At 67.0% G+C, this 111,624-nt stretch carries 107 protein-coding genes (1 of these 107 only partly in view); 42 read left to right on the top strand and 65 right to left on the bottom strand.

Going from position 1 to position 111,624, the window contains the following annotated elements; translation table 11 throughout:
• The first annotated feature begins 87 nt into the window (after positions 1–87).
• The 3 genes from dnaA (at position 88) to gyrB (ending at position 5,419) form a co-directional block, all read left to right on the top strand.
• Complete coding sequence (dnaA, locus tag VARPA_RS00005; RefSeq protein ID WP_013538471.1) at positions 88–1,467, top strand: chromosomal replication initiator protein DnaA; 1,380 nt, start codon at positions 88–90, stop codon at positions 1,465–1,467.
• A gap of 88 nt (positions 1,468–1,555) precedes the next feature.
• Positions 1,556–2,662: a DNA polymerase III subunit beta gene (gene dnaN, locus VARPA_RS00010; protein WP_013538472.1), complete on the top strand. Its 1,107-nt coding sequence runs from the start codon at positions 1,556–1,558 to the stop codon at positions 2,660–2,662.
• A gap of 135 nt (positions 2,663–2,797) precedes the next feature.
• Positions 2,798–5,419: a DNA topoisomerase (ATP-hydrolyzing) subunit B gene (gyrB, locus tag VARPA_RS00015; protein WP_013538473.1), complete on the top strand. Its 2,622-nt coding sequence runs from the start codon at positions 2,798–2,800 to the stop codon at positions 5,417–5,419.
• Between the two features lie 665 nt (positions 5,420–6,084).
• Here gyrB and VARPA_RS00020 read toward each other — a convergent pair.
• On the bottom strand, positions 6,085–6,729 hold the full coding sequence (locus VARPA_RS00020; RefSeq protein WP_013538474.1) for a hypothetical protein: 645 nt from the start codon (positions 6,727–6,729) through the stop codon (positions 6,085–6,087).
• A 49-nt stretch (positions 6,730–6,778) separates the two neighbouring features.
• Positions 6,779–7,039 (bottom strand): hypothetical protein, encoded by a 261-nt coding sequence (locus VARPA_RS00025; protein ID WP_013538475.1) that lies wholly within the window; start codon positions 7,037–7,039, stop codon positions 6,779–6,781.
• Positions 7,040–7,337: 298 nt separating this feature from the next.
• Here VARPA_RS00025 and VARPA_RS00030 point away from each other — a divergent pair, with 298 nt between their 5' ends.
• From VARPA_RS00030 to VARPA_RS00040, 3 genes are all read left to right on the top strand, one after another.
• A complete protein-coding gene (locus VARPA_RS00030; protein ID WP_013538476.1) occupies positions 7,338–7,856 on the top strand; it encodes a hypothetical protein in 519 nt (172 codons plus the stop codon).
• Between the two features lie 137 nt (positions 7,857–7,993).
• Positions 7,994–8,494: a hypothetical protein gene (locus VARPA_RS00035; protein ID WP_013538477.1), complete on the top strand. Its 501-nt coding sequence runs from the start codon at positions 7,994–7,996 to the stop codon at positions 8,492–8,494.
• A 133-nt stretch (positions 8,495–8,627) separates the two neighbouring features.
• Positions 8,628–9,875, top strand: coding sequence for a metallophosphoesterase (locus VARPA_RS00040; protein WP_041942718.1), 1,248 nt, complete (start codon positions 8,628–8,630; stop codon positions 9,873–9,875).
• A gap of 18 nt (positions 9,876–9,893) precedes the next feature.
• Here the strand turns inward: VARPA_RS00040 and VARPA_RS00045 are convergent, their stop codons facing one another.
• Positions 9,894–10,391, bottom strand: a complete 498-nt coding sequence (locus VARPA_RS00045) for a polyhydroxyalkanoate granule-associated phasin (protein ID WP_013538479.1) — start codon at positions 10,389–10,391, stop codon at positions 9,894–9,896.
• A 202-nt stretch (positions 10,392–10,593) separates the two neighbouring features.
• On the opposite strand from VARPA_RS00045, the gene VARPA_RS00050 reads away from it, so the two are divergent.
• The gene (locus VARPA_RS00050) at positions 10,594–11,169 is read left to right on the top strand and encodes an acyloxyacyl hydrolase (protein ID WP_013538480.1); all 576 of its coding nucleotides are present in this window, start codon (positions 10,594–10,596) and stop codon (positions 11,167–11,169) included.
• A gap of 1 nt (position 11,170) precedes the next feature.
• Here VARPA_RS00050 and VARPA_RS00055 read toward each other — a convergent pair whose 3' ends face one another.
• From VARPA_RS00055 to VARPA_RS00065, 3 genes are read right to left on the bottom strand one after another with little or no spacing between them, the layout of a single operon-like run.
• Entirely contained in the window at positions 11,171–12,151 is a 981-nt protein-coding gene (locus VARPA_RS00055) for a lysylphosphatidylglycerol synthase domain-containing protein (protein ID WP_041943111.1), read from the bottom strand.
• Between the two features lie 16 nt (positions 12,152–12,167).
• Positions 12,168–13,439: a cardiolipin synthase ClsB gene (clsB, locus tag VARPA_RS00060; protein ID WP_013538482.1), complete on the bottom strand. Its 1,272-nt coding sequence runs from the start codon at positions 13,437–13,439 to the stop codon at positions 12,168–12,170.
• A gap of 13 nt (positions 13,440–13,452) precedes the next feature.
• A complete protein-coding gene (locus VARPA_RS00065; RefSeq protein ID WP_013538483.1) occupies positions 13,453–14,241 on the bottom strand; it encodes an endonuclease/exonuclease/phosphatase family protein in 789 nt (262 codons plus the stop codon).
• Between the two features lie 219 nt (positions 14,242–14,460).
• On the opposite strand from VARPA_RS00065, the gene VARPA_RS00070 reads away from it, so the two are divergent.
• Entirely contained in the window at positions 14,461–14,895 is a 435-nt protein-coding gene (locus tag VARPA_RS00070) for a hypothetical protein (RefSeq protein ID WP_013538484.1), read from the top strand.
• A gap of 90 nt (positions 14,896–14,985) precedes the next feature.
• On the opposite strand, the gene VARPA_RS00075 is transcribed toward VARPA_RS00070, so the two are convergent.
• The 9 genes from VARPA_RS00075 to VARPA_RS00115 all read right to left on the bottom strand — a co-directional run bounded on the left by VARPA_RS00075 (position 14,986) and on the right by VARPA_RS00115 (position 25,040).
• Positions 14,986–15,564 (bottom strand): Spy/CpxP family protein refolding chaperone, encoded by a 579-nt coding sequence (locus VARPA_RS00075; protein ID WP_013538485.1) that lies wholly within the window; start codon positions 15,562–15,564, stop codon positions 14,986–14,988.
• Between the two features lie 152 nt (positions 15,565–15,716).
• Positions 15,717–16,790 (bottom strand): flavodoxin family protein, encoded by a 1,074-nt coding sequence (locus VARPA_RS00080; RefSeq protein ID WP_013538486.1) that lies wholly within the window; start codon positions 16,788–16,790, stop codon positions 15,717–15,719.
• An 89-nt stretch (positions 16,791–16,879) separates the two neighbouring features.
• Complete coding sequence (locus tag VARPA_RS00085; protein WP_013538487.1) at positions 16,880–17,776, bottom strand: pirin family protein; 897 nt, start codon at positions 17,774–17,776, stop codon at positions 16,880–16,882.
• A gap of 88 nt (positions 17,777–17,864) precedes the next feature.
• Complete coding sequence (locus VARPA_RS00090; RefSeq protein ID WP_013538488.1) at positions 17,865–19,295, bottom strand: carotenoid oxygenase family protein; 1,431 nt, start codon at positions 19,293–19,295, stop codon at positions 17,865–17,867.
• Between the two features lie 110 nt (positions 19,296–19,405).
• Entirely contained in the window at positions 19,406–20,197 is a 792-nt protein-coding gene (locus tag VARPA_RS00095) for a GNAT family N-acetyltransferase (RefSeq protein ID WP_013538489.1), read from the bottom strand.
• The gene (locus VARPA_RS00100; protein ID WP_234974899.1) at positions 20,194–21,390 is read right to left on the bottom strand and encodes a biosynthetic peptidoglycan transglycosylase; all 1,197 of its coding nucleotides are present in this window, start codon (positions 21,388–21,390) and stop codon (positions 20,194–20,196) included. Before VARPA_RS00100 ends, VARPA_RS00095 begins: the two co-directional genes overlap by 4 nt.
• Positions 21,391–21,472: 82 nt before the next feature.
• A complete protein-coding gene (locus VARPA_RS00105) occupies positions 21,473–22,042 on the bottom strand; it encodes a hypothetical protein (protein ID WP_013538491.1) in 570 nt (189 codons plus the stop codon).
• Positions 22,023–22,952 carry an exosortase Q gene (gene xrtQ / locus VARPA_RS00110; protein ID WP_013538492.1) on the bottom strand — a complete coding sequence of 310 codons (930 nt, stop codon included), beginning with the start codon at positions 22,950–22,952 and terminating at the stop codon, positions 22,023–22,025. The genes VARPA_RS00105 and xrtQ overlap by 20 nt, the downstream gene beginning before the upstream one ends.
• An 18-nt stretch (positions 22,953–22,970) precedes the next feature.
• Positions 22,971–25,040 (bottom strand): VIT and vWA domain-containing protein, encoded by a 2,070-nt coding sequence (locus VARPA_RS00115; protein WP_013538493.1) that lies wholly within the window; start codon positions 25,038–25,040, stop codon positions 22,971–22,973.
• A 204-nt stretch (positions 25,041–25,244) separates the two neighbouring features.
• On the opposite strand from VARPA_RS00115, the gene creD reads away from it, so the two are divergent.
• The 4 genes from creD (at position 25,245) to VARPA_RS00135 (ending at position 31,094) form a co-directional block, all read left to right on the top strand.
• The gene (creD, locus tag VARPA_RS00120) at positions 25,245–26,708 is read left to right on the top strand and encodes a cell envelope integrity protein CreD (RefSeq protein ID WP_013538494.1); all 1,464 of its coding nucleotides are present in this window, start codon (positions 25,245–25,247) and stop codon (positions 26,706–26,708) included.
• On the top strand, positions 26,705–27,997 hold the full coding sequence (locus VARPA_RS00125; RefSeq protein ID WP_013538495.1) for a glycoside hydrolase family 3 N-terminal domain-containing protein: 1,293 nt from the start codon (positions 26,705–26,707) through the stop codon (positions 27,995–27,997). The genes creD and VARPA_RS00125 overlap by 4 nt, the downstream gene beginning before the upstream one ends.
• 11 nt (positions 27,998–28,008) lie before the next feature.
• Positions 28,009–30,411 (top strand): penicillin-binding protein 1A, encoded by a 2,403-nt coding sequence (locus VARPA_RS00130; protein ID WP_013538496.1) that lies wholly within the window; start codon positions 28,009–28,011, stop codon positions 30,409–30,411.
• A 77-nt stretch (positions 30,412–30,488) separates the two neighbouring features.
• Complete coding sequence (locus VARPA_RS00135) at positions 30,489–31,094, top strand: hypothetical protein (RefSeq protein WP_013538497.1); 606 nt, start codon at positions 30,489–30,491, stop codon at positions 31,092–31,094.
• On the opposite strand, the gene creC is transcribed toward VARPA_RS00135, so the two are convergent.
• Entirely contained in the window at positions 31,088–32,527 is a 1,440-nt protein-coding gene (gene creC, locus VARPA_RS00140; RefSeq protein WP_013538498.1) for a two-component system sensor histidine kinase CreC, read from the bottom strand. The two genes, VARPA_RS00135 and creC, sit on opposite strands and share 7 nt — an antisense overlap.
• Positions 32,524–33,318 carry a two-component system response regulator CreB gene (creB, locus tag VARPA_RS00145; protein WP_013538499.1) on the bottom strand — a complete coding sequence of 265 codons (795 nt, stop codon included), beginning with the start codon at positions 33,316–33,318 and terminating at the stop codon, positions 32,524–32,526. Before creB ends, creC begins: the two co-directional genes overlap by 4 nt.
• A 569-nt stretch (positions 33,319–33,887) precedes the next feature.
• Between creB and VARPA_RS00150 the strand changes: the two genes are divergently transcribed.
• Positions 33,888–34,832, top strand: coding sequence for a YcjF family protein (locus VARPA_RS00150; protein WP_013538500.1), 945 nt, complete (start codon positions 33,888–33,890; stop codon positions 34,830–34,832).
• 1 nt (position 34,833) lies between these two features.
• Here VARPA_RS00150 and cueR read toward each other — a convergent pair whose 3' ends face one another.
• Both cueR and VARPA_RS00160 read right to left on the bottom strand, forming a co-directional pair.
• Complete coding sequence (cueR, locus tag VARPA_RS00155; RefSeq protein WP_013538501.1) at positions 34,834–35,235, bottom strand: Cu(I)-responsive transcriptional regulator; 402 nt, start codon at positions 35,233–35,235, stop codon at positions 34,834–34,836.
• The gene (locus VARPA_RS00160; RefSeq protein WP_013538502.1) at positions 35,232–35,426 is read right to left on the bottom strand and encodes a heavy-metal-associated domain-containing protein; all 195 of its coding nucleotides are present in this window, start codon (positions 35,424–35,426) and stop codon (positions 35,232–35,234) included. Before VARPA_RS00160 ends, cueR begins: the two co-directional genes overlap by 4 nt.
• 148 nt (positions 35,427–35,574) lie before the next feature.
• On the opposite strand from VARPA_RS00160, the gene VARPA_RS00165 reads away from it, so the two are divergent.
• Positions 35,575–37,827, top strand: coding sequence for a heavy metal translocating P-type ATPase (locus tag VARPA_RS00165; RefSeq protein ID WP_013538503.1), 2,253 nt, complete (start codon positions 35,575–35,577; stop codon positions 37,825–37,827).
• A 125-nt stretch (positions 37,828–37,952) separates the two neighbouring features.
• Here the strand turns inward: VARPA_RS00165 and VARPA_RS00170 are convergent, their stop codons facing one another.
• From VARPA_RS00170 to VARPA_RS00190, 5 genes are read right to left on the bottom strand one after another with little or no spacing between them, the layout of a single operon-like run.
• Positions 37,953–38,435: a GNAT family N-acetyltransferase gene (locus tag VARPA_RS00170; protein ID WP_013538504.1), complete on the bottom strand. Its 483-nt coding sequence runs from the start codon at positions 38,433–38,435 to the stop codon at positions 37,953–37,955.
• 48 nt (positions 38,436–38,483) lie between these two features.
• Positions 38,484–39,611 carry a sterol desaturase family protein gene (locus tag VARPA_RS00175; protein ID WP_013538505.1) on the bottom strand — a complete coding sequence of 376 codons (1,128 nt, stop codon included), beginning with the start codon at positions 39,609–39,611 and terminating at the stop codon, positions 38,484–38,486.
• 35 nt (positions 39,612–39,646) lie between these two features.
• Positions 39,647–40,948, bottom strand: coding sequence for a beta-ketoacyl-[acyl-carrier-protein] synthase family protein (locus VARPA_RS00180; RefSeq protein WP_013538506.1), 1,302 nt, complete (start codon positions 40,946–40,948; stop codon positions 39,647–39,649).
• The gene (locus VARPA_RS00185; protein WP_013538507.1) at positions 40,945–41,229 is read right to left on the bottom strand and encodes a phosphopantetheine-binding protein; all 285 of its coding nucleotides are present in this window, start codon (positions 41,227–41,229) and stop codon (positions 40,945–40,947) included. Before VARPA_RS00185 ends, VARPA_RS00180 begins: the two co-directional genes overlap by 4 nt.
• Positions 41,230–41,267: 38 nt before the next feature.
• Positions 41,268–42,128, bottom strand: coding sequence for an alpha/beta hydrolase (locus VARPA_RS00190; RefSeq protein WP_013538508.1), 861 nt, complete (start codon positions 42,126–42,128; stop codon positions 41,268–41,270).
• 138 nt (positions 42,129–42,266) lie between these two features.
• Between VARPA_RS00190 and VARPA_RS00195 the strand changes: the two genes are divergently transcribed.
• A complete protein-coding gene (locus VARPA_RS00195; RefSeq protein WP_013538509.1) occupies positions 42,267–42,956 on the top strand; it encodes a response regulator transcription factor in 690 nt (229 codons plus the stop codon).
• Entirely contained in the window at positions 42,953–44,332 is a 1,380-nt protein-coding gene (locus tag VARPA_RS00200) for a sensor histidine kinase (RefSeq protein WP_013538510.1), read from the top strand. The genes VARPA_RS00195 and VARPA_RS00200 overlap by 4 nt, the downstream gene beginning before the upstream one ends.
• Positions 44,333–44,463: 131 nt before the next feature.
• Here the strand turns inward: VARPA_RS00200 and VARPA_RS00205 are convergent, their stop codons facing one another.
• The 7 genes from VARPA_RS00205 to gstA all read right to left on the bottom strand — a co-directional run bounded on the left by VARPA_RS00205 (position 44,464) and on the right by gstA (position 50,811).
• Complete coding sequence (locus VARPA_RS00205; RefSeq protein WP_013538511.1) at positions 44,464–45,213, bottom strand: VOC family protein; 750 nt, start codon at positions 45,211–45,213, stop codon at positions 44,464–44,466.
• A gap of 5 nt (positions 45,214–45,218) precedes the next feature.
• On the bottom strand, positions 45,219–45,695 hold the full coding sequence (locus tag VARPA_RS00210) for a GNAT family N-acetyltransferase (RefSeq protein ID WP_013538512.1): 477 nt from the start codon (positions 45,693–45,695) through the stop codon (positions 45,219–45,221).
• Positions 45,692–46,177 carry a RidA family protein gene (locus tag VARPA_RS00215; protein ID WP_013538513.1) on the bottom strand — a complete coding sequence of 162 codons (486 nt, stop codon included), beginning with the start codon at positions 46,175–46,177 and terminating at the stop codon, positions 45,692–45,694. Before VARPA_RS00215 ends, VARPA_RS00210 begins: the two co-directional genes overlap by 4 nt.
• Positions 46,178–46,246: 69 nt before the next feature.
• The gene (locus tag VARPA_RS00220) at positions 46,247–47,350 is read right to left on the bottom strand and encodes an alkene reductase (RefSeq protein WP_013538514.1); all 1,104 of its coding nucleotides are present in this window, start codon (positions 47,348–47,350) and stop codon (positions 46,247–46,249) included.
• A 96-nt stretch (positions 47,351–47,446) separates the two neighbouring features.
• The gene (locus tag VARPA_RS00225) at positions 47,447–49,276 is read right to left on the bottom strand and encodes an acyclic terpene utilization AtuA family protein (protein WP_013538515.1); all 1,830 of its coding nucleotides are present in this window, start codon (positions 49,274–49,276) and stop codon (positions 47,447–47,449) included.
• A complete protein-coding gene (locus VARPA_RS00230) occupies positions 49,273–50,055 on the bottom strand; it encodes an enoyl-CoA hydratase/isomerase family protein (protein WP_013538516.1) in 783 nt (260 codons plus the stop codon). The genes VARPA_RS00225 and VARPA_RS00230 overlap by 4 nt, the downstream gene beginning before the upstream one ends.
• A 147-nt stretch (positions 50,056–50,202) precedes the next feature.
• The gene (gene gstA / locus VARPA_RS00235; protein WP_013538517.1) at positions 50,203–50,811 is read right to left on the bottom strand and encodes a glutathione transferase GstA; all 609 of its coding nucleotides are present in this window, start codon (positions 50,809–50,811) and stop codon (positions 50,203–50,205) included.
• A 202-nt stretch (positions 50,812–51,013) separates the two neighbouring features.
• Here gstA and VARPA_RS00240 point away from each other — a divergent pair, with 202 nt between their 5' ends.
• The 10 genes from VARPA_RS00240 to VARPA_RS00280 all read left to right on the top strand — a co-directional run bounded on the left by VARPA_RS00240 (position 51,014) and on the right by VARPA_RS00280 (position 59,223).
• Positions 51,014–51,199 carry a DUF1328 family protein gene (locus tag VARPA_RS00240; protein ID WP_013538518.1) on the top strand — a complete coding sequence of 62 codons (186 nt, stop codon included), beginning with the start codon at positions 51,014–51,016 and terminating at the stop codon, positions 51,197–51,199.
• Positions 51,199–51,345 carry a hypothetical protein gene (locus VARPA_RS31280; RefSeq protein WP_167330533.1) on the top strand — a complete coding sequence of 49 codons (147 nt, stop codon included), beginning with the start codon at positions 51,199–51,201 and terminating at the stop codon, positions 51,343–51,345. The genes VARPA_RS00240 and VARPA_RS31280 overlap by 1 nt, the downstream gene beginning before the upstream one ends.
• Before the next feature lie 12 nt (positions 51,346–51,357).
• Positions 51,358–52,245, top strand: coding sequence for a transglutaminase-like domain-containing protein (locus tag VARPA_RS00245; RefSeq protein WP_013538519.1), 888 nt, complete (start codon positions 51,358–51,360; stop codon positions 52,243–52,245).
• A 176-nt stretch (positions 52,246–52,421) separates the two neighbouring features.
• On the top strand, positions 52,422–54,380 hold the full coding sequence (gene mnmG, locus VARPA_RS00250) for a tRNA uridine-5-carboxymethylaminomethyl(34) synthesis enzyme MnmG (protein ID WP_013538520.1): 1,959 nt from the start codon (positions 52,422–52,424) through the stop codon (positions 54,378–54,380).
• The gene (gene rsmG / locus VARPA_RS00255; protein WP_013538521.1) at positions 54,377–55,018 is read left to right on the top strand and encodes a 16S rRNA (guanine(527)-N(7))-methyltransferase RsmG; all 642 of its coding nucleotides are present in this window, start codon (positions 54,377–54,379) and stop codon (positions 55,016–55,018) included. The genes mnmG and rsmG overlap by 4 nt, the downstream gene beginning before the upstream one ends.
• 114 nt (positions 55,019–55,132) lie before the next feature.
• Positions 55,133–55,747: a LysE family transporter gene (locus VARPA_RS00260; protein WP_013538522.1), complete on the top strand. Its 615-nt coding sequence runs from the start codon at positions 55,133–55,135 to the stop codon at positions 55,745–55,747.
• An 18-nt stretch (positions 55,748–55,765) separates the two neighbouring features.
• Positions 55,766–56,680 (top strand): ParA family protein, encoded by a 915-nt coding sequence (locus tag VARPA_RS00265; protein WP_013538523.1) that lies wholly within the window; start codon positions 55,766–55,768, stop codon positions 56,678–56,680.
• A gap of 42 nt (positions 56,681–56,722) precedes the next feature.
• Positions 56,723–57,268, top strand: a complete 546-nt coding sequence (locus tag VARPA_RS00270) for an RBBP9/YdeN family alpha/beta hydrolase (protein WP_013538524.1) — start codon at positions 56,723–56,725, stop codon at positions 57,266–57,268.
• Positions 57,268–58,209 (top strand): ParB/RepB/Spo0J family partition protein, encoded by a 942-nt coding sequence (locus VARPA_RS00275; RefSeq protein ID WP_013538525.1) that lies wholly within the window; start codon positions 57,268–57,270, stop codon positions 58,207–58,209. The genes VARPA_RS00270 and VARPA_RS00275 overlap by 1 nt, the downstream gene beginning before the upstream one ends.
• Positions 58,210–58,329: 120 nt before the next feature.
• Complete coding sequence (locus VARPA_RS00280; protein ID WP_013538526.1) at positions 58,330–59,223, top strand: CsgG/HfaB family protein; 894 nt, start codon at positions 58,330–58,332, stop codon at positions 59,221–59,223.
• An 83-nt stretch (positions 59,224–59,306) separates the two neighbouring features.
• Here VARPA_RS00280 and VARPA_RS00285 read toward each other — a convergent pair whose 3' ends face one another.
• Entirely contained in the window at positions 59,307–60,731 is a 1,425-nt protein-coding gene (locus VARPA_RS00285; RefSeq protein ID WP_013538527.1) for an FAD-binding oxidoreductase, read from the bottom strand.
• 82 nt (positions 60,732–60,813) lie between these two features.
• On the opposite strand from VARPA_RS00285, the gene VARPA_RS00290 reads away from it, so the two are divergent.
• Genes VARPA_RS00290 through VARPA_RS00300 form a run of 3 tightly spaced genes read left to right on the top strand, consistent with a single transcriptional unit; the run spans position 60,814 to position 62,278 of the window.
• Positions 60,814–61,314 (top strand): DinB family protein, encoded by a 501-nt coding sequence (locus VARPA_RS00290; RefSeq protein ID WP_013538528.1) that lies wholly within the window; start codon positions 60,814–60,816, stop codon positions 61,312–61,314.
• A gap of 14 nt (positions 61,315–61,328) precedes the next feature.
• The gene (locus VARPA_RS00295) at positions 61,329–61,931 is read left to right on the top strand and encodes a cob(I)yrinic acid a,c-diamide adenosyltransferase (RefSeq protein ID WP_013538529.1); all 603 of its coding nucleotides are present in this window, start codon (positions 61,329–61,331) and stop codon (positions 61,929–61,931) included.
• On the top strand, positions 61,928–62,278 hold the full coding sequence (locus VARPA_RS00300; protein ID WP_013538530.1) for a hypothetical protein: 351 nt from the start codon (positions 61,928–61,930) through the stop codon (positions 62,276–62,278). Before VARPA_RS00295 ends, VARPA_RS00300 begins: the two co-directional genes overlap by 4 nt.
• A gap of 192 nt (positions 62,279–62,470) precedes the next feature.
• Here VARPA_RS00300 and VARPA_RS00305 read toward each other — a convergent pair whose 3' ends face one another.
• Positions 62,471–63,109: a GDSL-type esterase/lipase family protein gene (locus tag VARPA_RS00305; protein WP_041942719.1), complete on the bottom strand. Its 639-nt coding sequence runs from the start codon at positions 63,107–63,109 to the stop codon at positions 62,471–62,473.
• 70 nt (positions 63,110–63,179) lie between these two features.
• The gene (locus tag VARPA_RS00310; protein WP_013538532.1) at positions 63,180–63,596 is read right to left on the bottom strand and encodes a winged helix-turn-helix transcriptional regulator; all 417 of its coding nucleotides are present in this window, start codon (positions 63,594–63,596) and stop codon (positions 63,180–63,182) included.
• Between the two features lie 115 nt (positions 63,597–63,711).
• Here VARPA_RS00310 and VARPA_RS00315 point away from each other — a divergent pair, with 115 nt between their 5' ends.
• Positions 63,712–64,302, top strand: a complete 591-nt coding sequence (locus VARPA_RS00315) for a dihydrofolate reductase family protein (protein WP_013538533.1) — start codon at positions 63,712–63,714, stop codon at positions 64,300–64,302.
• 124 nt (positions 64,303–64,426) lie between these two features.
• The gene (locus tag VARPA_RS00320) at positions 64,427–64,870 is read left to right on the top strand and encodes an RcnB family protein (protein ID WP_013538534.1); all 444 of its coding nucleotides are present in this window, start codon (positions 64,427–64,429) and stop codon (positions 64,868–64,870) included.
• 76 nt (positions 64,871–64,946) lie between these two features.
• Here VARPA_RS00320 and VARPA_RS00325 read toward each other — a convergent pair whose 3' ends face one another.
• Entirely contained in the window at positions 64,947–65,210 is a 264-nt protein-coding gene (locus tag VARPA_RS00325) for a hypothetical protein (protein ID WP_013538535.1), read from the bottom strand.
• A gap of 137 nt (positions 65,211–65,347) precedes the next feature.
• Positions 65,348–66,292, bottom strand: a complete 945-nt coding sequence (locus VARPA_RS00330) for a CysB family HTH-type transcriptional regulator (RefSeq protein WP_013538536.1) — start codon at positions 66,290–66,292, stop codon at positions 65,348–65,350.
• Positions 66,293–66,464: 172 nt separating this feature from the next.
• On the opposite strand from VARPA_RS00330, the gene VARPA_RS00335 reads away from it, so the two are divergent.
• The 3 genes from VARPA_RS00335 to VARPA_RS00345 all read left to right on the top strand — a co-directional run bounded on the left by VARPA_RS00335 (position 66,465) and on the right by VARPA_RS00345 (position 71,206).
• Positions 66,465–67,067, top strand: coding sequence for a TetR/AcrR family transcriptional regulator (locus tag VARPA_RS00335; protein WP_013538537.1), 603 nt, complete (start codon positions 66,465–66,467; stop codon positions 67,065–67,067).
• A 212-nt stretch (positions 67,068–67,279) separates the two neighbouring features.
• Complete coding sequence (locus VARPA_RS00340) at positions 67,280–68,188, top strand: alpha/beta fold hydrolase (protein ID WP_013538539.1); 909 nt, start codon at positions 67,280–67,282, stop codon at positions 68,186–68,188.
• 72 nt (positions 68,189–68,260) lie between these two features.
• Entirely contained in the window at positions 68,261–71,206 is a 2,946-nt protein-coding gene (locus VARPA_RS00345) for an SEL1-like repeat protein (RefSeq protein WP_013538540.1), read from the top strand.
• Here VARPA_RS00345 and VARPA_RS00350 read toward each other — a convergent pair.
• The gene (locus VARPA_RS00350) at positions 71,181–72,131 is read right to left on the bottom strand and encodes a fatty acid desaturase (protein WP_013538541.1); all 951 of its coding nucleotides are present in this window, start codon (positions 72,129–72,131) and stop codon (positions 71,181–71,183) included. The genes VARPA_RS00345 and VARPA_RS00350 overlap by 26 nt on opposite strands.
• 135 nt (positions 72,132–72,266) lie before the next feature.
• Between VARPA_RS00350 and VARPA_RS00355 the strand changes: the two genes are divergently transcribed.
• Positions 72,267–73,916, top strand: a complete 1,650-nt coding sequence (locus tag VARPA_RS00355; protein WP_013538542.1) for a rhodanese-like domain-containing protein — start codon at positions 72,267–72,269, stop codon at positions 73,914–73,916.
• On the opposite strand, the gene minE is transcribed toward VARPA_RS00355, so the two are convergent.
• The 5 genes from minE to VARPA_RS00380 form a co-directional block, all read right to left on the bottom strand.
• Positions 73,879–74,151 carry a cell division topological specificity factor MinE gene (gene minE, locus VARPA_RS00360; RefSeq protein ID WP_013538543.1) on the bottom strand — a complete coding sequence of 91 codons (273 nt, stop codon included), beginning with the start codon at positions 74,149–74,151 and terminating at the stop codon, positions 73,879–73,881. The genes VARPA_RS00355 and minE overlap by 38 nt on opposite strands.
• Positions 74,152–74,153: 2 nt before the next feature.
• Positions 74,154–74,969: a septum site-determining protein MinD gene (gene minD / locus VARPA_RS00365; protein ID WP_013538544.1), complete on the bottom strand. Its 816-nt coding sequence runs from the start codon at positions 74,967–74,969 to the stop codon at positions 74,154–74,156.
• A 52-nt stretch (positions 74,970–75,021) separates the two neighbouring features.
• A complete protein-coding gene (minC, locus tag VARPA_RS00370) occupies positions 75,022–75,789 on the bottom strand; it encodes a septum site-determining protein MinC (RefSeq protein WP_013538545.1) in 768 nt (255 codons plus the stop codon).
• Positions 75,790–75,947: 158 nt separating this feature from the next.
• Entirely contained in the window at positions 75,948–77,231 is a 1,284-nt protein-coding gene (locus VARPA_RS00375) for a solute carrier family 23 protein (protein ID WP_013538546.1), read from the bottom strand.
• Between the two features lie 132 nt (positions 77,232–77,363).
• Positions 77,364–77,786 (bottom strand): hotdog fold thioesterase, encoded by a 423-nt coding sequence (locus VARPA_RS00380; protein ID WP_013538547.1) that lies wholly within the window; start codon positions 77,784–77,786, stop codon positions 77,364–77,366.
• 84 nt (positions 77,787–77,870) lie between these two features.
• Between VARPA_RS00380 and VARPA_RS00385 the strand changes: the two genes are divergently transcribed.
• Positions 77,871–79,214 carry a hypothetical protein gene (locus VARPA_RS00385; protein WP_013538548.1) on the top strand — a complete coding sequence of 448 codons (1,344 nt, stop codon included), beginning with the start codon at positions 77,871–77,873 and terminating at the stop codon, positions 79,212–79,214.
• A gap of 21 nt (positions 79,215–79,235) precedes the next feature.
• On the opposite strand, the gene VARPA_RS00390 is transcribed toward VARPA_RS00385, so the two are convergent.
• From VARPA_RS00390 to VARPA_RS00405, 4 genes are all read right to left on the bottom strand, one after another.
• Positions 79,236–81,044, bottom strand: coding sequence for an ABC transporter ATP-binding protein (locus tag VARPA_RS00390; RefSeq protein ID WP_013538549.1), 1,809 nt, complete (start codon positions 81,042–81,044; stop codon positions 79,236–79,238).
• Positions 81,045–81,339: 295 nt separating this feature from the next.
• Complete coding sequence (locus VARPA_RS00395; protein WP_041943119.1) at positions 81,340–82,725, bottom strand: tripartite tricarboxylate transporter permease; 1,386 nt, start codon at positions 82,723–82,725, stop codon at positions 81,340–81,342.
• The gene (locus VARPA_RS00400; protein WP_013538552.1) at positions 82,725–83,177 is read right to left on the bottom strand and encodes a hypothetical protein; all 453 of its coding nucleotides are present in this window, start codon (positions 83,175–83,177) and stop codon (positions 82,725–82,727) included. Before VARPA_RS00400 ends, VARPA_RS00395 begins: the two co-directional genes overlap by 1 nt.
• Positions 83,178–83,271: 94 nt before the next feature.
• On the bottom strand, positions 83,272–84,558 hold the full coding sequence (locus tag VARPA_RS00405; RefSeq protein WP_013538553.1) for a hydroxymethylglutaryl-CoA reductase, degradative: 1,287 nt from the start codon (positions 84,556–84,558) through the stop codon (positions 83,272–83,274).
• A gap of 137 nt (positions 84,559–84,695) precedes the next feature.
• Here VARPA_RS00405 and VARPA_RS00410 point away from each other — a divergent pair, with 137 nt between their 5' ends.
• Entirely contained in the window at positions 84,696–86,081 is a 1,386-nt protein-coding gene (locus VARPA_RS00410) for a PLP-dependent aminotransferase family protein (protein ID WP_013538554.1), read from the top strand.
• A gap of 4 nt (positions 86,082–86,085) precedes the next feature.
• Here VARPA_RS00410 and VARPA_RS00415 read toward each other — a convergent pair whose 3' ends face one another.
• A complete protein-coding gene (locus VARPA_RS00415) occupies positions 86,086–86,868 on the bottom strand; it encodes a crotonase/enoyl-CoA hydratase family protein (RefSeq protein WP_013538555.1) in 783 nt (260 codons plus the stop codon).
• 79 nt (positions 86,869–86,947) lie between these two features.
• On the opposite strand from VARPA_RS00415, the gene VARPA_RS00420 reads away from it, so the two are divergent.
• A complete protein-coding gene (locus tag VARPA_RS00420) occupies positions 86,948–87,754 on the top strand; it encodes a PaaX family transcriptional regulator (RefSeq protein ID WP_013538556.1) in 807 nt (268 codons plus the stop codon).
• 153 nt (positions 87,755–87,907) lie between these two features.
• Here VARPA_RS00420 and VARPA_RS00425 read toward each other — a convergent pair whose 3' ends face one another.
• The 4 genes from VARPA_RS00425 to VARPA_RS00440 are packed head-to-tail and all read right to left on the bottom strand — an operon-like array spanning position 87,908 to position 92,851.
• Entirely contained in the window at positions 87,908–89,716 is a 1,809-nt protein-coding gene (locus VARPA_RS00425; RefSeq protein WP_013538557.1) for a feruloyl-CoA synthase, read from the bottom strand.
• Between the two features lies 1 nt (position 89,717).
• Positions 89,718–90,662, bottom strand: a complete 945-nt coding sequence (locus VARPA_RS00430; RefSeq protein WP_041943120.1) for a 3-hydroxyacyl-CoA dehydrogenase NAD-binding domain-containing protein — start codon at positions 90,660–90,662, stop codon at positions 89,718–89,720.
• Entirely contained in the window at positions 90,659–91,873 is a 1,215-nt protein-coding gene (locus VARPA_RS00435; RefSeq protein WP_013538559.1) for an ABC transporter substrate-binding protein, read from the bottom strand. Before VARPA_RS00435 ends, VARPA_RS00430 begins: the two co-directional genes overlap by 4 nt.
• A 54-nt stretch (positions 91,874–91,927) precedes the next feature.
• Positions 91,928–92,851, bottom strand: coding sequence for a 3-keto-5-aminohexanoate cleavage protein (locus VARPA_RS00440; protein ID WP_013538560.1), 924 nt, complete (start codon positions 92,849–92,851; stop codon positions 91,928–91,930).
• Positions 92,852–92,975: 124 nt separating this feature from the next.
• Between VARPA_RS00440 and VARPA_RS00445 the strand changes: the two genes are divergently transcribed.
• Entirely contained in the window at positions 92,976–93,689 is a 714-nt protein-coding gene (locus VARPA_RS00445; RefSeq protein WP_013538561.1) for a Crp/Fnr family transcriptional regulator, read from the top strand.
• Positions 93,690–93,710: 21 nt separating this feature from the next.
• Here VARPA_RS00445 and VARPA_RS00450 read toward each other — a convergent pair whose 3' ends face one another.
• Both VARPA_RS00450 and VARPA_RS00455 read right to left on the bottom strand, forming a co-directional pair.
• Positions 93,711–93,935 carry a tautomerase family protein gene (locus VARPA_RS00450; protein WP_013538562.1) on the bottom strand — a complete coding sequence of 75 codons (225 nt, stop codon included), beginning with the start codon at positions 93,933–93,935 and terminating at the stop codon, positions 93,711–93,713.
• A 38-nt stretch (positions 93,936–93,973) separates the two neighbouring features.
• Positions 93,974–94,717, bottom strand: coding sequence for an SDR family NAD(P)-dependent oxidoreductase (locus tag VARPA_RS00455; protein ID WP_013538563.1), 744 nt, complete (start codon positions 94,715–94,717; stop codon positions 93,974–93,976).
• Between the two features lie 107 nt (positions 94,718–94,824).
• Here VARPA_RS00455 and VARPA_RS00460 point away from each other — a divergent pair, with 107 nt between their 5' ends.
• Positions 94,825–95,736, top strand: a complete 912-nt coding sequence (locus VARPA_RS00460) for a LysR family transcriptional regulator (protein WP_013538564.1) — start codon at positions 94,825–94,827, stop codon at positions 95,734–95,736.
• A 161-nt stretch (positions 95,737–95,897) separates the two neighbouring features.
• On the opposite strand, the gene VARPA_RS00465 is transcribed toward VARPA_RS00460, so the two are convergent.
• From VARPA_RS00465 to VARPA_RS00505, 9 genes are all read right to left on the bottom strand, one after another.
• A complete protein-coding gene (locus tag VARPA_RS00465) occupies positions 95,898–96,599 on the bottom strand; it encodes an ABC transporter ATP-binding protein (RefSeq protein ID WP_013538565.1) in 702 nt (233 codons plus the stop codon).
• Positions 96,599–97,345: an ABC transporter ATP-binding protein gene (locus tag VARPA_RS00470; RefSeq protein WP_013538566.1), complete on the bottom strand. Its 747-nt coding sequence runs from the start codon at positions 97,343–97,345 to the stop codon at positions 96,599–96,601. Before VARPA_RS00470 ends, VARPA_RS00465 begins: the two co-directional genes overlap by 1 nt.
• Before the next feature lie 124 nt (positions 97,346–97,469).
• Entirely contained in the window at positions 97,470–98,423 is a 954-nt protein-coding gene (locus VARPA_RS00475; RefSeq protein WP_013538567.1) for a branched-chain amino acid ABC transporter permease, read from the bottom strand.
• Positions 98,420–99,292, bottom strand: a complete 873-nt coding sequence (locus VARPA_RS00480) for a branched-chain amino acid ABC transporter permease (protein WP_013538568.1) — start codon at positions 99,290–99,292, stop codon at positions 98,420–98,422. Before VARPA_RS00480 ends, VARPA_RS00475 begins: the two co-directional genes overlap by 4 nt.
• A 194-nt stretch (positions 99,293–99,486) precedes the next feature.
• Positions 99,487–100,662, bottom strand: coding sequence for an ABC transporter substrate-binding protein (locus VARPA_RS00485; protein ID WP_013538569.1), 1,176 nt, complete (start codon positions 100,660–100,662; stop codon positions 99,487–99,489).
• The gene (locus VARPA_RS00490) at positions 100,659–101,474 is read right to left on the bottom strand and encodes an alpha/beta fold hydrolase (protein WP_013538570.1); all 816 of its coding nucleotides are present in this window, start codon (positions 101,472–101,474) and stop codon (positions 100,659–100,661) included. The genes VARPA_RS00485 and VARPA_RS00490 overlap by 4 nt, the downstream gene beginning before the upstream one ends.
• Before the next feature lie 139 nt (positions 101,475–101,613).
• On the bottom strand, positions 101,614–103,161 hold the full coding sequence (locus VARPA_RS00495) for a benzoate-CoA ligase family protein (RefSeq protein ID WP_013538571.1): 1,548 nt from the start codon (positions 103,159–103,161) through the stop codon (positions 101,614–101,616).
• A 42-nt stretch (positions 103,162–103,203) separates the two neighbouring features.
• Positions 103,204–104,754: a 3,4-dehydroadipyl-CoA semialdehyde dehydrogenase gene (locus VARPA_RS00500; RefSeq protein ID WP_013538572.1), complete on the bottom strand. Its 1,551-nt coding sequence runs from the start codon at positions 104,752–104,754 to the stop codon at positions 103,204–103,206.
• Positions 104,751–105,224 carry a DUF4863 family protein gene (locus VARPA_RS00505; RefSeq protein ID WP_013538573.1) on the bottom strand — a complete coding sequence of 158 codons (474 nt, stop codon included), beginning with the start codon at positions 105,222–105,224 and terminating at the stop codon, positions 104,751–104,753. The genes VARPA_RS00500 and VARPA_RS00505 overlap by 4 nt, the downstream gene beginning before the upstream one ends.
• Positions 105,225–105,420: 196 nt before the next feature.
• Between VARPA_RS00505 and VARPA_RS00510 the strand changes: the two genes are divergently transcribed.
• Complete coding sequence (locus VARPA_RS00510; protein ID WP_013538574.1) at positions 105,421–106,359, top strand: helix-turn-helix transcriptional regulator; 939 nt, start codon at positions 105,421–105,423, stop codon at positions 106,357–106,359.
• Between the two features lie 31 nt (positions 106,360–106,390).
• On the opposite strand, the gene VARPA_RS00515 is transcribed toward VARPA_RS00510, so the two are convergent.
• The 3 genes from VARPA_RS00515 to VARPA_RS00525 all read right to left on the bottom strand — a co-directional run bounded on the left by VARPA_RS00515 (position 106,391) and on the right by VARPA_RS00525 (position 110,489).
• Positions 106,391–108,859 (bottom strand): TonB-dependent siderophore receptor, encoded by a 2,469-nt coding sequence (locus VARPA_RS00515; protein ID WP_013538575.1) that lies wholly within the window; start codon positions 108,857–108,859, stop codon positions 106,391–106,393.
• 80 nt (positions 108,860–108,939) lie between these two features.
• A complete protein-coding gene (locus VARPA_RS00520) occupies positions 108,940–109,968 on the bottom strand; it encodes a FecR family protein (protein ID WP_013538576.1) in 1,029 nt (342 codons plus the stop codon).
• Entirely contained in the window at positions 109,965–110,489 is a 525-nt protein-coding gene (locus VARPA_RS00525; protein ID WP_013538577.1) for a sigma-70 family RNA polymerase sigma factor, read from the bottom strand. Before VARPA_RS00525 ends, VARPA_RS00520 begins: the two co-directional genes overlap by 4 nt.
• Before the next feature lie 246 nt (positions 110,490–110,735).
• On the opposite strand from VARPA_RS00525, the gene boxC reads away from it, so the two are divergent.
• Positions 110,736–111,624, top strand: the 5' portion of a protein-coding gene (boxC, locus tag VARPA_RS00530; protein ID WP_013538578.1) for a 2,3-epoxybenzoyl-CoA dihydrolase. Its footprint extends 788 nt past the window's final position; 889 of the gene's 1,677 nt are visible here — the first part of the coding sequence; it begins with the start codon at positions 110,736–110,738; its stop codon lies off the right edge, out of view.

A 111,624-nucleotide genomic window follows, 5' to 3' on the forward strand; every position in this document is an offset into this window, starting at 1 on the left:
TAGAATGCCCGGCGCCTTCCAGCAGAGAATATCCACAATACCTATACCAAGAAATGCCCGAGGGTTCCACCACTTTTCAAAGCGCCCATGTCGACTGACGGCATCGGCGAAAGCCTCTGGCAGGCCTGCGTCGACCAGCTCGCGCAGGAGCTGTCCGAGCAGCAGTTCAACACCTGGATCAAGCCCCTGACCGCACAGGTTGCCGACGACCTGTCGCGCATGACGGTGTTCGTGGCAAACCGCTTCAAGCTCGACTGGATCCGCGCCCAGTACGCCGGCAAGATCGCCGCCATGGCCGAGAAGATGTACGGCCAGCCGGTGGCCGTCGAGTTAGCGCTTGCTCCTCGCGAAGCACCCGTCCGCTCTGCGCCCATCGCCGTGATGACCGAGACCGATGTGCCGCGTGACGTGGCCGGTCCGGGCGAAGAGCCTGCCGCTGCCGGCTTCAAGAACCGCCTGAATTCAGGCCTCACTTTCGACACCCTTGTCGAAGGCACGGCCAACCGCATGGCGCGCGCCGCCGCGATGCACGTGGCCGGCATGCCGGGTCACCTGTACAACCCGCTTTTCATCTACGGCGGCGTCGGCCTGGGCAAGACCCACTTGATGCACGCTGTGGGCAACCGGCTGCTGGCCGATCGCCCCGATTCCAAAGTTCTCTACATCCACGCCGAGCAATTCGTCTCGGATGTGGTCAAGGCCTATCAGCGCAAGACTTTCGATGAGTTCAAGGAGCGGTATCACTCGCTCGACCTGTTGCTGATCGACGATGTGCAGTTCTTCGCCAACAAGGACCGCACGCAGGAAGAATTCTTCAACGCGTTCGAGGCCCTGCTCGCCAAGAAGTCGCACATCGTGATGACCAGCGACACCTACCCCAAGGGCCTGGCCGACATCCACGAGCGACTGGTTTCACGCTTCGATTCCGGCCTCACGGTGGCCATCGAGCCGCCCGAGCTCGAGATGCGCGTGGCCATTCTTATCAACAAGGCGCGCGCCGAATCGGCCGAGATGCCGGAAGAGGTCGCTTTCTTCGTTGCCAAGAACGTGCGCTCCAACGTGCGCGAGCTCGAAGGGGCGCTGCGCAAGATCCTGGCTTACTCGCGCTTCAACCAGAAGGAGATCTCGATCGCCCTGGCACGCGAGGCGCTGCGCGACCTGCTGTCGATCCAGAACCGGCAGATCTCGGTCGAGAATATCCAGAAGACGGTGGCCGACTACTACAAGATCAAGGTCGCCGACATGTACAGCAAGAAACGCCCGGCCAGCATTGCGCGGCCGCGGCAGATCGCGATGTACCTGGCCAAGGAGCTCACGCAAAAAAGCCTGCCGGAAATCGGCGAGCTGTTCGGCGGGCGCGACCACACGACGGTGCTGCACGCGGTGCGCAAGATCTCGGGCGAGCGCCAGCAGCTCACCGAGCTCAACCAGCAGCTGCACGTCCTCGAACAGACGCTCAAGGGCTGAAGCCGGATGTCATCAGAAATGCCCCTCGCGACAGCGGAGAATGGCGTCTTACAAGCTGATTCAAAGAGATAGAGAAGAGGAAGAAGACATGATCGTTTTGAAGGCAACCCAAGACAAGGTTCTTGCAGCGCTGCAGTCGGTGTCGGGCATCGTCGAGCGGCGCCACACGCTGCCGATCCTGGCGAACGTGCTGATCCGCAAGACCGGCGGCCAGCTCCAGCTGACCACCAGCGACCTCGAGATCCAGATCCGCACCACGGCCGAACTCGGCGGCGACGAAGGCAACTTCACCACCACCATCGGCGCGCGCAAGCTCATCGACATCCTGCGCACCATGCCGGCCGACCAGACCGTGAGCCTCGAATCGAGCGCGAGCAAGCTGGTGCTCAAGGGCGGCAAGAGCCGTTTCACGCTGCAGTCGCTGCCCGCCGAAGACTTTCCGCTGGTGCAGGAAGCCGCCAATTTCGGCCCCGTGTTCAGCGTGCCGCAAAAGACGCTGAAGGACCTGCTCTCGCAGGTCTCGTTCGCGATGGCCGTGCATGACATCCGCTACTACCTGAACGGCATCCTGTTCGTTGCCGAAGGCAAGCAACTGAGCCTCGTGGCCACCGACGGCCACCGCCTGGCGTTCTCCTCGGCCATGCTCGACGTCGAAGTGCCTCGGCAAGAAGTGATCCTTCCGCGCAAGACGGTGCTCGAAATGCAGCGCCTCCTGTCCGACGCCGAAGGCGCCATCGAGATGCAGTTCGCGAACAACCAGGCCAAGTTCAGCTTCGGCGGCATGGAGTTCGTCACCAAGCTGGTCGAGGGCAAGTTCCCCGACTACAACCGCGTGATCCCGAAGAACCACAAGAACACCGTCACGCTCGGCCGCGCGCCGCTCCTGGCCAGCCTGCAGCGCACCGCCATCCTGACCAGCGAGAAGTTCAAGGGCGTGCGCCTGAACATCGAGCCCGGCACGCTGCGCATCGCATCGAACAACGCCGAGCAGGAAGAAGCCCAGGACGAGCTCGACATCGACTACGGCGGCGACGCCATCGAGATCGGCTTCAACGTCACCTACCTGATCGACGCGCTGTCCAACATGGACCAGGACATGGTCAAGCTGGACCTGGCCGACTCCAACAGCTCGGCCTTGTTAACCATCCCCGAGAACGCATCTTTCAAGTACGTCGTGATGCCGATGCGTATCTAGCAGACGAACCACACAGCGCCTTGCGCAGACAACCCGCGGCCCTCCGCGGGTTTGCGCTTTCAAGAGGCGGCGAATTGAGTTCTTGAGAGCCCGAAAAATCACGTCGATGACGTGAGAGAGATAGAGGAATATCGAATGAGTGCAGAAGAAAACAAGCCCGAAGTCCCGCACACCGAGCCGGTCTACACGCCTGAAGTGCAGGTCGTCGCGCCCGAAGTCATCCTGGCCGACACCAGCTACGGCGAAGGCTCGATCACGATCCTGGAAGGGCTTGAAGCCGTGCGCAAGCGCCCCGGCATGTACATCGGCGATACCTCCGACGGCACGGGCCTGCACCATCTCGTGTTCGAAGTCGTGGACAACTCCATCGACGAAGCGCTGGCCGGCCATTGCGACGACATCGTCGTGACCATCCACAGCGACAACTCCATCTCGGTCACCGACAACGGCCGCGGCATCCCGACCGGCGTGAAGATGGACGACAAGCACGAGCCCAAGCGCTCGGCCGCCGAAATCGCGCTCACCGAACTGCACGCGGGCGGCAAGTTCAACCAGAACAGCTACAAGGTCTCGGGCGGCCTGCACGGCGTGGGCGTGTCCTGCGTGAACGCGCTGAGCATCAAGCTGCGCCTGATCGTGCGCCGCGAAGGCAAGATCCACGAACTCGAATTCAGCCGCGGCTTCGTGCAGAACCGCCTGCTCGAAACCGTGAACGGCTTCGAGGTCTCGCCCATGAAGATCATCGGCGACACCGACAAGCGCGGCACCGAAGTGCACTTCCTGCCGGACACGGAAATCTTCAAGGAAAACAACGATTTCCACTACGAGATCCTCTCCAAGCGCCTGCGCGAGCTGAGCTTTCTGAACAACGGCGTGCGCATCCGCCTGCTGGACGAGCGCACCGGCAAGGAAGACGACTTCTCGGGCGCCGGCGGCGTGCGCGGTTTTGTGGAATTCATCAACAAGGGCAAGACCGTCCTGCATCCGAACTCGTTCTATGCAGCGGGCGAGAAGCCGGCCGACACCTACGGCGGCATCCCCGGCACGCACATCGGCGTCGAAGTGGCGATGCAGTGGAACAGCGGCTACAACGAGCAGGTCCTCTGCTTCACCAACAACATCCCCCAGCGTGACGGCGGCACCCATCTCACCGGCCTGCGCGCCGCGATGACCCGCGTCATCAACAAGTACATCGAAGAGAACGAGTTCGCGAAAAAAGCGAAGGTCGAGGTCACCGGCGACGACATGCGCGAAGGCCTGTGCTGCGTGCTGAGCGTGAAGGTGCCCGAGCCCAAGTTCTCCAGCCAGACCAAGGACAAGCTGGTGTCCAGCGAAGTGCGCGCGCCGGTGGAAGACATCGTCGGCCGCCTGCTCACCGACTACCTGCAGGAGCGCCCGAACGACGCCAAGATCATCTGCGGCAAGATCGTCGAAGCCGCCCGCGCCCGCGAAGCCGCCCGCAAGGCCCGCGAAATGACGCGCCGCAAGGGCGTGCTCGACGGCATGGGCCTGCCCGGCAAGCTGGCCGACTGCCAGGAGAAAGATCCTGCCCTGTGCGAGGTCTACCTGGTGGAGGGAGACTCCGCCGGCGGCTCCGCCAAGCAGGGCCGCGACCGGAAGTTCCAGGCCATCCTGCCGCTGCGCGGCAAGATCCTGAACGTCGAAAAAGCGCGCTACGAGAAGCTGCTCACCAGCAATGAAATTCTCACGATGATCACCGCGCTGGGCACCGGCATCGGCCGCGCCGGCGCGACGACTGCGGGTGGCGGGGCCGACGACTTCAACGTCGCCAAGCTGCGCTACCACCGCATCATCATCATGACCGACGCCGACGTCGACGGTGCCCACATCCGCACGCTGCTGCTCACCTTCTTCTACCGGCAGATGCCGGAGCTGGTCGAGCGCGGCCACATCTACATCGCGCAGCCGCCGCTCTACAAGGTGAAGGTCGGCAAGGAAGAGCAGTACCTGAAGGACGGCCCCGCGCTCGACGCCTTCCTGCTCAAGGTGGCGCTGAAGGATGCGCGCATCGAGACCGGCGGCGCGAGCTCGACCACGCTCACCGGCGACACCCTGGCCGAACTGGCGCGCAAGCATCAGGTGGCCGAGTCCGTGATTGCGCGCCTGCGCAACTTCATGGACGCGGAGGCCCTGCGCGCCATCGCCGACGGCGTGGCGCTCGACCTGGACACCACGCCCGCCGCCGAAGCCTCGGCCGTCGCGCTGCAGGCCAAGCTGCGCGAACTCAACACGACCGGCATTCCGGCCGAGGTGAGCAACGAGTTCGACGCCCGCACCGACAAGCCGCTCCTGCGCATCAGCCGCCGCCACCACGGCAACATCAAGAGCAGCGTGATCACGCAGGACTTCGTGCATGGCGCCGATTACGCAGCGTTGGCAGAAGCAGCCAACACCTTCCGTGGCCTCTTGAGCACCGAAGGCGCGCTGGTCAAGCGCGGCGAGGGCGAGCGCGCCAAGGAAGAAAAGGTCGACGACTTCCGCCAGGCCATGAAGTGGCTCATCAGCGAAGCCGAACGCGCCACCTCGCGCCAGCGCTACAAGGGCCTGGGCGAAATGAACCCCGAGCAGCTGTGGGAAACCACCATGGACCCGACCGTGCGCCGCCTCCTTCGCGTGCAGATCGACGACGCGATCGAAGCGGATCGCGTGTTCACGATGCTGATGGGCGATGAGGTGGAGCCGCGGCGGGAGTTCATCGAGCAGAACGCATTGCGGGCGGCGAATATCGACGTTTGAGCGAGCGTCGCACGCATTTCCAGCGCAATTGCCGTAATCCCCTGCCGGGGATTGCGGCAATTTTTATTGCGGCAACGCTTCGCTTAAGACGATCGGCAAATCGTCATTTATTGGGGAAATTTTCCCCGAGAATTTCAGCCCCCGGCCTTGGAATTGCATGACGGCATGTTCGCCAATTGCCAATGATCCGTAAAGCCAGATCGAGTTTGAGTTTTTGCCTTCATAAATTACAGGTAGATTTCGAATGCCGGCTCAATTCTTATTGGCTTTCCGCGGATAACCGACAGCAGAATCCACGTAATTATTTCAGCAATGAAGCCAGTGTATGGTTTGGCATTCCTGGCTTTTCTGAGCGTCTTCTTCAACCATTCGGATTGGGTTTTCTGTAATTTTTCAGTTGCAGCGCAAAATACAAAAAACTCAACCGTGGCGAGCCTGTCTGATATTTTTCGCACAGTTTTTTATAGGGTGATCACCCTCGGCCTCAAGCTAAAAAGGATTGAAAGTTTTTCAATTTTTTGGAAATTCATTTCCGCACAAGCAGAGTCTCCCAAATGATCAGGCGCCCGGTTTCGATTACCGGCCATGTGCTTCTTTTACTTCTCGATTTTTATTGATCCGAGAAATTCGAATACACCGGTGCTGCAACCCGGCAAGCCACCACGCTACTGGCAACCCAACCGGAACCGCCTGTCGCGCGCTGCATGTCTTTCGCTGCGCAGCCGATCCTGCGAATACACGTCCTGCGGCTGCCGTGCGGCGGCATCGAGCCGTTTGACGGATTCATCCAGCTGGCTGCATTCAGCCATCGCGCTGTCGACATTGCGAGCCACCTGCCGCTCGTATTGCTGTTGCTGCTCGGCGACAGCGGTGTTGTTTCGGTTCGAAGCCTCTCGTTCCGAGATGCTCATTCCATCCGCAATGTTCACGTCGCGACGGAGGCGAACCGTCGTGGCGCGTGAGCCCGGCGGACAGGGCCCGTCCGAATAAGCAGCCTTGCCCGAGGGCGTGAGGCACTTGGTCACCTCGAAAGTGTCGGGTGGGGCGGGGGCGAGAGATGGCGACGGCGGCACGGGCGCAGCACGGCCGATCGGCGCAGGTGGCGCTGTCGGGCGCTGTTGCGCAGGCTGGGAAGAAGCGCGCTGCGCCAGCAACCATTCCGCGCCCCGAAAGAGCAGGAACACGAGCAACGCGGCGAGCGCCAGCCACAACGCCCAATGGCGATCCCGCTTCGGCCTCAAACCACGCTCCCATGCCGTCATCGCCTCTCGGCGTTCGGGCAGGGGGTCGTGGTCGTCGGTGCCGTTCATCGGAGACGCAGTATCTCCGCGAAGGCACAACAGGCGGGCGTCGGACCTGCTAGCTTTTCACGCGGCCAGGTTGCCCACGGCCTTGCATCGCAGCCGCCACACGCGCGATCCCGCCCGTCCCGCTCGCAGCCCGCCCGATCAACGCCCCGCCGGCCGCACCGGCCACCAAACGCGCAATGAAAGACCGGCTGCGCCCCGAAATCAGCAGCAGCAACACACCCGCCCCGAGCACGGCCAGGTGCTCGCCCGGAAAGTCGGCCCGTTGGGCATCGACCCGCTTGAATTCATTGATCGTCGACTGGATGGTCATTCGAAAGCTCCTTCTGTAGTCATGCCTCGTTGTTAGCCGGCGCCGCCGTGCACCGCTGTAGGCGCGAACCATGCACCCGTGCGGGCCGGCCTCAAAAGCGTTGCGTCTCAGGGTTTCCGTGAGGTCGGGGTCCGGAAACGGCCGCGATGCCCGTCACACAGCCGTCATCAGCTATTAAAACAATAGCGTTCAACTTCGATTCGAGGATCGTTCCTCGTAAACGCTATATCTAGCCCGACTCTTGCTAAGCAAAATCCTCGACGGATTTCACGTCATGCAAGATCGAGGACAACAAGCAATGAACCCTATGCGTCTCCGGCGGCCACTGGCCGCTTTGGTACTGGGCGGTACAGCAGCATTCCTCGGCGCCGTCTTGCCGGCGCACGCTTTCTCGAACCCGCCCATCCAGGTGGCGCAAGGCGTCGAGTACATGTGCGGCGGCGCAGCCAAGGGCGAGGCCGAGTTCATGGAAATGGTGGCGCCGCGCTGGGCCGCGACGATCGAGCTGGGCGTGAGCGACGGCAAGGGCGCGCAGTTCGCGGGCTTCCCGGCCAAGGCCTCGGTCGAGATCCGCCAGAAATACACCGGCCAGACGGTGATGGATGTGCAAACGCAGGCGCCCTACATGCTTGCGCGCCTCGACCCGGGTGCCTACGACGTGAACGTCACGCTGGGTGGGCTCACGCTGACGCAGACGCTGATCGTGATTGCCGGCGTGCCGGGCCGCGCCTCCTTCCTCTGGCCGTCGAACTTCGACATGGCCTCGGTCACGCCGCCGATGCCGCAGGCGCTGGCGCAGACCTCCGCCGCTCGCTGAGCCCCAGCATCGGCCGCACGACGGCCGCATGCCCGGCCTGTGGTGGCCATCGACAGGTCAGTCAGCCTTTTCTAAGTCGTTCGCCGCACATTGGCGGCGTGGCTCTCGCCATCACGACCTGGAAAGGATTCAAGACCATGACCTCCCGTTTTTCTTCCTCTTCTTCTTCGCGCATGCGGCCGCTGGCGGCCGCCATGCTGTGCGGCGCTGTCCTGCTGGGGGCGCTGTCGTCGGCGCACGCGGCGGTGAATCCGCCGATCTACATGACGCACGGCGTCGAATACATGAGCGGCGGCATCGGCAGCGACGAAGCGCAGTTGATGGAAACGGTGTCGCCTCGCTGGCCCGCGACCTTCGAATTCGCGGTCAAGGACCACAAGGGCAGCGCCGATTTCGCAGCCGGCGTGCACATCACGGTGCGCGACAGCAGCGGCACCAAGCTGCTGGACAACGTGGTGTCGGGCGGCCCGTTCATGGTGGCGCGGCTGGAGCCGGGCACCTACGAGGTCGAGGCGCGCATCGGCAGCCAGACGCTCAAGCAATCGCTCACTGTGCCGCACGGCGCCTCCGCCAAGGCCATCTTCGAATGGCCGGCAGGCACCGACATGGCCTCGGCCGGCACGCGCACGGTGCAGTGACGCGGCGGCGGCGGTTGCCGGTGCAGCTTGCCGGCGTCGCGGAAATCTGACGCTCCTCAAGCCACGGCGCCCGCTATCCGGGCGTCGCGCGCTATAGAAAAAATAGCGAATGCGGCGCCTTGGGGCGTCTTGAATGCGCGGCATGCGCCTTGCAGGTGGTGTATCCCGGGCAATGCCCGAACCCATTGCCCCGATGCCGATCCGCCCCCTGAGCGCCCTGACCGCGCTGTTGCACGTCTACATCGCGCTGCGCCTCGTGCCCGCGCTGGCCACGCTCACGCCCGCATGGCCGCTGGCGCTGGTGCTGCTCGCGGTGTCGGCGCTCACGATCCCGCTGCCTTTCGTCTCGCGCCGCATTGCGTCCAATGCCTCGATGGGCGAGGTGCTCAAGTGGGTCGGGCTGATCAGCATGGGCTGGTTCTCGTCGATGTTCGTGCTGACGCTGCTGCGCGATGCCGGCCTGCTGCTCGCCTGGCTGGCGGGCGCGCTGGGCCTTGTGCAGGTGCGCTGGAATGCGCTCTTGCCGTGGAGCGCGCTGGCGGTGCTGGCGATGGCCACGGGCACATCGCTTGTCGGCTTCCTCAACGCGCGGCGCACGGCGAGCGTGAAACGCGTGGAGGTGCCGATCCGCGGGCTGCCGGCGGCGCTCGAGGGCTTCACGATCGCGCAACTGAGCGACATCCACGTCGGGCCGACGATCAGGAGCGCCTACATCCAGCGCATCGTCGATGCGGTGAACCGGCTGGGCGCCGACGCGATCGCGATCACCGGCGACCTCGTGGACGGCACCGTGCCCGAATTGCGCGAGCACATCGCGCCGCTCGCGGGACTGCGCGCGCGGCACGGCACCTTCGTGGTCACGGGCAACCACGAGTACTACGCGGGCGCGCATGCGTGGATCGACGAGCTGCGCCGGCTCGGCCTCAAGGTGCTGCTCAACGAGCACGTGGTGCTGCAGACGCGCAATGTGCGCGGCGCGCAGACCGATGAAGAACTCTTCGAAAGCGCGCTGGTGCTGGCCGGCGTGACCGACTTCACCGCCGGGCACTTCGACGCGGCGCATGCGAGCGACCCGCACCTGGCGCTGTTCGATGCGCCGCCGCTGGTGCACACGCGTGTGCTGCTGGCGCACCAGCCGCGCAGCGCGACGGTGGCGGCTGCGGCGGGCTACCAGCTTCAGCTGTCGGGCCACACGCATGGCGGCCAGTTCTTTCCCTGGAACCTGTTCGTGCCGATGCAGCAGCCCTTCACGGCGGGCCTGCACCGGCTGCACGACATGTGGATCTATGTGAGCCGGGGCACCGGCTACTGGGGGCCGCCGAAGCGCTTTGGCGCGCCTTCGGAAATCACGCTGCTGACCTTGGTGCCGGCCCGGCCCTGAGCCGGCCCTTTTCTTTTTTCAGGATTGCAGTTCGGCCAGCCGGCGGGCGTTGGACGTGGCTGCGGCATGGATCGGCTTGAGGCCTTCGCGCGCGATGCGGACGGCAACGCCGGAAAGCTGGCTGGCCGCGTTCGCCGTGCGGGCCGCCGTCTGCACGAACGCATCACCGCGCGCGGCCGCTTGTGCGGGGGTGACGCTGCCGGCCATCGAGAAGAAGGCCGTCGTGCCCTGGAGCCACTGCTGCAGCGCCTTGTTGGCCAGCGAGAAATGGCTGCTGTGCCACTGCTTGACCATCGCCATGCCCGATTCGCTCGCCGCGGCGAGCTTCTCGTGCCCCATGAGCTGGAATTCCGCCAGGTCGGCCGCGCTGGGCGTGAGGCCGGCCTTGGCGATGCGCTCGGTCCGCATGCGGATCACCGAGCCGGAGGACAGCAGCATCTCGTTGGTCTTGAGGGCCAGGTCGAGCCACTGCATGAGCGGATTGGCCAGACGGGCGGTGGAACTGAGAGATGACATGTGAGGGGCCGATGCGTGGGGGAGGAGAACCCACTATAGGCCTCGACCGTTTCGAATTGCTGCGGCGCAGCAATTTCAAACTGCATTCTTGTTGAACAAGTCCTACCTTCGGATGTGGAAATTACGTGCAGACGGCATCGGTGCCCTGCGCTGGAAAGTAAACATGCGTTTTCTTCCGTTATCCGCACTGGACACCCATCACATGAAATCACATCCTTGCGCGCCCCTTCGGGCCGCCGTGTTCGCAGGCCTTTTCGGCTTGCTGGGCACGGCGGCCCATGCTTTTGGCGACGACACCCGCGGCTTCTACCTCGACGGCGGCCATGCGCGCCACGGAGAGAAGGGCGACACCAACTCGGTCAGCGTCGGCATGACGGTGCCGTGGTCGTTCAACGAGAGGCGACCGGGAAGTCCGTTCTCCTCGTACCTCGACTTCTACATAAGCAACTGGCATGCGCGTCCCTTGGACGACGGCCCGCGCAATTTCGTCCAGATCGGCGCGATCTACACCTTGCGCTACCGCTTCGGCGACGGCGCGTCGCCCTGGTTCGCCGAAGGCGGCGTCGGCGCGACCTTGATGGACCATGTCTACCGCACGCCCGACCGCAGCTTCAGCACGGCCTTCCAGTTCACCGAGGTGCTAGGCATCGGGCGCAGCTTCGGCGACAACGGAGCGCATGAAGTCTCGCTGCGGGTGCAACACGTTTCGAATGGCGGCATCAAGAAGCCCAACCCGGGCGAGACCTTCCTGCGCCTGCGCTACACCTATCACTTCTAGGCTAGGCGCCCGGGGCGCGACCAGGCAAGCGACGAGGGCGGCTGCGGCGCATGCGCATCTCGGTGACGAGGTAGGCGCACAGCGCGACCGCCAGCGGCAGCAGGTAATACAGGCCGCGATAGGCCAGCAGCGCACCCAGCAGCGTCGTCTCGGCCACTTGGTAGGACAGCAGCGCGACGAACACCGCTTCCAGCACGCCGAGCCCCGCCGGCACGTGCGTGACGACGCCAGCCACCGCCGCCACCAGCAGCACCGCGAGCACATGCGGATAGCCGACCTGGCCCTGCAGCAGCAGCCAGATCACCCCGCCCATCAGCGACCAGTTCAGGCACGACATCGCGAGCTGCAGCAGCGCCATCGCGAGCCCCGGCGTCTTGAACGTGTGGCCGCGCACACGCCACACGCGTCCCGCCGAAAACGCACACAGCGCGAGGTAGCCCACCGACAGCGCCAGCAGCACAGCGCCGAGCACGCGCAGCCCGCCGCTGCCGATCTTCCATTCGGGCGGCAGTGCCATAGGCCAGAAGAAGAAAGCCGCGCCGGCCACCACCAGGTAGCCCAGCCAGTTGGTCAGCATGCTGAAGCCCAGCACGCGGGTGATGGTCGCGTTGCCGAGACCCAGGCGCGAATAGAGCCGGTAGCGAAACGCCACGCCGCCGACCAGCGAACCGAAGTTCAGGTTGAAGGCATAGCTGATGAAGGTCACGCCCATCACCGTGCCGGCGCCGAGCTTGTGCCGCGTGAGGTGGCGGCCGAGCAGGTCGTAGGTGCTGTAGAGCACGAAGCTGCTTGCGGCCAATGCGCCGGCTGCGAGCAGCGTCGTCGCGGGCAGCGCGCGAATCGCCTGGAACACCTCGCTCCAGTCGATGGCCCGTGCCTGGGTCACCAGCAGCCAGGCGACGAGCCCGAAGAATCCCCAAACGACCACCCGGCGGGCCCAGGGCCACCAGGACTGGCGAGCGAGGGCCATCGTCGTGCTCATGCTCTTGCTCACGGACTCATGCCGCTTCCGTCGGCGTCGCGCCGCCGGTGTTGTTGCTGTTCTTCTCGTTCTTCTGCCGCTCGGCCAGATCGGTCGCCTCGGCCGGCGTCAGGCGCGGCACGTGGCGCGGCAGGCGGTCCAGCCACGCGGGATACCAACGCAGGAAGTGAAAGATGAAGAAGCTGCGCACCAGCCGCCATCCGCTCCACTCGCTCGCGAGGTCTGTCGTTTCGATGCGCTTGCAGCTCTCCTGCATAAGCTGGTCCATGCGCTTCCACAGCACCTCGTTGAAGGCCTTGTCGCGCACCACCACGTTGGCTTCGAGATTGAGCGACAGGCTCAGCGGATCGAGATTGCTCGAGCCGACCGTGCTCCAGCGGTCGTCCATCAGCGCGACCTTGCCGTGCAGCGGCCGGTCGCAGTACTCGTAGATGCGCACGCCCGCGTGCAGCAGGTGGTGGTACAGCATGCTCGCGGCCGTCTTCACGATCGGCATGTCGGGCTCGCCCTGCAGGATGAGCCGCACATCGACGCCGCGGCGCGCGGCGCGGCGCAGTTCCTTGATGAGCCGGTAGCCCGGAAAGAAATACGCGTTGGCGATCACGATGCGCTCGCGCGCCGCGCGGATCGCGGCGCGGTAGTGGCGCTCGATGTCGTTGGTGTGGCGGCGGTTGTCGCGCGTGACGAACATCGCGTCGGCTTCGCCAGCCGTGAGTTGCCGCACCGGCGGCGCCTGCTTGAGCCGGCGGCGGAACCACCCCGCGCCCTTGCCGCCGACGGCGATGGCGCGCAGCACGAACTGGTGGATCTCCGCGACGATCGGGCCCGCGAGTTCCACCGCCCAGTCCTGCTTGGCCTTCGGACCGAAGTCGAGCAGGTGGTCCGCGGAATAGTTGATGCCGCCGACGAAGGCGCGTTCGCCGTCGACCACCACGATCTTGCGGTGCATGCGGCGGAACACGTTGAGCCGCTGTCCCATGAAACGATGGCCGGGGTCGAACACCCGCACCTTCACACCGACCGAGGTAAGGCCCTCGATGAACTCGCGCGAAAGGTCGGGCGAGCCGAAGCCGTCGATCATCAGGTCGACCTTGGCGCCGCGCTGCGCTGCTTCGCGCAGTGCCGCGTGCAGCCCGAGGCCGACCTTGTCCTCGAACAGGATGAAGGTCTCGACGATCACTTCGCGCTCTGCCGCGCGGATCGCATCGAACACGCGCGGAAAGAATTCCTCGCCGTTCTCGAGCAGCTCGATGCGGTTCCCGCCGACCCAATGGTTGCCGTGGCTCATGGTGCGACCCGCTTCAAAGATCGATGTCCGCTACCAGCGGCGCGTGGTCCGACAGGTGCGACCAAGGCCGGCGCGGCAGCACCACCGGCGCGTGCACGCCGGCGTTGCGCACATAGATGCGGTCCAGCGGCAGCAGGGGAAAACGCGAGGGAAAGGTCCTGGCGGCGCGACCATTCGCATGCACGAACACCTCGCGCAAGTCAGCGCCTTTTTCCAGCACCTCGTGCGCGCGGCCGCGCCAGTCGTTGAAGTCGCCCGCGACGATCAGCGGCGCATCGGCCGGCACTTCGTCGCGCACGATGTGGCAGAGCAGTTCGAGCTGCTGCTGGCGATGCGCTTCGGCCAGCCCCAGGTGCGCGCAGATCACATGCACGTCGACCGTGCGGCCCGGCAGGCGCAGCACGCAGTGCAGGAGGCCGCGCTTCTCGGGGCCGCTCACCGACACATCGTGGTTGCGGAAATGCACGATCGGAAACTTCGACAGCACCGCGTTGCCGTGGTGGCCCTTCGGGTACACGGCGTTGCGGCCATAGGCGAACTGCGGCCACATGGTGTCGGCCAGGAATTCGTAGTGCGGCGCATCCGGCCAATTGCTCACCTTGCGCGAATGGCGCGAATGCGTGCCCAGCACTTCCTGCAGGAAGACCACGTCGGCGCCGACCGTGCGCACCGCGTCGCGCAATTCGGGAAGGATGAACTTGCGGTTGAGCGCGGTGAAGCCCTTGTGGGTGTTCACCGTCATGACCTTCAGCGAGGTCGGTGCGGGCGCGGCGGCCACGGTTGGTATCGGGGAGGAAGACATCGATTCTGGCGTTGTACGTTGCCGCGCCGGGCCTGCCTGTAGGAACGCGCCACCTTCTTCCGTGCCTTTCGCGCGCGGGCGGCGGGCTCCTACAGCCGGGCCTGCCCCACCCCGACACGCCCGGCGCGAAGCGCCTCCTACGGTCATTTCAGGGCTGCGAAAAGGCGGCCCAAGGTTCTCCATCCATCACTCTTACGAGACAAGCAAAAGGAACTCACCATGAAGCAGCAGACCACTATTTTTAAGGGCACGGTGCTCGCCGTGCTGATGGCCGCGGCCGGCGGCGCGATGGCCCAGGCGACGTCGATTCCCGCACAGCCCGATCCGTCGGTGGGCGGCCAGGCCAGCACGATGACGCCGGCCGGCGTGGCCAATCCGCCGCAGCGCCCCGACAACTCGATGCCCGCCTCCCGCGAGGCCGTGAAGGCGGAGGCACGCGTGCAGAACCGCAACAACGCCAACAGCATGGTGCCCAAGGGCGAAGCGACGACCACGGTCAACCACCAGCCCAACGCAATGCCGCGGCCGACCGGGGAGCAGTCGCGTGCTGAAGTGAGCCAGCAGGCCCGCAAGGTCAAGCCGCAATTCGGCGAGAAGGGCGAGCGCCCGGAAGTGCCGACCAATCCAACGGAAAAGACCGGCACGCCGAAGTAAGCAGGCGGCCCACCTGAACGGAAAAAGCCCGCAGCGCGCAAGGCGCTGCGGGCTTTTTTTCAGAGGCCGCCGTCACCGGCGGCCGGCTGTTCAGCTCTTGACGGGTGCGGCGTCGCGCTGGCCATCATGGCCGCGGTGACCGCCATGACCACGGTGGCCGTGACCGCCGGCATGCACCGTTTCGGCATCGAAGGTCTTCTTCTGGTCAGCCGACAGCGCCGCGTAGAAGGTCTTCGTGGCTTCGGCGCGCTTGGCGAACATCGCGCTGCGCTCGGCCTGGCGGGTCTGCATGCGTTCCAGGCGCTCGGGCGTGGTCAGCTTGGCGAACTCGGCGCGGTCCATGCGCTGCGGGCGGGCACCGGCCGGCGGCTGGTTGGCCGTGGTGTAGGTGGTCCACGCGCTTTCCTGGGCTGCCGTTAGCTTGAGCTTGTCCTTCAGCGCGGCGAGGCGCTTGGCACGGTGCTCCTTCATGCGCTCCATGCGCTGGGCCGGGTCCATGCGCTTGTGTTGCGCCTTGGGGGCGGCGGTGGTGTCGGCCTGGGCCACGGCAGCGGCGGGCGCCGCGGGCGTGGTGGTTGCGGCCGGCGCTTGAGCGAAGGCACCCGAAGAGGCGAGGGCTGCGGAGCCCAGGAGGCTGGCCCAGACGATGCGTTGGCGAAGAGAAATCATGAGAAGTGCTTCCTTTCGAAGAAGCCCGCCACCGAGGGGCAGCAGGTGAAGCGAAGTGTGGAAGACCTCTGTATCGCCTCCGTTAGCCCGGCGTGAGCTTGCGTAAAGAATGATGAATCGCACGCGCGCATCGCTGCGGTGTGCGATGCCGCTTATTTGGGCCGCGGCTGCTTCAGGCCCCGGTCCGGCGACTGCAGCTTTCCGGCGCGCAGTTCGCCGACCGCGCGGGCGACGGCACGCGCGACATTGCGCACTTCTTCCTGCACGTCGGTGTCTTCATCGAGCGCATCGTGGCTGGTGGCATACGGTTCGTAGTAGCCGATGTAGCGGTCCAGCCGCGCTTGCGCGCCCGCGTCGACAAGCCCCATCCAGTCGAGCCAGTCGGTGAGGTTGCGGCGCACGCTCTCGACGCCGGCCACGTCGCCGTGTACCACCACGCCATAGACGCGGCCCTCCAGGTGCTTGGGATAGCCCCAGCCCTGGAGCTCGAGCGCCTTGGCTTCTTCGGGCTTCTTGCCGTGCGTGCTCGTGGGGTCGGGGTTGCCGCCGTCCGCACAGACGAGGCGATCGATCATCAGCTTGAGGGGACTGGTGGCCTGGTACCAGTGCGTGGGCGTGAGCAGGATCACGCCGTGCGCAGCAACCCAGCGTTCGTAGATCTCGTTCATCCAGTCGCCGGTCTGGCGCAGCGAATGGTTGGGATAGCAGCTGCAGGGCCAGTGGCACAACGGCATGGCGGTGGAAACGCAGGCCTTGCAGGGGTGGATGTGCCGGCCGTATTCCGAGGTGAGATGGCTCAGGTCGAGCACGTCGGCTTCGACGCCGCTGCCTTCGAGCACTTCGCGCGCCAGTTCGGTCAGGCGCCATGTCTTGGAGATTTCGCCGGGACAGGTGCCGTCGTTGCGCGGCGAGCCGTTCACCAGCAGCACGCGCGAACGCGTCTGCGGCTGGCCCCAGACAGCCTGAGCTGCATCGATGCGCGCCTTGGCTTCGAGCCAGTCCACCGACAAGTCGTAGTCGGGGTCCGCATAGCCGGGCCCGGCCTTGCGCGTGACCGGCGCCTTGCGGCCTTCCTGGTACGCCTCCCACGCAATCAGTTCGATGCGCTGGAGCGAATCGGACTCGGCCTTGAACGCCGGGTCCTGGAACGGCTGCATGAAGCGGTCGTGGAACTGGGCGCGCTGCAGCGTCTCGGGCGCCTGTCCTTTGCGGATCGTGGGGGACATGGCCGGAATCTATGCGGCCGCGCGCCGGCACAGAACCACGCGCGATGCCGACTTCCGGTAGGCGCGCGACTACAGATCAGCTCCGCAGCTCAGCCGAGCTGGCCGTTCTGGAAATCGTGCACGGCCTGTTTCACTTCCTCCTGCGTGTTCATCACGAACGGCCCGTACTGCGCGATGGGTTCGTGCAGCGGCCGGCCCGCGATGAGCAGCGCGCGCGCCGGGCTGTGGTTGGTCGCGCCCGCGCGCAGCACCACGCCGTCGCTGCCGACGTCGTTGGCGAGGATCGCCATGCGGCGCGTCGGCACTTCGCTCCCGGCGATCCAGAGCGATTCGCGGAACACGTAGACCAGCACGTTGTGGTCCGCCGGCAGCGGCTGCGCGAATTCGGCGCCGGGCGGCAGCGTGAGGTCCAGGTAGAGCGGCTCGGTGTGCGCGCGCAGCACCGCGCCTTCGATGCCGTGGCTGGTGCCGGCGATCACCCGCACGTGCACGCCTTCGGCGGTGGTGTATTCGGGAATCTCCTCGCTCTGGATGTCGCGATACCAAGGCTCGCGCATCTTGTCCTTGGCCGGCAGGTTGAGCCAGAGCTGAAAGCCTTCCATGAGGCCTTCTTCCTGCTCGGGCAGCTCGCTGTGCACGAGGCCGCGGCCGGCGGTCATCCACTGCACCCCGCCGTTTTCGAGCAGGCCTTCGTGGCCGGCGCTGTCGCGGTGTCGCATGCGGCCCGCGATCATGTAGGTGACGGTTTCGAAGCCCCGGTGCGGATGGTTCGGAAAGCCGCCGATGTAGTCGCCCGGGTTGTCGCTGCCGAAGGCATCGAGCATCAGGTACGGATCGAGCCGTTTCTGCAGCGGCTGCTGCAGCACGCGGGTGAGCTTGACGCCGTCGCCGTCGCTGGTGGAGACACCGGCCACGATGTGGTCGAGGCCGCGGGGCGTGGCAACGGGTTCGGTGGGGTGGTTGGCGTTCTTGGTCATGCGACCCATGGTGTCACTAACCCGCCGACCGCACCACCGGTGGGGATGAGCGCGGGCTCCGCGCGAACGATCGAGGGCGCAAGGCCCGCCGCCTGCTTCACGTGCGCTCTTCTGTGTGTTCTTCTCCGAACCAGTTGCCATGGAAGCCGACCGGCACGCGGTGCGGCAGCGACACCGTGCAGACCGGGCCCTTCGCGAGCGCGCGGGCATCGAAGATCACGAGGTCGCTGGTGTTGGTCGCGCTGCGCCACACGGTCGCGAGCAGCCAGCCGTCGCCTTCTTCCGCATCGGGCGAGCGGGGGACGAAAACGCCTTCGGACACCACTTCGGGCGCGGGGAACATGTACATGTCGCGCTCGGTCCCGGGTTTGGCGTGGTCGATGTGAGCCAGGCCGGCGTAGAGACGCGGCGGCCCGCCGGGCGTCGTTTCCGCATGGCACGTGTACCAGCCGTGGCGGTAGGGCAGGCCGGCGAAGCGGTCGTCGATGCGCGGGAATTCGCCCGGGACGTCCGAAATCCGCGTCTGCGTGAATTCGCGCGACGGGTTCGACAGGTCGAACTGCCAGCGCACCAGCCAGCTCTGCGGCGTGATCTCGCTGGCGGGCGAGCCGTCGGGCTTCGGAAAGAGGGGCGGCGTCGCGAACTGCATCACGTCGGCGAACAGGCTGCCGTCGGCCTCCCAGGCGTTCATGACGTGGAACGCATAGCAGCTCGGGCCGCGCCACCAGACGATGTCGGCCGTGCTGCCGTCGCGCGGCATCAGGCCGACGCGGGTGCCGTACTCGGGTTCCCAGGCGTAGGGCGGTCGGCCGCTCTGGGCGCGCTCCATGCTGGCGGTGAGCGGCATGATGGGGAACATCACATGGCGGTCGGTCGCCATGAAGTCGTGGACCATGCTGGCGTAGGGCGCCTCGAAATGTTCGAAGCGCGTGACGCGGCCCTCGGGCGAGATCACGCCGAAGCTCATGCCGTTGGACAGCTTCGCCGGCGTGCCGTAGCCGAAGAACAGCAACTCGCCGGTGCGCGGATCGGTCTTCGGGTGGGCGGTGAAGGCGCCGCTCAGCGCGCCGTCGAAATCGGTGGCGCCGAGGGTGGCGAGCGTGGGCAGCTCGAAGCCGATCGGCAGATGCGCCTCCTCGAGCGCGAGCAGCCGGCCGGCATGGGCGATGACGTTGGTGTTGCCCGTGCCGTCGTGCTGCGGTGGCGGTCCGTCGCTGACCCTCGCCTTCTGGAAGCTGCTGGTCAGGTCCCGCCCTTCGGTGGCGGCGCGCCAGAGATCGGTGCGCAGCCAGCGGTTGCGGTAGTGCACCTGCCCGTCGGCCAGGGTGAACGAATGCAGCATGCCGTCGCCCGCGAACCAGTGCGCCTTGGGGTCGGGCACCACCGGGTTCGGGCCGTTGCGCACCAGCGTGCCCCGAAGGCCTTCGGGCAAGACGCCTTGCAGCGGCAGCGGCCCGAGTTCCGTTTCGAAGTCGATCGGCGCCATGTTGGGCGGCGGGGCGTTGCGAGGCAGGGTGACGTCGTTCATCGGGGCTCCTGGGTTCAAGGGAAGATCGCCCGATATCTTGCGGCATCCGCGCCCGGCTTCGAACCCCGCAAAACAGCCAGGAAAAAAGCCGGCCGTCCGGGGATGAGCCCTTACCTAGGCCACTGCTGGCGTTGCCAGTAGCGGTATTGCCAATGCGTTTGAAAGCCGGCGCGCCGATAGAGCGACAGCGCCGGATGATTCTGCGCATCGACCTGCAGGAACACGCGCTCGAACCCCTTCGTCAGTGCCCCTTGAGCGAGCCCCGCCAGCACGCGCCCCGCGAGGCCCCGGCCCCGGTGCGCCTTGTCGGTCCGCATGCCGTGCACGCTGGCCCAGCCATGTCTGAAAGCCATCGCGCCCGCGGCCACCGTGCGGCCGTTCTCGCGCACGCTCGCATAGAGCGAGCCCTTGGCGCGGGCCAGTGCGCGCACGCGATGCGCGCCGTCCACCGGATCGAATCCCTCGCCGAGGAACAGCGCCGCCCAGGCGTCGTCGGGTGCGCGGTCGACATCGGCCAGTGCGCCGGCACCCGCACCCGCACCGGTTCCCGCAGCCGCGACCTGCCGCATCTGCCGCGCCGTTCCGATCTGCACGCAGGTGGGGTGGTCTTCGACGTAGTGCCGCCGCTCCAGCTCGGCCCGCAAGCTGTCGAAGCAGTCGGCGTCAGCCAGCCGCAGCGCGGGCACGACCTGGCGGCTGTCGTAGCGGTCCTCGATGCGATCCAGCGTGCCGGCATCCACCGCGCTGCGGTGCAGGGGAACCGCCGACCTCGCGCGCTTGACGGTGCCGCCGTCGAAGGGCAGCAGCCAGCCGTCGAGTTCTTCGGACGCCTCGGGCGACACCGCCGCGACGGTGGCGCGCTCGATGGCTTCGATGTCGGCAACGCTCGGCATTGAGCTCATTGTGTGTTGGCCTCCGGGGCGATGTACTTGGCCGCCGCCACGCTCTTGAGCAGCGCCTCCCGCTGATTGCGGCTGATGCCGCGCACGCTGTCGGCGACCCACTTGGTGCGGTCGGGGTCGATCTGTCCGTCGCGCCGCCATTGCTCGAGCACGGCCTGCGGCTTGTGCAGCATCGCGGCGAGCCACACGGCCTGTGCGGGCTCCAGCGTGCGCGCGCTGCGCTTGAAGTAGCGCCGCGCCGCCGCCTCGGCGCCGCAGAGGGTGCCGCCCCAGGGCGCGTTGTCGAGATACAGCTGCAGGATGCGGGCCTTGCCCAGCGTCTGTTCCATCTCGACCGCATAGAGCATTTCGCGCAGCTTGCGCTCGGCCGTGCGGTCGCTGCCGGTCACCAGCAGCTTGGCGAGCTGCTGCGTGAGCGTGCTGCCGCCGCGCTTGGTCTGGCCTTCCTTCTGGTTGTTGTCGATCGACGCGAGGATCTCGGTGATGTCGTAGCCCGCGTGCGTGAAGAAGCGCTGGTCTTCGGCCGCGATGACGGCGCGCGCCAGCCAGCTGTCGTTGGCCAGCTTGGCGGACGGGCCGCAGCTGGTGCGCGCTCCGAGCATCGTCTCGGTGCCGAGGCCCTCGACGGTGAACTGGCTGATGACGGGCTGCACCGAGAACGTGGCTTCGGGCAGCACCAGTTGCGCGCTCACGGCGAGCGTGCCGCCGATGCGCGCGCGCTGCAGCTCGGGCAGCGCGGGCACCAGCACCGCGTACCAGCGCGCGATCGGCGCGTCCTGGACCTTGGCGCTCAAGTGCAGGTTCTTGGGGGCGAGCCGGCCTTCCCATGTGCCCTGGAGCATCTCCGTCTCGGTGGTCCCGGGCGTGGCTTCGAAGGTGCCGGTCAGCGTGTTGCCGTCGCGGCGCACGGTGGCGACCAGGCGCTCCACCTTGATCGGCTGCGTGCCGAGCGCCGGCACTTCGACGCTGCAGGGCTCGCAGCGCAGCTCCTGCAGGCCGGCCGCCTCTTTCCAGCTGAAGCGCACGGTGCCGAAACGGGTGTCGAGCGAATGGCCGTCCAGTCGCGGTGCGAACCAGGGCGAGGTGGCCAGGCGCATCGCCGTCGGGACACCGATCTCGAAGTTGAGCGGACCCGCCTTCACCGGCGTGCTCCATTCGCCCGCCGCCGGTGCCAGCGCGATCTTGACTATCAAAAAGATAGCTACAAGCGCTGTCAACACAAGGGCCAGCAGCCCGAAAAGCACAAATCGCAGGGTCTTCTTCACAAACACGTTCTCACATCGGTCTCGCCACCGTGACGGCTTGCCACGGACCGGTCGACTGTCCACTGGCCGCCGACCAATACCAGGCTGAAGTGTCGGTGAAAGCCGTGCCTTGGGCATCGACGATGCGCTCGCAAACGCGGATCTTTTGCGCACCGTGCCGTTGCGCAACAAAACAGCGCCACAAACGCGCCTGTGCATCGCGTTCGAGGCGCGCCTGTTCGATGCGGTAGCCGAGCGCGCGGTAGCAGTCCGCGGCCGGATGGAGCATGCGGGTGGGCTGCTTCACCTCGCGCATCACGAGCGTCTGGGTGCCGTCGGTCATGCGACCGATGGCGCCGGGGAAGCGGTCGGCGAAGCGCTGCTCGACTTCGCTCAATGCGAGCGGGCGCAATGGAACGCCGTCCCACTGGCTCGGCCACTCGTGCGATGCGGCCATCGCTTCAGGGGCAGCCGGTGCCCGCAGCGCCCCAGCAGTCGACCAAAGCATGCACAGCAGCATCGCCAGCGCGAAGGCTGTCTTGTGGCCGATGCGGTTGATGAAATGGTTGGCGAACCAGCGCTCAAAGAACGGTGTCGACATGGCGGGCTCCTTGCGTGGTGATCAGGCCCGGAACGGGGTGGTCGGCGGGTTCCGGCACGGCGCGCGCAGGCACCATCAGGCGGCCGATGCAGCCGCACACGGCCGCCAGCACGACGAGGCCCAGCGCGTTGTGCGCCCACGGCGCCAGCGCGTGGCCCGCGCCTTCGAAAGCGATCAGCACGCTGTTGCGCACGACGTTTCCGGCCAGTACCAGCACGCCGACCATCGGCAGGCGCCGCAGGAACGCCTTGTCGCTGCGGCGCGCCCACAGCGCGACGGCACAGGCGGTGAAGTAGCCCAGCCACACCATCTGCACGCCGGAGCAGGGCGCATCGACGATCACCAGGCGGCCATCCACCATCAGGCTCGTGCCTTCGCGCGCCACGTCGAAGCCCGGCGCGAGCAGCCAGCGGCTGGCCTCGGCCGTCACCACGCGCAGCGGATAGCCGGCGTAGAACTGCAGCGATGACAACAGCGGCAGCGCGAGCACCGCGAGACCCGTCACCGGCAGCGCGGCGACGCGCCTCGGCAGAAAAGCCAGCAGGCCGCAGGCCAGTGCCAGCACCGCCACCAGTCCCGCTGCCAGCGGCGGCAGCGCCGGCACGACGCCGAGCCCCGAGCGCAGTACCGTGGCGAGCACGGTGCCTGCCCCCGCGAGCGCCAGCCAGCCCAGTCGCGGGGATGCGCGCAACTCACGCCGGCATTGCCAGGCCAATGCAGCCAGTGCGACCAATGCCACGAGGCCCAGCGGATCGTCGGAGCCGTCGCGCATACGCTGGACCATCCACGCCCAGGTGGGCGCGAGCGCGGCGAACTGCAGCCCGAGCCAGCCGGCGGCCGGCGTGCGGTCGATGTGAATGCCCCAATCCACGATGCGCGGATGACGGTGGGCGAGCGTTGCCAGAGACATGTTGTTCTTCCCGCGGCTTCAGGAGGTGAACCGGCGCGCGTCGTTGCGGCGCGCACGGCGGCGCAGCATAGCGAGCATCGACAGCACGACGGCGAGGGCGCCGAGCGTTTCGGGCTCGGGCGTGCTGGGCACCTCGGCACCCAATGCCGGGCCGGCCAGGTCGCTCACGCCTTGCGGCATCGGCAGCGGCTGGTTCACATCCACGCTGTTCTGCGGCGCCGCGTTGCGCACCACCTTGTCGACCGCGATGAAGCTCGTGTACTGCGTGAGCAGGCTGTACTTCAGGCCCAGTTCGGTGATGCGCTCCTTGAAGGCCGCGCTGCCTTCGAGCGATTCCTGGTCGCTCAGGCTCTGGATGCGATGGCGTGCCCACAGCGTGCGCAGCGCGGCGGTGTCCAGGCGCGTGCGGTCGTCGATGCGCACTTCCTGGCGGTACGGGCCGCTGGCGCTCCGGCCTTCGATGATCACGCGGCCTTTGGCCTCGCCACGCCACTTGCCGAACACGATCACCGGGCGTTCGCCGAGCACGTCGGGCAGGGCTTGCGGTTCCACGTCGTACACATCGAGGCCGCCGAAGGTGGCCTTCACGCTGGTGAGCACCGGCGACTCCACCATGCGGCGAAAGCGCGCGGCCTGCTCGGGCGCCTGCACCGGGTCGGTGATGATGAACGGCTCGCCCATGCCGGCACGTGCGATGCCTTCCATCAGGCTGCGGTTCACCGAAGAGCCGATGCCGAAGGCGAACACGTTGGCTTTGGAGAGGTTGCTGCGCACCAGGTCGAAGGCTTCGCGCTCGACCGTCACGTAGCCGTCGGTCACCACGACCACGGTGCGCGACACGTTCTCTTCTTTCGGTTCGGCATAGACGCGCTTCAACGCCGGAATCAGTTCGGTGCTGCCGCTGCCGCTGTAGTTCTTGATCGTCGCGAGCGCCTGCTCGATGTTGGCGCGCGTGGCCGGCACCGACTTCGGCGAGAGCATCTTGTTGCTGCCCGAGAACAGCAGCACGTTGAAGGTGTCGCTCGGGCGCAGGCCGCCGATCAGGCGTTCGAGCACTGTCTTGGCCGTGTCGAGCGGAAAGCCGTGCATCGAGCCCGAGATGTCGACCACGAAGATGTAGTCGCGCGGAGAGATCGCGCTGGCGGCCACGGCTTTCGGAGGCTCGACCATTGCGAGGAAGAAGTTCTCCGCGTTCTCACCTTGGCCCTTGTAGAGCATCAGGCCCGATTCGATTTTTTCGCCCGCGAGGCGGTAGTCGAGCACGAAGTCGCGGTTGTCGGCAGGGCGCCCATCGGCTGCGAGAGCGATGTCGGCGTGCTGGTCCTCGTCGCTCTTCTTCACGTCGATGGCGTGGGTGGTGGAGCGCACTTCCTTCAGGCCCATCGGCGTGTCGATGGTGGCCTTCAGCTTGAAGCTGGTGCTCGGCGCGGCGCCTGCGTGCAGCGTGGGTTGTGCAGCCCACTTGGCTTGCGCGTTCTCCGATTGCGGGCTGTTGTAGCGGGGGCCGACCACGGTCGGGAACACGAACTCGTAGTTGCCCGATTGCGGCACCAGCAGTTCGGTGTAGCGCAGCTCCACTTTCACGTCGTCGCCCGGCAGGATGTTGGCGACGTTCATCAGGAACACATTGGGCAGGTGCTGCTCGAGCAGCGCGGCGGTCTTGCCTTCTTTCTTGGCGGTGTCGTATTCGATCTGCGCCTGTTGCTTCTCGCGGATCTGCGCGGTGATCAGGCGATCGGCCAACCGGACGTTGAGGCCGCTCACGGCAGCCTTGGTCGAACCGGGGAACACGTACTTGGCCTCGATCGCGCGCTGGCCTTCGTTGCGGTAGGTCTGCGTGACCGTGACATCGGCGATCACGCCCGAGATCTTGACGGCGACCTCGGTGCCCTTGAGCGGCAGGCGATCGACCGAAGGGTCGTCGCTCTTGACGAAGAAGTACGGGCTTTCTGTCTTGAGTCTTGGCCCGGCGGGCGCTTCTTGCGCATGCACCGGGCGCACGCCCATGGCGATGAAGCCCGCGGTCGCCAGGCTCACGGTGGCGAGCCAGAGCCAGCGGCCGGGACGTGGGGTGGTGGTGGCATCCATGGCGGGGGTCCTTGTCCGTGCGAACTTGCACAGCCGCAACTTTCTCTGCCGCACGAGAAGGCAGTTGGAAGGCTTCTTGAAGTCGCCCGCCACGAACGCCGCGCTGTGTGAAGCCTGTGTGAAGTGACCCGGCACCGGTGCTTCACACAAGCTTCGGGTCGCGCAGGGAGCATCACCGCTTCGCTACAGACGAGGAGAAAAACCATGCTTCAGTTTCTGAAGGCACTTCAGACATCCGTGCTGGCCAAGGTGGCCGGCCTGTTCTTCCTGACGCTGCTGCTTTGCATTCCGCTCGCGGAGATCGACTCGATCAACAACGCACGCGGCGAGAGCCAGCGCGAAGCCGCCCAGGAACTCGCCGCCACCTATGCCAGCAGCCAGACCATGATCGGCCCGCTGTTGCTGGTGCCTTATGTCGAGCGCTGGATGGAGCCGCTGCGCGATGCGCAAGGCAAAGTGATCGGCCAGGAGCAGCGCAGCAAGGAAATGGTCCACGCGGTGTTTCCCGACAAGCTGCACATCGAAGGCTCGATGACGCCGCAGGAGCGGTATCGCGGCATCTTCAAGATTCCGTTCTACACACTCAACGCCACGCTGACCGGCGGCTTCACAGCCTTCGACCCCAAGGTCCTGCCTCACAGCGAGAACGATTCGAAGATCGAGTTCAAGGCGCCTTTCATCGCCTTCAACGTGAGCGACCTGCGCGGCCTCGACGGTTCGCCGGCGCTGGTGATGGGCGGCGAGGCACTGCGTTTCAAGCAGCGCGTGCCGGGCCTTGCCGACAACGCCTGGTTCGCCGATGGCATCCACGCACCGGTCACCGGCGCCGCACTCGCTGCATGGCAGGCCAACACGCCACTCACCTTCGAGATGAAGCTCGGCCTCGTCGGCCAGGACACCCTCGCGATCGCGCCCATCGCCGACGACACCACCGCACACCTCACCTCGCCCTGGGCGCACCCCAGCTTCGGTGGCCGCTTTCTCGCGGCGCAGCGCAACGTGACGCCGCAGGGCTTCGATGCGCAATGGCGCATCTCGTCGCTGGTGACCTCGGCGCGCGAACAGGTGCGCGCCGGACTCTCCGGCCGCGTCGATGGCAACGATGCAGCCGCAGTGGCGACGGCGAGCAGCGCGCGCCCGCAACGCAACCTCGGCCCGCTGCAGACCTTCGACGTGTCGCTCGCGCAGCCGATCAACGTCTATTCGATGAGCACGCGCGCCGGCAAGTACGGCATGCTCTTCATCGGCCTGGTGCTGATGGCGGCCTTCATGTTCGAGCTCTTCCGCAAGCTGCGCCTGCACCCGATCCAGTACGGCCTGGTCGGCCTTTCGATCGCGCTGTTCTTCCTTTTGCTGCTCGCGCTGTCCGAGAAGTTCGCGTTCTGGATCGCCTATGCGGCTGCAGCCAGCGCCAGCGTTGCACTGCTCGCCGTGTACTTCAGCGCCGTGCTCGGCGGCTGGAAACGCGGCCTGTCGTTCGGTGCCTTCATCGCGCTGTTGTACGGCGCGCTCTATGGGCTGCTCGCCTCCGAAAGCAATGCGCTGCTGCTCGGCGCGCTGCTGATCTTCGGCATGCTGGCCACGCTGATGCTGGTGACGCGCAAGGTCGACTGGTATGCACTGTCGCGCCGCGCGGAACCCATAGCACCTGTTGCACAAGGCGCATGAAACTCCTGCGATCCGCGCTCGGCGCCCTGGGCTGGCTGGCCCTGGCAGCGCTGTGGTTCTGGGCCTGGCACCTGAAGGACCCGCATCTGCGCTTCATGCGCGCATGGGAGTTGCCGACGTTGTTGGGTGCGCTGGGCGTGGGCGCGGTGATTGCATGGCGCTTCGGGCGTCGCGCGCTACGGCCCGTGTCGCTCGGCCTGGTGTTCGCGGCGCTGCTCACGGCCCTCGGCAACGAAGCGGCGAGCCTGCATCACCGTGCCGCAGTGCCCGCCTCATCCGGCCCCTTGGCGCAGATGCTCGGCGCGCACTTCATCGTCGGCTACGACGATGCGAAGGACCTGCACGAGCTCGCCCGCAAGGGCTTGATCGGCGGCGTGTTCATCACGGGCCGCAATGTGAAGGGACGCACGGCCATCGAACTGCGCAAGGAGATCGATGACCTGCAGGCCCTGCGCCGCGAAGCCGGCCTGCCTCCGCTGATCGTCGCGACAGATCAGGAGGGCGGCGCCGTGTCCCGCCTCTCGCCGCTGATCGAACGGCAGCCCGGCCTCTCCACGCTCATCGACGCCGACGTGCCCGAAGCCGAACTCGCGCAGCGAGCGCATGCGTACGGCGCGCAGCAAGGCCGCTCGCTCGCCGCGCTCGGCATCACGCTCAACTTCAGCCCCGTGGTCGATCTGCGTACCGGCCGCGAGCCGGGTCGATGGGATCTGCACACCCGCATCGACGAGCGCGCCATCTCGGCCGACCCCGCACTCACCACGCAGGTGGCGCTCGCTTACGAGCAAGGCCTCGAATCGGCTGGCGTGCGCGGCACGCTCAAGCACTTTCCCGGACTCGGCGGCGTGACCGAAGACACGCATCACTTCGCCGCAACGCTGCGCACGCCAGTCGCCCGACTTGCAACACATGACTGGAAGCCGTTTCAAGACGTGTCGAGAAACTCGAGCGCCGCGATCATGCTCGGCCATGTGGTCGTTCCGGAACTCGACGCCGTCTATCCGGTCTCTTTCTCGCGCAAAATCGTGCAGCAGCTGATTCGCGGCGAGTGGGGCTACCAGGGCCTGCTCGTCACCGACGATCTGACGATGGGCGCGGCCTACAACCGCGGGCTGTGCGATGCCACGGTCCGCGCCCTCGATGCCGGTGTGGACCTGGTGTTGATCGCCTTCGACCACGACAAGTATTTCGACGCCATGCATTGCGCGCAGCAGGCCGCGCAGCGCGGCGCACTCGACTTGCCGATGCTGGAACGCAGCGGTGCCCGCCGGCTCCAACCCCTTCGCTAGCCACTTTCTCTATGTTCAAACGTTCAAGCCCCTCCCGACCCGACGACGGCGCCACGCCGGACGAACGCAACGCCCGCTGGAGACTCATCGGCAAATGGAGCGCCATCGTGGTGGGCTCCGGCGCACTGGTGGTGCTGGTCGCATCCATCGTCGCGGTGGTTGCCATCTATCCGAAGCTGCCCGACATCTCCGAACTTGCCGACTACCGGCCCAAGCTGCCGCTGCGCGTGTATTCCACCGAAGGCACATTGATCGGAGAGTTCGGCGAAGAGCGCCGCAACCTCACGCCCTTTGCGAGCATTCCCAAGGTCATGAAAGACGCGGTACTCGCCGTGGAAGACGCCCGCTTCTACGACCACGGCGGCGTCGACTACAAGGGCTTCGTGCGCGCCGCGGTGGCCAGCCTGAAGGGCGGCAGGAAGCAGGGCGCCTCGACCATCACCATGCAGGTGGCGCGCAACGTCTATCTGAGCTCGGAGCGCACGCTGAGCCGCAAGACCTACGAGATCATGCTGGCCTTCCGGCTCGAGCAGCAGCTCACGAAGGACCAGATCCTCGAGATCTACCTGAACCAGATTTATCTCGGCAACCGCGCCTACGGTTTTGCCGCTGCGTCGGAAGCGTATTTCGGCAAGCCCCTGCAGAACGTGACGATCGCCGAAGCCGCGATGCTCGCCGGCCTGCCCAAGGCCCCCGGCGCGAACAACCCGGTGGCCAACCCGCGCCGTGCGCGCGCACGCCAGCTCTACGTGATCGACCGCATGCAGGAGACCGGCTTCATCACCGCCGAACAGGCAGCCGAAGCCAAGAAGGAAGAACTGCACCTGCGCGACGCGGCCGACCCGAACCGCCTGCATGCCGAGTACGTCGCCGAAACCGTGCGGCAGATGATGTACACGCAGTACGGCGACAGCATCTACACCAGCGGCATGAAGGTCTACACCTCGCTGGTCGCGGCCGACCAGGCGGCTGCCTACAAGTCGCTGCGCAAGGGCATCATGGATTACGAGCGCCGCCAGGTTTATCGCGGGCCCGAGAAGTTCGTCGACCTGCCGACCGAGCAGAAGGAAGTCGATGAGGCCGTGGACGACGCACTCGCCGAACATCCCGACAACGGCGATGTGATCGCTGCCGTCGTGCTCGATGCCAACGCGAAAGAAATCAGCGCCGTGCGCGCCAACGGCGAAGCGATCCAGATCACCGGCGAGGGCTTGAAGCCCGCGCAGTCGGGCCTCGCGGCCAAGGCACCGCCCAACATCAAGATCCGCCGCGGTGCGGTGATCCGCATGGCGAAGACGCCGAAGGGCACCTGGGAGATCACGCAGCTGCCCGAAGTGGAAGGCGCCTTCATCGCGATGGACCCGCGCAGCGGCGCGATCAAGGCGCTGGTGGGCGGTTTCGATTTCGGCAAGAACAAGTTCAACCACGTCACGCAGGCCTGGCGCCAGCCGGGTTCGAGCTTCAAGCCGTTCATCTATTCGGCCGCGCTCGAAAAGGGCTTCACCCCCGCCACGGTGGTGAACGATGCGCCGCTGTATTTCGATGCTGCCGCCAACGGTGGCCAGCCGTGGGAGCCGAAGAATTTCGAAGGCACCTACGAAGGCCCGATGCCGCTGCGCACCGCGTTGATGAAATCGAAGAACCTGGTGACGCTGCGCGTGCTGCAGTCGATCGGCGCGCCCTATGCGCAGGACTGGGTCACCAAGTTCGGCTTCGACAAGGACAAGCAGCCCGCCAACCTGCCGATGGGCCTGGGCGCCGGTTCGGTCACGCCGATGCAGATGGCCGTGGGCTATTCGGTGTTCGCCAACGGCGGCTACCGCGTCAATCCGTACCTGGTCACCCGCATCACCGACATGAAGGACAAGGTCATCATGGAAACCGAGCCGCCGGTGCTCGACGAAGCACGGCGCGCCATCCCCGCGCGCAATGCCTTCGTCATGGATTCGCTGCTGCAAAGCGTGGTGAAGGGCGGCACCGCGTTCAAGGCGCACCAGGCCCTGAAGCGCGACGACCTCTATGGCAAGACCGGCACCACCAACGATTCCTTCGACACCTGGTTCGCGGGTTTCCAGCCCACGCGCGTTGGCATCGCATGGATCGGCTACGACACGCCGCGCCAGCTCGGCGTGCGCGGCGAAACCGGCGGCAGCCTGAGCCTGCCGATCTGGATCGGCTACATGCAGTCGGCGCTGCAGGGCGTGCCGGTCACGCAGCCGACTGCACCGCCGGGCGTGGTGAGCATCGACGGCGAGTGGTACTTCGACGACTTCACGCCGGGGCACAACGTGGCGAGCCTGGGCCTGGAGAACGCCGAGCAGGCACCACCGCCGGTCGAAGAGCTCACCGGCGCGCCGATCGGGGCACCGCCTCCGCCTGAAGAGCGCAACCGCATCCTCGATTTCTTCAGGTAAACGCTGATCGAAGGGGACGGCACCGGGTCTCTACACTCGGTGCCGTCCCTTTTTTCTTTGGCCGAACGCATTCATTCATGGAAATCCTCACGCTGGTGGCGCTGCTTCTTGTCGGCGCCTACATCCTCAAGTCCAGAGACCAGCGCCAGCGCATCGCGCTGCTGGGAAGCCACCTCGGCCAGTACCAGATCGAGAAGCTCATGGAGAGCCTGACCCAGGGCTATCTGCGTTGCCTCGGCGAAGACGACCCCGAGCGCCGCCAGCAGATCTGGAGCCTGCTCGACACCACCGAGGAAAAGCTCTCGTCTCAGTTCGACAGCTTCGCCGCTGGCTTCGCGCGCCTTCCCGAAGCGGACACGCGCGTGAGCAAGCTGCCCATCGCCATTCCGTACGCACACAAGCTCTTTCCGTCCACGACCTTCGATCTGCGCGAAGCGCTGAACATCCACGCACGCGGCATCGCCGGCGTGATGAAAAACGCATCGAGTCGTCCGGCCAAGTCCAAGGCCTTCACCATGTCTGCCGAGTTGTTCCTGATGCAGCACACCTGCCACTGGTTCTGCAAATCGAAGACGGTGGCGTCGGCGCGCATGCTGGCGCGGCACCAGACGTCGTACGAGCAACTGCTCGATGCGGTGAGCCCCGAGACACGCCGCGCCTACGGCACGCTGACGGGTCAGTGATGTGACAACAGCGGCAGCGTGAGCGTGGCCACCGCGCCGCCGCGCGTCGCATTGCCGAGCTCGATGCGCCCTCGGTGCAGCGAGGCGATTTCCTTCACGAACGCGAGCCCCAGCCCCGTGCTTTTCTTCTGGCTGTGCGGCCGCGCGAGCGAATAGAACTTCTGGAAGACTTTTTCCTGCGCGTAGTCCGGAATGCCCGGGCCATGGTCGCGCACGGTCACGCGTGCGAGCTTCGACGTGGTCTCCAGCGTCAGCAGCACCTCGCTGTCGGGCGGTGAAAAATCGATCGCGTTGTCCAACAGATTGCTGATCGCGCGGCGCAACAAGAACGGGTCGCCCTCGGTGCTGGCTTCGGTGCGGATGTTCACCAGCAGGCGAATGTTCCGCTTGGCCGCCGCGGGCTGCGCGCTGATGGCGATGTCGTCGATCAGCGAAGCCAGCGGCACCGGCTCGGTGCGCTCCAGCGCGCGCCGCGTTTCGAGCGCGGTGAGCTCCATCATGCGATCGACGATTTCCTGGATGCGCTGCGTCTCGCGCTCGATGTTCTTCAGGAACCGCTCGCGCTCCGCATGCGGCATCGACGGCTCCTGCAGCAGCTCGGCTGCGCCGCGGATCGCCGAAAGTGGACTTTTCACTTCGTGCGTGAAGGTCTGCACGTAGTCGGCGACGTAGTTGCGGCCCGTCAGTGCATCGCGCATTTCGCTGAAGCCGGTGCGCACCGCATCGACCGCGCGCCGCGCCATGCGCGAAAAGCTCAGGGTGCGCTGCGCGCGCACCCAGGTCCAGTAGTCCGAGATCAGCCCGAAGGGCCGCACCAGCCAGACCGAGACGATCACCGCCAGCAGCAACAGCGCGAGGCCCGAACCCACGCCCACCCACAGCGTGCGGGCGCGCGCGTCTTCCACGAACTGGCCGAAGCTCTGCACCGGCTTGCCGACGCTGACCATGCCGACGATCTCGTTGTTCCAGCGAATGGGCGCGCCCACGTACATCACCGAAGTGCGCGGATCGCCGTCGACATCGCGCGAGGTGCGCGCGCCATAAAGGCCGGCGAGCGTGCGGCTCACGTCGCTCCATTGCGAGTAGTCGGCGCCCAGGTGCCTGCCGAGCGAATCGAACATCACGCGGCCGCTGCGGTCGGTGACGTACACGCGCAGTTCCACCTGGCTCTTGTGCAGGTTGTAGATCTGCGCGGAGAACTCGCGCGCGTAGACGGTGCGGAACAGGGGCTCCAGTCGCCCGGTGTTGATGGCGCCCGCGATCACGTCCTGCTCGACCAGGCTGGCCATGAGCTGCGAGGTCTCGACCAGCGACTCTTCGGCTGATTCGCGGTAGCGCGGATCGATGTCCGACACCACGCGGTAGAGCAGAAAGGCGATGCCCGCCGTGTAGATCAGCAGGATGCCGATGAAGATCCGCGTGCGTCTTGTCACGAAGCCTTGGCTGGCAATTCTTCGTTCAGGGCATAGCCGGTGCCGCGCAGCGTGCGGATCGGCTCCACATCGGGCGCCACCGCCTTGAGCTTGGCGCGCAGGGTCTTGATGTGCGCATCGACCGTGCGGTCGAAGCTGTCGCTCGCGTCGTCCCAAACGTGTTCCAGCAATTCGTCGCGGGTGAAGACGCGGCCCGGCCGCTGCACCAGCAGCCGCAGCAAGCCGTATTCGTAGCGCGAGAGCTCCAGAAGCCGGCCGTAATAGCGGATCTGCATGCGCTCGTTGTCGAGCGCGAAGGGCATTGGCGGGGTCTGTGGGGCCGTTGGCGGCGCCGGCGGCGAAATTTGAGGGGGTACCCCGTTTCCGGGCCCTGCGGCCGTTCCGGGGCCTCCAGGGCTGTTGCGCGTGCTGCGCCGCAGGATCGTTCGGACCCGCGCGACCAGTTCGCGCGGCGAAAACGGCTTGGCGATGTAGTCGTCGGCGCCCAGTTCCAGGCCCACCACGCGGTCGATTTCGTCGCTGCGCGCCGTGAGAAACAGCATCGGGACCTCCGGCCCGCCCTGCGACTGGTTCAGCGCTCTCAGGCGCTTGAAGAGCTCGAAACCGTTGAGATCGGGCAGCCCGATGTCCAGGATGGCCAGCGCGGGCGGCTCCTCTGCGAACTGCGCGATGGCCTCTTCGGCGGTGGCGCACCAGACCGGCGTGAAGCCATCGCTCTTCAGGACGTATTGCAGCGTGTCGGCGATGCCCGATTCGTCTTCGGCGATCAGGATCCGGGGTTTGAAGCTCATCCTCGAATGTTAGCGAGGGCAAAGAAGGACGGCGGGCCCGCTTTCCCGTCCGAGGCGCCGGAGACCGGCGCGGCCTTTCGCGGCCTTTTTTTTGGCGCGGCGCTCTTTCTGTCTTCTATTTCTTATTCTTCTTATTCAAATTAGTAGTAGTAGATAAGGGAAGCACTCTTCTGTGGACAGGGCACTTTTTTCCTTATGCGACAACGACTTGTCATTGCTCTGTCACTGTGCGCAGCCGTGCTTCCGGGATGTACCCGCAAAAGGGACAACATCGGGTAACCCGTCGGCCCTGTGGATAACCCATGGCTTGTGCCAGAACTCTCCCCAGAGTTGTCCTTTGACAGGCCCCGGAAAATCTGCGAAAGGCGGTTTTCGGTCGGAAAAATCCAGTGCCTCTTATTTGGGCAATATGTAGATTTCCCTTTTAAATCAACCACTTGCCACGCCCCTACACAGAAGTGCCGACGTTATCCACAGAGTTGCCCAAGTTTTGCGGGGACAACGCGCGAGGAACCTTCGAGCCGGTGGGCAACCCAACGCCGTCCTTCACATTGCAAAAAATTTCGAACATGACACCTTCAGAAACCAAGGCCATCGTGACCCTGAGCCTGCTGGCTGCCTTTGTCGACGGCGAGAAACACGAGCGCGAGCGCGCCGAGATCAAGCGCATTGCGGAGGGCCTGTCGCAAGCCGACGGGTTGAACCTGCCGACGCTCTACCAGGACGTGCTGATGAAGCGCGTGTCGCTGGCCTCGGTGGCGGGTGAGCTGACCAGCAGCGAATCGAAGCAACTCGCCTATGAAATGGCGGTGTGCGTGTGCGACGCCGATGGCGCGCAATCGGAAGCGGAGCGCATGTTCCTCGCGGATGTGCGCACCTCGCTCGGTCTGGATGCCTCGGCGGCGCGGTTTTCAGAGCAGGCGGAAGAAATTGCCGCGGTGCCTGTCGCGGCTGCAGCGGGAACTGCCGTGGCTTCGGTTGCCGCGCCCAACGTGCCGGACAGCGCCGAGCTCGACAAGTCGATCCTCAACGCCTCCATCCTCAACGGCGCGCTCGAGCTCTTGCCCGAGACGCTCTCGACCATGGCGATCATTCCGCTGCAGATGAAGCTGGTCTACCGCATCGGCCAGGCGCACGGTTACCAGCTCGACAGCGGCCACATCAAGGATTTCCTCGCCACCGTGGGTGTGGGCCTGACCTCGCAGTACCTGGAGCAAGCCGGGCGCAAGCTGCTCGGCGGTCTGCTCGGAAAGATGGGCGGCGGCCTGCTGCGCGGGCTGGGCAACCAGGCCGTGAGTTCGGGCATGAGCTTCGCGTCGACCTACGCCCTCGGCCATGTGGCCAAGCGCTATTACGGCGGCGGGCGCACCCTCTCGACGCAGATGCTCAAGGATGCGTTTTCGGGCGTGGTGAAGGAAGGGCAGAGCCTGCAGACGCAATATCTGCCGGCCATTCAAGAGAAGGCCCGCACGCTGGATGCGGGCAAGGTGCTGTCGTTGGTGCGCGGCGCCTGATCTAGGCTTTGCCCAGGTCGTCGAGGATCGGGCAGTCCGGGCGCGCATCGCCGTGACAGCAATGCACGAGGTGCGCGAGCGTGTTGCGCATCGACTGCATGTCCGCGATGCGCTGCTCCAGTTCTCCCAGGTGCTTTTCCGCAACCCGCTTGACGCTCGAACTCGCGCGCCGGCGGTTGTGCCAGAGGCCCACCAGCTCGGCGATTTCTTCCATTGAAAAACCGAGGTCGCGCGAGCGCTTGATGAAGCGCAGCGTGTGCACGTCGGCCTCGCTGTATTGCCGGTAACCGCTGTCGGTGCGCGCCACCGCCGGCAAAAGGCCCAGCCCCTCGTAGTGCCGGACCATGCGCGCCGACACGCCAGAGAGGCGTGCGGCTTCGCCGATGGCGACCTGGACCGTCATTGAACGGCGTAGCCCGCGTTCTCGATCGCGGCCACGATGTCCTTGCGCGGCTGTTCGCTCAGCACGTCGACATGGCCCGTTTCAAGATCGACCGTGACCTGCGCTTCGGGATCGACCGTCTGCACCGCGTTCTGCACCGCGTTCACGCAATGGCCGCAGCTCATGCCCGACACCTGGAATTTCTGGCTCATCGTTCTGGCTCCTTCTTTGGTGGATGAATGAATGATTGAATCAAATGAGCCGCCAGTTTGAACCCTCTCACGATGTCAACGTCCAGCGAAGGGGCACTTCTAATCCGGCCTTGACCTTGCCATGGTGTGAGGCTTTAGTCTCCGGCACATGGAAACCTTGCAGCAACATCCTTCGGCCGCCACTGCCAACGCCACCACGCTGGACCTCTCGGTCGGCGGCATGACCTGCGCTTCGTGCGTCATGCGCGTGGAGCGCGCCTTGAAGAACGTGCCCGGCGTGCAGGCCGTCAGCGTGAACCTCGCGACCGAGTCGGCCCGCGTGGTGACCACCGATGCCGAAGACATGGACGCGCGCTTGCGCCGCGCCGTGCGGGCTGCGGGCTACGAACCGCGTGCCGCAAGCAGCGCGGCCGACGAAGCGGCCGCACTGTCACCGTGGCACGGCGTCGGTCCGGTGGCCATCGGCCTCGCACTGTCGATTCCGCTGCTGGCACCCATGCTCGGCGACCCCTTCGGGCAAGACTGGATGCTGCCGCCCTGGCTGCAATTGCTGCTGGCGGCACCGGTTCAGTTCTGGCTCGGTGCGCGGTTCTATCGCGCGGGCTGGCACGCAGCGAAGGCCCGCACCGGCAACATGGACCTGCTGGTGGCGCTCGGCACCAGCGCAGCGTTCGGCCTGTCCCTGTGGCTGTGGTGGCGCTCGGCGACGGGTGAGCACGCGGGTCATGGCGAAATGCCGCACCTGTACTTCGAAGCAGCCGCCGTGGTGATCACGCTGGTGCTGCTCGGCAAGTGGCTCGAGGCGCGTGCCAAGCGCCAGGCGACCTCCGCGATTCGGGCGCTGCAGCAACTGCGGCCCGAGGTCGCGCACCTGGTCGGCGCGCGCGGTGAAAGCGATGTGCCGCTCGCCGAGGTGATGGTGGGCGACCGCCTCGCCGTTCGTCCCGGCGAACGCGTGCCGGCCGATGCGCGCGTGATCGAAGGACAGTCCGAAGTCGACGAATCGATGCTCACCGGCGAACCGCTGCCAGTGGCCAAGGGACCCGGCGATGCATTGACGGGCGGCGCGGTCAACGGCGATGGCCGGATGGTGATCGAGGTGAGCGCGATCGGTGCCGAGAGCGTGCTGGCGCGGATCATCCGTCTGGTCGAGGACGCACAGGCTGCCAAGGCGCCGATCCAGCGGCTGGTGGACAAGGTGGCGGCCGTGTTCGTGCCCGTGGTGCTGGTGATTGCGCTACTCACGCTGGCGGGTTGGCTGATCGCCGGTGCCGGCATCGAAACCGCGCTGATCTACGCCGTCGCTGTGCTGGTGATCGCGTGTCCCTGTGCGCTGGGCCTCGCCACGCCGGTCGCGGTGATGGCCGGCACCGGCGTGGCCGCGCGGCACGGCATCCTGATCAAGGACGCGCGTTCGCTGGAGATCGCGCACCGCGTCGACACCGTGGCCTTCGACAAGACCGGCACGCTGACTCTGGGCCGGCCCGTGCTTACCGCGTTGCTGCCGGTGGCAAGCATCGAGGCCACGGAAAACCAGCTGCTCGCCACCGCCGCCAGTCTTCAAGGCGGCAGCGAACACCCGCTCGCACGCGCCGTGCTCGCGGCCGCAGTGCAACGCGGCGTGCAGGCGCCGCCCCTGGGCGCGATGCAGGCCATGCCGGGCCGTGGTGTTCGCGGCGAAGTGAACGGTGCCACCTGGGCCATCGCGAGCCTGCGCTGGTGCCGGGAGCTCGATGCGATGCCCGCGGAAGCCGAGGTCGAGAGCCTGCAGGCGCAAGGCGCCACGGTGTCGGCGCTGTTGCGTTTCGACGAAGCAGGCGCCGCGCATGTGCAGGCCTTGCTGGCCTTCGCCGACGAACCCAAGCCGCAGGCCGCTGAAGCCATTCGCACGCTGCGTGCGCGAGGCTTGCGCGTGGTGATGATCTCGGGCGACAACCTGCGCGCGGCGCAAGCCATGGCGGCGCGGCTCGGCATTGCGATCGAGGATGTGCGTGCCGATGTGTTGCCGGCCGACAAGGCCGCGCAGGTCAGCGCGTTGCGTCGCGACGGCCATGTCGTGGCGATGGTCGGCGATGGCGCGAACGACGCGCCCGCGCTCGCCGCGGCCGACGTGGGCATCGCGATGGCGCCCTCGGGCGGCGGCACCGACGTGGCGATGGAAGCGGCCGGCATCACGCTGATGCGCGGCGACCTCGCGCTGGTGGCGCAGGCGTTCGAACTGTCTGCCCGCACGGTCGCGAAGATCCGGCAAAACCTGTTCTGGGCCTTTGCCTACAACGTGGCCGGCATCCCGCTCGCGGCCTTCGGCTTGCTGAGCCCGGTAGTCGCAGGTGCCGCGATGGCGCTGTCGAGCGTTAGCGTGATGGCGAATGCGTTGCTGTTGCGCCGATGGAAGCCCTGATACGAATTGGCGATCAATTCACAAGAACCGTTCGGGCTGAGCTTGTCGAAGCCTTGCGCGGCGCTTCGACAAGCTCAGCGTGAGCGGTTTTATCTTTTCGAACGCCTTGGTATGGGCCGTTTTCTTCAGTCGAACAGCAGCGCCATCATGTGATCGTCGATGGCCTCCGCGTCGCTGGCTCGTTTGTAGAACTTGCGCAGCGTGCCTTCGCGCTGGAAGCCCAGCTTCTCGTAGAAGCGCAGGCCCGGGGCGTTGTCGCTTTCGACGCAGAGCTCGATGCGCTTGACGCCGGCCGCTTTCAGCTCGTCGATGGCCTGGCTCACCATCGCGAGCGCCACGCCTTTGCCGTGCAGCGTGGGATCGACGGCCAGCGTGCCCAGGCTCGCCACATGCTGCACCCGACCGGGATAACGCGTCGCGCGGTAGAAGCCGGCGACGCGCCCATCCAGTTCATAGACGAAGAAGCGCCGGCTCTCGAGCATTTCCTGATAGATGGGCCGAAATTCTTCGAGCGGCATCGGGTCGTAGCCGAGGTAGGGCACGACCTTCTCGTGCATGTAGAGCGTGAAGACCGCATGGAGGTCTTCGAGGGTGGCGAGCCTGCGCATTGGTGAAAGTCCCGGAGCGATGGAAGCGCCGAGCTTAGCGACTGCGCCTCAGGCCAGGAGCGCCACCGAGAACGCCAGCAGTGCGCATTGCGCGCACCAGGCCCATCGCAGGCGGATGCGCGAATCCAGCACCGCACCGATGGTCCAGAAACCCGCGATGGCCAATGCAAGGAGTTCGAGGCCCGTGCGGAACACGAGGTCGTCCGCGCCCCACAGGAAAGCAAGCGTCACGCCGATCCATCCGATGAAGTGGATCGACGCCGAGACGACCTGCACACGCGTCAGCGCCGGATCGTGGATGTGCATCGCCTCATCGAGCGAGAACGGCGCTTCCGGGAAACGTGCCGCCACATCGGCCGGCCGCCAGCCCGGCGGCTTGAACCACACCGCGAGCTTGTCGCGCCACCTGCGCGTGTGCCAGCTGTCGCGCACGAGCGGCACATACGGCCCGAGGATCGCCCGCACCGGATCGAAGCTCGCGAGCGCCTTGCGCGTGCCGTAGACAGCGCGTTCGTTCTCTTCGGCGAAGGTGCCGAACATGCGGTCCCACACCACGAGCATGCCGCCGTAGTTGCGGTCCACGTACCCATCGTTCACCGCGTGGTGCACGCGATGGTTCGAGGGCGAAGAGAACACGCGGTCGAACCAGCCGAGCTTGCCGATGTGCTCGGTGTGGATCCAGAACTGGTAGACCAGCACGATGAGCCCCGCGATGCCGAACTGCTCGGGCGGCACGCCGACGACCGCCATCGGCAGGTAGAAGGCCCAGCCGAGAAAAGCGACCATGCTCTCCTGCCGCAACGCGGTCGAGAAGTTGAACTGCTGGCTCTGGTGGTGCACCGAGTGCGCGGCCCAGAACACCGCCGACTCGTGCCCCGCGCGGTGCAGCCAGTAGTCGCAGAAGTCGAACAGGAGCACCGCGACGATCCAGCCGATGGCGCTGTTCCAGAAGGCGGGCCGCGTCCAGATCGCAACCAGCGGATAGACCATCGCGTAGAGGCCGATCTGGAAGAGCTGCGTGCACACCGCGAGCGCCTGGCTCAACAGGCCCTGGCTCAGGCTACCGAGCGTGTCGCTGAAGCGGTAGGTGTTGCGGCGCTTGAACCAGCCCCATGCGAATTCGCACGCCATGAGCAGCGCGAACACGGGCACGACGAGAACGACCAGCCGATGCACCGCGTCTCGTTTTTCAGCAAGCCTTCAGCGAATCTTCAGCGATCCGTCGCGCCCGATGCATCCGAAGAGAGACCCGCCACGATCACCGCGTTGGTGCCGCCGAAAGCGAAGGAGTTGGAGAGCGCATAGCGGATGCCCTTGGCTTCGCGCGCTTCGCCGCGCACGAAGTCGAGATCGAAAGCGGCATCGGGCACCTGCAGGTTGGCGATGGGTGGCAGCGCTTCGCGCGCCAGTGCGCGCAGCGCGGCAATGAGCTCGATGGCGCCGCCGCCGCCGAGCACGTGGCCGTGAATCGCCTTGGTGGCGCTCACCGGCGTGGCATTGCCGAACACCTCGCGGATCGATGCAGCCTCGGCCGCATCGCCGGCCGACGTGGCGGTGCCGTGCGCGTTGATGTGGCCGATGTCCGAGGCCTTGATGCCGGCATCGCGCAACGCGGCGCGCATCGCGCGCACCTGGCCCGCGCTGTCGGGGTTCGTGATGTGAGTACCGTCGCAGTTGGTGGCGTAGCCGGCGAGCACGAAGGGCGCAGCGTTCGCGCCGCGCGCCCGTGCATGCGCTTCGGATTCGATCACCAGCGCGGCAGCGCCTTCACCGATCGCAAAGCCCGCGCGGTCGCCGGAGAAAGGCCGGCAAGCGGAGGAGGGCGCATCGGCCGGCGGCGGCGCCATCACGCGCATCGCGTGCCAGCTGGCCATCACGCCGGGCGTGAGCATCGCGTCGTGGCCTCCGACGATGGCAACGTCGATCCAGCCGCCGCGAATTGCACGCATCGCTTCGCCGATGGCCACAGCCGAGGAGGCGCAGGCACACGCATAGGCGATGGCCGAGCCGCGTGCGCCGAAGCGCAGTGCGAGTTCCGCGACGGCCGCGTTCGGCATCACGGTAAGCACGGTCGTCGGGCGCATGCGCTTCTGCTCGCCGTAGAGCGCGCTGGTCGTGGTGTCGAAGGCGCCAGCGCCCGCAAGTCCGCTGCCCCAGAAGATGCCCAGGCGTTCGGGGTCGACGCTGTCGGCACCGAGTCCCGCCTGCGTGGCCGCGTCCTGTGCGGCGGCGAGCGCCATCGCCGTGCCACGGTCGAGCGGCAGGCGCGAGGTGCTGCGCACGCCGTTGGAATCGAAATCGCAGGCAGCCACGGCGAGCGACATCGGGTCCATGCCCTTGATCTCGAGCGTCTGCGCACGCACGGCCGAGCGGCCTGCGAACAGCGCATCGTCGAAGGCTTCCACGGTGCGGCCGATGGGCGTGACGAAGCCCATGCCGCTCACGCGCACAGGTGCGGATGCCGCACGCGCTGCAGACGCAGCCAGCACGGCGTGCGCGGCACCGCTGCTCATGCGTGGGCCACCTCAGCCGCAGGTGCAACCACGCCGCTGCTCTCGGTATCGATCACCTCGCACAGGCGCTGCAGCGTGATGCCGGCTTCGCGCGGGTCGAGCCGGTCCTCGGGAATGCGCAGATGGAAGGCGTCTTCCACCGCGAAGACGAACTCCATCAGCGCGAGCGAATCGAGGCCGAGGTCGGTCAGCACGGTGGCGGGCGAGATGGCGCTGCGGTCGACCTTGAAGTCGGTCTCCAGGATCGTCGCGATGCTGTTGAAGGTGGGCGAGGAGAACATGGGCTGTGTTCCTTTCAGGTGTGTTCGTTCGTGCGAACTCATGCGTACAGGGGATGCGCGGGCATCGTGCCGTGTGCGACCGCATCGGCGAACGACACGGTTTCGCGCACGACCTGCTGGCGGTCGTTGTCGATCGTGATCATGTGGTAGCTGTTGGCCACGACCACGGTGCGGAATGCGCGGCAGCGCAGGCCGCGCGCGAGGATGCCCAGGTTGGCCACGCTGGCCACCTCGTCCTGCTGGGCATGCAGCGCGAGCACGTTGTCGCACTGCACGGCGTTCAGGTTGCGCCGCACATGGCGAATCAACCGGTCGTGTTCGCGCAGATGATCCACGCCGAGCACCGAGCAGCCCGCGCGCGAGATCTTGCGGTGGCGCAGTTCGCGCTCGATCCAGGCGCGCACGCGTTCGTTCTTCACACCGTAGGGCGGCCGCTCGCGGTATTGCCAGAGGCGCCCGAGCGGCGTGTAGAAGGCGAGCGGCAGCAGGAACTGCGTGCGCGGAATCGCCCAGCCGTCGAAGCGCAGCGTGGTCGACATGAGCACCAGCGCATCGACATCGCGGCCGCAGCGGATGGCCGCGCCCAGCGCGAGCGAGGAGCCGGCGGAGATGCCGACCAGCATCACGCGGTCGTGCTGCTTGCGCAGCGCCTTCACCTGGGCCTGGATGGCGTCGAGCCAGCGTTCGTACGGCGCGGCTCGCTGCATTGGCGCGTTGGCATCGAAGGAGTAGCCATCGATCGACAGCGGATGGGCCGCATACCCCCGGGCGCGCAATGCCGATTGCACGGTCAGCAGCTCGTCAGGCGTGCTGCATAAACCATGCAGGAGGACCACCGCGGTGCGTTGCACCTCGGGGGGAACCAGACTCAGCTCATCGGAGGCGTCACGTGCGCTCATCGTGTGGCGCCGGCCATGAAAATGGCCCGTGTTTCATGCTGCTGTCGTATGCTCATGCAACGACTATCGTGTGGAGCTACTGACCGGCCCCTGACCCATCCATTCAGCAACTCTTCACACTTCCACACCCCCACCACCATGCGAATCCTGCTTGTCGAAGATGACGCTGTACTGCGCGATGTGATGCTGCGCAGCCTGGCGGACGCGGGCCACCGGGTCGACGTATCGACCAACGTCGAAGACGCCGACCATCTCTGGCGCGTGCAACCCTTCGATGCAGTGCTGCTCGACCTGAACCTGCCGGCGACCGCGAGCCCCACGAGCGGTCTTGCAAGCGGCCTCACCGCATTGCGGCAGGCACGTGCGCGCGGCGACCGCACACCGGTGCTCGTGCTCACCGCGCGCGGTCGCACCGAAGAGCGCATCGCGGGTCTCGATGCAGGTGCCGACGACTACCTGGGCAAGCCCTTCGATCTCGCCGAAGTCGAAGCGCGCCTGCGTGCGCTGGTGCGCCGTGCGAAAGGCACCGAAGACATCGTGCTGCTCGGCCAGCTCAAGCTCGATCGCAAGGCGCGCCGCTTCTCCACCGCGGGCGGTCCGCTCGACCTGCCCGCGCGCGAGTTCGAGGTGCTGTGGGAACTGATGAGCCCGCCCGGCCGCACGGTCAGCAAGCGTGCGCTGTCCGACAAGCTCTCCAGCTTCGATGAGTCGCTGGGCGACAACGCGCTCGAAGCCTTCATCTCTCGCCTGCGCAAGAAGCTGCTGGGCACGGGTGCGAGCATCCGCACGCTGCGCGGCATCGGCTATCTGCTCGAAGCCGAGGTGTGACGGACAGCACTGCTGCCCCGATCGCGCCGTCGCTCACGCGGCGGGTCCTTCGCAACGTGCTGGTGCCGCTGGCACTCACGTGGATGCTCGGTGCGGTGATCGCGCTGGTCATTGCCAACTACTTTTCCGAACGGGCCTTCGATCGCGGCATGCTCGACGATGCGTACGCGCTGTCGGCCAATGTGCAGGCGGGCGAGCGGGGCATCGAGTTGCTGCTCACGCCGCGCGAAGTGGCCACGGTGCTGTTCGACCAGGTCGACAAGATCTACTTCTCGGTTCAGCGGCTCGACGGCACGCTGATCTCCGGCGAATCGGATCTGCAGGCGCCGCTGCCCGTGAACGGCGCGCGCTACCGTTTCTCCGACGTGACCTACCAGGGCAAGGCGATGCGCGCGGTGACGCTCGATCACGACGCCGAGCCCGGCATCGCCATGCCCTACCGCGTGGTGATCGCGCAGACCACGCTGAGCCGCACCGCGCTCGTGCGGCAACTGCTCGGCTTTGCATTGGCGCCGCAGATCCTGCTGCTGGTGCTGCTGGCCGTGTGGCTCTGGTACGGCATTCGCAGCGACCTGCGCCCGCTCGGCGACCTGCAGCGTGCGCTCGACCGGCGCGACGTGCGCGATCTGTCTCCGGTGGTGGTGGCGCAGACCTCGCGCGAACTGCAGCGCCTGGGCAACGCGGTCAATTCGCTGTTCGAGCGGCTGGGCCACAGCGTGCAGGCGCAGCGTGAGTTCGTGGGCAACGTGGCGCATGAGTTGCGCACGCCGCTCGCGGGCATCCGTGCGCTGGCCGAGTACGGTCTCGCGCAGCACGACACCACCGTCTGGCGCGAGCAGCTCGAGCGCGTGTCGGAACGCCAGGCGCGCGCGAGCCACCTGATCGACCAACTGCTCGCGCTTGCCTTGGCGGAAGAAGCGCGCACCAGCCTCGCTCGCGCGCCGGTGCGTCTCGATGTGCTGGCCGAGCAAACGGTGCTGCGGCATCTCGCGCGTGCGGATGCGCGGGGCGTGGACCTCGGCGCACGCGGCCTCGATGACGGCGTGGTCGTGATGGCGAACGAAGCGCTGGTCGAAGGCATCCTCGACAACCTGATCGACAACGCGCTGCGCTATGGCGGCCGCACGATCACGGTGGAGCTTGCGGGGCGCACGCTGAGCGTGATCGACGACGGGCCCGGCATTCCGCTCGAGGCACAGCGCGACCTGATGCAGCGCTGGGCGCAGGGCCCTGCCGGTGAGAAGCTGGGGCAGGGCTCGGGGCTGGGGCTGTCGATCGTGTCGCGCTATGCGGAGTTGCTGGGTGCCGAGCTGCGGCTCGAAGCGGCCGAGCCTGTGGGCTTGCGCGTGAGCGTCGCGTTCGGCGAGGTGGCCTAGCGCTGGCTTGCTCCTTCCCCTCCCGGGGGAAGGCTGGGATGGGGGCAGGCCTTCGATTGGGCGCCGAGTTTCTCGCGGAGGCCGTCGTCCCCCACCCCGACCCTCCCCGGAAGGGGAGGGAGAAAAACCGGCTACAGCGGCGTGCCTTGGTGAAACACCATGCGCCATCTGCCGCGCCGCAGTCGCCACAGTGAGCTGCGAAGCGAATCGGCTGCAGCACGCTCCGGTATCGCGGCACGGTGCGCGCGGTAGGTGACCAGCGCGATGTCGGGCGCCATGCGCTGCACCCGGAATTCCGACATCGTTCGCTCCGAGAAGGCTTCGTCGCGCAGCGCGTCGATGATCGCGGACCGCGTCCATTCCATGCCCGACACACCAAGCTCGCGGAAGTCGTCGTCGAGCAGTTCTTCGATTTGCGCAGCACTCGCTCGCACCTCGCGCAGATGCAGGGCGCCTTCGAGTTTCAGCAGCAGCGCGTCGAGGTTTTCGGCCGGCGCGGCTTCATAGAGCTCGAGCGGAAGGCCGTCGGGATCGGCGAAGAAAGTGGAGCGCCGGCCGGTGTATTCGTCGACGCGCAGCGGCTCCACCGCGATGCCTTGCGCCGCGAGTTCATCGGCGGCGGCCTGCACATCGTGCACTTCGAAGGACAGGTGCCGCAGCCCCTGCGCCTCGGGCCGCGTGGCGCGCGCGGGTGCTTCGGGAAACGAGAACAGCTCGATCTGCGACCCGTCGGGCAGCGCGAGATCGAGCTTGTACGAAGCGCGCGCGGCGCGGTAGTTTTCGGCGACGACGCGCAGGCCGAGCACCTCGGCGTAGAAGCGCCTGGAGCGTGCGTAGTCGGCGCAGATGATCGCGACGTGGTGAATGCGGGCGAACTGCATGGCTGTCAATCCTTCGTCTTGTTCAACGGCTTGCGAAGGAAGACGCGTGTGCGCTCCGCCAGCACGAGGCGCCTGTATTCGACATAGCCGATGCGTTCGTAGAGCGCGCGGTTCTCGGTCATCTTCTCGTTGGTGAAGAGGTAGATCGAATCGTGGCCTTGCCGCAGCGCCTCGCGTTCCGCAAGCTCGAGCAGGGCGCGGCCGACGCCGGTGCCCTGGTGCGCGGGCCGCACTGCAATCACGTCGACGAGAAAGCCTTCGTCGGTGATGTCGAGCACCAGCGCGGCAATGACTTCGTCCTGCTGCGTGGCGACCCAGACCTGCGCGTTCGCAATGGCGGCGCCATAGTCCCTGGTCATCGGAATCGGCGTGAGGCCGAGGCGCGGGATGTAGTGGCGGAAGGCCTCGATGGCGCAGGCGGCGACCGATGCCGCATCGCTCGCATCGGCCCGTCTCAGCACCCAAGGCGCGGCGCTGCTCACGCGTCGAACTCCACCTCGCCCTCGATCTCGACCGGGATGTTGAACGGCAATTCCGCCATGCCCACCGCGCTGCGTGCATGGGCGCCGACATCGGGCCCGAAGAGGTCGAGGATGAGGTCCGAGAAGCCGTTGATCACCGCCGGTTGCTTGTCGAAGCCGGGCGCCGACGCGACCATGCCGAAAACGCGCGTCCAGGCGGTGATGCGGTCGAGGTCGCCGAGGGCGCGTTGCAAGCTGCCGAGCATCGCGAGGGCCGTGAGGCGTGCGGCCGCATAGCCTTGGTCGACGCTCACCTCGCGCCCGAGCTTGCCGAGCGGCGAGGCGATGCTGCCATCGGCGTTGAGCGGGCCGTGGCCCGAGACGATCGCGCGTCGGCCGATGAGCCGCACGAACTGGAAAGGCAGCACGACGCCGGGTGGCGGCGTCACGGTCGGGGGAAGAACGAGGCCGAGTGCGGCCAGTCGTTGCGCGATGCGGGCCATGGCATTTCTCTCCTGTGGCTGGAGGCGGGGACGTGAAAAGTCCGCCGCATCTTGCCATGGCCGAGGGTGTCAGCCGAGTGCCGGATAGTCCGTGTAGCCCTTCGCGCCGCCGCCGTACATCGTGGCCTTGTCGAGCTCGTTCAGCGGTGCGTTTTCGCGCAGGCGCCGCACGAGGTCGGGGTTCGAGATGAAGGGCTTGCCGAAGGCCACGAGGTCGTCGCCTTCCTTCACGGCTTCGTCGGCCAGCGGCTTGTCGTAGCCGTTGTTGACCATCCATGCGCCCTTGCCGCCGGCTTCGCGGTACGCGGCCTTGAGGGCTTCGTAGTCGAAGGGACGGTCCTCGATCTCGCGCGGGCCGCCGGTGGCGCCTTCGATGATGTGGATGTAGGCGAGGTTCAGTTGCGCGAGTTGCTTGACCACGTAGGTGAAGAGCGGCTGCGGGTCGCTGTCGTGCACGTCGTTGGCGGGCGTGACGGGAGACAGGCGGATGCCGGTCTTGCCGCCGCCGACCGCGTCGACCACGGCACGCGTCACTTCGAGCAAGAGGCGCGCGCGGTTCTGGATGGAGCCGCCGTAGTCGTCGGTGCGCTTGTTGCTGCCGTCCTTCAGGAACTGGTCGAGCAGGTAGCCGTTGGCGCCGTGCACCTCGACCCCGTCGAAGCCGGCGGTTTCCACCGCGCTGCGCGCCGCGACCGCATAGGCGTGGACGATGCCCGGCAGTTCAGCCGCATCGAGCGCGCGCGGCTCGGAGGTCTCGACGAAGGTCGGCACGCCGTCCTTGATGAGCACCGTCTTGGTCTTGGCGGTGATGGCCGAGGGGGCGACAGGCTTACCGCCATCGGGTTGCAGTTCGGTGTGCGAGACGCGGCCGACGTGCCAGAGCTGCACGACGATCTTGCCGCCCTTGGCATGCACCGCTTCGGTCACGCGCTTCCACGAATCGAGTTGTTCGGTGCCGTAGAGGCCGGGCACGTCGGAATAGCCCTGGCCCTGGTGGCTGATGGCCGTCGCTTCGGTGATCAGCAGGCCGGCGGTGGCGCGCTGTGCGTAGTAGGTGACGGCCAGATCGGGCGGCACGGCATTGGGCGAACGGTTGCGCGTCAGCGGCGCCATCACGATGCGGTTGGCGAGCTTCAGGTCGCCGGCCTGTACGGGGTCGAAAAGGGTGGACATCGTGGATGAGGGAGCAGAGTTGAAACAGGCGCAAGGCTAAGCGCCCGGCCTCAACCCTGCTGTCGCACGGTTGTCCCGATTGGTGTTATTGCGTCGTCAGCTCACGAGGGCGAGCAGCGCGGCGCTCACGCGCAGCGGCACCGCGAGCAGGATCTGCCCCATGCCCTTGCCGAGCGGGTCGTTGCGCAGCGACGCCATGCCGCCGCCGCCCAGCGCCTCTTCGCAGACGAAGTTGAAGGCATCGATGCCGGGCACTTCGTAGCGCGTGACGCGGCCCTTGACGAGGTGCGCGAGCCATTCGGCCACGCGCGCTTCGGTGAGCTGGTCGCGCAAGAGCGGCAAGAGGGCAGGGTGGCGCGCGATGACGCCGATGTTCGAGGTGTCGCCCTTGTCGCCGCTGCGGGCCCAGGCGAGGCGGATAAGGGGCACTTCGACGGTGTCTGCTGCCTCGGGTGCCGCTTCGTGTGGCGTGGCGCCGGCGGGCCGGGGCGCGGGCATGTCGGCCGCTGCGGGCGCGAGGGTGCGCGGCACATCGATGCGTTGCCCGTCGACGTTCACGCTGGCCTGGACCTGCGACTTGTCGAGCAGGAAGGCGTACTGCTGGATCGACGGCGACACCGACGCCCGCCCGCCGCCCGCGCCCGTGGTGCCTGGCGACCACGAGGTGCCGGCCGGCGCGACCTCGCGCGCGAACAGCTCGAGCGCCTCCTTGCGCGGATGCGTCACTGCGAGCCGCAGCACCACCTCGCGCGTCTGCAGCACCTGTGCATTCGCATGCGGGCCGTAGCAGGACTCGGCGCCCAGCATCTCGATGTGCGTGGCGCTGTAGGGACCGAAGCCGAACTGGGCGAAGAGTTCGCTGGTGCGCGCGAGGATCGCTTCGCCCGTGCGCCGCGCCTTCGCGGCTGCATCGAAGCCCACGATGGTGAGCTGCGCCGCGGTCTTGAAGCCGTCGACATACGTGGCGCTCACCTTGTAGGTCGTGGTCGGCGCACGGCCGCGCGCGCCGTGCACGCGCACGCGGTGCTCGCCGGCCTGCTCGATGCGCACCTGCGTGAAGTCGGCCGTCACGTCGGGCAGCAGGTACGCCGCGGGGTCGCCGATTTCATAGAGCATCTGCTCGCCCACCACCGCGGGCACGAGCTTGCCGCCGGTGCCCGCGGGCTTGGTGACGACGAAGCTGCCGTCCGCGCTGCATTCGACGATCGGATAGCCGATATGCGGCCAGTCGGGCACCGTGTCCCAGTCTGTGTGCAGGCCGCCGGTCGCCTGGCAGCCGCATTCGATGATGTGGCCCGCAAGGCTGCCGGCGGCGAGCAGGTCGTGGTCGCCGGGCTGCCATTTGAATTCGTGCATCAGCACGCCGAGCGTGACGGCCGAGTCCACGCAGCGGCCGGTGATGACGACCTGCGCGCCCGCGTCGAGCGCCGCCTGGATCGGCCGTGCGCCGAGGTACGCATTGGCGGTGAGCACGCGTTCGGGCAGCGCCGCGCCGCTCTGCAGTTCGCGCACCGGCGGCTGGGCCTGGCGAAGTTGCGGCAGCAGCGCGGAGACGTCGTCGCCGCTCACCACCGCGATCTTCAGTTCGATGCCTTGCTCTTTCGCGAGCGCCGCCAATGCGTCGGCGCAGCCTTGGGGATTCACGCCGCCCGCGTTGCTCACCACGCGAATGCCTTGTTTCACGACATCCCTGAGCACCGACTTCATCGCGACCGAAACGAAGTCGGTCGCATAGCCGAGCTCCGGCTTCTTGAGCCGCGCGCCCGCGAGGATCGACATCGTGAGTTCGGCGAGGTAGTCGAACACGAGGTAGTCGATCTTCCCGCTGGCCACGAGCTGCGGCGCGCCCACGCTGCTGTCGCCCCAGAAGCCCGAGGCGCCGCCGATACGGACGATGCGTTCGTTGGTGTTGCTGCTGTCTTTCATCGGCCGCTCCACTGCGGCTTGCGCTTTTCGCGGAAGGCGAGCTGTCCCTCGGCTGCATCCTCGGTGAGCGCGAAGAGACCGATCTGGCTTTCGGTGAACGCCATCGATTCCTCGAAAGCCATCGCCTCGATCTTCTTCATCGTGTAGAGGCCACGGCGGATGGCGGCGGGCGATTTGTCGAGCATGCGGCCGAGCAGCCAATCGATGCTCTCGTCCACGTCGTCGCTCGTGCGGTTGATCAGTCCATGTTCCAGCGCTTGCGCAGCGGTGATGGGCTCGCCGGTGATGCACATTTCGGCCAGCACGCGGCGCGGCAGCAGGCCGTCGAGCACGCTGAGCACTTGCGCGGGAAAGAGGCCGACCTTCACCTCAGGCAGGCCGAACACGGCGCTGCTGCTGGCCACCGCCATGTCGCACATCGCCATGATCCCCATGCCGCCGGCCATGCATGCGCCGTTGACGCGCGCGATGAGCGGCACCGTCGATTGCCGCGCCTGGCGAAAGAGGTTGGCGAAGCCCTGGTAGGGCTCGGCGTAGTCGAACTTGAAAGAGGTGCCGCTTTGCAGGTCGGCGCCCGCGCAGAAGGCGCGCGTGCCGGTGCCGGTGATGACGACCGCGCGCACGGCAGCGTCGGCGTTGGCGCGCGCGAGGGCATCGGACAGGCGCGCGAGCACGGCGGCATTGATCGCATTGCGCCGCTCCTCGCGGTCGATGGTGAGCCACATCACGGGCCCGCGCATCTCTTCGCGCAGTTCGATGGTGGAAGAGGTTTCGGCCATGGCGCTGGGTTCCTTCGGTGTCTGGAGTTGCTGCCCCTAGCGTGACGCGAAAAAAAAGCCGCATCGTGCGGCTTGTGGCTGAAGCGGGCCGGGTTTTCCCTGGGGGCTGGTAAGGCCGGCCGCTTCGCTGCTTCTGTGAGCTTCGGTTTACTTTAGCAGGCCTTCGGCCTTCATCGCTTCCTGCACTGCGGGACGCGCCGCCACGCGCGCATGCCAGGCCTGCACGTTGGCGAAGGCCGAGATGTCGACGCCGGTCGGCTTGGTCCAGTTGGTCACGGTGAACAGGTAGCCGTCGGCCACGCTGAAGTGCTCGCCCATCAGGTACTGCTTGTCGGCGAGCTGGCCGTCGAGCCATTCGTAGCGCGACTTGAGCTTGTCCTTGAAGATGGTCTTGGCTTCCTCGGGCATGTTCGGGTTGAACAGCGGGCTGTAGCCCTTGTGCATCTCGGTGCCGATGAAGGTGAGCCACTCCTGCAGGCGATAGCGCTGCAGCGTGCCGTTGGCCGGCGCGAGGTTCTTGGTGGGGGCGAGGTCGGCGATATATTGCACGATGGCCGGGCCTTCGCGCAGGCGCGTGCCGTCGTCCAGTTCGAGCATCGGCACGTAGCCCAGCGGGTTGATGCCGTAGTAGTCGGTGCCGTCCTGCAGCTTGTGGCTCTTGGTGCTGGCCATCACCGGTTCGAAGGCAAGGCCCGCTTCGTGCAGCGCGATGTGGGGCGAAAGGGAACAGGCACCGGGCGAGTAATACAGCTTCATTCGAAATGACTCCAATGGAAATGGATGTGTTGGATGTGGATGGCGAGGTTGATCTTTATGGGAAACCGCCGGGGATGCTAGCGGGTTTGGCGGCATCGCGTTTTTGTCCTACGGTGGCTTGGGGCCCGTGACTATCAAGGCGGCGAAGCGCGCTTTCTAAGCTCCCCGCACGGTGGGCGAGGCCCGCTGCAAGGAGTTTCGGATGTTGAAGTACGCGATCATTTTTGCGGTCATTTCTCTGGTGGCCGGCCTGCTCGGCTTCGGTGGCGTGGCTGCGGGTGCGGCCGGTATCGCCAAGCTGCTGTTCGGCCTGTTCCTCGTGCTGGCGGTGCTCTTCGTGGTGCTCGCAGCGCTGGGCGTGGGCGCGGTGAAAAAGGCGCTGGACTGATGCAGCGTCCGAGGACGAAGTGGCCGCAGGCGCGGTCGCTCGACATGCTGCTGCAGAGCCCCGCGCACCGCGTGATGCGGGTGCTGCTCGTGACGCAAACACACTGGCAATTGCCTGAACACCGCTCGCGGCGACGACGGGCCTGAAAAAAGAACCCCATGCACATCTCCCACATCGACGCGCAACTCGACTACGAGGTGACGGCGCCCGCGCACATGCTGCTCAACATCGAGGCCGCGCGGTCGGGCGCACAAGCGGTGGTCGAGGAGACACTGACCATCGAGCCGCCGACCGAGATGCAGGTGTTCTGCGACGAGGGCAGCGGCAATCGCTTCATCCGCTTCGATGCGAAGCCCGGGTCGCTGAAGATCGGCTACAGGGCGACGGTGCAGCGCTCGCACGTGCACGTGCCGCCGGACCTCTGCGAGGTGCCGGTCAACGAAGTGCCCGACGAGGTGCTGCATTACATGATGCCGACGCGCTACTGCGAGTCGGACCTGATGTCGCGCTGCGCGCAGCAGCTCTTCGGCGAACTGCCGCCGGGCATCGGGCGCGTGCAGGCGATCGTCGACTGGATTCACGACAGCATCGCCTACGAGCCCGGCAGCACCGACTCGACCACGACCGCGCGTGAGGTGTTCGTGGAACGCGCGGGCGTGTGCCGCGACTTCGCGCACCTGGGCATCACCTTCTGCCGTGCCCTCAACATTCCGGCGCGGCTGGTGGTGGGCTATGTGTGGTTCGACGAGCCGCCGCAGGATTTCCATGCGGTGTTCGAAGCCTGGCTCGGTGGGCAGTGGGTGCTGTTCGATCCGACCCGCATGGCGCCGGTCGACCGGCTGGTGCGCGTAGGCACCGGGCGCGACGCGAAGGACGTGGCCTTCTGCACGATCTTCGGCGCGGTGCGCATGACGGACAAGAAGCTCGTGGTGCGCGAGCTGCAGGACGAAAGCGTTCCACCGCCTGCCGCACCGGCCCCGAGCGGCGCGCTGGTCGGCATCGAAAAGCCGGTGCCGGTAACCCAACTGGCCGAAACCACCGCCTGACAACGATAGTTTGCTATTAAATACATAGCAAACTGTCAAGCACCCACGGGCGGAAGCGGGCGGTTTGGTATCGCCCTCTAGCTTGCCCACACAACGGGCGCAAGACGGTGCCGCCGATTAAAATTGGCGCCCCTTTTGCGCAGCGCACGCGTCCCAGTAGTGCGCCCCCTTTTCAAATGCTGTACCCCGAAGAATTCGATGTGATCGTCGTCGGCGGTGGCCATGCCGGCACCGAAGCCGCGCTCGCCGCCGCGCGCATGGGCGCCAAGACGCTGCTGCTCTCCCACAACATCGAGACGCTGGGGCAGATGAGCTGCAACCCGTCGATCGGCGGCATCGGCAAGGGACACCTCGTGAAAGAGGTCGATGCGCTCGGCGGTGCGATGGCGATTGCCACCGACGAAGCCGGCATCCAGTTCCGCATTCTCAATTCGAGCAAAGGACCGGCGGTGCGCGCGACCCGCGCCCAGGCCGACCGCGTGCTGTACAAGGCCGCGATTCGCCATCGCCTCGAGAACCAGCCGAATCTCAGCCTCTTTCAGCAAGCGGTCGACGACCTGATGGTGGAGGGCGATCGCGTGGTCGGCGCCGTCACCCAGGTGGGCATCGCTTTCCGCGCTCGCACCGTGGTGCTGACGGCGGGCACTTTCCTCGATGGCCGCATCCACGTCGGCCTCGACAACTACCAGGCCGGACGCGCCGGTGACCCGCCGGCGATCAGCCTGTCGGCGCGCCTGAAGGAATTGAAGCTGCCGCAAGGCCGGCTCAAGACCGGCACGCCGCCGCGGCTCGATGGCCGCAGCATCGACTTTTCGAAGTGCACCGAACAACCCGGCGACGGCATGCCGGGTGGGGCAGGGCCGATGCCTGTGTTCAGCTTCATGGGCCGTGCCGACATGCATCCGCGCCAGATGGCCTGCTGGATCACCCATACCAACGCGCGCACCCACGACATTATTCGCTCCGGCTTCGACCGCAGCCCGATGTTCACCGGCAAGATCGACGGCGTCGGGCCGCGCTACTGCCCGAGCGTCGAGGACAAGATCAACCGCTTTGCCGACAAGGAAAGCCACCAGATCTTTCTCGAGCCCGAAGGCCTGACGACCAACGAGTACTACCCGAATGGGATCTCGACCAGCCTGCCATTCGACATCCAGTACCAACTGGTGCGCTCGATGCCCGGGCTGGAGAACGCGCACATCCTGCGGCCAGGCTATGCGATCGAGTACGACTACTTCGATCCACGCGAACTCAAGAGCAGCTTCGAGACCCGCTCGGTGAAGGGCCTGTTCTTCGCCGGGCAGATCAATGGCACAACCGGCTACGAAGAAGCTGCGGCCCAAGGCTTGTTTGCCGGTATCAATGCCGCACTGCAATGCCGTGGAGAAGACGCCTGGCTGCCGCGCCGCGACGAAGCCTATCTGGGCGTGCTGGTCGATGACCTGATTACCAAGGGTGTGACCGAGCCGTACCGCATGTTCACCAGCCGCGCCGAGTTCCGGCTTCAGCTGCGCGAGGACAACGCCGACATGCGCCTGACCGAAGCAGGGCGCAAGCTGGGGCTGGTGGACGATGCGCGCTGGGATGCTTTCAGCCGAAAGCGCGACGCTGTTTCACGTGAAACAGAGCGGCTCAAGTCGATCTGGGTGAACCCGCGCAACCTGCCAGCCGCCGAGTCCGAGCGCGTGCTGGGCAAGGCCATCGAGCACGAATACAACCTGGCCGACCTTCTGCGCCGGCCCGATGTGAACTACGAAACACTGATGTCGCTGGACGGCGGGAAGTACAGCGCCAGTTCGGCACTGAGCGAAACCGAGATCGAACAGATCGAGATCTCTGCCAAGTACTCCGGCTACATCGAGCGCCAGCATGACGAGGTGGAGCGCGCCGCTCACTTCGAAAACCTGCGTCTGCCTGCGGATTTCGACTATGGGCAAGTCAAGGCATTGAGCTTCGAAGTGCGCCAGAAGCTGGACAAGCATCGCCCCGAAACGCTGGGCTTGGCCTCGCGCATTTCCGGTGTGACGCCCGCGGCCATCTCGCTTTTGATGATCCATTTACGCAAGGGCGGGCACAAAGCCTTCGCCCGTGACGCCGCCACGGAAGCAGCCGCCGAGCCGCAGTCCGCCGAATGAGCGCGCCCATCGATACGCTGCGCGCTGGCGCAGGAGCGCTTGGGGTCACGTTGTCCGACCGGCAGGGCGAGCAGTTGCTGGCCTACGGCACGCTGATGCTCAAGTGGAACAAGGTCTACAACCTGACGGCGGTGCGCGATCCGGCCGGGGTGATGACGCACCATCTGCTCGACAGCCTGGCGGTCATCGCACCGCTGCAGCGGCAATATCCGGAGCAGGGCAGGTTGCTCGATGTGGGTTCGGGTGCTGGGTTGCCGGGCGTGATCATCGCGATCATGCGGCCCGACATTGACGTGAGTTGCCTGGATGCCGTAGCCAAGAAGGCAGCCTTCGTTCAGCAAGTAGCTGTCGAACTGGAGCTGCCCAATCTCCGCGGACTGCATGCCCGGGTCGAATTGCTGGAAGGCAGCTACAACGTCATCAGCTCGCGGGCCTTCGCTTCGCTACCGGATTTCTTCAATGGCTCGAAGCATTTGCTGCCAGCGGACGGTGTTTGGCTTGCCATGAAGGGCAAGATGCCCGGCGACGAACTCGCTGTTCTGCCTCCAGAAGTGGCTGTGTTTCACGTGGAACAACTGACGGTTCCAGGCCTCGACGCCGAGCGCTGCATCGTCTGGGCGCGAAAAGCATCCGTCTGATTCCGTAAAAGATGCGCCGCCGCCGGCAAAAGCCGGCGCCCGAACGGCCCTCCGCGCGCTGGCCTCGCTTAGACTCGACGCCTCCCCTTGGCTCTCTTCTTCGAGGCAAATTCCATGTTTGGCATCGCTGACTACGGCGCATTTGTCGTCGCCATCATCCTGTTCCTCCTGATTCCCGGCCCGGGCAATCTGGCGCTGATCACCTCGACCAGCAAAGGCGGAATTCGCGGTGGATTGGCAGCGACGACGGGTCTGATCGTCGGCGACCAGTGCCTTTTGTGGGCCGCGGTGGCGGGCGTGTCGGCGGTTTTGGCCGCTTACCCGACCGCATTCAAAGCGGTGCAATGGCTGGGCGCCGCCTATCTGGCGTGGCTCGGCTTCAAGATGCTGCTCGCCAAGCCGGGCTCGGCCCCGATCCTCAACATCAAGCCGGGTCACTTTTTCCGCCAGGCGTTCATGATCACCTTGCTGAACCCGAAGGCCATCGTCTTCTACATGGCGTTCTTCCCGCTGTTCGTCGATCCGGCACGGCATCAAGGCCTGATCACTTTCGGCGCGATGGCAGTCACGATTGCAGCGCTGACTTTCCTCTACGGCCTGACCTCGACGCTGCTCACGCACTTCCTTGCCGAGCGCATCCGTGCCAATCGCCGCATCTCCGGCACGCTCGAAAAGCTGGCCGGCGTTTTCCTGATCGCCTTTGGCGTCAAGCTCGCGATCTCGCGCTGACCGATTCTCTGAACTGACATGGCCAAGATTTTCTGTATTGCCAACCAAAAGGGCGGCGTCGGCAAGACCACCACCACCGTCAACCTCGCCGCCGGACTGGCCAAGGTGGGGCAGCGGGTGCTGATGATCGACCTCGATCCCCAGGGCAATGCGACCATGGGTTCGGGCATCGACAAGCGCGAGCTGGAGTTGACGGTGTACGACGTGTTGCTCGAATCGGCTTCCGTTGCCGAGGCGCGCGTCAAGGCCGACAAGCTGGTGGAAGGCGGTTGCGGCTACGACGTGCTGGGCGCCAACCGCGAACTGGCCGGCGCCGAAGTGGAAATGGTGGCGCTCGACCGCCGCGAAAAACGCCTCCGCACCGCATTGGCGGCCGTCGGTGCCGAGTACGACTTCGTGCTGATCGACTGCCCGCCGAGCCTGAGCCTGCTCACGCTCAACGGCCTGTGCGCCGCCCACGGCGTGATCGTTCCGATGCAGTGCGAGTACTTCGCGCTCGAAGGGCTGACCGATCTGGTCAACACCATCAAGCAGGTGCACGCCAACCTCAACAAGAACCTGCAGATCATCGGCCTGCTGCGCGTGATGTTCGATCCGCGCATCACGCTGCAGCAGCATGTGAGCGAGCAGCTCAAGTCCCACTTCGGCGACAAGGTGTTCGACACGGTGATCCCGCGCAATGTGCGGCTGGCCGAGGCGCCGAGCTACGGCCTGCCGGGCGTGGTGTTCGATCCGGCTGCACGGGGCAGCCAGGCGTTCATTGCTTTTGCGCAGGAGTTGGTCGAGAAATTGCCGCCTGCGAGCGCGTTCGCTTCTGGTGCTGTCGCGCCGCCGATCGCCCCGGTCGACCGCATGGCGCCTGACCTCGCCATTCCCGAGGACGTGCTGGCACCCGCGCCTGCATCCGATGCCACCCCTGAAAAAAGCCTCTGACGCCTGCCCCGAATCGGCACGGCGCTATCAAGTTCGTAGCAAATGACAGTTTCCCGCATCCTGCTGCTGCCGGGTTGGCAGAACAGCGGCCCCGGCCATTGGCAGACCATTTGGGAGTCGATCCATGGCGATCGCCGTGTCGAGCAACACGACTGGATGCGCCCGCTGCGCGGTGACTGGTCTGCGCGACTTGAAGAAGAAGTGCTGGCGGCCCCCGGGCCGGTGGCCTTTGCGGCGCACAGCCTCGGCTGCATCCTCGTCGCGGCCTGGGCCGCGCATTCGCGCAACACGCACAAAGTAGCCGGCGCATTGCTGGTGGCGCCTGGCGATGTGGAGCGTGAGGATCTTCGGCAACTGATTCCGGGCTGGGCGCCGATCGTGCGCCAGCCGCTGCCTTTCTCCTCGGTGCTGATCGCCGCGAACGACGACCCTTACTGCGAAGCCTCGCGCTCGCGGCAACTGGCCAAGGACTGGGGCGCACGCTTCATCGACGCCGGCAAGGGCGGCCACCTGAACGCCGAATCCGGCCTGGGCGACTGGCCCGAAGGCCGGCAACTTCTGAACGACATTTCGAAAGACAAGAACTGATGGCGACCAAGAAACCCAAGGGCCTCGGCCGCGGCCTCGAAGCGCTGCTCGGCCCGACGGCCGCACCCGCCGCCGACCACGGCAACTCGGGAACGGAAGAGGGCGCCGCGCCGCCGAACCCGACCACGCTGATGCTCGACCAGATGGTGGCCGGCGTCTACCAGCCGCGCACGCGCATGGACGAAGGCGCGCTCTACGAGTTGGCCGAGAGCATCAAGGTGCAGGGCATCATGCAGCCGATCCTGGTGCGCCGGCTCGATGCCGAATCGGCGGCCGCCAAGAACGCCGAGTACGAAATCATCGCGGGCGAACGGCGCTTCCGAGCCGCCAAGCTGGCGGGCCTGGAGAGCGTGCCGGTGCTGGTGCGCGACGTGCCCAACGAGGCCGCAGCGGCGATGTCGCTGATCGAGAACATCCAGCGTGAAGACCTCAACCCGCTCGAAGAGGCTCAAGGCCTGCAACGCCTGGTCGCCGAGTTTGGGCTCACTCACGAAATGGCGGCGCAGGCCGTGGGCCGCTCGCGCAGCGCGGCCAGCAACCTGTTGCGCCTCTTGAACCTGGCCGAACCCGCGCAGCAGATGCTGATGGCCGGAGACATCGACATGGGCCACGCCCGCGCGCTGCTCTCCTTGGACCGCGGCACGCAGATCACGGCCGCCAACCAGATTGCCGCCAAGAAGATGTCGGTGCGCGAGACCGAGGCGCTGGTGAAGAAGCTCGCCGCCGAGTTCACCTTGACGCCGTCCCGCCGCGGCAACAGCGGCGAGAAGTCGCGCGATCTGCAGCGAGTGGAAGAAGAGCTGGCCGACCTGCTCACCGCCGAGGTCGAGGTGCGCATCAAGAAGCGCACGAAGCGCGGCGAAAGCGGCGAGCTCGCGATCCATTTCGGCTCCATCGAAGCGCTGAACGGATTGATCGAACGCATCCGCCGAACGGCCTAGTTTTGAAATCGGGATGGGTCGTTCGTTCGATTGATAACTGCAATCCTTTGCGCGTATCCTCGGCTGAATTTGTTAACTAATGTCTCTGACAATATCTCTGAAACAAGAGGGAGCCCGATCATGAAGTTCACCCAATTCCCACTCGCGGCCATCGCCGTCGGCGCGCTTCTCCTCACCGGTTGCGCCGCCACCGACATGCAGATGGGCAGCCAGTCGGCCAAGACCATGGCCACCGGCAGCGCCGCCGGTTCGGCCACCGCCGGCGAGAGCAGCCAGCTCGAGCGCTGCGAATCGCCGCTCGGCACGGTGTCGCTGATCGAGAACCAGAGCGCGGGCTGGTACACCATCCTCACCGGCGAATACCGCCTGCCGCCTACTGCAAATCTGTTGCGTTTGCTGGTGCAGCAGTCGAACTGCTTCATCGTGGTCGAGCGCGGCGCGGCCGGCATGAACGCCATGACGCGCGAGCGCGCACTGCAGCAGTCGGGTGAAATGCGCGGCGGCAGCAATTTCGGCCGCGGCCAAATGGTCGCTTCCGACTACGGCCTGTCCCCCGAGATCGTGTTCAGCAACAGCGATGCCGGCGGCATCGGCGGCGCACTCGGCGGCTTGGTGGGTGGCGGCCGTGGCCGTGCGCTCGCAGCCATCGGCGGCAGCATGCAGACCAAGGAAGCCAGCGCGCTCCTGACCCTCATCGACAACCGCTCGGGCGTGCAGGTTGCAGCCTCCGAAGGCAGCGCCTCCAAGACCGACTTCGGCGCCTTCGGTGGACTGGCCGGGCGCAGCGGCGCCGGTGGCCTCGGCGGCTACACCAACACGGCGCAGGGCAAGGTGATTGCTGCCGCGTTCATGGACGCCTTCAACCAGATGGTTCGTTCGCTGCGCAACTACAAGGCGCAGACGGTGCGTGGCCAGGGCCTCGGCGGCGGCGGCCGTCTCGGCGTCGATGGCGGTGCGGCACCTTCGCAGACTTATGTGCCGCCAGAGCAGGCGCCGGCGCGTCGCCGCAAGTAAGCAAGGACAGTCGGCCTTTGGGCCACTAAAAAGCCCGGCGCTCTCGCGAGCCGCCGGGCTTTTTCATGTGTGACCGGGATCGATCAGAGGCTGAAGATCTTCCCCGGATTCATGATGTTCTTCGGGTCGAGCGCACGCTTGATCGTGCGCATCATGTCGATGGCGCCGACACCCGCCTCGGTCACCAGGAAGTCCATCTTGTGCAGCCCCACGCCGTGCTCGCCGGTGCAGGTGCCTTCGAGCGCCAGCGCGCGCGTCACGAGGGCGTGGTTCAGCGCTTCGGCCTTCACGCGCTCTTCGGGGACATTCGGGTCCAGCAGATAGCCGAAGTGGAAATTGCCGTCGCCCACGTGGCCGACGAGGAAGTAGGGGATGCCGCTCGCATCGGCCTCGGCCACCGAATCGAGCAGGCAATCGGCCAGGCGCGAGATCGGCACGCAGGTGTCGGTCGAGATCACGCGGCAGCCCGGCCGCGACTGCACCGCAGCGAAATAACTGTTGTGCCGCGCAGTCCACAGGCGCGTGCGTTCTTCCGGCGTGCTGGCCCATTCGAAAGCGTTGCCGCCATGGCCGCTCGCGAGTTCCTGCACCGTCTCGGCCTGCTCTTTCACGCCGGCGGGCGAGCCGTGGAATTCCATCAGCAGCATCGGCTCTTCGCGCAGGTTCAGCTTGGCGTAGGCGTTCACCATGCGCACCGTGTTCACGTCGATCAGTTCCACGCGCGCAATCGGCACGCCGAGCTGGATCGTCTCGATGGTGGTGCGCACCGCGGCCTCGATGCTCGGGAACGAGCAGATGGCGGCCGACACGGCTTCGGGCAGCGGGTAGATGCGCAGCGTGACCTCGGTGACCACGCCCAGCGTGCCTTCGCTGCCCACCATGAGGCGCGTGAGGTCGTAGCCGGCCGAAGACTTCTTCGCGCGCGTGCCGGTGCGGATGACTTCACCCGCGGCCGTCACCACTTCGAGCGCCAGCACGTTCTCGCGCATCGTGCCGTAGCGCACCGCGTTCGTGCCGCTCGCGCGCGTGGCCGTCATGCCGCCGATGGAAGCGTCCGCGCCCGGATCGATGGGGAAGAACAGGCCCGTGCTCTTGATCTCTTCGTTCAGTTGCTTCCTCGTCACGCCCGGCTGCACCGTCACAGTGAGGTCGTCGGCGTTGATCGACAGCACCTTGTTCATGCGCGACACGTCGATGCTGATGCCGCCCTGCACCGCGAGCAGGTGGCCTTCGAGCGAGGAGCCGACGCCGAAGGGAATGACCGGCACGCTGTGCTCGCTCGCGAGCTTCACGGCATCGGCCACGTCCTGCGTGCTCTCGGCGAACACCACGGCCGAGGGCGGCGGTGCATCGAACGAAGACTCGTCGCGCCCGTGTTGCGTGCGCACCGCCATCGCCGTGGAACAGTTGGCGCCGAAGCGTGCCTTCAGCCCGTCGATGAGGCTGGCTGGGACGTCGCGCAGATGAAGCGCCGGCATCAGGTGCGAGGTTTGGGTCGGGGCGTTCATCGGACTTCTCCTGAGGGGCAATGAGGGCAGGGGGGAAGGCCATTTTACGGAGCGAGCACCATAATGCGCTTCGGAAAAAATGATGAACCCCACGACCCTCAGCGCCCTCGCGGCCTTCCCCGCGCAACTGGAGGCCCACTACGCCGCCGTTCCCGAAGCCTTCAGGCATTGGGTGCCGCCTTCGTGGGAGGGCGTGCCCAGCGAGGCCTTCACCGCCATCGAGCAGCTCTGCCATGTGCGCGACATCGAGATCGAGGGCTACCACGTGCGCTTTCGCCGCACGCTCTCGGAAGATCGCCCGACGCTGGCCTCGATCGACAGCGAACCGCTCGCCATCGAGCGCAACTACGGCGCCGCCGATGCGAAGCAGGTGCTGGCCGATTTCCGTCTCGCACGCGTGCAGACGATGGAGATCGTCTCGAGCCTGACCGACGCGCAACTCGCGCGCACGGCCGTCTTCGAAGGCTACGGCCCGCTCACCATGCGAAGCCTCATCCACTATCTCTGCAGCCACGACCAGCAGCATCTGGCAGGTCTGCAATGGCTGGCCGGCAAGATCGACGCATCGACCGTCCCCGCATAACCAGGAGCGCGCCCATGGGCAACCGACTTTCCCAGATCGCCACCCGCACCGGCGACGACGGCACCACCGGCCTCGGCGACAACACCCGCGTGCCCAAGGACCATCTGCGCGTGCATGCGATGGGCGACGTGGACGAGCTCAACTCGCAGATCGGCGTGCTGCTCTGCGAACCCATGCCCGAGGCCGTGCGCGAGCTGCTGGTCGATGTGCAGCACCAGCTCTTCAACCTCGGCGGCGAACTCTCGATGCCCGGTTTCACGTTGCTCAAGCCCGAAGCGCTGCTGCAGCTGGACAACGCGCTGGCCGATCACAACGCCGCCTTGCCGCGCCTGGCCGAATTCATCCTGCCCGCCGGCACGCGCGCCGCCTCGCTCGCGCACGTGTGCCGCACGGTGGCGCGGCGGGCCGAGCGCGCAGTGGTGGCGCTCGGTGCCACCGCGGAACTCAACGACGCATTGCGCCAGTACCTCAACCGGCTCAGCGACCTGCTCTTCGTGCTCGCGCGCGTGCTCAACCGCATGGATGGCGGCGACGACGTGTACTGGAAGAGCGAGCGCATGGCGCGCGCGGCCGCTGATGCGAATGTCGCCAACGACGAAGAAGGAAGCCCGTCATGAAGATGCCCACGCACACCATTGCGCTTGCAGCAGCGTTCCTCCTGCTGCCGACTGCAGCCGTCCACGCGCAGAGCGCAGACAACCCGCCCAAGGCAGAGCGTGCACACACGCTCAAGCCGCCGCCGCGAAACAGCAAGGTGGTGAACGGTGTCCAGCGCGGAACCAACGCCGCCGGGCGTGGCATCGACCGCGCGGAAGACGCGACGCGGCGCGGCGTCAACAACGTGTCGGCCCGCGCGAGCCGGCCGGTGCGCAATGTGGGCGAGGCCTTCGGGCGCAAGCTCGCGCCGGGCTCCAGCGGCCGTGCGGCACCGCCGCCGGTGGGGCCACAGGGCAACGCGCCCTGATCGAAGAGGCCTCTGTTCGGGGCGGCGCTCACGCCGACGGTGGGCTCTGTTTCGCGAATGTCCCCCGCCTTCGGCTCCTCCTTGATTTCGCGAAACAGAGCCCACCGTCGGCGCGAGCGCTTTCAGGGCAGTTGTTGATTCGCTGTTCATCCAGACCGTGCCCACCTGCTGCAGGCGGCCGTCTGAGCCTCTTCAGCGCCAGCCCGCAGCCTTGAACTGGTCTGCGAGCAGCTGCGCGACCTTCGCGTAGCCCTGTGCATTGGCGTGGATGCGGTCCGAGCGCAGCGACGCATCCGACAGCACGCTCGAATACACATTGGCGACGAGCAGCGCCTGCCCCGACTTCGCGACCTCTTCGTAGAACGGCGCATCGCTGAGCGAGCCGACGAACGCACGCATCGCATCGGGCGCAGGCGTCGCCAACAGCGCGACATGCGGCGTGTGCTCGCGCGCCTCTTTCACGAGCGCCGCGATGTTGTCGCGCGTGGCCGAGGCCGACACGCCGCGCAGCATGTCGTTGCCGCCGATGCCGATCAGGATCCCGTCGTAGCTGCCTGCGGCCAGCAGCGACGGCAGGCGCTGCAATGCGCCGGCCGAGGTGTCGCCGTTGACGCCCGCATTCTCGACCTGCCAGCCGGTGATCTCGCCCAGCTTCACGGGCCATGACGCGTCGGGCGATGCGCCATAGCCGAAGGTCAGGCTGTCGCCGATGGCCAGCACGCGGGCATCGGATTTGAGCGCAGCGGTGGAGGGCTTGCGCTTGCCGCAGGCGGCCAGCGCGGCCGCGGCCGGCACGCCGCACATCAGTTGGAGGAGGTGTCGTCGATTCATGAAGCGCGCAGCTTAAACGCGGCTGGTGCGTGCGCCGGCATTGACCCTTCGCCAGCCCAGAGAGCAGGCCCTAGCTCAGGTGCGCCCGGCGCAACGCCGTCCGCATCGTCTTCTGCAGCGCCGGCCCGCCTTTCTCCAGCGCCGCAGCGGGGGCGCCGCTCTCCTTGGTCGCCGGCGTGTACTTGCGCCCCCAGATGCCGATCTGCGTCACCACCGGCAGCAGGTCGATGCCCATCGGCGTGAGGCTGTAGATGGCCTTCTGCTTGTGGGTCGGGTCGTCGGTCTTGCTGAGCACGCCGTACTCGACGAGCTTGCCCAGGCGCTCGGTCAGGATGTTCGAGGAGATGCCTTCCTCGGACTGCAGGAACTCCCTGAAATGCCGCTTGCCGGCAAACATCATGTCGCGAACGATCAGGAGGCTCCAGCGGTCGCCGAAGACTTCGAGCGCGAGGTTGATCGGGCAGAGCGATTTCTGGGCGGTGGCCATCGGAGCTTCCGGTGCAGTTGAAAAACTGCTTGCATTTTCGCATCGGTTTAAGAATACTGCGGACTGCTTGCATTTCAAGAGCAGTTATTCCAGCCGACCCTTAAGGAGAGCCACCATGCGAAAGCTCATATTGCAGATGCAGATGTCCGTCGATGGCTACGTCTCGCCGGCCAACGGCAACATCGATTGGCAGGTCTGGGGTTGGGGCGATCGCTGGGCCTGGGACGACAAGTTGAAGGCGTACTTCAACGCTGTCTTCGAAGGCGTCGACACCATCCTGCTCAGCCGCAAGATCGTGGAGGAAGGCTACCTCGATCACTGGGGCCGCGCGGCGAAGAACTATCCGGCCAACCCGCAGTTCGCCTTCGCGCAGAAGGTGGTCGATGCACAGAAGGTCGTGCTCACCGACAAGCTCGAGGCATCGCGCTGGGAGCGCACCGTCATCGCGCGTGGTGGCATGGCCGAAGAGGTGAATGCGCTCAAGCGAGAGGAGGGCAAGGACATCCTCGTCATCGGTGGTGTCGGCTTCGCGTCGTCGCTCGTGAACGAAGGGTTGGTCGACGAGTTCCAGTTCTTCGTGAATCCGATGGCCGTGGGCGCCGGTCGCTCGGTGTTTCACGACCAGCGCAAGGGGCACAAGCTGCGCCTGCTCGGGTCGGTTGGCTACGAATGCGGCGTCGTGGTCAACCGCTACGCGCCGCAGTGAAGGACAACGCGCCGCCCCGATACCAGCGCTTACCTGATTTCACCTGACGGCGACCTGAGGTGAGCCGGCCAGACACAACAGCGGCACACAATGAACTCGTCATCAACGCATGAAGGAGTTCCAGATGAACATCAATTCGAAGAGCATGGCCGTCGCTGCTGCGGCGCTCGCGATGTGCATGGCAGCGGGAAGCGCCTTTGCGCAAGACCGCCGCTTCGACGGCCGGCCCGGCGACGATCGCAACGGACGCGCCGAGCAGCGGCACGACGACCGCCGGGGCGATCGCAATTTCGATCGCCGTGGTCCGCACCGTGATTACCGCGGCAACCAGGACTTCCGCGATGGCCGCCAGTTCGATCGCCGCGGCTTCCCGCAGCCGCACGCCGAATGGCGCCGTGGTGGCCGCGTACCGGCCGAGTACCGTGGCCGCAACTACGTGGTGAACGACTACCGTGCGTACCGCCTGCAGCCGCCGCCCCGCGGTTACCAATGGGTCGGGGTGGGTGGCGACTACGTGCTCGCCGCCATTGCCACCGGCCTGATCGCGCAGATCATCGCGGGCCAGTAAGCAAGCAGCGCGGCGCGAGCCGCATGCGAAACCGCCACAGGTCACTGTGGCGGTTTTTCTTTTTTGGAGGCGCTTGTCAGGCCAGCGCGGTGGATGCCGACTGGGCGCACACGTTGCGCCCGGTGATGGTGAGGCGCAAGCCGCCACCGTGCCATTCGAGCCAGTTGAGGCTCACATACGCGTCGATGTCGTTGTCGTCGATGCGGTCGGCCTGGCGGCTCTGCAGGAGCTCCACCGTGGCGGGCAGCGCCCGTTTCAACCGTTCTCGTCGCTCCGCTGCATCGGCCGCCTTTTGGGCGGCCCTGATTTGCTGTTGCTGCTGCTGCGGGGTCGATGCCATTGCTGATCCGTTCCGGGAAGCCAAGGAATTAACCCGAATGTACGCCCCTTGTGTGAAGCCGCACGCTTTCTTTTGAGCCCCGCCGTTTTCGCAGTACCCGCCGCGCAACAGCGCTCCGCAGGGGCTTGCGGCGAGGGCTAGATTTCGTAGTGGGAAGCCTTGGCTTCGTCGCCCAAAGCCTTCTCGACGATGGCGCGCGTCAGGGTCGGCGCGAACGACTCGATGAAGGCGTAGACGTACTTGCGCAGGTAGTTGCCGCGGCGCACCGCGAGCTTGGTGAGGTTGATGCCGAACAGGCGCCCCGCATCGATCGCGCGCAACTGCGTGTCGCGCTCCGCTTCGTACGCCACGCCGGCCACGATGCCCACGCCCAGGCCCAACGTCACGTAGGTCTTGATCACGTCGGCGTCCATCGCGGCGAGCACGATGTTGGGCTGCAGCCCGCGCGCCTCGAAAGCCTCGTCGATGCGCGAGCGGCCGGTGAAACCCGTGTCGTAGGTGATGAGCGGATAGCGCGTGAGCGCCTCCAGCGACAGCGGCGCATCGAGCAGCGGATGGCCCGGCGGCACGATCACCGAATGGGTCCAGCGGTAGCAGGGCAGGGCGACCAGTTGCGGGTAGTCGCCCAGCGCCTCGGTGGCGATGCCCACGTCGGCCTCGCCGTCGATCAGCATCTGCGCGATCTGCTTGGGCGAGCCCTGGTGCAGGTGCAGTTTCACGTTCGGGAATTGCGCGCGAAATTCCTGTACCGCCACCGGCATCGCATAGCGCGCCTGCGAGTGCGTGGCCGCGATGGAGAGCAGCCCGCTTTGCTGCGCAACGAACTCCTGCCCCGCGTGCCGCAGGTTGCTGCTCTCCAGCAGCATGCGCTCGATGATCGGCAGCACATGGCCGCCCGGCTCGGTGAGGCCGGTGAGCCGCTTGCCGGCGCGCACGAAGAGCTCGATGCCGAGTTCTTCCTCGAGTTCGCGGATCTGCCGGCTCACGCCGGGCTGCGAGGTGTGAAGGGTGTGAGCGACTTCGGTCAGGTTGAAGCCGCAACGAACGGCCTCGCGTACCGAGCGCAGTTGTTGGAAGTTCATCTGGCGCCGAGGTGTCATCGAGCCCCCGGGGTGGGGACCGAGCGGCGATTCTCGGCAGAAGCGCTTATGCAGGGAACGATGCGTTTGTTGGTTTCACATGAGCAAAACATCTTTACGACCTGTCTTTTGTGCCGTACTTGTAATTTCGCACGACTGTGCTAAAGTTTGCCGCATGGACGCCAAGACCCAGAAAAGCGAACTCACCCGTGCCGCCATCGTCGGCGCCGCGTTGGACCTCGCCCTGGCCGAAGGCCTGGAAGCGATCTCGCTGCAGGTCATCGCGAGCCGTCTGGGGCTTTCCAAGAGCGGCGTCTTTTCCCGCGTGGGTTCGCGCGAGGCGCTGCAGAAGGCCGTCATCGAGGAGTACGGCCGCGGCTTCCTGGCCGATGTGTTCGTGCCCGCCATGCAGAAGCCCAAGGGCCTCGCGCGCCTGAACGAGATCGTGGCTCGCTGGATCGCCCGCACCCGCGATGTCGAAGCCCAGACCGGCTGCCTCTATGTGGCCGGCGCCTTCGAATTCGACGACCGCGAAGGCGAGCTGCGCGACGTGCTCCTCGGAGAGATCACACGCTGGCGCGCGGCCCTGCGCCGCACCGTGACGCTCGCCATCGAGGCGGGAGAGCTCAAGGCCGACACCGAACCCGCGCAGCTGGTCAGCGAGATCAACGGGATCATGATGAACCAGCTCCACGACGCGCGTTTCCTGCGCGACCCGCACACCGCCGACCGGGCCGCGCAGACCTGGCAGCGGCTCCTTTCCAGCTACCTCGCCTGAGCGTGAAGCAGGCGGATTTCCCTCATCTTTGTTTGCCAGAATTTCGCACAATCGTGCGATAAACAGGAGAAGCAGCCATGCTGATCATTGCCCTTTGCCTTGCCATCTATGCCGTCGCCCTTGGCGTCGAAACCGCCCGCGACACGCTGCGCAGCCTGCCCCGCAGCAACCAGGATTGGGTCTGGTACTAAGAGGTTGAGAGGCAATCCGACATGACAAGCACACCCGCCCCTTCGAACTACTACGGCGCCAGCCGCCTGATGCGCGCGATGCGCTTCGGCCTCGGCGCATCGCAACGCCTCTGGCCGGCACTGGGCGTGCGCGCGGCTTACCGCGTGTTCGGCACGCCGCTGCCGCCCAAGTGGCTCTACCGCGGGCAGCACCCCGGCACCGACTGGCGGCACGAGGCCTGGTCCTTCGAAGACGCGAGCGTGGGCATCTACCACCTGGCGGCGCAGGATTCGGGCGCGGAATCCGCGCCGGTCGTGCTGCTGGTGCACGGCTGGGGCGGGCATGCGGGCCAGATGCTGCCGCTTGCGCAGGCGCTGGCGGCGGTGGGCCTTCGGCCGGTGCTGCTCGAACTGCCCGCGCACGGCCGCAGCGAAGGCACGGCGACCAACGGTGCGCAGTTCGCGCGCGCCATCGACTACGTCACCGCCCGGCTCGCCGCGGACGGCCGCGCGTTGCGCGCCGTGGTCGCGCATTCGCTGGGCGCCAATGCGCTCGCCTATGCCGCGGGGCGCGGGCTGCCGGCCGAGCGCATCGTGCTGCTCGCACCGCCCGCGTCGCCGCGCGAATACACGCGCTACTTCGCGCACGCCTTCGGCCTCAGCGAGCAGACGCGTGCCGCGATGCAGCGGATGTTCGAGGCGCGCGAAGGCGTGCTGATGCCGCAATTCGAGCCAGCGCTCGCCGGCCCGCGCATTGCGCAGCCGACGCTGATCGTTCATGACCGCGACGACCGCGTGAACCGTTTCGCCGACGGCGAGGCTTACCGCGATGCGATTCCCCGCGCGCAGCTCTTCGTCACGCAGGGCTGGGGCCACCGCCGCATCCTGAAGGAAGAGGCCGTGCTTGCACAGGTCACGCAATTCCTGGTGCAGCCTTCGGCGGTCATGTGAGCGTGAAAAGGCGCCTCTAAACTGGGCGCCACCCATGGCCTTCGCTGTGGACGACACACGCACCGACCACACATGGGCAATCGTTCCTGGCTCTATCTCGAACACCGTCTTTCCGGCGCCGACAACGGCGCCGAGCACCAAAAAACCTCGGCCGACGAAATCGCCGAAGCCAACAACAATTTCCCCGTGCTCTGGCAGCTCCTGCTGGCCGATGGCGCAGCCGGCGACGCCATCGACGACCAGCGCGTCTTCGGCGATGCCGGCACCGATAACCTTGCCAGCGACGCGCACGCCGCGCTCGCGCGCATCCGGCAACTGCACGCTTTTGTCGAGCAGCATCCGATGCTGCACGCGCTGCCGCAGATCGCGCTGCAGTTCGAGGCGCTGGCGCTGCACCTGGCCGAGCTGATCGACGAGGTGCCGGCCGACAGCGCGCCGCGCTTCTCCGCCAACCTCGACGAGCTGTCCTGGCTGGGCGGTGAAACCGAAGGCGAGGGCTTCATCGAACGCAACCGCCGCGAGTGCAACGAGCGATGGGCCGAGGTGCGCCGCTGCATCGACAGCGGCAACCACCCGGGCGTGGACGCGGCCCTTGGCATCCAGCGCTTCGCGGACTGGGAGGCCTGGGCCTGGCAGTTCGGTTTCGGCGGGCTGTCGCATCCGTACTTCGATGGCTACGAGGCGCCGCGCGACGAGCGCTTTGCCGACTTCGAGCCGGAAGAAGACGACGACGAAGACGGGTATGAGCGCCCCGACTACGACAACCACCTGGGCGGCGAACTCTGGCGCTTCGAGGTCGACGGCCGCTGGGGCGTGATGCGCCTGGTGCACGACGAAGACGGCGACGGCGGCGCCAGCCACCGCACCACCGTGGTCGAGCCCGCGTGGGACGACATCCGCTACGCCGGCGGGAGCGATCCGCGCCTGCTCTGGATCTCGCAGGGCGAGCGCTCCGGCCTGCTGCTCGCCGACGCCGAGGCGCCGCGCGTGCTGCTCGAACCGGAGCTCGACGAGGTCTGGGACTTCGAGGACGACATCGCCACGGCCCTGGTCGGCGACCACATCGGCCTGCTGCGCACCGATGGCAGCTGGCTGCTCGAGCCCTCGGTCGACGAGGTCTGGAGCTTTGTCGAAGGCCGGGTGCGCGCCCGCGTGGGCGAGCGCATCGGGTACATCGACCTGCAGGGCGAATGGGCGATCGCACCCCGGTTCGAAGAGGCCGAAGACTTCACGCCGTTCGGCCTGGCACCCGCGCGCGGCGACGAGGGCGGCTGGGGGCTGGTGCGCGCGGACGGCGAATGGGCCGCGCCGCCGGATTTCGAGCAACTCCAGTGGCGCCACGACTGGGAGGCCTTCGAAGCCACGCGCGACGGCAAGAGCGGGCTGCTCGATGCGCAAGGCCGCGTCGTGATCGAGCCGGTCTACGAGCAGGTCGACCTGCTCGAGGAATACCCCATCGAGTTCCTGACGAGCGAAGACAACGATCCGGCGAACGAGCGCAACGCCGAGGCTCGGCCGAAGCGCTTTGCCGTGGAACGCGCCGATGGCGTGTGCGGTCTGGTCGATGGCCGCGGCCGCGTGCTCGTGCCCTTCGACTATGGCCGGTTCGAGACCCTGGAGCCGCTGACCGGCCAGGAGCGCGCCCACGCCATGGCTCGGCGCGACCTGGTGCGCGTGGCGTCCAAGGGCGGGCGCACGGCGAAGAACGCGCCGTGGCTGCGCGGCATCTACGACGTGGCCGCCGGCCGCGAGCTGGTGCCTTGCCGGCACCGCACGCTCCAGCCGCTGGCCTGGGGCACGCAGGACATCGGCTGGCTGGTCGCCGATCCGATGCCGCGCAGCGCGAAGGTCGAGAAGGGGCAGCTCGCCGTGGGCGTCCTGCGCGGCGACGGTACGGTGCTGCATCCACAGGCCAATCCGTGGATCGCCGCCGCGGTGTCGGTCGCCGACAGCTGGCTTGTCGCGGCGGTGCGCTCGGACTTGTGCAAGCGCTGGGGCGCGGGCGAGCCGGTGAAGGCCGTGCGCAACGACTCCGGCCTCTATGTCTGGCTGCATGCCGACGGCCGCGAGCAGCCGCACGCCGAGCACATGGCCGCGCGCCATGCCGCCGGCGACCTGCGGGCCGCCTACGAGCTGGCCTGCCATCTGCGCGACGGCGAGGGCATCGAGGCCGACCCGCGCGAAGCCCTGCGATGGATGGCGCGCGCCGCCGGCGTGCGCGAGCCGGGCGACGCCCCCGCGACCGCGTCATCCGACGGCTTGCCCGTGGCGATGTGCGAGCTCTCGAAGATGCTGCGCTGGGATACGGCGGGCCTCGGCGCCGATGCCCAACTGGGGCGCGCGTGGCTGCTGCACGCCATCGCCCATGGCGGCGCGGACGACGCCGCCACGCAGGCCCAGCTCGGCTACATGCTTTGCGAAGGCGAGGGTGGCGAGCGCGACCTGGAAGGCGGCGTGCGGCACTACGAACTGGCGGCAGAGAAGAACAACACGATGGCGCTCTACAACCTCGGCCTGGCGTACAAGCTCGGCGAACCCGGGGAGCCCGACCTGGCGCGCGCGATCGGCTACTTCCGCCGTGGCCACGAAGCCGGCGACACCGCCGCCACGATGCAGCTCGGCCGCACGCTGTGCCTGCACGCAGGGGCGCTGGCCGAACAGGGCCATGGCGAAGCGGAAGTGAACGTCCTGCATGCCGAAGCCCTCTACGCGCGGCAGAAGGTGGCGGAGGACAGCACCCAGCGCGAGCAGGGCTGGGCCTGCTACGAACTGGGCTGGATGCGCTTTCGGGGCCAGGGCGCACCGGAAGACGCCGCGGCCGCGGAGCGCTGGCTGCTCGCCGGTGCCGCGCTCGACGACTGCGAAGAGAACCTGGAGAGCCAGCGCGCCTGCACGGAGGTTCTGGCAGAGACGTTCTACGGTGACCCCGACAGTCCGCTGTTCGACGAGGACAAGGCCCGCGAGTGGACACAGCGCCTGCAGGCGCTGCCCGCTACCACGCCGGATGCACCGGCGTGAACACCGGCCTGAACAGGTGGCGCCTGACGATCTCCCCGTAGCCCCGGTAATAGAAATGGCCGTTCGCGGCCAGCACCTCTGCGCGGTGCCGCCGGAAGTACACCGGAATCTCGTACCAGGGCATCGTCGGCGCGCGGTGGTGCACGTGGTGCAGGTTGTTGAACAGGTAGAGCAGCCCGAAGACGACGTTCGATTCGACGATGGCCACGCGCTCGTGCGGCGTGTCGGCCCAGCGGTGTTCGGTGAAGGTGCGCAGCGAGCCCAGCATCATCCCGGGGTAGACGACGTACAGCAGGTACTCGCCGAAGCCCATGCCGCAGATACCGATGACGAAGTACAGCACCGGCGCCACGCTCAGTGCATGCCAGCTCCAGGTGGGCAGCCGCGAGAAGTCGCCCGCTCGCACCCGCCCCGCCTCGAAGCGCGCCAGCTTCCATAGCCGCAGGAACGGTCCGAGCACGACGCGGAACGCGATCGTCTGGTTCGCGATGTAGATCCACCGCCGAACCGGCCCATAGCCTGCCCACGCGGGCGCCGAGTGGTAGGCGCTCTCGTCGTCGCGCTCCGGATGCGTGAGGTGGAAATTGACGTGGTGCGCGCTGTGCCCGCGGTTGTAGAACGGATACGGCAGCCACAAAGTGAGCGGCGGCCACACCACCGCATGGCGCAGCCACTTGGGCAGATGGCGCATCGCATGGATGCTCTCGTGTTGCAGCGAGGAGTGCAGCTGCGCGAGAAAACCGCCCAGCAGGAACAGCGCCCATCCCGGCAGCGCCGCATGCCACCACAGCAAGGCCGCCCAGGCCCCGTACAGCGCGGCGGCGAGGGCGAGCGTCGGCACCTCGAAGTGCCACCACCAATGCCGCCTGCGCGTGCCTGACGGTGCGCGCGTCGGTGCGGTGGACGAAGGGGCGGTCGATGTCATGGCTTGACGGCTCAAAAGGACTGCGATCCTAGGTATGAAGACGCCATCCGCATGCGCGCTTTTCGAATAAGCAAGGGCGCGAAATTTCGTTTCCGTCCGGCCGTGAAATGCCTACGCTTGGCGGCTTTGGCCGAAATGAACAGCAGCGCTTCCACGACCCTCGCACCCGTGCTGCTGCAGGCGCTGTTGCTGGCCGAACCCGCCGGCGAACTGGCCTTGCTGGACGTGCGCGAAACCCGCTGGTTCGTGCAGCGCCATCCCAACCTCGCGCGCAACGCGCCGCTCAGCGGGCTCGAACTGCAGGTCGGCGCCTTCGTGCCGCGCCGTTCCACGCCCGTGGTGCTTTACGACGACTACAACGCACCCGACGGTCCGGCGCAGGCTGCGGTCGCGGTTCTCGCGCGGCTCGGCTACACCGACGTGCGCACGCTCGACGGCGGCCTGCAGCGCTGGGTGACCGAGGGCCTGCCCGCCATCGACGGCTACGGCACGCTGGTCAAGGCCTTCGGCGATCTCGCGCGGCTGCACTACGGCACGCCTTCGCTGTCCGTCGACGCCCTGCGCGCACGCCGGCGCGAAGGCCTTCCCGCCACGCTGATCGATGCACGGCCGCGCGCGGAATTCGAATTCCTCTCGCTGCCCGGCGCGCGAAACCACGCCGGCACCGAGCTCGCGCTGCGCCGCTTCGAGGCGGACGATGCGGAACACGTCTGGGCGATCAACTGCTTCAGCCGCACGCGCGGCATCATCGGCGCCACCACGCTGCGGCTGCTCGGCCGCGCGCCCGATGCGGTGTTCGTCGAGGACGGCGTGATGGCCTGGGGCCTGCAAGGTGCGCCGACGGTGCAGAACGCGGTGCCCGACGACGAGCTTCCGCCTGAATCCCCCGAGGTGCTGCGACGCACCGCCGACGAGCTGCTCGAGCGTTTCGCCCTTCCCGTGGCCGACGCCGCACAGCTCGCCAGCTGGTGCGCCGACGACACGCGCAGCCTCTACATCTTCGACGTGCGCCCCACGGCCGACCCGGCCTTCGCGGACACGGCGGTGCAGCAAGTCCCCGGCGGCCAGTTGTTCATGCACTTCGAGAACCTCGTCGGCACGCGCGGCGCCCGCATCGTGCTGATCGACGATCCGGCGCACCGCCTGCGCGCGGCGGTCACGAGCTTCTGGCTCACGCAGTTGAATCAGGCCGAGGTGTACGTCTACGACGGTGCGCTGTCGCCGGAGCAAGCGCCCCCAGCGCAAGCTGTCACCGTGTCGGATGCACCCTCACCGCTGGATGCCGAAGCCCTCGCTCAACTGCGCAGGAACGGCGCGGTAACGGTGATCGACGTGGGCGCGAGCCTCGACTACGAACGCGGCCACCTGCCCGGCGCGCTCTACATGCTGCCCGCCTCGCTGGGCCCGCTGGCCTCGCACGCCGTGGCCGGCCGCACGCTGGTCTTCACCTCGCCCGACGGCGCGGCCGCGCGCCGTGTCGCGCGCGATGCGCAACAGCGCTGGCCGGGTTCGGGGGCGGTGTTCACCTGGCTCCGGGGCGGAACCGAGGCGTGGAAGGCGTCAGGACGGCCGCTGTCGACCGCGTTCGTCCCGGCCCAGCTCCTCACCCCGTTCGACGACGACTGGGGCTCGGTCATGCGCGTCTTCGGCCCGCGCCGCGATGCGGTCTGGGTCGACTATCTCGCGTGGGAGCGGGCGCTGGCTGCGCGGGTCCTGCAGGACCCGTCGGTGCGCTTTCGCTTCTTTCCTACCGGGCAGGTGCCGGATCGGGCAGCTCGATCTTGATGTCGAGCACTTCGAGGTTGTCCTGGGTTTCCAGGTGCACCTTGATGTCGTCGGGATTGATCGACACGTACTTGGAAATCACCGCCACCAGCTCGCGCTGGAGTTCGGGCAGGTAGTCGGGGCGCTTCTTGCCGCTGAGGCTGGAGCGCTCGTGCGCGAGGATGATCTGCAGGCGCTCTTTCGCGACGCTCGCAGTCTTCTTCTTCTCGCCAAGCAGGAACGAGAGAAACGACATGCCTACTTGCCTCCGAAGATCCGCTTGAAGAAGCCCGGCTTCTCGGCGTCGACGAAGCGCATCGGCTTCTCTTCACCGAGAAACCGCGCCACCACGTCGCTGTAGGCCTGTGCCACATCGGTGTCCTTGTCGTGGATCGCGGGCACGCCCTGGTTGGAGGCATGCAGCACGCTTTCCGACTCGGGGATCACACCGATGAGCTTGATGCGCAGGATGTCCTGGATGTCTTCCAGCGAGAGCATCTGGCCGCCCGCCACCCGGTTCGGGTTGTAGCGGGTGATCAGCAGGTGCTCCTTGATCGGATCGCCGCCTTCCTTGGCGCGCTTGGTCTTGCTGCTGAGCATGCCCAGGATGCGGTCCGAGTCGCGCACCGATGAGACCTCGGGGTTGGTCACCACCAGCGCCTCGTCGGCGAAGTGCATCGCCATCATCGCGCCGGTCTCGATGCCGGCGGGCGAGTCGCAGACGATGTATTCGAAGTCCATCGCCGCGAGGTCGTTCAGGATCTTCTCGACGCCTTCCTGCGTGAGCGCTTCCTTGTCGCGCGTCTGCGAGGCAGCCAGCACGAAGAGGTTCTCGCACTGCTTGTCCTTGATGAGCGCCTGGCTCAGGTTGGCTTCACCCTGAATGACGTTGATCAGGTCGTACACCACGCGGCGTTCGCAGCCCATGATGAGGTCGAGGTTCCGCAGGCCCACGTCGAAGTCGATCACGGCCGTCTTCTTGCCCGCGAGCGCGAGGCCGGATGCGAAGCTGGCGCTGGTGGTCGTCTTGCCGACGCCACCCTTGCCCGAGGTCACCACCACAATTTTGGCCATGGCCATTCCTTCTTGTTTCGATTCTGTTGTTGGTTTCAGAGCGCCGCGTCCGTCAGGGGATCGCGTCGATCACTAGCTTTTTGCCATCCAAGCGCACCTGCGCCGACTTGCCGAGCACCGGGTCGGGCAGCGGCACTTCATTCGTGCGGTAGATGCCGGCGATGGCCACGAGCTGCGCTTCCATGCAGGTCGAGAAGATCCGCGCCTCGGTGTTGCCGCGCGCGCCTGCAATCGCCTTGCCGCGCAACGGCGCGTACACATGCACGTTCCCGTCGGCGATGACTTCGGCGCCGAAGCTCACCACGGCCGTCACCACCACGTCGCCGCCGCGGGCGTAGACCTGCTGGCCCGAGCGCAGCGGCTTGTCGATGAGGAGCGTGCCGTTGGCCGGCACCGGCACTTCGCGAATGATCTGGGGGGCTTCGGCCGGCGCCTCGGCGGGCGGGGCCGGCGGCCGGGGCGCGGGCGCCGAGGGCATGGCCGCCAGCGAGAGACCGGCGGCGCGGGCCGCGGCATTCTGGGTGTCGTTGCCGCCGCGCACCGCGATCGGCTGGGTCTGGTGGCGCGCCAAGAGGCTGCGCAGGGCCGCGAAGTCGATCTGGGCGGTGGCTTCGCCCGCTTCGTCGTGCTCGGGGAGCTGCGAGAGGTCGATCACCACCGGCTCCTGCTCGAAGAAGTCGGGCGAATCGGCAAGCTGGGCGTCGAGCGCCTCGGCCAGCACGTCCAGGTCGGACGTCTTGAGGATCACTGCAATCAGCGGCAGCGTGGCGCTCTTGAATTCGAAAACCGCCTTGGTGCGCGCGGCGGAGACATCGGCCATTGGGAAAACGTCGGTGCGAAAAGCGTTGGAGTCTAACGGGCGCGGGCTTCCGGGCGGTGACCGGGCCCGGCCTGATCCGCTCCGGACAACACTTCTTGCATGACGTTACGAGGCAAACGCCAGGAATTGCGTGCACTTCGCGCCGCGCCGCCGGCCCCTCAATTCTTCGTCTTGCCCAGCAGTGCGTAAAGGATGATCGCCCCGAAAGTCGCGGTCCCGATGCCGCCCAAAGCGAAGTCGCCGAACTTCAGCGTGAAGTCGCCCGTGCCGATGATCAGCGTGATCGCGGCCACGATCAGGTTCTTGTTCTGCGAGAAGTCGACCTTGTTGTCGACCCAGATCTTGGCGCCGGCAATCGCGATCAGGCCGAACACCACGATGCTCACGCCGCCCATCACCGGCAGCGGAATCGCCTGGATCAGCGCGCCGAACTTGGGGCTGAAGCCCAGCACGAGCGCGATCACCGCCGCCACCACGAACACCGCCGTCGAGTAGATGCGCGTGGCCGCCATCACGCCGATGTTCTCGGCATAGGTCGTCACGCCCGTGCCGCCCGCGGCGCCGCTCACCACGGTGGCGATGCCGTCGCCGATGAAGGCGCGGCCCATGTAGGGGTCGAGGTTGCGGCCGGTCATGGCCGTCACCGCCTTCAGGTGGCCGAGGTTTTCCGCCACGAGGATGATCGCCACGGGCGCGATCAGCAGCATCGCGTTGGCGGTGAACACCGGCGTGGTGAAGGTCGGCAGGCCGAACCAGGCTGCGTTGGCGATGTCGCTCAGGTCCACCGGCTTGCCCATGCCCAGGATGTTCGTGAGCACCGCATAGACGACAGTGGCCAGGATCAGTCCGACCAGGATCAAGAGGCGCTGCAGCATCCCCCGCGCGAACACCGCCACCAGCCCGACGCACAGGAAGGTCACGGCCTGCATCCACGAATCGAAGTTGCTGGCCGCCATGTTCTTGATCGGCACGCTGGCCAGGTTGAGCCCGATCACCGCCACCACGGCGCCGGTGACCACGGGCGGCATGAAGCGCTCGATCCAGCCCGTGCCGATGGCCTGCACCAGCGCCCCGATCAGGATGTAGACCACCCCACAGGCCACGATGCCGCCGAGCGCCACCGCGATGTTGGCGTTGGGCCCCTTGCCCGCGTAGCCGCTGGCCGCGATCACCACGCCGATGAAGGCGAAGCTCGAGCCCAGGTAGCTGGGCACCTTGCCGCCGGTGACGAAATAGAAGATCAGCGTGCCGATCCCGCTCATCAGGATCGCGATGTTGGGGCTGAAGCCCATGAGGATCGGCGCCAGCACCGTGGCGCCGAACATCGCGATCACGTGCTGGATGCCCATCGCGCCGGTCTGCAGCCAGGGCAGCCGCTCGTCGGGCCCGATGACCGCGCCGTCGGCCAGTGTGGACACCGGCTTTTCAGTCCAGTTGAACATTGCTTGTCTCCTCTTGTTGGTTGTGGCGGGCGCCCCGCGCGCTCCGGGGCGTGATTGTGGTCGATGAACCCCGCGCTGAACACACCCGCAAGAGAAGAAGATGGCGGGGCCGCCCGGCCCGCCGGACCAGCCTCAGCGCGGCTGCAGCACCGCCATCGTGATCCGCGACACGCAGGTCAATTCGCCCGCCTCGTTCGTCAGGTCGATCTGCCAGACCTGCGTGCTGCGCCCCCGGTGCACCGGCCGCGCGGTTCCGATGACCCAGCCGCTGGTGACCGAGCGGATGTGGTTCGCGTTGATGTCCAGGCCCACGGCGCGGTCGCCCTCGGGGGCCGAGTAATGCGCGCCGCAGGAGCCCAGCGTCTCGGCCAGCACCACCGACACGCCCCCGTGCAGGATGCCGTAGGGCTGGCGGGTGCGCTCGTCGACCGGCACGCGGGCGCGGATGAAGTCGTCGCCCACCTCCAGGAACTCCATGCCCAGCGTGGACACGGCCGTGCCGACGTGGTTGCGGGTCAGTTCTTCGACGGAGATCTCTTTTTTCCAGATACGCATTCGCTTCTTTCGGGGACAGGGTTGCAGAAACTATAGCGACGGCGGCTGACAAGCGCAGTCGCCTTTGCGTGCTAACTTGGCCCGATGAAGCACCCCCTGCGCCGTTGGCTCCTCGGCATCGCCGCCGTCCTGCTGCTCGGCATCGGTGCGCTGGTGTGGTTCGTGAGTTCGCGGCTGCCGAGCGACGAGGAGGTGGCGGTCCGCATCTCCGAGGGCTTCGAAAAACGCTTCGGCGTCGGCCTGAAGGTCGGCGGTGCCCACTGGGCCCTGCTGCCGACGCCGGTGCTCGTGCTCTCCGACATCGCCACCGACCAGCCGCGCCCGGTCACCCTGCGGCGCGTGACGGCGCAGCTCAAGCTCACCGAGTTGCTGCACCGCGTCATCGCCGTGGACGAGCTGGAAATCGAAAGCCTCGTGCTGCCGCGCGAGTCGGTGCGCGCCTTCCGCGGCAAGGGGCCGAAGCCCCACGAAGGCGGCAACGTCATCGCGCTGCCCGCGCCCTGGACGCTTGCGCCGATTCCGCTGGAACAGCTGCGCTGGCGCGACGTGGTCTGGATCGACCGGCGCGACATCGCACTCGCCTACGACGGCGAAGTCGCCTTCGACCCCCGGTGGCGTCCGCGCCAGGCCCGCATCGAGCGCGCGGGTGCGACACCGCCCGCGCGCCTGCGCCTGGACCGCGAGGCCGGGCAGGACCGCTGGCGCACCCGCATCGACGTGGGCGGCGGCACGTGGAACGGCGTCGCGCTGTTCGAGATGCCGGCCGGCGGCAAGCTGCGCGTGTCGGCCGAACTCGATCCGCGCCAGGTCGACATCGAAGGGCTGGTGCAGGCCTTCGGGCGGCGCACCTCGGTGGCGGGCAAGGTCAACGGCCATTCGACGCTCGTGGCCGAAGCCGACGAGGCCAACGAGCTGGGCGCGCTCATACGCAGCATGCACACCCGCACCACCTTCTCGGTGCGGCCCGCCACGCTCACCAAGGTCGACATCGCCAAGGCCGTGACCACCGCCGGCATCAGCCGCGGCGGCACCACGCCGCTGGACGAACTCACCGGCACGCTCGATACCCAGGGCACCGAAAACGGCATCGTGATGCGCTACACCAACCTCAAGGCGCGCTCGGGCGTGCTCACCGCGAGCGGCAACCTGCAGCTCTTCAATCGCAAGATGGAAGGCGATATCGCGGTGGACCTGGTCGACGGCGTGGTCGGCGTGCCGCTGAAGATCGGCGGCAGCGTGAGCGATCCCGAGGTGTCGCTGACCGGCGGCGCGCTCGCGGGGGCCGCGGTCGGCAGCGCGGTGCTTCCCGGTGTGGGCACGGCCATCGGCGCGCGCGTGGGACAGCAGGTCGAAAAGCTGTTCGGCGGCGGAGAGCCCGAGAAGAAGCCGGCGCCGAAGCCGCGCAAGCCGCCGGCCTCCCAACGCTGAGCGGCGCTGAGGCAGAGCGCCTCAGGCGGGCTCGGCCTCGCCGGGCGGCTCGATGGCTGCAACCGTTTCGGCTTCCTGCACACGCGGCACCGGCCGCTCGCCGATCTGCTGGCGCCACATCGCGTAGTACAGACCCTTGCCTTCGACGAGCGCCGCATGCGTGCCGCTCTCCACGATGCGGCCTTTCTCCAGCACGTGGATCGTGCCCGCATGCATGATCGTCGAGAGCCGGTGCGCGATAAGGATGGTGATCTGCGTGCTGCGCGCCGAAATCTCGCGCACGGTGGCGGTGATCTGCTCTTCGGTCAGCGAGTCGAGCGCCGAGGTGGCCTCGTCGAAGATCAGGAGGCGCGGCTCCCGCACCAGCGCCCGCGCGATCGACAGCCGCTGCTTCTCGCCGCCCGAGAGCTTCATGCCGCGCTCGCCGATGGGCGTGTCCAGCCCCTCGGGCGACTTCTCGGCGAGGTAGGCGCACGAGGCCTGCCGCATGGCTTCGAGGATCTCTTGGTCCGTCGCATCGGGCTTCACGAGTTGCAGGTTCTCGCGGATCGTGCCGGCGAAGAGGTGCGTCTCCTGCGTCACGAAGCCGATCTGTCGGCGCGCCTGGTTGTAGCGCAGGTCGCGCGTGGAGATGTCGTTGTAGAACACCTCGCCGCTCGCGGGCGTGTACAGGCCCACCAGCAGCTTCACGAGCGTCGACTTGCCCGAGCCCGAGGGGCCGACGAAGGCGATGGTGTCGCCCAGCCCCGCCTCGAACGACACATCGTCGAGCGCGTTGTCCGTGGCGCCTTTGTGCCGGAAGCTCACGTCCGCAAAGCGCAGGTGCGTGACCGGTCCGATGCTGATCGGCGACTCCGGCCGCCGCTCGATCGGCTTCTGCATCAGTGCCTCGAAGTTCAACAGCGACGCCTCGGCCTCGCGGTACGCCAGGATGATGTTGCCCAGCTCCTGCAGCGGCGCAAAGATCGCGACCGAAATGAACTGCATCGCGATCAGCTCGCCCGTGCTCAGCACGTCGCGAAAGATCAGCCACAGCAACGCGAACAGCACCGCCAGCTTCAAGAGGCTCAGCGTCGTGCCCTGCAAGAACGACAGGAGCCGGATGCGCTTCACCTTCTGCATCTCCAGCGCAAAGATGCGCGTGGTCTGCGCCTGCAGCCGGCGTATCTCGGGAAAGGTCAGCCCCAGGCTCTTGATGAGCTCGATGTTGCGCAGCGACTCGGTGATGAAGCCCGAGTTGCGGTTGGTCTCGCGCGTGATCGAGCGCTGCTGGCTCTTGATCTCGCGGCTCAGGAGGCCCGTGAGCCCGCCCAGCACCAGCACGCCGATGAGGAACACCGGCACCAGCAGCCAGTGCTTGGTCACCGCGTACCAGACCAGGAACCCGATGCCCACGATGGCCGCGAACGCGGTGTTGATGAAGGCGTTGATGAAGCGCTCGCTGTCCGCGCGCACCTTCTGCAGCATCGAGAGCGTCTCGCCACTGCGCAGGTCTTCGAACTCGGGGAACTTCAGGCGCAGCACCTGCCGCAGACCGTCGTTGAAGATCTGCGTGCCGAACTTCTGCACCACCAGCCGCGTGATGTATTCCTGCAGTGCCTTCGCGAGACGCGACGCGATGGCCACGCCCACCGCGAGCGCCAGCAGGCTCAGCACGCCGGAGACCAGTTCCTGTTCGGTCTTGCCGTCGCGGTGGATGGCGTACCGGTCGATGATCTTGCCGAAGATGATCGGGTCGACCAGCGCCAGAACCTGGCTGATGCCCGCCAGCAAGAGGGCGAGCAGTGCGAGGCGCGCGTGCGGCCTCAGGTAGGTCCAGAGGATGTGCATCGCGTCAGTATGCGACGCCAGTCTTCAGGGCGTGTGCGCAGGCCACCGGGTACTCCCCTCCGCGAATGTCCCCCGGCTTCGCCTCCTCCTTGATTTCGCTGCGGGGAGCACCCGATGCCCTGCGCACTTGGGCACGCTGTGGGTGTGCGGCCGATCAACGACCGCTCTGAAAAACGATCACGCCGATGGGGTGCCTTGCGCAGCGAAATCAAGGAGGAGGCCGCAGGCCGGGGGACATTCGCTTCGCCGTGTACCCCGTCGGCGGGATCGCCGCCCCGAACAATCCAGACAAGACCTACGAAAACGCCTTGATCACCGCCGGCACCGTCAGCACCGCCGTGTAGTAGCCCATGAACTGCACCCCGGTGTTGAACCCGATGGCGCGCGACAGCAGCCCGCCGAGCAGACCCATCGTGAGGATCACCAGCAAGCCGAGCAGCTGGCCTTCCCACACGCTGATCACCACGATCAACCCGACGAAGGTCGCGATGATCGCCTCGTGGCTCACCTTGCGCGAGACGAACAGCGCCGCGCGGCGCGCGAAGTTCATCGTGAACGGGTAAGCCACCAGCGCCGCGAGTACCACCGCCAGCATGCCGTAGCCGAGGAACTCCCAGTGGTTCAGCAGGTTGTGCAGGTTGTGCGTCTGGCCCGTGGCCGAGTCGATGGTGAACACCGGCGGCGCGTTGAAGAGCGGTGCGGCGGGGCCGGCCGCGACAGGGCTCAGCGGCAGGCCGATGGCGATCAGCGGGATCAGTGCCTCGGCGATGTAGGTCGCCTCGGTCACGCCGTTGCGCGCGGCCAGCGTGGTGGTGAGGCGGTGGTACGCGTGCTTGATGCGTGAGCCGACCAGTTCGCCCAGCACCACGGTCATCGCGACCGGGCTGAACACGAAGGTGGCGCTGGAGATCGTGGCGGTCGCGAAGGTCCATTTCACCTGCGTGCGGTCGAGCACCTTGAACGGGTTCGGGAAGTAGCCCGTCCAGCCTTTCACATCGGGTGCGAGCGAGAAGGTGCGGACCTTGTCGCGCTTCATGCGCGCACGCGCCGCTGGCGAGATCACCGAGAACAGGTCCGCCACCAGCGGTCCGATGGCGATGCCCAGGAAGTAGCTGATGCTGAGCTTCACGCCGTACTTGCCGGTGAGCGCCTGCAGCGCCACGATCACCATCACGAACGGCACCAGCGTGGCGACCGATGCCCAGCGCCCGCTCGAGAAGTAGGCGATGGCCACGGCCGCGACCACGAAGATCCACGGCGCCGCCTTGGTGATGGCCGCGCCGTAGGGTGCGAGCAGCACCGCGAACAGCACGGCCAGCGGCACCGCGATGAAGGCCGCGATGATCGCGCCCGACACCATCTTGCGCAGCGCGATGTGCGGCACGCCCAGGTTGCGCAGCACGTTGGCGTCCTGCAGCAGCGGCGTGGCCATGGTGTCCCCCGGAATGCCCAGCAGCGCAGTGGGCACCGCGTGCGTCATGTGCTTGGCAACCGCGGCCGCCAGGAAGAAGGTGAACACGCCTTCGGGCGGCACGCCCAGCAGCACCACCAGCAGGGTGAGCGGCGCGAGCGTGGTGGTTTCGTCGGTGCCCGAGACGAGGCCGATGGCCGCGAACACGATGGCGCCCACGAGGCCCATGCCGGTGGCGACGAGGATCTGGTTGAGGAGTGCGGCTTCGATCACGAGGCGGCTCCTTCGATGCTCTTGGCGCGGGGCTTGTACGACGCGAACAGGTCGTAGATTTCCAGCTCCTTCATTTCGCGCGCCACCGAGGGCGGCAGGTCGTCCACGGAGCCCAGGTCGCCGTGTTCGCCAGCAAGCTCGGCCAGCACCTCTTCACGCCAGCGCGGATCGGGGTCCGTGCCCTCGACCACTTCGCGCTTCGGTGCGAAGAGCTTCGCGCAGATCACCCCCGACACCACGCAGCCGCCGAGGCCCGCGAGCATGGCGTAGGCGCGCGCCAACTCAGGCGTGCTGACCACGCTCGCGAGCACGCGGCTCGCCACGAGGTAACCCGTGAGGCTCACTGCGACGCCGATGACGATGGACCACGCGAGGTGCCCCAGGTCGGCCGTGTCGCCCCATATCTCCACCAGCCGCCACCGCGTGGGCGTTGCACTGTCTGCGTTCATTTGTGATGTCTCCGTCTATGGTTATGTGACGGCCATTTGCATGGCCGCCGCGGTATCGGCCGCGGTCCGTTGTGCGGGGTCTTCCGCCTTCTGCTTACTTCTTGCGCAATGCTTCGAGCAGCGCGACGGCGCGATCGGTGCGCACGTCGTGCTCGGCGGCCATCTGCTTGGCGATGCTGTCGATCTCGTCGCCGGTGGCGCCCGCGACCAGCGCGATGTTGCGGGCATGCAGCGCCATGTGGCCGCGCTGAATGCCTTCGGTGGCGAGCGCGCGCAAGGCGCCGAGGTTTTGCGCCAGGCCCACGGCCACCGCGACTTCGCCCAACTCCTGCGCGGACTTCACATCGAGGATCTTCAATGCGAGGCGCGCGAGTGGGTGCGTCTTGGTGGCGCCGCCGACCAAGCCCACCGGCATCGGCATCTCGATGGTGCCGACGAGTGCGCCCGTCGTGTCCTTCTCCCACGTGGTGAGCGACGTGTAGCGCCCGCTACGGCAGGCGTAGGCGTGTGCGCCGGCTTCCACCGCGCGCCAGTCGTTGCCGGTCGCGACGATCACCGGATCGACGCCGTTCATGATGCCCTTGTTGTGCGTCGCCGCGCGGTAGGGGTCGATGGCCGCGAAGGTGTACGCATCGATCACGCCCTCGACCACCTCTTCGCCGCTGCGCTCGCGCGTGGCCAGCACGGCAGGCGCGAGCCGCACGCGCGCACGCGCCAGCCTGAGGTCCGCCAGGTTCGACAGGATGCGCAGGCGCACCGTGCCGCCCGTGAGTTTCTCGACCAGCGGCGACACCGCCTCGGCCATGGTGTTGACGGTGTTCGCGCCCATCGCGTCGCGCACGTCGACGATCAGGTGCATCACCACCATCGCGCCACGCGGCGTGTCGCCGAACACATGCACCTCGATGTCGCGGCAGCCGCCGCCGAGATCGATCAGCACCTTGTCGCGGCTGTTCGCCACGGCCAGGATTTCTTCGCGCGCACGCAGCAGCGCGAGCCGCGCGCCGTAGGGGTCGGTGATGCCGATCACCTGCACCTGCGCACGCATCAGCGGCCCGGTGCTCGAGGCCTCGAAGCCGCCGCCTTCGCGCGCCAGCTTGGCCATGAACGATGCGGCGGCGACCACCGAAGGTTCTTCCACCGCCATCGGCACGAGGTAGTCGCGTCCGTTCACGGTGAAGTTGCCGGCCACGCCCAGCGGCAGCTCGAAGGTGCCGATCACGTTCTCCACCATGCCGTTGGCGCGGTCCACGCTCAGCGCGCCAGGCTGGGCGAGCAGGGCCACCTCGTCGTCGGTGAGCGATGCGGCCTTGGCGATGTGGGCGAAGCGCTGCGCGGGCGTGAGGGCACGGAAATTGGGAATGCGGGAGTCGGCGACCATCGTTGCTTGTCTCTTGGGAAGATGAATTCGGGAGCAGGCAATTTAGGTCGGCTGTACCGTCGGCGGAAGGCACAGTTTGGCGGGACAGTGCAGACAGTGGTGCGCCGAAGCGGCCCCCTGTGTCACAGTCTCGGCCCATGACCACGATCGCCGATTCGCTCGCCGACACCCTCGCGCGCCAGATCGCGAGCGGCGCCTACAAGGCCGGCGACAAGCTGCCGTCGCTGCGTGAACTGGCGCAACTGCATGGCTATGCCAAGAACACCGTGGTGGCCGCGTTCGAGCTCCTGGTGTCGCGCGGTCTCGTCGAGCCACGGCGCGGCTCCGGTTACTTCGTGCTCGCGCAATCGACGACACCCAAGCCGCCCGAGGAAGACGCGGGCAGCCTGGGCCGCGCGATGGACATCGTGTGGCTCATGCGGGAACAACTCAAGACGCAGCCCGATGCGGTCGCGGTGGGCGACGGCTTTCCACCCGTCGAATGGCTGGCCGATGTGCGCCTGGACAAGTACCACCCGAAGGTCGTCCGCACGGGGCTCGGCGCGCTGTTCCGCTACGGCAGCCGCTTCGGCTATGCGCCGCTGCGCGATCACCTCGTGCGCAAGCTCGCGGACTTCGGCATCGGCGCCGAGCCGCGGCAGATCGTGCTCACGCACGGCGCCAACGAAGCGATGGACATCGTCATCCGCTACTTCGTGCCGCCCGGCGGCAAGGTGTTGGTGGACGATCCGGGCTACTACCCGCTGTTCGGCAAGCTCAAGCTCGCGGGTGCGCAGATGCTGGCCGTGCCGCGCCTGGCGGACGGACCGGATCTCGACGTGCTGGAGCAGTTGCTCATCGCCGAGCGGCCGCGCCTCTTCTTCACCCAGTCGCTCGCACACAACCCCACGGGCTCCGACATCTCGCCCGCCAAGGCCTTTCGAGTGCTGCAGCTCGCGCAAAAATACGACCTGCTGATCGTGGAGAACGACCCGCTGGCCGACTTCAAGCCGACCGCGTTGCCGCGGCTCTCGGCGCTCGACCAGCTGGAGCGCACGATCTACATCGGCAGCTTCTCCAAGTCGTTCTCGGCGGCGCTGCGCGTGGGCTTCATCGCCTGCGGGGCCGATCTCGCGAGCGACCTCGCCGACCTGAAGGCGCTGATCCACGTGAGCAGCTCGGAATACAGCGAGCGCACGGTCGATGTGATCCTGAGCGAAGGGCACTACCAGCGGCACCTGAACCGACTGCAAAACCGGCTCGGCGAGGCCACGCGCAGTGCGCTGCAACTCTTCGATTCGGTCGATACGGAGGTCTTCGCGCGCACGCCGCAGTCGCTCTACATCTGGGCGGCGCTGCCCGGCGTGGCCGACTCGCTGGCGTTCGCGAAGGAGCTGCTGCCGCGCAAGATCGTGATGGCGCCGGGGCGCATCTTCAGCGTCGATTCGACGCAGGTCTCGCGCTGGTCGCGCTTCAACGTCGGCGCGATGGCCGACCCGCGTTTCGCGAAGGCGCTGCGCACTGCATTGCGGCGGCGCGTCTGAATCTTCAGCCCTTGAACGTGCCGTGCCGCCCCGCGCCGCCGGCGAAGCGTGCGGCACCAGCTTCGCCTTCGGCAAAGACGATCGGCACGCCCTGCGCGCCTTCGCGTCGCAGCGCCTCGGCCAGCGGCAAGTCCCACTGCTCGTAGGCGGAGCGCCGGTCGGTGAGCATGCATTGCTGCGGGAACGCGGCGATCTGCAGTGCCAGTTCCCGCGCCGCAGCGAGCGCGCCGCCCGGTGGCGTGACACGGTTGACCAGGCCCATCGCCAGCGCCTCGGTGGCGGAGACCGGACGTCCGGTGAGGATCATGTCGAGCGCGCGCCCCATGCCCACGATGCGCGGCAGTCGCACCGTGCCGCCGTCGATCAGCGGCACGCCCCAGCGGCGGCAGAACACCCCGAAGACCGCATCGTCGTCGGCCACGCGCAGGTCGGCAAGCAGCGCGAGCTCGAGGCCGCCCGCGACCGCATAGCCGTTCACAGCCGCGATCAATGGCTTGGACAACGCCATGCGCGTCGGCCCCATCGGCCCGCTGCCGCCGCCCTCGGGGTCGAGCTCGTTGCGTTCGTCCGGGTTGCCGACGGCGCCCAGGTCGGCACCGGCGCAGAAATGGCCGCCCGCGCCCGTGAGGATCGCCACGCGCAGCGCATCGTCGGCATCGAAGCGCTCGAAGGCTTCGCGCAGCTCGGCGGCCACGATGCCGTTGACGGCATTGCGCTTGTCGGGACGGTTCAGCGTGAGAGTGCAGACCGCCCGATCCGTGTCATAGCTCACGTATTCCATAGCCATGGATGCATTTCCTTCGAGGCAAAATTACTTACTCAATAGCTCTGGTTCATCGTAGGAAATATTTCTCCGATGTGCAAACGTGGAAAAAATATGCAATGTTCCGGTCGCCATTCCCAGCGCGCCGGAACTGATCCTCGACCTGCTCGTCGCCCACAGCGGCATGCTGAGCGCGCAATCGCTGTGCCGCGCGGGCGCCTTGATGGGCATCGGCGAATCCACGCTGCGCGTGGGCCTCACGCGGCTCGCGAGCGACGGCAAGATCGAACGCAGTGAGCGCGGCAGCTATGCGCTCAACCGCGCGGGGCCGGCGCTGTCTCGCGCGGTCGATGGCTGGCGGCAGCGCGGCGCGCAGGCCGTCGCATGGCGCAACGACTGGCTCGCGGTGCACGACGCGGGCGTGCCGCGTTCGGACAAGACGGCCTGGCGCCACCATGGGCTGGCGCTGTCGCTGCGCGGCTTTGCGCCGTTGCAGGCCGGCCTGCACATCCGGCCCGACAACCTCCGGGGCGGGCTGGCAGCCGAGCGCGGACAGCTGCAGGGCCTCGGCCTGTCCTCGAAGGCGCTGGTGTTCCGCCTCGCCGACATGGACGAAGCCACGCAGGCTGCCGCGCGCAAGCTGTGGAACGTGCGAGCGTTGACGGCCGGCTACCAGCGTCTGCAGACCGGCATCGAGCGCAGCGAGAAGCGGCTGGACAAGCTGTCGCTCGAAGCGGCGGTGCGCGAGTCGCTGCTGCTCGGGCGCGCTGTCATCGCGCATCTCATCCGCGATCCGCTGCTGCCGGCCGAACTCATGTCGCCGGCGCCGCGCACCGCACTGCAGGCCGTCACGCGCCGCTACCAGGACAAGGCGCGCAAGCTGTGGCGCGCGTGGTTCGCAGAGGCCTGACCGCCACGGCCGCGGCCAGGGGCTTCAGCCCAGCTCGTCGAACTGGACCACGCCTTCCTTCATGACCAGCGGAATGCGCTCGCCCTGTCCCAGCAGGCATTCGACATCGCGCAGCGGATTGCCATCGACCACCTGTTCGAGCAGCCGTCCTGATCAGCCGCGCAGCCGCACCACCTGCGGGTCGGGGTCCGCCGCATGCAGGCGTGCCACGTCTGCCGCACGCCGCGCGAGCACCGCGCGCTGGTTGATGTAGCCCTTGTCGGTGATCTCGCCCGCGTCCAGGCTCGGCGGCTCGGCGAGCACCAGTGCACAGGCCGGGCATTGCGACGAGCCCGCGCCCTCATCGCGCAGCGCGCGCAGCACGCCGGCAATGCGCTCGGCCAGCGCTTCGGGCGAGAGCGATGCGGCCTGGGGACTGGCGAACACCAGCATGCCGATCTCGTCGAGGTCGTGGCCGGTGAGCACCACGTCCTGCACATGCGGCGCGAGCATCGACACCAGCTTCACGCGCAGCGTGCCCACCGACACCCAGGTGCCGGTCGAGAGCTTGAAGTCCTCGGCCACGCGGCCGTTGAAGATCACGCCGTGCGCGGGCTCCGCGGCGTTCGCGAGAAAGCCGGCGTCGCCGATGCGGTAGTAACCCTCTTCATCGAACGCTTCCGCCGTTTCACGTGGCGCATCGCGGTAGCCGGGGAACACCGACACGCCCTTGACCCGCATCTCCAGCTTCTGCCCGTTGGGCACGAACTTGAGTTCGAGCCCCGGCAGCGGCGCACCGATGCAGCCGGCACCGTCGAGCTTCCAGTGCGCGGAGGTGATGGCGGGCGAGGTTTCGGTCGCGCCCCACGAGGTGGTGAGCCACAGCGGCCGCGTGGGCCGCACGCGCTGCGCCACCGCTTCGAGCCGCTGCCATGTCGAGGGCGCGAGCGCGGCCGCCGCATAGAAGGCGAGCCGCAGCCGCGAGAACACCTCGGTGGCGAGCGCGTCGTCGGCTTCGAGAAAGGGCAGCAGCATGTCGAAGCCGCGCGGCACGTTGAACAGCAGCGTGGGCTTGACCTCGCGCAGGTTGCGCACCGTCTTCTCGATCAGGCCCGGCGCGGGCCGGCCTTCGTCGATGTAGAGCGCGCCGCCATGGCACAGCACCATGTGCAGGTTGTGGTTCGCGCCGAAGGTGTGGCTCCACGGGAGCCAGTCGACCAGCACCGGCTTTTCTTCCACGAGGAAGCGCCAGGTCTGCGCCATCATCTGCTGGTTGGCGCACAGCATGCGGTGCGTGTTGATCACCACCTTGGGCTTGCCGGTGGAGCCGGAGGTGAGCAGGTATTTGGCGTGGGTGTCGGCAAGGATCGCTGCGAAGGCGTCCATCACGGCTGGGGTTTCTTTCGCCGCGAGCAATTGGTCGAAGGACATCGCGCCCGGATGCGTATCGGCATTGCGGCTGAACACCGTCACGGCCTCGACACCGCAGCCCGCCAGCGCGCCGCCGTACACCTTGGCGTCCGATGCGTAGATCAGCGAAGGCCCGAGCGCTTTCAGCATGCCGTGGAGCCGCGACGGATCCTTGGCCATGCGCGAGTACGCGCTCGAGAGCGAGCAGGCAGTGCGGCCGATGTGCATCGTCGCGAGCATCAGCACCGCATGGTCGATCGCGTTGTCCGAGAGGATCACGATGGGCTGGCCCGCGGGCAGCTTCAGGTCGAGCAGGCCTTGTGCGACCGAACCGACGGCGTGGCGCAGCGCGCGGTAGTCGAGCTTGCGCCAGCCTTCGCCGCTCTCGTCGCGCTCCGCGAACGCCAGCGCATCGGGCGTCTCGCGCGCCCAGCGCTCGATCCATTCGCCGATGCAGCGCGCATAAGGCTTCAGCGTCTGCGGCGAGCGCAGCGCGAAGGAGCCGTCGTCGAAGTCGATGCGCACCGTGCGGGGCGGGGCGATCAGGCTTTCGTCGTGGAGGAAATCGGTCATGTCAGTCGAGTTTGCCGGTGTCGGCTTTCGCGCGAATCAGGTTCAACAGCAGGGTGTCGCGTGCGGCTTCGAGGTCGCTGGTGCGGCGCGCACCCAGTTCCTCTGCGACGCCCGCGGCTACCTTCTGCTTGAGTTCGGCTGTCATCGACGGCGCGCCCAGGTCCTTCCACCAGTCCTCAATAGGCCCGCCCAGGTGCGCGAGCACATGTTCGATGCCACCCGCGCCGCCCGAGAGATGCAGGTTCATGAACGGCCCCATCACCGCCCAGCGGAGGCCCGGGCCGTGCGCAATCGCCGTGTCGATGTCCGCCACGCTCGCCACGCCCTCATTGACGAGGTGAAAGGCCTCGCGCCACAGCGCAGCTTGCAGCCGGTTCGCGATGTGGCCCTTGACCTCGCGCTTCACATGGATCGGCCGCTTGCCGATGGCCGCATAGAACGCCATCGTGCGTTCGATGGTGTCGGCCGAGGTCTTCTCGCCACCGATCACCTCCACCAGTGGAATCAGGTGCGGCGGATTGAACGGATGCCCGAGCACCACGCGTTGCGGATGCGCGCAGCCCGATTGCACGCCACTGATCGCGAGGCCCGACGAACTCGACGCGAGGATGGTTTCCGGCGGCGCTGCCGCGTCCATGCGGCGGAACAGGTCGATCTTGAAGTCCATGCGCTCGGGGCCGTTCTCCTGCACGAAGTCGGCCACCGACACTGCGTCTTCCAGGCTGTCGTGAAAGCGCAAGCGATCCACCGATGCGCCCTCGGCAAGCCCAAAGCGCTCCAGCGTCGGCCAGTGCTGCGCGACGGCGGCGCGCAACCTGTCTTCGGCGCCGGGCGATGGATCGGTCGCGTTCACGTCGAGCCCTTGCGCAAGGAAATACGCGGTCCAGCTCGCACCGATCACGCCGGTGCCGACAACCGCGACACGTTGCACATTCAAGTGGGTCATGATTTCCACCGCGCGCAGCGGCTCTCTGCCTTCGTCGTCCATGCGGCCTCGCCGCGGATCGGCTCGACCACCTTGTAGTAGTCCCACGGCTCTTTCGATTCGTCGGGGGTCTTCACCTGCATCAACTGCATGTCGTGCACCATGAGGCCGTCGTCGCGCAGCCACCCGCCCTTGACGAACATGTCATTGAACTTCGTCTTGCGCAGTTGCGCCATCACCTTGTCGGCATCGTCGCTGCCGGCCGCCTTCACCGCCTGCAGATATTGAAGCGCGGCCGAGTAGTCGCCGGCATGGAAGGAGGAGGGCATGCGCTTGTGCTTGTCGAAGAAGCGCCGCGCCCAGGTGCGCGCCTCGGGGCTCTGGTTCCAGTACCAGCTGTCGGTGAGGTACATGCCCTGCGAGGTCTTCAGGCCCAGCGCGTGCACATCGTTGATGGTGATGATCATGCCGGCCAGCTTCATGTTCTTGCTGATGCCGAATTCCGCCGCCGACTTGATTGCGTTCACCGTGTCGCCGCCCGCATTGGCGAGCGCCAGCACCTGCGCCTTCGAGCCCTGCGCCTGCAGCATGAACGACGAGAAATCGCTCGCGCCCAGCGGGTGCTTCACCGAGCCCGCGACCGTGCCGCCGCTGGCGTTGATGATCTTGGCCGCGTCGGTCTGCAGCGCGGCGCCGAAGGCGTAGTCGGCGGTGACGAAGTACCAGCTTTTGCCGCCCGCCTTGACCACCGCGGTCGCGGTGCCGCGCGCCATCGCCACCGTGTCGTAGGCGTAGTGCACTGTGTAGGGCGAGCAGTATTCGTTGGTGAGGCTCGATGCGCCCGAGCCGACCACGAAGTACGGCTTCTTCTTGTCGGCCGCCACGCCCGCCATGGCAATCGCCGCGCCCGAGTTGACGCCCGCGATCAGCATGTCGACCTTCTGCACGTCGAACCACTCGCGTGCCTTGGCGGCTGCGATGTCGGGCTTGTTCTGATGGTCGGCCGTGACCAGCTCGATCTTCCTGCCGTCGATGGCGCCGCCCATGTCGGCAATGGCCATGCGGATGGCCTCCGCGCCGGCCGGGCCGTCGTAGTCGCGGTAGATGCCCGACATGTCGCTGATGAAGCCGATGCGGATGGTGTCGTCCGACACCTGCGCCGAGGCGCCGGTGGTGGTGAAGGCCGCGCCGAGTGCGACAGCGAGCGCAGTGCGCGAGAGGGTGATGTTCATGGTCTTGTCTCCGGTCGTTGTATTTGTTCGTTGGTTCGTTCGTTCGCTCTTCGATCAGCCCATCGCGAATTCGGGCCGCGGTGTGCCGGTGCGCGGCAGGCCCATCATCTGCCGCGCCTCGGCCGGCGTGGCCACTTCCATGTCGAGCTCGCGGATCACCCGCACGATGCGCTCGGTGAGCTGCACGTTGGTGGCCAGCTCGCCCTGGCGGAAGTAGAGGTTGTCTTCAAGCCCGACGCGCGCATGCCCGCCCAGCAGCAGCGCCGCCACGTTGGCTTCGAGCTGCGAGGGCCCGATGCCGCTCACGCAGAAGATGCTGCCCTTGGGCAGCGTGTCGACCATCATCTGCAGGAAGCGCGGCGAATACGGCATCGCGTTCTGGAAGTTGCGGTGCACGTTCATCACGAGATTGATGAAGTAGGGCTCCCCGTCGTGGCCCTCGCCGATCAGCGTGGTCGTGTCCTGCAGGATGTGCGTGGGGCTGAACACCTCCCACTCGGGCTTGATGCCGCGCGCCTTCATGCCGGCGGCCAGTTCGCGGCCCTTGGTGATGGGCGTGTCCATCAGGATCTGCTTGCCCTCGAAGCTCAGGTTCAGCGTGGTCGCGTCCAGCGTGCACATCTCGGCGCCGGCGTCCATGCCCTTGATGCGCTCTTCCCACGCGATCTCCCAGCGGTCGCCCGCGAGCGGCTTGACCATGTCGCCATGCACGCCGCCGCCGGTCGAGTTGTTGATGACGATGTCGCAGCCGCCCGCGCGGATGCGGCTGTTGATGTCGCGGTACACCTCGGCGTTGCAGGTGGCACCGTCGTCGGGCCGCCGCGCATGGATCGCCACCACGCTCGCGCCGGCGTTCCAGCAGCGCAGCACGTCGGCGGCGATCTCGGCGGGTTGCGTAGGCAGGTGCGGGTTCTGCGACTTGTGCGCCATGCCGCCGGTGGGGGCGATGGTCACGATCACTTTGCGCTTGGACGACATGGCGTTTTCCTGGTGTCTTGCATGAGGGGCGCGCTATTATTTTTGGGAGCGCAGGCACACTCAGTCATCGCGACGACATTTGGGCTCAGGGTTTACGCACCCGCGCCTCCAGGAGCTTCATTCCATGGCCACGAAGAAGGCGGAGCCGCCCATCACGGCGGCATCGCTGACCATTCCGCAACTGCTGCAAGGCTCGGCCTGGTTTCCGCTGCTCGATGCGACCGCGCGCGACCGCGTGCTCGACGAGATGCGCGAGGTCGAGGTGGCCGCCGGCGCCGCGCTGTGCCGGCGCGGCGACACGCCGCTGCACTGGTACGGCACGCTCGAAGGGCTGCTCAAGTGGTCGATCACCTCCAGCGACGGTCGCTCGGTGACCTTCGGCGGCCTGTCGGTCGGCAGCTGGTTCGGCGAGGGCACGCTGCTGCGCGCGGTGCCGCGCTCGGCCGACATCATTGCGCTGCGCCCGAGCCGCGTGGCCCAGCTGCCGCTGGAGACCTTCGAATGGCTGCACCGCACGCAGCGCGGCTTCGATCATTTCTTGTTGCAGCAGATCAACGAGCGTCTGCACTGGTTCATGGGCAACTATGCGGCGCACAGGTTGCTCGATGCGGACAGCCAGGTGGCGCGCGCGCTCGCCGGACTGTTCCACCCATGGCTGCATCCGGGGAGCGAGCCGTATCTGCAGACTTCGCAGGAGGAGATCGCGAATCTTTCGGGCGTGTCGCGGCAGCGGTGCAATGCGGCGTTGAACCGGTTGAAGGAGGCGGGCTTCTTGCGGATCGAGTACGGGGGAATCACCGTGATCGATCTGGACGGGCTGCGGCGGTTCATCGAGTAGGCCGTCCGCGCCGGTCCGCCTTCATTGCGCTTTCTTGGCGGCCTCCGCCAGCCGCTTGCGGTACTCGGTTGTCGTCACGCCCCCGAACCCCCAGTCATCGGTATCGATTTCCTCGATCACGATGTGCGTCCACTCCGGCGGTTTCTTCAGCACGCGTTCGAGGACTTCGGTGAACTCGGCGATGACCTGGGTCTTCTGCTCGCGCGTGACGCCGTCGCGGGTGATCTTCAGATTGACGAAAGGCATGGTGGTGCTCCTTGGATGTGTGCGTGTGTGAACGGGGATTACCAGGTGCCGGCGCTCGCGCCGCCGTCCACCGCCAGCACCACGCCCGACGTGAAGCCGGCGCCGGTGAGGTACAGCACCGCATCGGCGATCTCGCGCACGGTCGCGATGCGGCCCGCGGGCGCCAGGCCGCTCAAGAAGCCGTGGTTCTCGGCGGGATGCATCGGCGTGTCGACGATGCCGGGCGCCACCGCATTCACCTGGATGTTGTGCGGCGAGAGCTCGAGCGCGAGGGCGCGCGTCGCCGCATTGATGCCGCCCTTGACCAGCACCGGCACCAGGGCCGGCACCTTCAGGTTCGGCTGCAGCGCGATGCCCGCGGTGATGTTCACGATGTGACCCTTGCGGCGCGGAATCATGTGCTTCGCGGCGGCCTGCGAGGCGTAGACGAAACCCTTGAGGTTGGTGGCGACCAGCTGGTCGAGCTCTTCCTCGGTGTAGTCGACGAAGGGCTTGGCGTTGAAGATGCCGGCGTTGTTGATGAGCACGTCGACGTGGCCGAAGCGCGCCACGGCACGGTCGATGAGCTGCTCGGCCGTTGCACGCAGGGCGATGTCGCCCGCGACGCCGAGAAAGCGGTCCGGGTTGCCCAGCTGCTTTGCGGCGGCCGCGAGCCGCTCGTCGGTGCGGGCGTTGGCGACCACGTTGAAGCCGCGCTCGAGATACGCCGCCGCGAGGCCCAGCCCGATGCCGCTCGAGGCGCCGGTGATGACGACGGTGGAAGGTGAAGTGCTGTCTTGCATGTCGGTTCTCCAGAAGAGTTGATGAGGTGAGGAGAACTGTATTGATGACGCAGCCATAGATAAATCACTAGACTCGCACTTCACTTGATACGTGGAGTAATCAATCCATGCAACGGCAGTTCGGCGACATCCTCCTTGGCAGCATCGAACTCTTCTGCCTCGCGGCGGAGACGGGCGGCTTCACCTCGGCGGCGCTCGCCGCGGGCGTGACGCCTGCGGCGGTGAGCCGCTCGATCTCACGACTGGAGAAACGACTCGGTCTTCGTCTGTTCGTGCGCACCACGCGCAGCGTGCGGCTCACCGACGCGGGCCGCTCCTACTTCGCGCAGTGCCGCCAGGCGCTCGCGCAGCTCGCCGAGGCCGAGCGCGAAGTGATGGGCCAGCAGGCGCAGCCCTCGGGCACGCTGCGCATCAGCGTGCCGACCACCTACGGCCACCACCGCATCCTGCCGATGCTGCCCGCGTTCCGCGAACGCTATCCCGACATCCGGCTGCATGTGCACCTGAGCAACCGCAACATCGACTTCGTGGAAGAGGGCTACGACATGGCCGTGCGCGTGCGCGCCCAACCAGACTCCACGCTGATCGCGCGGCACCTGGAGGACGCGGCGCTCGTGGTGGTCGCGACGCGCAAGTACCTGAAGGCGGCTGGCACGCCCCGCACGCCGGACGACCTCGCCGCGCACGAGTGCATCCAGTTCGAGCTGCCCAGCAGCGGGCGCCGCATTTCATGGCTCTTCAAGGAGGAGGGCCAGGACCGCGAGGTGCTCGCGGACAGCGCCTACAGCTGCTCCGACGACGTGCTCGGCGGCGTCACGCTCGCCAAGAGCGGCGCCGGGTTGTTCCAGACCTACCGCTTCGTGGTGCAGAAGGAGCTTGCCGACGGCTCGCTCGTCGAGGTACTGAAACCGTTCGCGGGCCGCTCGCGCCCGTACACGCTGCTGTACCCGGACGGGCGGCATGCGCCGCTGCGCATGCGGGTGTTCATCGATTTCCTGATGGCGCAGCGCGCTGCCTGATCAACAGAAAACCGTTCGGGCTGAGCTCGGCGCACACCCCATCCGTTCGGGCTGAGCTTGTCGAAGCTTTGCGCGGCGCTTCGACAAGCTCAGCGTGAACGGTTTGGTGTGGCCCAGCGCTCAACGCCAACGCCAAGCGTGATTGCCGAACGCAATGGCGCTCAGACGCCCAGCAATTCCTCCAGCGCCTGCGGCTCCGCGAGCAGATCGGCGGACGCCCCGTGCCGCACGATCTGCCCCTTTTCCATCACCACCGCGAGGTCGGTGTGCGCGAGCACCTTGCGGTAGTCGCGGTCCACGATCAGCGTGGCGATGCCGGTGCTGCGGATCTCGCCGATCACGCGCCAGATCTCGGCCACGATCAGCGGTGCGAGGCCTTCGGTCGCTTCGTCGAGGATCAGCAAGCGCGGGTTGGTCATCAGCGCGCGGCCGATGGAAAGCATCTGCTGCTCGCCGCCCGAGAGCTGCTGCCCACCGTGCGAGAGCCGCTCGGCGAGCCGGGGGAAGGTGGCCATCACGCGGTCGAAAGTCCAGGCGCGGCGGCCGTCGATGCCCGCGCGCTCGCTCATCACGAGGTTCTCGCGCACCGAGAGATTCGGAAAGATGCCGCGGCCCTCGGGCACGTAGCCGATGCCAAGGCGCGCCATCTTCTCGGGCGGCCATCCGGTGACGGTGCGGCCATCGACCTGCACTTCGCCCGAAGCCGGGCGCACGTAGCCCATCATGCTGCGGATCAACGTGGTCTTGCCCATGCCGTTGCGCCCGAGCAGGCCCACCGAAGTGGCCGTCGGAATGCCGGCATGCACGCCGCGCAGGATGTGGCTGTTGCCGTAGTAGGTGTTGAGGTCGCGGACGATCAGCATCAGTGGTCTTCTCCGAGGTAGGCGGTGCGCACTTCGGGGTTCTCGCGAATCGATGTCGGGTCGCCAGTGGCGATGACCGTGCCGTTCACCATCACCGTGATGCGGTCGGCGATGCGGAAGACCGCATCCATGTCGTGCTCCACCAGCAGGATCGCGTGCGTGGCCTTCAGCCGCGCGAGCAGCGTGAGCATGCGGTCGGTTTCCTCGGCGCCCATGCCCGCGAGCGGTTCGTCGAGCAGCAGTACGCGCGGATTCGTCGCGAGGCACATTGCCACTTCGAGCTGGCGCTGCGCACCGTGGCTCAGCGCGCCCGCAATGCGCAAGGATTCGTTCGAAAGGCCCGCGGCTTCGAGCGCCGAGTCGGCGGCCGCATTGCTCGCCGCACAGCGCTGCGACGCCTGCCAGATCGCCCAAGGCCGCGCGGTCGCGGCCTGCGCGGCAAGCCGGCAGTTTTCGTGCACGCTGAACTCCGGAAAGATCGTCGTGCGCTGGTAGCTGCGGCCCACGCCGTCGCGCGCGCGCCTCGATTGCGCGCGCTGCGTGATGTCGATGCCGTCGAGCGCAATGCGGCCTTCGGAGGCCTCGATCTCGCCCGAGAGCATGTTGATGAGCGTGGACTTGCCCGCGCCGTTGGTGCCGATCACCGCATGCACTTCGCCGACGTGCAGGTCGAGCGTGACGGCGTTCACGGCGGTGAGGCCGCCGAAGCGGCGGGTGAGGCCTTCGACGGAAAGCAGTGCGTTCATGGTTTTGCTCCTTCCCCTTCCGGGGGAAGGTTGGGATGGGGGCAAGCAGAGCGCCCGATGGAAACGCCGCGTGCCCCCACCCCGGCCCTCCCCCGGGAGGGGAGGGAGAAAGACAGTGAGCGGCTCATGCGGCCTCCTTCGGCGAGATGCGATTCACCAACCCGATCAACCCCTTCGGCAGCCACGCCACGAACACGATGATCGCGATGCCCAGCGTGAGCTGCCAGTGGTCCGCGAGCGGTCCCATCACGGCGTGCGTCGAGAAGATTTCCTTCAAGAGCGTGAACGCGATCGCGCCGATCACCGCGCCGCGCAGGTGGCCGAGGCCACCGAGGATCACCATCAGCAGCACCTCGCCCGAGTTGTGCCAGGCCATCAACTCGGGATTGACCACCCCGTCGCGCGAGGCCAGCAGGAAACCCGCGAGCCCCGCGAGCGCACCCGCCAGCACGAAGGCCGCGAGCTTGTAGCCGTACACGGGGAAGCCCGCCGCGCGCATGCGCTGCTCGTTCACGCGAATGCCCGCGAGTGCGGCGCCGAAGCGCGAGCGGCGAATCAGCGCGAGCAGCCCGTAGGTGAACACCAACGATGCAAGCACCACGTAGAACAGCACCGTGCGGTTCTCCAGGTCGAGCGCGCCGATGGCGGGCCGCACGTACATGTAGATGCCGTCGCTGCCGCCGCCGACCTTGGTGTCGTGGAACACGAAGAAGGCCATCTGCGCGAAGGCCAGCGTGACCATGATGAAGTACACGCCGCGCGTGCGCAGGCTCAAGGCGCCGACGAACAGCGCATAGAGCGCCGCCGCGCCCACGGCCATCGGCAGCAGCAGTGCGAAGTTGCCGCCTTCGCTGCCCGATGCGAGCACCGTCACGTAGGCGCCGATGCCGTAGAACGCCGCATGGCCCAGGCTCACGAGGCCGGTCATGCCGACCAGCAGTTCGAGGCTCAGCGCGAAGATCGACAGGATCATCACCTTCACGACGAAGTCCGAGGCGTAGTTGCCCATCAACGGGCCGGCGATGCCGATGAGCAGCGCGCAGGCCAGGGGCACGAGGAATGCACCCTTCTTCATCATGGCCGCCTCCCCATCAGCCCTTCGGGCTTCCAGATCAGCACGATGGCCATCAAGAGGTAGATGCCGATGCCGCTCAAGTCCGCGAAGAACACCTTGCCGAAGGTGTCGACAAAACCCACCAGCAGCGAGGCCAGCAGCGCACCGGTGATCGAGCCGATGCCGCCGATCACCACCAGCACGAAGCAGATGATGAGCACGCTCGCGCCCATGTTCGGATACACCGAGGACATCGGCGCGGCGATCATCCCGGCCAGCGCAGCGAGCGCCACGCCCGCCGCGAACACGATGCGGTAGAGCCGCTTCACGTCGATGCCGAGGCCCCGCACCATGTCGCGGTTGCTCGCGCCGGCGCGGATCATCATGCCCAGGCGCGTGCGGTTCACCACCCAGTACAAGCCCACCGCGAGCACGATGCATGCGGCCGAGGCGAAGAGCCGGTACCACGGGTAGCTCATGACGTTGCCGAGCGCGAAGCTGCCGTCGAGCCATGCGGGCACCTTCACCCCATGCACGTCGTTGCCCACGAATATGGAGCGCAACTCCTCGAACACCAGGATGAGCCCGTAAGTCATCAGCACCTGCTGCAGGTGGTCACGCTGGTAGAGGTAGCTGAAGAACGCCCATTCGAGCAGGTAGCCGAAGATCGCCGCGAGCACCACGCCCGCCACCAGCATCAGCAGGAACTGGTCGCCGAACAGCGGTGCGAGCGAGAACGCGAGATACGCGCCGATCATGTAGAAGCTGCCGTGCGCGAGGTTGATCACGCCCATGATCCCGAAGATCAGCGTGAGGCCCGATGCCACGAGGAAGAGCAGCAGTCCGTACTGAACGGAGTTCAGGCACTGGACGAGGAAGGTTCCGAAATCCACAGGGTGATACCGGTTGGAAGCAAAGACGAAGACCCCTCACCATCCATTCGACGATCCCTTCGGCCTGAGCTTGTCGAAGGCTTGCCAGGGTTGTGCCCTGGCTTCGACAGGCTCAGCCCGAACGGTGGTGATAGTGGTGGGGTGGTGTGGAACGAACGTTTGGGGAATGGCGTGGAATGCGTGCGGTGCGCGGCTTACATCCTGCAGCCGCGTGCCGGATCTGCCAGGCCCTTGATCGCGGTGCTCACCAGCTTGTTTTCCTTGCCATCCACCTTGCGCAGGTAGATGTCCTGCACCGGGTTGTGCGACTTGCTCATGGTGAAGGTGCCGCGCGGGCTGTCGATCTTGGCCTTCTCGATGGCGCCCGTGAACTCGGCCTTCTTCGAGATGTCGCCCTTGGTCGCCGCGAGGCCCACGCCCAGCATCTGCGCCGCGTCGTAGCCTTGCACCGCATACACGTCCGGCTGCAGCTTGAACGACTTGGCATACGCCACGCGGAAGGCGTTGTCGCGCGCAGTGTTGAGGCCGTCCGCGTAATGCAGCGTGGTCAGCATGCCCTGTGCCGAGTCGCCTTGCGCATCGAGCGTGCCGTCGGTCAGGAAGCCCGGGCCGTAGAGCGGAATGGTCTTGTTGAGGCCCGCAGCCTGGTAGTCCTTGACGAACTTCACCGCGCCGCCGCCCGCGAAGAAGGCATACACCGCATCGGGCTTGGCCGCTGCGATTTCGGTGAGGAGCGCCTGGAACTCCACGTTGGGGAAGGGCAGCGTGAGCTGCTTGTCGACCTTGCCGCCGTTCTTCTCGAAGCCTTCCTTGAAGCCGTTGACCGACTCGTCGCCGGCCGCGTACTTCCAGGTGATGGTCATCGCCTTCTTCTTGCCCTGCTGCTTGGCCGCGACCTCGCCCATCGCGAAGGCCGGCTGCCAGTTGCTGAACGAGCTGCGGAAGATGTTGGGCGCGCACATCGGGCCGGTCACCGCGTCGGCGCCGGCATTCGGCACGATCAGCACGGTGCCGCTTTCCTTGGCGGCCTTGGCCATCGCCATCGCGACGCCGGAGTGCACGGTTCCCACGATCACGTCGACGTTGTCGCGCTTGATGAGCTTGTTGACGTTGTCGGTCGCCTTGGCGGGATCGGATTCGTCGTCGACCTTGAAGTACTCGATCTCGCGGCCCGAGAGCTTGCCGCCCTGTTCGTCCACATAGAGCTTGAAGCCGTTCTCGATGGCCACGCCCAGCGCCGTGTAGGTGCCGCTGTACGGCAGCATCAGGCCGACCTTGAGCTTGCCGGTGCCCTGGGCGCCGGCCGCCGATGCGAGGGCGGCAAAGGCGATGGCGGTGAGCGCGAGGCGCGCCGTGCGGATGGTCGTCATGGTGTCTGTCTCCTGTTTTTGGTGATGAAAGAAGCGGTAGCGACGGTGACACGTTCCGGCTGATCGCGATGTGGGGAATGCCCGCATTCAGGGATTTCCACCAGTTCGCAACCGCCGCCGACGCGCGCGGCAATCCCGCGGATCTGCGCGAGCGTTCCGTACTCGTCGTCGATGCCCTGGATGGCGAGCACCGGGCAGCGGATGGCGTCGAGCTCGGCCTCGATGTTCCAGTCGCGAAAGGGCGGATGCAGCCAGATGCGGTTCCAGCCCCAGAAGGCGGAATCGGCGCTGTCGTGGTAGCGGGCGAGCTTCTTCGGCAGGTCGGTCGAGAGGTAGGCCGTGCGGGCCAGCTCGATGTTCGCGACCGTCACGTCTTCCACGAAGATGTGCGGGGCCAGTACGACAAGGCCCGACACACGCTCGGGGAAGCGCGAGGCATACAGCAGCGAGATCGAACCGCCGTCGCTGTGGCCGAAGAGCCAGGGCTTTTCGTGGTCGAGCTTCAAGGCGGCGAAGAGGGCGGGCAGCACTTCGTGCGCCTGGCGGTGCATGAAGTCGACGTCCCAGATCTCGTTGTCTTCGCGCGGCGTGGAGCGGCCGTAGGCGGGGCGCGAGAACACGAGGCCGCGGGCGTTGGCCGCCTCGCAGATTTGCGCGGGGAAATCCTTCCACATCGCGACGGAGCCGAGGCCCTCGTGCAGGAAGACGATGAGCGGCGCGTCGGTGCGCTCAGAGGCGATCCACGCGCACTCGATCTGCACGGCGCGGCCGCGCCAGGCGATGGTGGCGAAGTCGGTCTGGCTGCTGCTCATGGGTTTCGCTCCCTCTCCCGCTTGCGGGAGAGGGCTGGGGTGAGGGTCAGCGGCACTGGCGAGAGATGTGCTTGTGCGAAGGCCGATGCCCTCACCCTAACCCTCTCCCGCAAGCGGGAGAGGGGACAAGAGGGAAAGCTCATGCCTGCTTCTCCCGCTCGCGCAACCTGAAGCGCTGGATTTTCCCCGTCGCCGTCTTCGGCAGTTCGCTCACGAATTCGAGAAAACGCGGGTACTTGTACGGCGCGAGGCGCTCCTTCACGAAGGCCTTGAGTTCGTCTTCGGTCGCGGCGCTGCCGTCCTTCAGCACGACGAAGGCCTTGGTCTTGGTGAGCCCCTCTGCGTCTTCCTTGCCGATCACCGCGGCCTCGAGCACAGACGGATGCTGCATCAGCGTGGCCTCGACCTCGAACGGCGAGACGTAGATGCCGCTCACCTTCAGCATGTCGTCGCTGCGGCCCGCGTAGGTGAAGTAGCCGTCGGCATCGCGCGTGTACTTGTCGCCGCTCTTGGTCCAGCCGCCCTGGAAGGTGTCGCGCGACTTCTCGCGGTTGTTCCAGTACATGAGCGCCGAGCTCGGGCCGCGGATGTAGAGATCGCCGACTTCGCCGTCGGGCACCGGGCGGCCGTCTTCGCCGCGCAGTTCGACCTCGTAGCCCTCCACCGGCTTGCCGGTCGTACCGTAGCGCACATCGCCGGGACGGTTGGAGATGAAGATGTGCAGCATCTCGGTCGAGCCGATGCCGTCGATGATCTCGCAGCCGTAGTGCGCCTTGAAGCGCTGCGCGATCTCGCCGGGCAGGGCCTCGCCGGCGGACGAGCACATGCGCAGCGCGACGGTCTCGCGTGCGGGCAGCCTGGGTGAAGCCAGCATGCCCGCGAAGCCGGTGGGCGCGCCGAAGAAAACCGTGGGCTTGTGTTCGGTCCAGCGGCGAAAGGTGGCGTCGGGCGTGGGGCGCTCCGCCATCAGCACGACCGTCGCGCCGACGGTGAGCGGAAAGGTCAGCGCGTTGCCCAGGCCGTACGCGAAGTACATCTTGGCGCCCGAGAAGCACACGTCGTCTTCGGTCAGCGCGAGCACCGGCTTGCCGTAGAGCTCGGCCGTCCACCAGAGATTGGCGTGCGTGTGGACCGTGCCCTTGGGCTTGCCGGTGGAGCCGGAGGAATAGAGCCAGAAGCCCGGGTCGTCGGAGGCGGTGTTCACTGGTGCGGCCAGGGGCTCGACCTTGGCGAGCGCGTCGTCGAAGGCTTGCGCGTTGTCCGGCAGCGGGCCGGTGGGCTGCGAGACGATCAGCGCCTGCAGCTCGTGTGCGCCGCGCCCCATCGCATCCTGCAGCGTCGGCAGCAGTGCGCCCGACACCAGCGCGGCCTGCGCGCGGCTGTGGTCGAGCATGTAGGCGTAGTCCTCGGGTGTGAGCAGCGTGTTGACCGCGACGGGAACGATGCCGGCATACAGGCAGCCGAGAAAGCTCACGGGCCAGTCGTTGGTGTCGAGCATCAAGAGCAGCACGCGCTCTTCGCGGCGCACGCCTGCGGCTTTCAGCGCGGCGGCCAGGCGGCGCGCGCGGTCTTCGAGCTGGCCGTAGCTCAGCGTGCCGCGGTCGTCGATGTACGCGGCGCGCCCGGCGCGGCCGCGGTTGAGTGCGAACAAGTGTTCGGCGAAATTGAATCGTGCGGGCAGGCTCATCGTGTTGTCTCCTTGGGGCCTCGTCTCTTCTCTCTGGTTCTTCTAGAGGCCGAGGGCGGCGAGCACGCCGGGGCTCGCCTGCACCGCGCTCTTGCGGTGATAGAAATCGAGCGCGCGCAGGCCGCCCAGTTCGGCGCCGCCGCCCGCGCGGCCGGGGCCGCCGTGCATCGACATCGGCATCACGTTGCCGTGGCCGGTGTGGGCTTGTGCAACCTCTGGGGTGATCACGTGGACCCGGCCGTGGCTCGGTGCGACGGCGAGCGCGGCCTGTGCGAGCGCCGCGTCGTCGCTGCCATAGAGCGATGTGACGAGCGAGCCTTGTCCGCGATGTGCCAATGCGATGCCGTGTGCGAGATCGCGGTACGGCAGCAGCGTGGCGACGGGGCCGAACACTTCCACGTCGTGCACGCGCTGCGCCGCATCGGCATCACGCGCGCCGAGCAGCACCGGGCCGATGCAGGCGGCGATGGCGGGGTCGGCATCGATCAGCGGCTTGCTGCGGCTGTCGTGCAGCACGGTGGTCTGCGCGGCGAGCGCATCGAGTCCATCGCGCACCGCATTCAGTTGCGCACGGCTCACCAGCGAACCCATGCGCACGCTCTCGTTGCGCGGATTGCCGACCGTGACGCCCGCGAGCTTCGCGCCGATGGCTTCGGCTGCCGCGTCGTACACCTCGGCGGGCACGAGGATGCGGCGGATGGCCGTGCACTTCTGGCCCGACTTCACCGTCATCTCGCGCACCACTTCGCGCACGAGCAGGTTGAACGCGTCGCTGCCGGGCGTGGCGCCGGGCAGCAGCAGGGCGCTGTTGAGGCTGTCGGCCTCGATGTTCGCGCGCACCGACCGCGCGGCCACGGCGGGGTGCGAGCGGATCACCGCCGCGGTCTCGGCCGACCCGGTGAACGAGACCACATCGAACGGTTGCAACTGGTCCATCAACCCCGCCGAGCTTCCGCAGATGACCGAGAGCGCGCCCGCGGGCAGCACGCCCGCATCGACCACGTCGCGCACCATGCGCTGCGTGAGCCAGGCGGTGGCCGTTGCAGGTTTCACGATCACGGGCACGCCCGAGAGCAATGCCGGTGCGGCCTTTTCCCACAGGCCCCACGACGGGAAATTGAAGGCGTTGATGAAGAGCGCCACGCCGTGCGTCGGCACCTGCAGATGCTGCGACTGGAACACAGGCTCCTTGCCGAGCTTGACCGCATCGCCGTCGCACAGCGCGCGCACGTCGCCGAGCGCATCGCCCCACTTGGCGTACTGGCCGAGCGTGAAGATGGCGCCGTCGATGTCGACGGCCGAGTCGTTCTTCACCGTGCCGGAGTTCGCGATGGCGATCTCGTAATAGGCATCGCGGTTGGCCTGCAGCACCTTGACGATCGCGCCGAGCAGGCCGGCGCGCTGGCGGTAGGTGAGGGCGCGCAATGCGTTGCCGCCCTGTTCGCGCGCAAACGAGAAAGCTTCGGGCAGGTCGAGCCCCGTCGCATCGACACGCGCGAGTTCGGTGCCCAGCACCGGATCGAACAGCGGCGTGCCGGCGCCCGAGCCGCTTTGCCAGCGGCCGGCGACGTGGTTGGAAAGGAGGTCGGTCATTGCGTGAACTTGATCTGCCCTTCGGGCAGGAGATAAAGGACGAGCGCGCGGCCTTGCGCGACGGTCGGGCGGTGCGCGGTGCCGGGCCCGTAGACGCACCAGCCCGCGGGCCGTCCGTCGAAGGTGGCGGCGGCGCTGTCGGCCAGCGGCATGATCAGGTCGATCTCGCCGTTGGGATGCGTGTGGTGCGGGCCGGCGATGTCCTGCATGTCGACCACGTCGACCGAGAAGCGGTGCAGCGCGTCTTCGGCCTTGAAGACGCGGCCATATTTGATGCCGCCGCCTTCGCGCTCGCAGAGCCAGCCTTCGGCGACGCCGCCGATGCAGGCCTGGCGCAGTTGTTCGAAGCTGGCGCTGCCTGCGCCGTGGGTGGCGTTGAGCCATTGGTCGAGTTGGGCGTCGAGCGGCCGGCCGGCGATTTCGGCGGTCAGGCCGGCGATCAACTGGTGAAATGCTTCCTTGCTGGCCATCGGGGGCTTTCTTCGTGGAGGCTGGCTGTGGTGCTGGCCGCAGCAAACTTATGAACTACCTTGCAGGATTGCCTTGTGTGCAGTATCTTGCTTGTGGGCGAACAATAAGCACCGAGACAATGGGTGTCAAGCAATATAGTGCATCTATGGCGTTTACCCTGAGCGCGCACAATCCCCGCCAGGAATGAGGACTTGCATGAACGAGCATGTAGACGCGGTGCTGGCCACCGCGCCAGAAAGCGGCACCAACGCCGCCCCGGCCGGGGAGGCCAAGAACCCGCTGCTGGCCGCACTGGGCGACCGTGTGCGCAACCTGCGCGCGCAGCGCGGCCTCACGCGCAAGGCGGTGGCCGTTGCGGCCGACGTGTCGGAGCGACACCTGGCCAATCTGGAGTACGGCATCGGCAACGCGTCGATCCTGGTGCTGCAGCAAGTGGCCGGCGCGCTGCACTGCTCGCTGGCCGAGCTGGTCGGCGACATCACCACCAGTTCCCCCGAGTGGCTCTTGATCCGCGAACTGCTCGAGAACCGCAGCGAGGCCGACCTGCGCCGCGTGCGCGTGGCGCTCGGCGAACTGCTGGGCACCGCCTCGGTCGACTCGGCGCGGCACCGCCGCATCGCGCTCGTGGGGCTGCGCGGCGCGGGCAAGTCGACGCTCGGGCAGATGCTGGCCGACGACCTGGACGTGCCCTTCGTCGAGTTGAGCCGCGAGATCGAGAAGCTCGCCGGCTGCAGCGTGCGCGAGATCCACGACCTCTATGGCACCAATGCCTACCGCCGCTACGAGCGCCGCGCGCTCGAGGAGGCGATCCAGATCTACGGCGAGGTGGTGATCGCCACGCCCGGCGGCATCGTCTCCGACCCGGCCACCTTCAACGAACTGCTGGCCCACTGCACCACGGTGTGGCTGCAGGCCGCGCCCGAGGAGCACATGGGCCGCGTGGCCGCGCAGGGCGACATGCGCCCGATGGCGGCGAGCAAGGAAGCCATGGACGACCTGCGCCGCATCCTGGACGGGCGCGCGGCCTTCTATTCGAAGGCCGACCTGCGCGTGGACACCGGCGGCAAGACGGTGCAGCAAGCCTTCGAGGCGCTGCGCACCGCGGTCGGCACGGTGGTGCGCGAAGCGGCCTGAGCGCGCGGGCTGCGGGCGCCCGCGCCCGGGGTCAGAACTTGTAGACCAGGTTCACGTTCACGCTGCGCGGCTCACCCCAGGTGTAGGTGCTGTACCAGCTGAAGACCGTCATGTACTTCTTGTCGAGCGCATTGTTCACGCGCAGCGTGGCCGACAGGCGCGGGCTGAATTCGTAGCGCGCCATCAGGTCGAACAGCCAGTAGGCGTCGGTGGTGAAGGTGGTGGTGCCCAGCACCGGATTCGACGCATCGCCCCACGACTTGCTCTGCCAGCGCGCGCCGCCGCCCAGCGTCCAGCCCTGCAGCGCGCCGCGGAGGCGGTAGGTGGTGTAGAGGCTGAACTGGTCTTCGGGCTCCAGCGTCGAGACCTTCTTGCGGTCCTGCTTCGCGACCTTGTGGGTGAAGCCCGCATGCAGCTGCCAGCCCGGCGCCAGCTCGCCCGAGACCTCCGCCTCCACGCCCTTGGCGACCACGCCCTGGATCGCGCGGTAGGCCTGCCCGCCCCGGGGCGTGAGCCCGCCGGTGGCCTCGGGGTAGTTGTTCTGCTCGAGGTGGAAATAGGCCAGGCTGGCGTTGAGCTTGCCGTCCAGGAAGCTGCCCTTCAGGCCCACCTCCTGGTTCTTGCCGTCCTGCGGATCGAGCGTGCGGCCGTTCACGTCCTGGCTGGACTGCGGCATGAAGATGGTGGTGTAGCTGCCGTAGGCCGAGAGTTGCGGCGTCAGGTCGAAGATGAGGCCGGCATAGGGCGCCACTTCGCCGGACCTGTCGATGTCCTTGTTCCTGTAGCTCGACACCCGGGCGCCCGCGATCAGCTTCAGCCGGTCGCTGAGGTTCAGCCGCGTGGCCGCGTACAGGCCGCGCTCGCGCGTGACCTCGTTGTCGCTGAAGTCGGGCGTGGCCGAGGAGACGGGGAACGGCACCTGGCCGGTCCAGCCGTAGTAGCCCGACACGTTGGTCTGGTAGCCGGGGAAGTTGTAGCCGTCGTTCTTCCAGCGCCGCCGCGCGATGCTCGCGCCCACCACCAGTTCGTGCTCGCGGCCGAGCAGCTTGAACGGGCCGCTCGCGTAGGCGTCGAGCGCATCGCTGGTGGTCCGGCCCACGTACTTGCCGAGCCACATCGAGGTGCCCGAGCCGTCCAGCGGGTTCGGGTTGCCGCCGGCCGCGGCGCCCAGGAGCGCGTCGTAGCCGTTGATCTGGTGGTTGTACTGGACCTTGGCGACCCAGCCGTTGCCGAACTGGTGCTCCAGCGTGGAGAAGCCGGTGCGCGTGTACTGGCCCCAGCCGCTCCAGCGCGCGCCGTTGTTGAAGGAGCGCGGCATGCTGTTGAAGTTGCCGAGGCTGTTGAAGATGGGGATGCCGCCCCAGGTCGAGCCCTTGGGGTCGTTGTCCTGGTAGTCGGCGCCCACGGTCAGCAGCGTGCTGGGCGTGAGGTCGGCCTCGAGGACGCCGTAGAAGACCTTGCTGCTGCGCTTGTAGTGGTCGAGCTGCGAATGACGGTCCTGCAATGCCGCCACCACGCGGCCGCGCACGCTGCCGCTTTCGTTGAGGGCGCCGCTCAGGTCGGCCTCGGTGCGATAGGTGTTCCACGAACCGGCGCTTGCGCTGAGCTGGCCCTGGAACGCGCGCGTGGGTTTCTTGCGCACCAGGTTGATGGTGGCGCCGGGTTCGCCGCTGCCGGTGAGCAGCCCGGTGGCGCCCTTGAGCACCTCGACGCGGTCGTAGATCGAGGTGTCGGTGAGCGTGTTGCCGGCCGAGTAGGCCGAATCGCGCCGCATCGGAATGCCGTCGTACTGGAAGTTCTGGATCGCGAAGCCGCGCGCGTAGTACTCGGTGCGCTCGCTGTCGTAGGTGACGATGCTCACGCCCGGCGTGGCGCGGATCACGTCGTCGATCGAGGTCATGCCGAAGTCGTCCATCTGCTGGCGCGTAACGACGCTGACGGTCTGCGGCGTCTCGCGCGGCGATAGCACCAGCCGGGTGGCGGTGGCGATCGCGCCGGGCGTGTAGGAGCGCGTGCCTTCGGTGATTTCGCCGAGCTGGTTGGCCGTGACGGTGACTTCGCCGAGGGTCTGGTTGGCCGTCGTTTCCTGTCGGGGCCGGGCCGGGGCCGCGGCCGGTGGTGCGGTCTCGGCGGCCGGCACCAGCAGGTAGCCGGCTGAGGTGCGGCCCAGCGCCTGGCCGCTGCCGGCGAGCAGCGCCGCGAAGCCGTCCTCCACGCCGTAGCGGCCCTTCAGCCCGGGCGAGCGCAGGTCGCGCAGCTTGCCGGCATCCAGCGCGATCGCCACGCCGGCCTGCTGTGCGAACTGGTTCAGGGCCGCGGCCAGCGGGCTGGCCGGGATGTCGTAGACGGCGTTCGCGCCGCGCGCCGGTGCGGGGTTCGCGGCCTGGGCGAGGGCCAGCGGGCCGGCGGTGGACAGCGCCATCGCGCAGGCGAGGCGGAGAGCCAGGCGCAGGCGGTTGCGCGGGAAGGGCGCCGCGGGGTGGTGCGGTTGAGCGTGCATGGTCGGTTCCAGATTTGTCGAGGTCTTACCGGCTATGACGGATGAGCCGCCGGAAGCGGAACCGGACCGCGCACTTTTTTTCAGGAGGGGTCGGTCGTGTCGACCAGCACCAGGTAGGACGTGAGGGTGCGCACCCGCAGCTGGGGGAAGCTGTCCACCAGCAATTGCAGTGCGCGCGTGGTGTCGTCCAGCGGCAGCACGGCCGAGACGCGGATGCCCTGCGTGCGCGCGCGGTCGTAGACGATGCCGCCCGGGTGGTAGCGGTCCAGTTCGTCGAGCACCTCGGACAGCGGACGGTCGTCGGCGACCAGCTGCCGCCGTGTCCAGGCGTTGTCGACGCTGCGCACGTCGACCGGCTCGGCCGGCCCGATGCCGACCTCGGTGATCCGCACCCGCTGGCCCGGGCCGATCACCCGCGCCTCGGCTCCCTTGCCGGCCTGCACCGTAGTGCGGGACTCCAGCATGGTCAGCTCGGTGGTTTCTCCGTCGCGGCGCACGATGAAGCGCGTGCCGAGCGCGCGGATGCTGCCCTGGGGCGTGCGGACCACGAAGGGCCGTGCGGCGTCGGGCGCCACCTCGACGCGGATGGCGCCGCGCACCAGCTCGATGCCGCGCTGCCCGGCGTCGTAGTGCAGGTTGACCGCGCTGCCGGTGTCCAGGCTGATGCGGCTGCCGTCGGGCAGCACCTGCGCGCGGGTGTCGCCGGTGGCGGTGCGCATGTCGGCCAGCAGGTAAGCCGGCGGACAGGCCCGCAGCAGCATCCAGCTCAGGCCCAGCACGACGGCCAGTGATAGCGTCGCACCCGCCTGTCGCCTTCGCCGGGACTGCCGGGGCCGGGCTTCGGTGGCCGAGGCCGTGAGCGCCGCGTGCGCGGGCCGCGCATGGCCGCCCGAGCTTTCGCGCACCGTCTGCAACTGGCCGAGCAGCCGTTCCATGCCGGCGGCCGCCGCGGCGTGGCGCGGGTCCGCCTGCTTCCAGGCATCGAAGCCTTCACGCGCGCATTCGCGCTCGGCGGAATCGTCGGCCGTGAGGCGCACGATCCACTCGGCCGCCTGCATCGCGATTGCGTCGATATCGACGGTCGACCCCTCCGTGGCCGCGCGGTTCACTGGACGAACTCCACGCGGCAATGCAGCAGCGCCAGCGCGAGGTACTTGCGCACCATGCGGTCCGATACGCCCAGGCTCTCTGCGATGGCCGTATGCGTCATGCCGTCCAGGTAGTGCAGCAGGAAGGCTTCGCGCGGCTTGGGCTGCAGGCCGTCGAGCGCGGCAGCGATCTGGGCCAGCGCCTGCATCGCCATCAGCGTTTCCTTCGGCGAGGGATGGGCGCACCCCTCCATCGCCAGCGCCAGTTCGGCCAGGTAGGCCTGCTCGATGCGCTGGCGCCGCGCGCGGTCGATCAGCAATCGCCCGGCCGTGGTGCAGAGGAAGGCGCGGGGCTTCTCGATGCTGCCCAGCATGCGCAGCGTCTCGCGCGAGGCGAGCACGCGCACGAAGGTGTCTTGCGCCACGTCGGCGGCACTGTGCGCGCAGCCCAGCTTTCGGCGCAGCCAGGCGGTCAGCCAGCCGTGGTGCGCGCGGTAGAAATCGCCCAACTGGGGCTGCAGGCGGGTATCGGGGAACGACATTCGGACATCGGAGCGCGTGCGCGGCGCACGCAAGAAGAAGAAAGGCGGCGGGAAAAGCGGAAAAACTGAGCAAATAAGAACTATTCGCATCTTCTCTCGGAAATGTGTCCTGCGGGGCGCCCGAGCCCAAAAAAGCCTGACAGGCATTGACTTGTCGGCTGATATGCATAATGATGCATGCACTGAGCGAAGAAAACTGCATTATTCTTCGTGTGACCCGTCCGCCCCAGACCAGGAGACTTCACGATGAGCGCCGATACCTCCCTGCAGCCGCCCCCCCGCGTCGACTACCGCACGGCACCCGACCAGTACCGCCACTGGTCCCTGAGCTTCGACGGCGCCATCGCCCGCCTCGTGCTCGACATCGCGGAAGACGGCGGCATCCGCCCCGGCTACAAGCTCAAGCTCAACAGCTACGACCTGGGCGTGGACATCGAACTGAACGACGCGCTCAACCGCGTGCGCTTCGAACACCCCGAGGTGCGCAGCGTGATCGTCACCAGCGGCAAGGACCGCATCTTCTGTTCGGGCGCCAACATCTTCATGCTGGGCGTCTCGGGCCACGCCTGGAAGGTGAACTTCTGCAAGTTCACCAACGAAACGCGCAACGGCATCGAAGACTCGTCGAAGCACTCGGGCCTGAAGTTCCTCGCGGCCGTGAACGGCGCCTGCGCCGGCGGCGGCTACGAACTGGCGCTGGCCTGCGACGAGATCCTGCTGGTGGACGACCGCTCCTCGGCCGTCTCGCTGCCCGAAGTGCCGCTGCTCGGCGTGCTGCCCGGCACCGGCGGCCTCACCCGCGTGACCGACAAGCGCCATGTGCGCCATGACCTCGCCGACATCTTCTGCACCAGCGTCGAAGGCGTGCGTGGCCAGCGCGCCGTCGAGTGGCGACTGGTCGATGCCGTGGCCAAGCCCGCGCAGTTCGCCGCCGCCGTGCAAGACCGCGCCTCGCAGCTTGCCGCCGGCAGCGACCGCCCCGCGGGCGGCAAGGGCGTGGCGCTCACGCGCCTGGAACGCACCGACAGCGCCGACGGCATCAGCTACTCGCACGTCGACATCCAGATCGACCGCAGCAAGCGCACCGCGACGATCACCGTGAAGGCGCCCACCGGCGCGCAGCCGGCCGACATCG

Source organism: Variovorax paradoxus EPS (genome assembly GCF_000184745.1).
Taxonomy (GTDB): Bacteria; Pseudomonadota; Gammaproteobacteria; order Burkholderiales; family Burkholderiaceae_C; genus Variovorax; species Variovorax paradoxus_C.

Coding starts and splice junctions, on each gene's coding strand:
- VARPA_RS31280 (WP_167330533.1), top strand. CDS start 51,199: ATGCAGCGTCCGAGGACGAAGTGGCCGCAGGCGCGGTCGCTCGACATG.
- VARPA_RS00400 (WP_013538552.1), bottom strand. CDS start 83,177: ATGAACGCAGACAGTGCAACGCCCACGCGGTGGCGGCTGGTGGAGATA.
- VARPA_RS00335 (WP_013538537.1), top strand. CDS start 66,465: ATGGACGCCAAGACCCAGAAAAGCGAACTCACCCGTGCCGCCATCGTC.
- VARPA_RS00040 (WP_041942718.1), top strand. CDS start 8,628: ATGCGCGGCATGCGCCTTGCAGGTGGTGTATCCCGGGCAATGCCCGAA.
- VARPA_RS00320 (WP_013538534.1), top strand. CDS start 64,427: ATGAACATCAATTCGAAGAGCATGGCCGTCGCTGCTGCGGCGCTCGCG.
- VARPA_RS00205 (WP_013538511.1), bottom strand. CDS start 45,213: ATGCAGTTCGCCCGCATTCACCACGTCGCGATCATCTGCGCCGACTAC.
- VARPA_RS00225 (WP_013538515.1), bottom strand. CDS start 49,276: ATGAAAGACAGCAGCAACACCAACGAACGCATCGTCCGTATCGGCGGC.
- creB (WP_013538499.1), bottom strand. CDS start 33,318: ATGAGCTTCAAACCCCGGATCCTGATCGCCGAAGACGAATCGGGCATC.
- creD (WP_013538494.1), top strand. CDS start 25,245: ATGCTTCAGTTTCTGAAGGCACTTCAGACATCCGTGCTGGCCAAGGTG.
- VARPA_RS00070 (WP_013538484.1), top strand. CDS start 14,461: ATGAAGCAGCAGACCACTATTTTTAAGGGCACGGTGCTCGCCGTGCTG.
- VARPA_RS00460 (WP_013538564.1), top strand. CDS start 94,825: ATGCAACGGCAGTTCGGCGACATCCTCCTTGGCAGCATCGAACTCTTC.
- gstA (WP_013538517.1), bottom strand. CDS start 50,811: ATGAAGCTGTATTACTCGCCCGGTGCCTGTTCCCTTTCGCCCCACATC.
- minC (WP_013538545.1), bottom strand. CDS start 75,789: ATGGCCGATGTCTCCGCCGCGCGCACCAAGGCGGTTTTCGAATTCAAG.
- xrtQ (WP_013538492.1), bottom strand. CDS start 22,952: ATGTCTCTGGCAACGCTCGCCCACCGTCATCCGCGCATCGTGGATTGG.
- VARPA_RS00380 (WP_013538547.1), bottom strand. CDS start 77,786: ATGCGTATCTGGAAAAAAGAGATCTCCGTCGAAGAACTGACCCGCAAC.
- VARPA_RS00170 (WP_013538504.1), bottom strand. CDS start 38,435: ATGCGCAGGCTCGCCACCCTCGAAGACCTCCATGCGGTCTTCACGCTC.
- VARPA_RS00510 (WP_013538574.1), top strand. CDS start 105,421: ATGAACGAGCATGTAGACGCGGTGCTGGCCACCGCGCCAGAAAGCGGC.
- VARPA_RS00275 (WP_013538525.1), top strand. CDS start 57,268: ATGGCGACCAAGAAACCCAAGGGCCTCGGCCGCGGCCTCGAAGCGCTG.
- VARPA_RS00150 (WP_013538500.1), top strand. CDS start 33,888: ATGACACCTTCAGAAACCAAGGCCATCGTGACCCTGAGCCTGCTGGCT.
- VARPA_RS00045 (WP_013538479.1), bottom strand. CDS start 10,391: ATGTCATCTCTCAGTTCCACCGCCCGTCTGGCCAATCCGCTCATGCAG.
- VARPA_RS00230 (WP_013538516.1), bottom strand. CDS start 50,055: ATGGCCGAAACCTCTTCCACCATCGAACTGCGCGAAGAGATGCGCGGG.
- VARPA_RS00125 (WP_013538495.1), top strand. CDS start 26,705: ATGAAACTCCTGCGATCCGCGCTCGGCGCCCTGGGCTGGCTGGCCCTG.
- VARPA_RS00505 (WP_013538573.1), bottom strand. CDS start 105,224: ATGGCCAGCAAGGAAGCATTTCACCAGTTGATCGCCGGCCTGACCGCC.
- VARPA_RS00185 (WP_013538507.1), bottom strand. CDS start 41,229: ATGTTCTCCTCGCCCACCTTCAACAGCATCGCGACGATCCTGGAGACC.
- VARPA_RS00450 (WP_013538562.1), bottom strand. CDS start 93,935: ATGCCTTTCGTCAATCTGAAGATCACCCGCGACGGCGTCACGCGCGAG.
- VARPA_RS00130 (WP_013538496.1), top strand. CDS start 28,009: ATGTTCAAACGTTCAAGCCCCTCCCGACCCGACGACGGCGCCACGCCG.
- VARPA_RS00270 (WP_013538524.1), top strand. CDS start 56,723: ATGACAGTTTCCCGCATCCTGCTGCTGCCGGGTTGGCAGAACAGCGGC.
- VARPA_RS00435 (WP_013538559.1), bottom strand. CDS start 91,873: ATGAACATCACCCTCTCGCGCACTGCGCTCGCTGTCGCACTCGGCGCG.
- VARPA_RS00025 (WP_013538475.1), bottom strand. CDS start 7,039: ATGACCATCCAGTCGACGATCAATGAATTCAAGCGGGTCGATGCCCAA.
- minE (WP_013538543.1), bottom strand. CDS start 74,151: ATGTCGTTTCTCTCGTTCCTGCTTGGCGAGAAGAAGAAGACTGCGAGC.
- VARPA_RS00090 (WP_013538488.1), bottom strand. CDS start 19,295: ATGAACGACGTCACCCTGCCTCGCAACGCCCCGCCGCCCAACATGGCG.
- VARPA_RS00075 (WP_013538485.1), bottom strand. CDS start 15,564: ATGATTTCTCTTCGCCAACGCATCGTCTGGGCCAGCCTCCTGGGCTCC.
- VARPA_RS00470 (WP_013538566.1), bottom strand. CDS start 97,345: ATGAACGCACTGCTTTCCGTCGAAGGCCTCACCCGCCGCTTCGGCGGC.
- VARPA_RS00350 (WP_013538541.1), bottom strand. CDS start 72,131: ATGACATCGACCGCCCCTTCGTCCACCGCACCGACGCGCGCACCGTCA.
- VARPA_RS00455 (WP_013538563.1), bottom strand. CDS start 94,717: ATGCAAGACAGCACTTCACCTTCCACCGTCGTCATCACCGGCGCCTCG.
- VARPA_RS00385 (WP_013538548.1), top strand. CDS start 77,871: ATGAAGCACCCCCTGCGCCGTTGGCTCCTCGGCATCGCCGCCGTCCTG.
- gyrB (WP_013538473.1), top strand. CDS start 2,798: ATGAGTGCAGAAGAAAACAAGCCCGAAGTCCCGCACACCGAGCCGGTC.
- VARPA_RS00220 (WP_013538514.1), bottom strand. CDS start 47,350: ATGTCCACCCTTTTCGACCCCGTACAGGCCGGCGACCTGAAGCTCGCC.
- VARPA_RS00105 (WP_013538491.1), bottom strand. CDS start 22,042: ATGTCGACACCGTTCTTTGAGCGCTGGTTCGCCAACCATTTCATCAAC.
- VARPA_RS00525 (WP_013538577.1), bottom strand. CDS start 110,489: ATGTCGTTCCCCGATACCCGCCTGCAGCCCCAGTTGGGCGATTTCTAC.
- VARPA_RS00430 (WP_041943120.1), bottom strand. CDS start 90,662: ATGACCCACTTGAATGTGCAACGTGTCGCGGTTGTCGGCACCGGCGTG.
- VARPA_RS00295 (WP_013538529.1), top strand. CDS start 61,329: ATGGGCAACCGACTTTCCCAGATCGCCACCCGCACCGGCGACGACGGC.
- dnaA (WP_013538471.1), top strand. CDS start 88: ATGTCGACTGACGGCATCGGCGAAAGCCTCTGGCAGGCCTGCGTCGAC.
- VARPA_RS00135 (WP_013538497.1), top strand. CDS start 30,489: ATGGAAATCCTCACGCTGGTGGCGCTGCTTCTTGTCGGCGCCTACATC.
- VARPA_RS00290 (WP_013538528.1), top strand. CDS start 60,814: ATGAACCCCACGACCCTCAGCGCCCTCGCGGCCTTCCCCGCGCAACTG.
- VARPA_RS00160 (WP_013538502.1), bottom strand. CDS start 35,426: ATGAGCCAGAAATTCCAGGTGTCGGGCATGAGCTGCGGCCATTGCGTG.
- VARPA_RS00165 (WP_013538503.1), top strand. CDS start 35,575: ATGGAAACCTTGCAGCAACATCCTTCGGCCGCCACTGCCAACGCCACC.
- VARPA_RS00095 (WP_013538489.1), bottom strand. CDS start 20,197: ATGAGCTCAATGCCGAGCGTTGCCGACATCGAAGCCATCGAGCGCGCC.
- VARPA_RS00405 (WP_013538553.1), bottom strand. CDS start 84,558: ATGGTCGCCGACTCCCGCATTCCCAATTTCCGTGCCCTCACGCCCGCG.
- dnaN (WP_013538472.1), top strand. CDS start 1,556: ATGATCGTTTTGAAGGCAACCCAAGACAAGGTTCTTGCAGCGCTGCAG.
- VARPA_RS00260 (WP_013538522.1), top strand. CDS start 55,133: ATGTTTGGCATCGCTGACTACGGCGCATTTGTCGTCGCCATCATCCTG.
- VARPA_RS00500 (WP_013538572.1), bottom strand. CDS start 104,754: ATGACCGACCTCCTTTCCAACCACGTCGCCGGCCGCTGGCAAAGCGGC.
- VARPA_RS00030 (WP_013538476.1), top strand. CDS start 7,338: ATGAACCCTATGCGTCTCCGGCGGCCACTGGCCGCTTTGGTACTGGGC.
- VARPA_RS00300 (WP_013538530.1), top strand. CDS start 61,928: ATGAAGATGCCCACGCACACCATTGCGCTTGCAGCAGCGTTCCTCCTG.
- VARPA_RS00340 (WP_013538539.1), top strand. CDS start 67,280: ATGACAAGCACACCCGCCCCTTCGAACTACTACGGCGCCAGCCGCCTG.
- minD (WP_013538544.1), bottom strand. CDS start 74,969: ATGGCCAAAATTGTGGTGGTGACCTCGGGCAAGGGTGGCGTCGGCAAG.
- VARPA_RS00515 (WP_013538575.1), bottom strand. CDS start 108,859: ATGCACGCTCAACCGCACCACCCCGCGGCGCCCTTCCCGCGCAACCGC.
- VARPA_RS00310 (WP_013538532.1), bottom strand. CDS start 63,596: ATGGCCACCGCCCAGAAATCGCTCTGCCCGATCAACCTCGCGCTCGAA.
- VARPA_RS00115 (WP_013538493.1), bottom strand. CDS start 25,040: ATGGATGCCACCACCACCCCACGTCCCGGCCGCTGGCTCTGGCTCGCC.
- VARPA_RS00080 (WP_013538486.1), bottom strand. CDS start 16,790: ATGTCCCCCACGATCCGCAAAGGACAGGCGCCCGAGACGCTGCAGCGC.
- VARPA_RS00465 (WP_013538565.1), bottom strand. CDS start 96,599: ATGCTGATCGTCCGCGACCTCAACACCTACTACGGCAACAGCCACATC.
- VARPA_RS00190 (WP_013538508.1), bottom strand. CDS start 42,128: ATGAGCGCACGTGACGCCTCCGATGAGCTGAGTCTGGTTCCCCCCGAG.
- VARPA_RS00065 (WP_013538483.1), bottom strand. CDS start 14,241: ATGTCTTCCTCCCCGATACCAACCGTGGCCGCCGCGCCCGCACCGACC.
- cueR (WP_013538501.1), bottom strand. CDS start 35,235: ATGACGGTCCAGGTCGCCATCGGCGAAGCCGCACGCCTCTCTGGCGTG.
- VARPA_RS00050 (WP_013538480.1), top strand. CDS start 10,594: ATGAAATCACATCCTTGCGCGCCCCTTCGGGCCGCCGTGTTCGCAGGC.
- VARPA_RS00440 (WP_013538560.1), bottom strand. CDS start 92,851: ATGTCGTCCAAGCGCAAAGTGATCGTGACCATCGCCCCCACCGGCGGC.
- VARPA_RS00020 (WP_013538474.1), bottom strand. CDS start 6,729: ATGAACGGCACCGACGACCACGACCCCCTGCCCGAACGCCGAGAGGCG.
- VARPA_RS00240 (WP_013538518.1), top strand. CDS start 51,014: ATGTTGAAGTACGCGATCATTTTTGCGGTCATTTCTCTGGTGGCCGGC.
- mnmG (WP_013538520.1), top strand. CDS start 52,422: ATGCTGTACCCCGAAGAATTCGATGTGATCGTCGTCGGCGGTGGCCAT.
- clsB (WP_013538482.1), bottom strand. CDS start 13,439: ATGAGCCACGGCAACCATTGGGTCGGCGGGAACCGCATCGAGCTGCTC.
- VARPA_RS00490 (WP_013538570.1), bottom strand. CDS start 101,474: ATGAGCAGCAGCCAGACCGACTTCGCCACCATCGCCTGGCGCGGCCGC.
- VARPA_RS00325 (WP_013538535.1), bottom strand. CDS start 65,210: ATGGCATCGACCCCGCAGCAGCAGCAACAGCAAATCAGGGCCGCCCAA.
- VARPA_RS00280 (WP_013538526.1), top strand. CDS start 58,330: ATGAAGTTCACCCAATTCCCACTCGCGGCCATCGCCGTCGGCGCGCTT.
- VARPA_RS00195 (WP_013538509.1), top strand. CDS start 42,267: ATGCGAATCCTGCTTGTCGAAGATGACGCTGTACTGCGCGATGTGATG.
- VARPA_RS00415 (WP_013538555.1), bottom strand. CDS start 86,868: ATGGCTATGGAATACGTGAGCTATGACACGGATCGGGCGGTCTGCACT.
- VARPA_RS00485 (WP_013538569.1), bottom strand. CDS start 100,662: ATGACGACCATCCGCACGGCGCGCCTCGCGCTCACCGCCATCGCCTTT.
- VARPA_RS00180 (WP_013538506.1), bottom strand. CDS start 40,948: ATGAGCAGCGGTGCCGCGCACGCCGTGCTGGCTGCGTCTGCAGCGCGT.
- VARPA_RS00245 (WP_013538519.1), top strand. CDS start 51,358: ATGCACATCTCCCACATCGACGCGCAACTCGACTACGAGGTGACGGCG.
- VARPA_RS00390 (WP_013538549.1), bottom strand. CDS start 81,044: ATGCACATCCTCTGGACCTACCTGAGGCCGCACGCGCGCCTCGCACTG.
- VARPA_RS00315 (WP_013538533.1), top strand. CDS start 63,712: ATGCGAAAGCTCATATTGCAGATGCAGATGTCCGTCGATGGCTACGTC.
- VARPA_RS00035 (WP_013538477.1), top strand. CDS start 7,994: ATGACCTCCCGTTTTTCTTCCTCTTCTTCTTCGCGCATGCGGCCGCTG.
- VARPA_RS00445 (WP_013538561.1), top strand. CDS start 92,976: ATGGCCACGAAGAAGGCGGAGCCGCCCATCACGGCGGCATCGCTGACC.
- rsmG (WP_013538521.1), top strand. CDS start 54,377: ATGAGCGCGCCCATCGATACGCTGCGCGCTGGCGCAGGAGCGCTTGGG.
- VARPA_RS00410 (WP_013538554.1), top strand. CDS start 84,696: ATGACCACGATCGCCGATTCGCTCGCCGACACCCTCGCGCGCCAGATC.
- VARPA_RS00215 (WP_013538513.1), bottom strand. CDS start 46,177: ATGGCCCGCATCGCGCAACGACTGGCCGCACTCGGCCTCGTTCTTCCC.
- VARPA_RS00330 (WP_013538536.1), bottom strand. CDS start 66,292: ATGAACTTCCAACAACTGCGCTCGGTACGCGAGGCCGTTCGTTGCGGC.
- VARPA_RS00345 (WP_013538540.1), top strand. CDS start 68,261: ATGGGCAATCGTTCCTGGCTCTATCTCGAACACCGTCTTTCCGGCGCC.
- VARPA_RS00305 (WP_041942719.1), bottom strand. CDS start 63,109: ATGAATCGACGACACCTCCTCCAACTGATGTGCGGCGTGCCGGCCGCG.
- VARPA_RS00475 (WP_013538567.1), bottom strand. CDS start 98,423: ATGATGAAGAAGGGTGCATTCCTCGTGCCCCTGGCCTGCGCGCTGCTC.
- VARPA_RS00285 (WP_013538527.1), bottom strand. CDS start 60,731: ATGAACGCCCCGACCCAAACCTCGCACCTGATGCCGGCGCTTCATCTG.
- VARPA_RS00085 (WP_013538487.1), bottom strand. CDS start 17,776: ATGGGTCGCATGACCAAGAACGCCAACCACCCCACCGAACCCGTTGCC.
- VARPA_RS00265 (WP_013538523.1), top strand. CDS start 55,766: ATGGCCAAGATTTTCTGTATTGCCAACCAAAAGGGCGGCGTCGGCAAG.
- VARPA_RS00355 (WP_013538542.1), top strand. CDS start 72,267: ATGAACAGCAGCGCTTCCACGACCCTCGCACCCGTGCTGCTGCAGGCG.
- VARPA_RS00495 (WP_013538571.1), bottom strand. CDS start 103,161: ATGAGCCTGCCCGCACGATTCAATTTCGCCGAACACTTGTTCGCACTC.
- VARPA_RS00425 (WP_013538557.1), bottom strand. CDS start 89,716: ATGACCGATTTCCTCCACGACGAAAGCCTGATCGCCCCGCCCCGCACG.
- VARPA_RS00055 (WP_041943111.1), bottom strand. CDS start 12,151: ATGAGCACGACGATGGCCCTCGCTCGCCAGTCCTGGTGGCCCTGGGCC.
- VARPA_RS00375 (WP_013538546.1), bottom strand. CDS start 77,231: ATGTTCAACTGGACTGAAAAGCCGGTGTCCACACTGGCCGACGGCGCG.